Origin of the sequence: Streptomyces sp. NPDC051133, assembly GCF_040682635.1 — a bacterium.
In the GTDB taxonomy this organism is placed as follows: Bacteria; Actinomycetota; Actinomycetes; order Streptomycetales; family Streptomycetaceae; genus Streptomyces.
In genome coordinates this window covers 1-112,371 of sequence record NZ_JBFBBK010000008.1, presented here as the reverse complement: position 1 = coordinate 112,371, position 112,371 = coordinate 1, and the positions used below count along the sequence as shown (strand labels likewise).

Annotated in this window: 102 protein-coding genes, 2 rRNA genes and 1 pseudogene (1 of these 105 only partly in view); 41 read left to right on the top strand and 64 right to left on the bottom strand. The window is 72.9% G+C overall.

Annotated elements, in window-relative coordinates; translation table 11 throughout:
- The 10 genes from AB0N17_RS11450 to AB0N17_RS11405 form a co-directional block, all read right to left on the bottom strand.
- Window positions 1-195, bottom strand: the beginning of a protein-coding gene (locus AB0N17_RS11450) for a Zn-dependent alcohol dehydrogenase (protein WP_366010968.1). Its footprint begins 888 nt before the window's first position; 195 of the gene's 1,083 nt are visible here — the first part of the coding sequence; its start codon is at window positions 193-195; its stop codon lies beyond the left edge, outside the window.
- Window positions 196-210: 15 nt separating this feature from the next.
- Window positions 211-1,599, bottom strand: coding sequence for an aldehyde dehydrogenase family protein (locus tag AB0N17_RS11445; RefSeq protein ID WP_366010967.1), 1,389 nt, complete (start codon window positions 1,597-1,599; stop codon window positions 211-213).
- A 106-nt stretch (window positions 1,600-1,705) separates the two neighbouring features.
- Window positions 1,706-3,046, bottom strand: a complete 1,341-nt coding sequence (locus AB0N17_RS11440; protein ID WP_366010966.1) for an ABC transporter ATP-binding protein — start codon at window positions 3,044-3,046, stop codon at window positions 1,706-1,708.
- Window positions 3,047-3,254: 208 nt separating this feature from the next.
- Window positions 3,255-3,962, bottom strand: a complete 708-nt coding sequence (locus tag AB0N17_RS11435; RefSeq protein ID WP_366010965.1) for a class F sortase — start codon at window positions 3,960-3,962, stop codon at window positions 3,255-3,257.
- Complete coding sequence (locus tag AB0N17_RS11430; RefSeq protein ID WP_366010964.1) at window positions 3,949-4,698, bottom strand: hypothetical protein; 750 nt, start codon at window positions 4,696-4,698, stop codon at window positions 3,949-3,951. Before AB0N17_RS11430 ends, AB0N17_RS11435 begins: the two co-directional genes overlap by 14 nt.
- Before the next feature lie 101 nt (window positions 4,699-4,799).
- Complete coding sequence (locus tag AB0N17_RS11425; protein ID WP_366010963.1) at window positions 4,800-6,038, bottom strand: MFS transporter; 1,239 nt, start codon at window positions 6,036-6,038, stop codon at window positions 4,800-4,802.
- Between the two features lie 22 nt (window positions 6,039-6,060).
- Complete coding sequence (locus AB0N17_RS11420; protein ID WP_366010962.1) at window positions 6,061-7,452, bottom strand: citrate:proton symporter; 1,392 nt, start codon at window positions 7,450-7,452, stop codon at window positions 6,061-6,063.
- A 126-nt stretch (window positions 7,453-7,578) separates the two neighbouring features.
- Window positions 7,579-9,810 carry a molybdopterin oxidoreductase family protein gene (locus AB0N17_RS11415; protein WP_366010961.1) on the bottom strand — a complete coding sequence of 744 codons (2,232 nt, stop codon included), beginning with the start codon at window positions 9,808-9,810 and terminating at the stop codon, window positions 7,579-7,581.
- Window positions 9,811-9,949: 139 nt separating this feature from the next.
- On the bottom strand, window positions 9,950-10,567 hold the full coding sequence (locus AB0N17_RS11410; protein WP_366010960.1) for a TetR/AcrR family transcriptional regulator: 618 nt from the start codon (window positions 10,565-10,567) through the stop codon (window positions 9,950-9,952).
- A 64-nt stretch (window positions 10,568-10,631) separates the two neighbouring features.
- Window positions 10,632-11,174 (bottom strand): hypothetical protein, encoded by a 543-nt coding sequence (locus AB0N17_RS11405; protein ID WP_366010959.1) that lies wholly within the window; start codon window positions 11,172-11,174, stop codon window positions 10,632-10,634.
- Between the two features lie 152 nt (window positions 11,175-11,326).
- Here AB0N17_RS11405 and hmgA point away from each other — a divergent pair, with 152 nt between their 5' ends.
- From hmgA to AB0N17_RS11390, 3 genes are read left to right on the top strand one after another with little or no spacing between them, the layout of a single operon-like run.
- The gene (hmgA, locus tag AB0N17_RS11400; protein ID WP_366010958.1) at window positions 11,327-12,661 is read left to right on the top strand and encodes a homogentisate 1,2-dioxygenase; all 1,335 of its coding nucleotides are present in this window, start codon (window positions 11,327-11,329) and stop codon (window positions 12,659-12,661) included.
- 44 nt (window positions 12,662-12,705) lie between these two features.
- Window positions 12,706-13,455 carry a GntR family transcriptional regulator gene (locus AB0N17_RS11395; RefSeq protein WP_366010957.1) on the top strand — a complete coding sequence of 250 codons (750 nt, stop codon included), beginning with the start codon at window positions 12,706-12,708 and terminating at the stop codon, window positions 13,453-13,455.
- Between the two features lie 26 nt (window positions 13,456-13,481).
- On the top strand, window positions 13,482-14,633 hold the full coding sequence (locus AB0N17_RS11390) for a type ISP restriction/modification enzyme (protein WP_366010956.1): 1,152 nt from the start codon (window positions 13,482-13,484) through the stop codon (window positions 14,631-14,633).
- A 94-nt stretch (window positions 14,634-14,727) separates the two neighbouring features.
- On the opposite strand, the gene AB0N17_RS11385 is transcribed toward AB0N17_RS11390, so the two are convergent.
- Window positions 14,728-15,312 carry an aminoglycoside adenylyltransferase gene (locus AB0N17_RS11385; RefSeq protein WP_366010955.1) on the bottom strand — a complete coding sequence of 195 codons (585 nt, stop codon included), beginning with the start codon at window positions 15,310-15,312 and terminating at the stop codon, window positions 14,728-14,730.
- Window positions 15,309-16,031 carry a TetR/AcrR family transcriptional regulator gene (locus tag AB0N17_RS11380; RefSeq protein ID WP_366010954.1) on the bottom strand — a complete coding sequence of 241 codons (723 nt, stop codon included), beginning with the start codon at window positions 16,029-16,031 and terminating at the stop codon, window positions 15,309-15,311. The genes AB0N17_RS11385 and AB0N17_RS11380 overlap by 4 nt, the downstream gene beginning before the upstream one ends.
- 63 nt (window positions 16,032-16,094) lie before the next feature.
- Here AB0N17_RS11380 and AB0N17_RS11375 point away from each other — a divergent pair, with 63 nt between their 5' ends.
- Genes AB0N17_RS11375 through AB0N17_RS11365 form a run of 3 tightly spaced genes read left to right on the top strand, consistent with a single transcriptional unit; the run spans window position 16,095 to window position 19,082 of the window.
- Window positions 16,095-17,051 carry an ATP-binding cassette domain-containing protein gene (locus tag AB0N17_RS11375; protein ID WP_366010953.1) on the top strand — a complete coding sequence of 319 codons (957 nt, stop codon included), beginning with the start codon at window positions 16,095-16,097 and terminating at the stop codon, window positions 17,049-17,051.
- Window positions 17,048-17,830, top strand: coding sequence for an ABC transporter permease (locus AB0N17_RS11370; RefSeq protein ID WP_366010952.1), 783 nt, complete (start codon window positions 17,048-17,050; stop codon window positions 17,828-17,830). The genes AB0N17_RS11375 and AB0N17_RS11370 overlap by 4 nt, the downstream gene beginning before the upstream one ends.
- A gap of 43 nt (window positions 17,831-17,873) precedes the next feature.
- Window positions 17,874-19,082: a CaiB/BaiF CoA-transferase family protein gene (locus AB0N17_RS11365; RefSeq protein WP_366010951.1), complete on the top strand. Its 1,209-nt coding sequence runs from the start codon at window positions 17,874-17,876 to the stop codon at window positions 19,080-19,082.
- A 13-nt stretch (window positions 19,083-19,095) separates the two neighbouring features.
- Here AB0N17_RS11365 and AB0N17_RS11360 read toward each other — a convergent pair whose 3' ends face one another.
- The 3 genes from AB0N17_RS11360 to AB0N17_RS11350 all read right to left on the bottom strand — a co-directional run bounded on the left by AB0N17_RS11360 (window position 19,096) and on the right by AB0N17_RS11350 (window position 20,912).
- Window positions 19,096-19,371, bottom strand: coding sequence for a hypothetical protein (locus tag AB0N17_RS11360; RefSeq protein WP_366010950.1), 276 nt, complete (start codon window positions 19,369-19,371; stop codon window positions 19,096-19,098).
- Between the two features lie 126 nt (window positions 19,372-19,497).
- The gene (locus tag AB0N17_RS11355) at window positions 19,498-20,322 is read right to left on the bottom strand and encodes an anti-sigma factor (RefSeq protein ID WP_366010949.1); all 825 of its coding nucleotides are present in this window, start codon (window positions 20,320-20,322) and stop codon (window positions 19,498-19,500) included.
- The gene (locus AB0N17_RS11350; RefSeq protein ID WP_366010948.1) at window positions 20,319-20,912 is read right to left on the bottom strand and encodes a sigma-70 family RNA polymerase sigma factor; all 594 of its coding nucleotides are present in this window, start codon (window positions 20,910-20,912) and stop codon (window positions 20,319-20,321) included. The genes AB0N17_RS11355 and AB0N17_RS11350 overlap by 4 nt, the downstream gene beginning before the upstream one ends.
- A 156-nt stretch (window positions 20,913-21,068) precedes the next feature.
- Between AB0N17_RS11350 and AB0N17_RS11345 the strand changes: the two genes are divergently transcribed.
- The 4 genes from AB0N17_RS11345 (at window position 21,069) to AB0N17_RS11330 (ending at window position 27,890) form a co-directional block, all read left to right on the top strand.
- Entirely contained in the window at window positions 21,069-22,610 is a 1,542-nt protein-coding gene (locus AB0N17_RS11345) for a DUF4331 domain-containing protein (protein WP_366010947.1), read from the top strand.
- A gap of 100 nt (window positions 22,611-22,710) precedes the next feature.
- A complete protein-coding gene (locus AB0N17_RS11340) occupies window positions 22,711-24,606 on the top strand; it encodes a tetratricopeptide repeat protein (protein WP_366010946.1) in 1,896 nt (631 codons plus the stop codon).
- Window positions 24,603-26,222 carry a nickel transporter gene (locus AB0N17_RS11335; RefSeq protein ID WP_366010945.1) on the top strand — a complete coding sequence of 540 codons (1,620 nt, stop codon included), beginning with the start codon at window positions 24,603-24,605 and terminating at the stop codon, window positions 26,220-26,222. Before AB0N17_RS11340 ends, AB0N17_RS11335 begins: the two co-directional genes overlap by 4 nt.
- 27 nt (window positions 26,223-26,249) lie before the next feature.
- On the top strand, window positions 26,250-27,890 hold the full coding sequence (locus AB0N17_RS11330) for a serine/threonine-protein kinase (RefSeq protein WP_366010944.1): 1,641 nt from the start codon (window positions 26,250-26,252) through the stop codon (window positions 27,888-27,890).
- 19 nt (window positions 27,891-27,909) lie between these two features.
- On the opposite strand, the gene AB0N17_RS11325 is transcribed toward AB0N17_RS11330, so the two are convergent.
- Window positions 27,910-28,716, bottom strand: coding sequence for an SGNH/GDSL hydrolase family protein (locus AB0N17_RS11325; protein ID WP_366010943.1), 807 nt, complete (start codon window positions 28,714-28,716; stop codon window positions 27,910-27,912).
- Window positions 28,717-28,959: 243 nt separating this feature from the next.
- Here AB0N17_RS11325 and AB0N17_RS11320 point away from each other — a divergent pair, with 243 nt between their 5' ends.
- The 5 genes from AB0N17_RS11320 to AB0N17_RS11300 all read left to right on the top strand — a co-directional run bounded on the left by AB0N17_RS11320 (window position 28,960) and on the right by AB0N17_RS11300 (window position 36,344).
- Complete coding sequence (locus AB0N17_RS11320) at window positions 28,960-29,391, top strand: hypothetical protein (RefSeq protein WP_366010942.1); 432 nt, start codon at window positions 28,960-28,962, stop codon at window positions 29,389-29,391.
- Window positions 29,392-29,782: 391 nt separating this feature from the next.
- Complete coding sequence (locus AB0N17_RS11315) at window positions 29,783-30,604, top strand: glycosyltransferase family 2 protein (RefSeq protein WP_366010940.1); 822 nt, start codon at window positions 29,783-29,785, stop codon at window positions 30,602-30,604.
- Window positions 30,601-31,611, top strand: a complete 1,011-nt coding sequence (locus tag AB0N17_RS11310) for a glycosyltransferase family 2 protein (protein WP_366010939.1) — start codon at window positions 30,601-30,603, stop codon at window positions 31,609-31,611. Before AB0N17_RS11315 ends, AB0N17_RS11310 begins: the two co-directional genes overlap by 4 nt.
- Window positions 31,604-32,404 carry a polysaccharide deacetylase family protein gene (locus AB0N17_RS11305; RefSeq protein WP_366010938.1) on the top strand — a complete coding sequence of 267 codons (801 nt, stop codon included), beginning with the start codon at window positions 31,604-31,606 and terminating at the stop codon, window positions 32,402-32,404. The genes AB0N17_RS11310 and AB0N17_RS11305 overlap by 8 nt, the downstream gene beginning before the upstream one ends.
- Window positions 32,397-36,344: a polysaccharide biosynthesis C-terminal domain-containing protein gene (locus AB0N17_RS11300; RefSeq protein WP_366010937.1), complete on the top strand. Its 3,948-nt coding sequence runs from the start codon at window positions 32,397-32,399 to the stop codon at window positions 36,342-36,344. The genes AB0N17_RS11305 and AB0N17_RS11300 overlap by 8 nt, the downstream gene beginning before the upstream one ends.
- 15 nt (window positions 36,345-36,359) lie before the next feature.
- On the opposite strand, the gene AB0N17_RS11295 is transcribed toward AB0N17_RS11300, so the two are convergent.
- The gene (locus AB0N17_RS11295) at window positions 36,360-37,778 is read right to left on the bottom strand and encodes a xylan 1,4-beta-xylosidase (RefSeq protein ID WP_366010936.1); all 1,419 of its coding nucleotides are present in this window, start codon (window positions 37,776-37,778) and stop codon (window positions 36,360-36,362) included.
- Between the two features lie 130 nt (window positions 37,779-37,908).
- Between AB0N17_RS11295 and AB0N17_RS11290 the strand changes: the two genes are divergently transcribed.
- Window positions 37,909-39,003, top strand: a complete 1,095-nt coding sequence (locus AB0N17_RS11290) for a DUF5925 domain-containing protein (RefSeq protein WP_366010935.1) — start codon at window positions 37,909-37,911, stop codon at window positions 39,001-39,003.
- Between the two features lie 15 nt (window positions 39,004-39,018).
- Entirely contained in the window at window positions 39,019-39,789 is a 771-nt protein-coding gene (locus AB0N17_RS11285; protein ID WP_366010934.1) for a DUF72 domain-containing protein, read from the top strand.
- A 123-nt stretch (window positions 39,790-39,912) separates the two neighbouring features.
- Here AB0N17_RS11285 and AB0N17_RS11280 read toward each other — a convergent pair whose 3' ends face one another.
- Complete coding sequence (locus AB0N17_RS11280) at window positions 39,913-40,281, bottom strand: GntR family transcriptional regulator (protein WP_366010933.1); 369 nt, start codon at window positions 40,279-40,281, stop codon at window positions 39,913-39,915.
- A 71-nt stretch (window positions 40,282-40,352) separates the two neighbouring features.
- Here AB0N17_RS11280 and AB0N17_RS11275 point away from each other — a divergent pair, with 71 nt between their 5' ends.
- The 3 genes from AB0N17_RS11275 to AB0N17_RS11265 all read left to right on the top strand — a co-directional run bounded on the left by AB0N17_RS11275 (window position 40,353) and on the right by AB0N17_RS11265 (window position 42,190).
- Window positions 40,353-41,285, top strand: coding sequence for a GNAT family N-acetyltransferase (locus AB0N17_RS11275; RefSeq protein WP_366010932.1), 933 nt, complete (start codon window positions 40,353-40,355; stop codon window positions 41,283-41,285).
- The gene (locus AB0N17_RS11270; RefSeq protein WP_366010931.1) at window positions 41,266-41,766 is read left to right on the top strand and encodes a DUF402 domain-containing protein; all 501 of its coding nucleotides are present in this window, start codon (window positions 41,266-41,268) and stop codon (window positions 41,764-41,766) included. The genes AB0N17_RS11275 and AB0N17_RS11270 overlap by 20 nt, the downstream gene beginning before the upstream one ends.
- Before the next feature lie 289 nt (window positions 41,767-42,055).
- The gene (locus tag AB0N17_RS11265) at window positions 42,056-42,190 is read left to right on the top strand and encodes a hypothetical protein (RefSeq protein ID WP_366010930.1); all 135 of its coding nucleotides are present in this window, start codon (window positions 42,056-42,058) and stop codon (window positions 42,188-42,190) included.
- Window positions 42,191-42,206: 16 nt separating this feature from the next.
- On the opposite strand, the gene AB0N17_RS11260 is transcribed toward AB0N17_RS11265, so the two are convergent.
- On the bottom strand, window positions 42,207-42,665 hold the full coding sequence (locus tag AB0N17_RS11260) for a GNAT family N-acetyltransferase (protein ID WP_366010929.1): 459 nt from the start codon (window positions 42,663-42,665) through the stop codon (window positions 42,207-42,209).
- 147 nt (window positions 42,666-42,812) lie between these two features.
- Here AB0N17_RS11260 and AB0N17_RS11255 point away from each other — a divergent pair, with 147 nt between their 5' ends.
- The 6 genes from AB0N17_RS11255 (at window position 42,813) to AB0N17_RS11230 (ending at window position 47,212) form a co-directional block, all read left to right on the top strand.
- The gene (locus tag AB0N17_RS11255; protein ID WP_366010928.1) at window positions 42,813-43,343 is read left to right on the top strand and encodes a carbonic anhydrase; all 531 of its coding nucleotides are present in this window, start codon (window positions 42,813-42,815) and stop codon (window positions 43,341-43,343) included.
- A 22-nt stretch (window positions 43,344-43,365) separates the two neighbouring features.
- On the top strand, window positions 43,366-44,451 hold the full coding sequence (locus AB0N17_RS11250) for an MBL fold metallo-hydrolase (protein WP_366010927.1): 1,086 nt from the start codon (window positions 43,366-43,368) through the stop codon (window positions 44,449-44,451).
- 11 nt (window positions 44,452-44,462) lie between these two features.
- Window positions 44,463-45,134 carry a nitrile hydratase subunit beta gene (nthB, locus tag AB0N17_RS11245; protein ID WP_366010926.1) on the top strand — a complete coding sequence of 224 codons (672 nt, stop codon included), beginning with the start codon at window positions 44,463-44,465 and terminating at the stop codon, window positions 45,132-45,134.
- Window positions 45,131-45,730 (top strand): nitrile hydratase subunit alpha, encoded by a 600-nt coding sequence (gene nthA, locus AB0N17_RS11240; RefSeq protein ID WP_366010925.1) that lies wholly within the window; start codon window positions 45,131-45,133, stop codon window positions 45,728-45,730. Before nthB ends, nthA begins: the two co-directional genes overlap by 4 nt.
- The gene (locus tag AB0N17_RS11235) at window positions 45,727-46,104 is read left to right on the top strand and encodes a nitrile hydratase accessory protein (protein WP_366010924.1); all 378 of its coding nucleotides are present in this window, start codon (window positions 45,727-45,729) and stop codon (window positions 46,102-46,104) included. Before nthA ends, AB0N17_RS11235 begins: the two co-directional genes overlap by 4 nt.
- A 145-nt stretch (window positions 46,105-46,249) precedes the next feature.
- Complete coding sequence (locus AB0N17_RS11230) at window positions 46,250-47,212, top strand: lytic polysaccharide monooxygenase (RefSeq protein ID WP_366010923.1); 963 nt, start codon at window positions 46,250-46,252, stop codon at window positions 47,210-47,212.
- Between the two features lie 50 nt (window positions 47,213-47,262).
- Here AB0N17_RS11230 and AB0N17_RS11225 read toward each other — a convergent pair whose 3' ends face one another.
- On the bottom strand, window positions 47,263-48,126 hold the full coding sequence (locus AB0N17_RS11225) for an alpha/beta fold hydrolase (RefSeq protein ID WP_366010922.1): 864 nt from the start codon (window positions 48,124-48,126) through the stop codon (window positions 47,263-47,265).
- 169 nt (window positions 48,127-48,295) lie between these two features.
- Window positions 48,296-48,742: a MarR family winged helix-turn-helix transcriptional regulator gene (locus tag AB0N17_RS11220; RefSeq protein WP_366010921.1), complete on the bottom strand. Its 447-nt coding sequence runs from the start codon at window positions 48,740-48,742 to the stop codon at window positions 48,296-48,298.
- A gap of 87 nt (window positions 48,743-48,829) precedes the next feature.
- Here AB0N17_RS11220 and AB0N17_RS11215 point away from each other — a divergent pair, with 87 nt between their 5' ends.
- Complete coding sequence (locus tag AB0N17_RS11215) at window positions 48,830-49,204, top strand: cupin domain-containing protein (RefSeq protein ID WP_366010920.1); 375 nt, start codon at window positions 48,830-48,832, stop codon at window positions 49,202-49,204.
- A gap of 17 nt (window positions 49,205-49,221) precedes the next feature.
- Here the strand turns inward: AB0N17_RS11215 and AB0N17_RS11210 are convergent, their stop codons facing one another.
- From AB0N17_RS11210 to AB0N17_RS11170, 9 genes and pseudogenes are all read right to left on the bottom strand, one after another.
- A complete protein-coding gene (locus AB0N17_RS11210) occupies window positions 49,222-50,196 on the bottom strand; it encodes a hypothetical protein (RefSeq protein ID WP_366010919.1) in 975 nt (324 codons plus the stop codon).
- Complete coding sequence (locus AB0N17_RS11205; RefSeq protein ID WP_366011079.1) at window positions 50,193-53,714, bottom strand: DNA polymerase III subunit alpha; 3,522 nt, start codon at window positions 53,712-53,714, stop codon at window positions 50,193-50,195. Before AB0N17_RS11205 ends, AB0N17_RS11210 begins: the two co-directional genes overlap by 4 nt.
- A 182-nt stretch (window positions 53,715-53,896) precedes the next feature.
- Entirely contained in the window at window positions 53,897-54,979 is a 1,083-nt protein-coding gene (locus AB0N17_RS11200; RefSeq protein WP_366010918.1) for a S1 family peptidase, read from the bottom strand.
- A gap of 313 nt (window positions 54,980-55,292) precedes the next feature.
- A complete protein-coding gene (locus tag AB0N17_RS11195; RefSeq protein WP_366011078.1) occupies window positions 55,293-56,192 on the bottom strand; it encodes a S1 family peptidase in 900 nt (299 codons plus the stop codon).
- 207 nt (window positions 56,193-56,399) lie between these two features.
- A pseudogene (locus tag AB0N17_RS11190) lies at window positions 56,400-56,807 on the bottom strand (DUF1684 domain-containing protein); the annotation flags it as partial.
- 92 nt (window positions 56,808-56,899) lie between these two features.
- A complete protein-coding gene (locus AB0N17_RS11185) occupies window positions 56,900-57,946 on the bottom strand; it encodes an LLM class flavin-dependent oxidoreductase (RefSeq protein ID WP_366010917.1) in 1,047 nt (348 codons plus the stop codon).
- Between the two features lie 121 nt (window positions 57,947-58,067).
- Window positions 58,068-58,829, bottom strand: coding sequence for an amino acid ABC transporter ATP-binding protein (locus AB0N17_RS11180; protein ID WP_366010916.1), 762 nt, complete (start codon window positions 58,827-58,829; stop codon window positions 58,068-58,070).
- Entirely contained in the window at window positions 58,826-60,571 is a 1,746-nt protein-coding gene (locus AB0N17_RS11175) for an FAD/NAD(P)-binding protein (RefSeq protein WP_366010915.1), read from the bottom strand. The genes AB0N17_RS11180 and AB0N17_RS11175 overlap by 4 nt, the downstream gene beginning before the upstream one ends.
- Complete coding sequence (locus tag AB0N17_RS11170) at window positions 60,568-61,425, bottom strand: amino acid ABC transporter permease (protein ID WP_366010914.1); 858 nt, start codon at window positions 61,423-61,425, stop codon at window positions 60,568-60,570. Before AB0N17_RS11170 ends, AB0N17_RS11175 begins: the two co-directional genes overlap by 4 nt.
- Before the next feature lie 409 nt (window positions 61,426-61,834).
- Between AB0N17_RS11170 and AB0N17_RS11165 the strand changes: the two genes are divergently transcribed.
- Window positions 61,835-62,758 carry an ABC transporter substrate-binding protein gene (locus AB0N17_RS11165; protein WP_366010913.1) on the top strand — a complete coding sequence of 308 codons (924 nt, stop codon included), beginning with the start codon at window positions 61,835-61,837 and terminating at the stop codon, window positions 62,756-62,758.
- A 9-nt stretch (window positions 62,759-62,767) separates the two neighbouring features.
- Here the strand turns inward: AB0N17_RS11165 and AB0N17_RS11160 are convergent, their stop codons facing one another.
- The gene (locus tag AB0N17_RS11160) at window positions 62,768-63,949 is read right to left on the bottom strand and encodes a DUF5685 family protein (protein ID WP_366010912.1); all 1,182 of its coding nucleotides are present in this window, start codon (window positions 63,947-63,949) and stop codon (window positions 62,768-62,770) included.
- Between the two features lie 253 nt (window positions 63,950-64,202).
- Between AB0N17_RS11160 and AB0N17_RS11155 the strand changes: the two genes are divergently transcribed.
- Window positions 64,203-64,646, top strand: a complete 444-nt coding sequence (locus AB0N17_RS11155) for a cell division protein SepF (RefSeq protein WP_366010911.1) — start codon at window positions 64,203-64,205, stop codon at window positions 64,644-64,646.
- A 36-nt stretch (window positions 64,647-64,682) separates the two neighbouring features.
- On the opposite strand, the gene AB0N17_RS11150 is transcribed toward AB0N17_RS11155, so the two are convergent.
- Window positions 64,683-65,867 (bottom strand): acyl-CoA dehydrogenase family protein, encoded by a 1,185-nt coding sequence (locus AB0N17_RS11150; RefSeq protein ID WP_366010910.1) that lies wholly within the window; start codon window positions 65,865-65,867, stop codon window positions 64,683-64,685.
- Between the two features lie 106 nt (window positions 65,868-65,973).
- Window positions 65,974-67,587 (bottom strand): MFS transporter, encoded by a 1,614-nt coding sequence (locus AB0N17_RS11145; RefSeq protein ID WP_366010909.1) that lies wholly within the window; start codon window positions 67,585-67,587, stop codon window positions 65,974-65,976.
- Between the two features lie 259 nt (window positions 67,588-67,846).
- Between AB0N17_RS11145 and AB0N17_RS11140 the strand changes: the two genes are divergently transcribed.
- The gene (locus AB0N17_RS11140; RefSeq protein WP_366010908.1) at window positions 67,847-69,031 is read left to right on the top strand and encodes a glycosyltransferase family 39 protein; all 1,185 of its coding nucleotides are present in this window, start codon (window positions 67,847-67,849) and stop codon (window positions 69,029-69,031) included.
- A gap of 237 nt (window positions 69,032-69,268) precedes the next feature.
- The gene (locus tag AB0N17_RS11135; RefSeq protein ID WP_366010907.1) at window positions 69,269-70,297 is read left to right on the top strand and encodes a phosphatase PAP2 family protein; all 1,029 of its coding nucleotides are present in this window, start codon (window positions 69,269-69,271) and stop codon (window positions 70,295-70,297) included.
- 117 nt (window positions 70,298-70,414) lie between these two features.
- Here the strand turns inward: AB0N17_RS11135 and AB0N17_RS11130 are convergent, their stop codons facing one another.
- Window positions 70,415-70,630: an I78 family peptidase inhibitor gene (locus AB0N17_RS11130; protein WP_366010906.1), complete on the bottom strand. Its 216-nt coding sequence runs from the start codon at window positions 70,628-70,630 to the stop codon at window positions 70,415-70,417.
- 507 nt (window positions 70,631-71,137) lie between these two features.
- Window positions 71,138-71,821: a transglycosylase family protein gene (locus AB0N17_RS11125; protein ID WP_366010905.1), complete on the bottom strand. Its 684-nt coding sequence runs from the start codon at window positions 71,819-71,821 to the stop codon at window positions 71,138-71,140.
- Window positions 71,822-72,361: 540 nt separating this feature from the next.
- Between AB0N17_RS11125 and AB0N17_RS11120 the strand changes: the two genes are divergently transcribed.
- Both AB0N17_RS11120 and AB0N17_RS11115 read left to right on the top strand, forming a co-directional pair.
- Window positions 72,362-73,156 (top strand): hypothetical protein, encoded by a 795-nt coding sequence (locus AB0N17_RS11120; RefSeq protein ID WP_366010904.1) that lies wholly within the window; start codon window positions 72,362-72,364, stop codon window positions 73,154-73,156.
- 67 nt (window positions 73,157-73,223) lie between these two features.
- Window positions 73,224-73,625: a hypothetical protein gene (locus AB0N17_RS11115; RefSeq protein ID WP_366010903.1), complete on the top strand. Its 402-nt coding sequence runs from the start codon at window positions 73,224-73,226 to the stop codon at window positions 73,623-73,625.
- Between the two features lie 91 nt (window positions 73,626-73,716).
- Here the strand turns inward: AB0N17_RS11115 and der are convergent, their stop codons facing one another.
- From der to aroH, 5 genes are all read right to left on the bottom strand, one after another.
- Window positions 73,717-75,198: a ribosome biogenesis GTPase Der gene (gene der / locus AB0N17_RS11110; RefSeq protein WP_366010902.1), complete on the bottom strand. Its 1,482-nt coding sequence runs from the start codon at window positions 75,196-75,198 to the stop codon at window positions 73,717-73,719.
- 62 nt (window positions 75,199-75,260) lie between these two features.
- Window positions 75,261-75,974 (bottom strand): lysophospholipid acyltransferase family protein, encoded by a 714-nt coding sequence (locus AB0N17_RS11105; RefSeq protein WP_366010900.1) that lies wholly within the window; start codon window positions 75,972-75,974, stop codon window positions 75,261-75,263.
- Window positions 75,971-76,666: a (d)CMP kinase gene (gene cmk, locus AB0N17_RS11100; RefSeq protein WP_366010899.1), complete on the bottom strand. Its 696-nt coding sequence runs from the start codon at window positions 76,664-76,666 to the stop codon at window positions 75,971-75,973. Before cmk ends, AB0N17_RS11105 begins: the two co-directional genes overlap by 4 nt.
- 116 nt (window positions 76,667-76,782) lie before the next feature.
- On the bottom strand, window positions 76,783-77,868 hold the full coding sequence (locus AB0N17_RS11095; RefSeq protein WP_366010898.1) for a prephenate dehydrogenase: 1,086 nt from the start codon (window positions 77,866-77,868) through the stop codon (window positions 76,783-76,785).
- The gene (aroH, locus tag AB0N17_RS11090) at window positions 77,865-78,227 is read right to left on the bottom strand and encodes a chorismate mutase (RefSeq protein ID WP_366010897.1); all 363 of its coding nucleotides are present in this window, start codon (window positions 78,225-78,227) and stop codon (window positions 77,865-77,867) included. The genes AB0N17_RS11095 and aroH overlap by 4 nt, the downstream gene beginning before the upstream one ends.
- Before the next feature lie 146 nt (window positions 78,228-78,373).
- On the opposite strand from aroH, the gene AB0N17_RS11085 reads away from it, so the two are divergent.
- Window positions 78,374-78,808 carry a Rieske (2Fe-2S) protein gene (locus AB0N17_RS11085; protein WP_366010896.1) on the top strand — a complete coding sequence of 145 codons (435 nt, stop codon included), beginning with the start codon at window positions 78,374-78,376 and terminating at the stop codon, window positions 78,806-78,808.
- 22 nt (window positions 78,809-78,830) lie between these two features.
- Window positions 78,831-79,595 (top strand): nucleotidyltransferase domain-containing protein, encoded by a 765-nt coding sequence (locus tag AB0N17_RS11080; protein WP_366010895.1) that lies wholly within the window; start codon window positions 78,831-78,833, stop codon window positions 79,593-79,595.
- On the opposite strand, the gene AB0N17_RS11075 is transcribed toward AB0N17_RS11080, so the two are convergent.
- The 11 genes from AB0N17_RS11075 to AB0N17_RS11025 all read right to left on the bottom strand — a co-directional run bounded on the left by AB0N17_RS11075 (window position 79,521) and on the right by AB0N17_RS11025 (window position 92,287).
- Window positions 79,521-80,270, bottom strand: a complete 750-nt coding sequence (locus tag AB0N17_RS11075) for a nucleotidyltransferase domain-containing protein (RefSeq protein ID WP_366010894.1) — start codon at window positions 80,268-80,270, stop codon at window positions 79,521-79,523. The genes AB0N17_RS11080 and AB0N17_RS11075 overlap by 75 nt on opposite strands.
- 3 nt (window positions 80,271-80,273) lie before the next feature.
- The gene (locus AB0N17_RS11070; protein ID WP_366010893.1) at window positions 80,274-81,293 is read right to left on the bottom strand and encodes an ADP-ribosylglycohydrolase family protein; all 1,020 of its coding nucleotides are present in this window, start codon (window positions 81,291-81,293) and stop codon (window positions 80,274-80,276) included.
- A 55-nt stretch (window positions 81,294-81,348) separates the two neighbouring features.
- Complete coding sequence (locus AB0N17_RS11065) at window positions 81,349-82,473, bottom strand: pseudouridine synthase (protein ID WP_366010892.1); 1,125 nt, start codon at window positions 82,471-82,473, stop codon at window positions 81,349-81,351.
- The gene (gene scpB, locus AB0N17_RS11060; protein WP_366010891.1) at window positions 82,473-83,123 is read right to left on the bottom strand and encodes an SMC-Scp complex subunit ScpB; all 651 of its coding nucleotides are present in this window, start codon (window positions 83,121-83,123) and stop codon (window positions 82,473-82,475) included. The genes AB0N17_RS11065 and scpB overlap by 1 nt, the downstream gene beginning before the upstream one ends.
- On the bottom strand, window positions 83,120-84,295 hold the full coding sequence (locus AB0N17_RS11055; RefSeq protein WP_366010890.1) for a segregation/condensation protein A: 1,176 nt from the start codon (window positions 84,293-84,295) through the stop codon (window positions 83,120-83,122). Before AB0N17_RS11055 ends, scpB begins: the two co-directional genes overlap by 4 nt.
- Before the next feature lie 18 nt (window positions 84,296-84,313).
- Window positions 84,314-84,871 carry a hypothetical protein gene (locus tag AB0N17_RS11050; RefSeq protein ID WP_366010889.1) on the bottom strand — a complete coding sequence of 186 codons (558 nt, stop codon included), beginning with the start codon at window positions 84,869-84,871 and terminating at the stop codon, window positions 84,314-84,316.
- Complete coding sequence (locus tag AB0N17_RS11045; protein WP_366010888.1) at window positions 84,856-85,989, bottom strand: ParA family protein; 1,134 nt, start codon at window positions 85,987-85,989, stop codon at window positions 84,856-84,858. The genes AB0N17_RS11050 and AB0N17_RS11045 overlap by 16 nt, the downstream gene beginning before the upstream one ends.
- 413 nt (window positions 85,990-86,402) lie before the next feature.
- Window positions 86,403-87,518: an alanine dehydrogenase gene (ald, locus tag AB0N17_RS11040; protein ID WP_366011076.1), complete on the bottom strand. Its 1,116-nt coding sequence runs from the start codon at window positions 87,516-87,518 to the stop codon at window positions 86,403-86,405.
- A 146-nt stretch (window positions 87,519-87,664) separates the two neighbouring features.
- Window positions 87,665-89,731, bottom strand: coding sequence for a tetratricopeptide repeat protein (locus AB0N17_RS11035; protein WP_366010887.1), 2,067 nt, complete (start codon window positions 89,729-89,731; stop codon window positions 87,665-87,667).
- Window positions 89,732-89,892: 161 nt separating this feature from the next.
- Complete coding sequence (locus AB0N17_RS11030) at window positions 89,893-90,519, bottom strand: NUDIX hydrolase (protein ID WP_366010886.1); 627 nt, start codon at window positions 90,517-90,519, stop codon at window positions 89,893-89,895.
- 100 nt (window positions 90,520-90,619) lie between these two features.
- Window positions 90,620-92,287: a CTP synthase gene (locus AB0N17_RS11025; protein ID WP_366010885.1), complete on the bottom strand. Its 1,668-nt coding sequence runs from the start codon at window positions 92,285-92,287 to the stop codon at window positions 90,620-90,622.
- Window positions 92,288-92,804: 517 nt separating this feature from the next.
- On the opposite strand from AB0N17_RS11025, the gene AB0N17_RS11020 reads away from it, so the two are divergent.
- The 3 genes from AB0N17_RS11020 to AB0N17_RS11010 all read left to right on the top strand — a co-directional run bounded on the left by AB0N17_RS11020 (window position 92,805) and on the right by AB0N17_RS11010 (window position 97,755).
- Window positions 92,805-94,607: a glycoside hydrolase family 15 protein gene (locus AB0N17_RS11020; protein ID WP_366011075.1), complete on the top strand. Its 1,803-nt coding sequence runs from the start codon at window positions 92,805-92,807 to the stop codon at window positions 94,605-94,607.
- 68 nt (window positions 94,608-94,675) lie between these two features.
- Complete coding sequence (locus AB0N17_RS11015) at window positions 94,676-96,058, top strand: FAD-binding oxidoreductase (protein ID WP_366010884.1); 1,383 nt, start codon at window positions 94,676-94,678, stop codon at window positions 96,056-96,058.
- A 50-nt stretch (window positions 96,059-96,108) separates the two neighbouring features.
- Window positions 96,109-97,755 (top strand): PucR family transcriptional regulator ligand-binding domain-containing protein, encoded by a 1,647-nt coding sequence (locus tag AB0N17_RS11010; RefSeq protein WP_366010883.1) that lies wholly within the window; start codon window positions 96,109-96,111, stop codon window positions 97,753-97,755.
- A gap of 234 nt (window positions 97,756-97,989) precedes the next feature.
- Here the strand turns inward: AB0N17_RS11010 and AB0N17_RS11005 are convergent, their stop codons facing one another.
- The 6 genes from AB0N17_RS11005 to AB0N17_RS10980 form a co-directional block, all read right to left on the bottom strand.
- The gene (locus AB0N17_RS11005) at window positions 97,990-99,126 is read right to left on the bottom strand and encodes a glycosyltransferase family 4 protein (protein ID WP_366010882.1); all 1,137 of its coding nucleotides are present in this window, start codon (window positions 99,124-99,126) and stop codon (window positions 97,990-97,992) included.
- Window positions 99,127-99,396: 270 nt separating this feature from the next.
- Window positions 99,397-100,083: a hypothetical protein gene (locus AB0N17_RS11000; RefSeq protein ID WP_366011074.1), complete on the bottom strand. Its 687-nt coding sequence runs from the start codon at window positions 100,081-100,083 to the stop codon at window positions 99,397-99,399.
- A gap of 66 nt (window positions 100,084-100,149) precedes the next feature.
- Entirely contained in the window at window positions 100,150-101,868 is a 1,719-nt protein-coding gene (recN, locus tag AB0N17_RS10995; RefSeq protein ID WP_366011072.1) for a DNA repair protein RecN, read from the bottom strand.
- A 63-nt stretch (window positions 101,869-101,931) separates the two neighbouring features.
- Window positions 101,932-102,849 (bottom strand): NAD kinase, encoded by a 918-nt coding sequence (locus AB0N17_RS10990; RefSeq protein WP_366010881.1) that lies wholly within the window; start codon window positions 102,847-102,849, stop codon window positions 101,932-101,934.
- On the bottom strand, window positions 102,846-103,661 hold the full coding sequence (locus AB0N17_RS10985) for a TlyA family RNA methyltransferase (protein ID WP_366010880.1): 816 nt from the start codon (window positions 103,659-103,661) through the stop codon (window positions 102,846-102,848). Before AB0N17_RS10985 ends, AB0N17_RS10990 begins: the two co-directional genes overlap by 4 nt.
- A gap of 78 nt (window positions 103,662-103,739) precedes the next feature.
- Window positions 103,740-104,039, bottom strand: coding sequence for a hypothetical protein (locus AB0N17_RS10980; RefSeq protein WP_366010879.1), 300 nt, complete (start codon window positions 104,037-104,039; stop codon window positions 103,740-103,742).
- Between the two features lie 42 nt (window positions 104,040-104,081).
- Here AB0N17_RS10980 and AB0N17_RS10975 point away from each other — a divergent pair, with 42 nt between their 5' ends.
- The gene (locus tag AB0N17_RS10975) at window positions 104,082-104,429 is read left to right on the top strand and encodes an SCP2 sterol-binding domain-containing protein (RefSeq protein WP_366010878.1); all 348 of its coding nucleotides are present in this window, start codon (window positions 104,082-104,084) and stop codon (window positions 104,427-104,429) included.
- Here AB0N17_RS10975 and AB0N17_RS10970 read toward each other — a convergent pair.
- The 4 genes from AB0N17_RS10970 to AB0N17_RS10955 all read right to left on the bottom strand — a co-directional run bounded on the left by AB0N17_RS10970 (window position 104,413) and on the right by AB0N17_RS10955 (window position 108,481).
- Complete coding sequence (locus AB0N17_RS10970) at window positions 104,413-105,267, bottom strand: ABC transporter ATP-binding protein (RefSeq protein WP_366010877.1); 855 nt, start codon at window positions 105,265-105,267, stop codon at window positions 104,413-104,415. The two genes, AB0N17_RS10975 and AB0N17_RS10970, sit on opposite strands and share 17 nt — an antisense overlap.
- Window positions 105,264-106,304, bottom strand: a complete 1,041-nt coding sequence (locus AB0N17_RS10965; RefSeq protein ID WP_366011071.1) for an iron chelate uptake ABC transporter family permease subunit — start codon at window positions 106,302-106,304, stop codon at window positions 105,264-105,266. Before AB0N17_RS10965 ends, AB0N17_RS10970 begins: the two co-directional genes overlap by 4 nt.
- A gap of 11 nt (window positions 106,305-106,315) precedes the next feature.
- On the bottom strand, window positions 106,316-107,359 hold the full coding sequence (locus AB0N17_RS10960) for an iron chelate uptake ABC transporter family permease subunit (protein WP_366010876.1): 1,044 nt from the start codon (window positions 107,357-107,359) through the stop codon (window positions 106,316-106,318).
- 93 nt (window positions 107,360-107,452) lie between these two features.
- The gene (locus AB0N17_RS10955) at window positions 107,453-108,481 is read right to left on the bottom strand and encodes an HAD-IIA family hydrolase (RefSeq protein ID WP_366010875.1); all 1,029 of its coding nucleotides are present in this window, start codon (window positions 108,479-108,481) and stop codon (window positions 107,453-107,455) included.
- A 74-nt stretch (window positions 108,482-108,555) separates the two neighbouring features.
- Between AB0N17_RS10955 and AB0N17_RS10950 the strand changes: the two genes are divergently transcribed.
- The gene (locus tag AB0N17_RS10950) at window positions 108,556-109,839 is read left to right on the top strand and encodes a DUF1015 domain-containing protein (RefSeq protein WP_366010874.1); all 1,284 of its coding nucleotides are present in this window, start codon (window positions 108,556-108,558) and stop codon (window positions 109,837-109,839) included.
- A gap of 124 nt (window positions 109,840-109,963) precedes the next feature.
- On the opposite strand, the gene AB0N17_RS10945 is transcribed toward AB0N17_RS10950, so the two are convergent.
- Entirely contained in the window at window positions 109,964-110,740 is a 777-nt protein-coding gene (locus AB0N17_RS10945) for a hypothetical protein (RefSeq protein WP_366011070.1), read from the bottom strand.
- Window positions 110,741-111,178: 438 nt separating this feature from the next.
- On the opposite strand from AB0N17_RS10945, the gene AB0N17_RS10940 reads away from it, so the two are divergent.
- A complete protein-coding gene (locus AB0N17_RS10940; protein WP_366011084.1) occupies window positions 111,179-112,048 on the top strand; it encodes a hypothetical protein in 870 nt (289 codons plus the stop codon).
- 30 nt (window positions 112,049-112,078) lie between these two features.
- Here AB0N17_RS10940 and rrf read toward each other — a convergent pair.
- Together rrf and AB0N17_RS10930 are read right to left on the bottom strand one after the other, a co-directional pair.
- A 5S ribosomal RNA gene (rrf, locus tag AB0N17_RS10935) occupies window positions 112,079-112,195 on the bottom strand.
- A gap of 103 nt (window positions 112,196-112,298) precedes the next feature.
- Window positions 112,299-112,371, bottom strand: a 23S ribosomal RNA gene (locus AB0N17_RS10930); the annotation flags it as partial.

The window sequence follows — 112,371 nt, the reverse complement described above, 5'->3', positions numbered from 1 at the left end:
GCCCGCGCCCTCGTGGCCGAGGACCGCCGGGGCGGGCACGCGCATGGTGCCGTTGGACAGGGACAGGTCGGAGTGGCAGACGCCGGCGGCGGCGAGGCGGACCCGGACCTGCCCGGGACCCGGTTCGGGCAGCTCGATGCCGGTGATCTCCAGCGGGGCGCCGATGGCGGGCAGGACAGCGGCTCGTACGGCCATGACTCGCGTACTTCCTTAGAACTGGAGGGACTTGGTCTGCAGGTACTCGGCGAGCCCGTGGGCGCCGAGTTCCCGCCCGACCCCGGACTGCTTGTAGCCGCCGAAGGGGGCCAGGGGGTTGAACCGGCCGCCGTTGATGTCGACCTGGCCGGTGTCCATGCGGCGGGCGAAGGCGACGGCCTCGGCCTCGTCACCGGCCCAGACGGCGCCGGCGAGACCGTACACCGTGCCGTTGGCGATGCGCAGGGCGTCCTCCTCGTCCTCGTAGCGGAGGATGGTGAGGACCGGGCCGAAGATCTCCTCCTGGGCGACGGTCATGTCGGGGGTGACGTCGGCGAGGACGGTCGGGCTGACGAAGTAGCCCTTCTCGTGCGGGGTTTCGGTGCCGCCCGCGACCAGGCGGGCGCCCTCGGCGACGCCCTGCTCGATGTAGCCGCGCACCCGCGCCCGCTGCTTGGCGTTGACGACCGGGCCGATGCGGTCGCCGTACTTGGCGGCGGCGCCGGCCGCCAGCTCGACGGCCTCGGCGTACCGGTCGCGGTGGACCAGCATGCGGGTCCAGGCGCTGCACGTCTGGCCGGAGTTGGACATCACGTTGGCGACACCGACGTGCACCGCCTTGGCGAGGTCGGCGCTCGGCAGGATGACGTTGGCGGACTTGCCGCCGAGTTCGAGGGCCACCTTCTTGACGGCCGCGCCCGCCGCGGCGCCGATCCGCCTGCCGACCGCGGTGGAGCCGGTGAAGGAGACCAGGTCCACGCCCGGGTGTTCGGCGAGGGCCTGGCCCGCGACCGGACCGAGCCCGGTGACCAGGTTGAAGACACCGGCGGGGACGCCCGCCTCGTGCACGGCCTCGGCGAAGAGCTGTGCGGTGAGCGGGGTGTCCTCGGCGGGCTTGAGGACGATCGTGCAGCCCGCGGCGAGGGCCGGGGCGACCTTGGCGACGATCTGGTGCAGGGGGTAGTTCCAGGGGGTGATCGCGCCGACCACGCCCACCGGCTCGTGCAGGACGGTGGAGTTGCCGACCTTCTCCTCGAAGGGGTGGCCGGCGGCCAGCTCGGCATAGGAGCCGGCGACCGCGATCGGCACGCCCGCGTGGACCGTCCGCGAGAACTGCAGCGGGGAGCCCAGCTCGGCGGTGACCGTCTCGGCGATCTCGTCCTTGCGCGCCACCAGGGCGTCCCGGAGGGCGGCGAGGCGTGCGGCGCGCTCGGCCGGGGGCGTGGCCGCCCAGCCGGGGAGGGCGGCGCGGGCCGCGCGGACTGCGGTGTCGACGTCCAGCGCGGACCCCGCCGGGACGTGGCCGATGACCTGCTCGTCGGCCGGGTTCACGACCTCTATCACGTCCCTGCTCTCGGCGGGGCGCCATGTGCCGTCGATGTACAGGCCGTCGTGTGCCTTCATGCTGCTTCCTCCCGGCGGGTCCGCGTCGTCCGGCACACAAACTAGCGGCGATAGTTTTTGCGCGCCAGACGCATCCGGGACTCATCATCGCCGGGCCGGCGGCCGCTCACTCCTCCAGGTCGGGCAGCCGGTCGGGGGACGGGCAGATGCGCTCGCCGTGCCGGTCGAAGACGAAGAGGTGGGCGAGGTCGACGAGGAGCGGGACCTGCATGCCGTGGTGCAGCCGGAGGTCCGGGGTGGTGCGGACCACCAGGTCGCCGGGGAGGCGGCCCTCGGCGGGGGCGGGCTCGGGCTCGGTGTCGGCGGGGTGTTCGAGCACCACCACCGGCCCCGCGCGCAGCGACCCCGCGCGCTCGCGGAGCCGGTCCAGCATGTTCGGGCTCTGGCTGCGCCGGCGGCGCGCGGGCCGGGCGGCCGCGCGCGGGGCCTCGAGTTCGGGTACGACGGCGGGGCATGAGCCGGTGTTGAAGTGGACGAGGACCTCGTGCCCCTGGAACTCCACGTGCTCGACCAGCCCGGTGAGCGGCACCTCGCCGGGCCGGGCGGAGCCGTGCTCGGCGATGCGGACGGCCTCCGAGCGCAGCCCCACGATGACCTCGCGGCCCTGCTGCACCCGCAGCAACTGGTGGTCCAGGCTGAGCGGTTCGGGCAGGCGCAGGTACTGCTTGCCCAGGCTGACGGTCATGGCGCCGTCCAGCGGGGCGCGGACCAGTCCGCGCAGCAGGTTGATGCGCGGGATGCCGATGAAGGCGGCGACGAAGACGTTGCGGGGCAGCGCGTAGACCTCGCGCGGGGTGCCGACCTGCTGGAGCACTCCGCCGCGCAGCACGGCGACCCGGTCGCCGAGGGACATCGCCTCGGCCTGGTCGTGGGTGACGTAGACCGTGGTGACCGCCAGTTCGCGGGTCAGCCGGGATATCTCGGCGCGCAGGTGGTTGCGGAGTTTGGCGTCCAGATTGGACAGCGGCTCGTCCATCAGGAAGGCGGAGGGGTGGCGGGAGATGGCCCGGCCCATCGCGACCCGCTGCCGCTCGCCGCCGGAGAGCTGCCCGGGGAAGCGGTCGAGCAGGTCCTCGATGCCCAGCATGCGGGCGGTGGCCGTGACGCGCGGGCCGGGGTCGGTGCCGGGTGCCTCGATGCGCAGTGGGAAGCCGATGTTGTCGCGGCTGGTCATGTTCGGGTAGAGCGCGAAGTTCTGGAACACCATCGCCATGCCCCGCTCGGAGGGCTGCCAGTGGTTGGCCGGCTCGCCGTCGAGCAGCAGTGTGCCCTCGTCGATGTCCTCCAGGCCGGCGATCATCCGCAGCACGGTGGACTTGCCGCAGCCGGACGGGCCGAGCAGGACCAGGAACTCGCCCGGCGCGATGTCCAGCGAGAGCCGGTCCACCACGCGGGGGCCGCGTGCGTAGGACTTGTTCACGTCGTGCAGAGAGATGGCGCGTGTCATTGGCTGCCGCCCCCCGGGGGCTGTCCGGAGCGCCGCTGCTCCGTGGTCGAAGGCCCCGCGCGGGTCGTACGGGGCTTGTGAGTCACGGAAGTTAACGGAATGTGCCCGGCCGGGGGAAGACATGGCACACCGTGCTCCGTCGCGGCGCAGGCAGCCGCGGAAACGGAGGATGCGGTTCGGGCCGGCGCGGTCCGTTCGCCGTCCCCGGTCACTTCGTCGCCGTCAGGTGGGCGAAGACCACCACGTTGCTGGTGTAGCCCGTCCGCCGGCTGAAGAGACCGCCGCAGGTCAGTACGCGCAGTTCGGGGCGCCGGCTCTGGGCGTAGACCTCCTCGTCCGGGAAGTCCGTCTTGTCGAAGACCTTCACCTGGTCCACGGTGTAGACGGCGGTACGGCCGTCCGCGCGCCCGGCCTCGATGAGCTTGCCGGGGGTGACCTGGGCGAGCGCGGCGAAGACGGCGGGGCCGGTCGTGGTGTCGCGGTGGCCGACGGCGATCGCGGTGCCCGGTTCGCCCGGGGTGGGACCGCCCTCGTACCAGCCGACCAGCTGGGGCCTGTCGACCGGTGGCGTCTGCAGATGCCGGTCCTGGTCGAGCCGGAGCGCCGTGATCGGGGCGTCGACGCCCAGCGAGGGGATGCGCAGGGACGTCGGCCGCGACCGGGTCAGCGGGCGGGGCGGGGGCGCCGGAGCGCCGGAGGGAGCGGCGCCGTCCGCACCGGAGCCGCCATGGCCCGCACCCCGCCCGTCGGCACGGGAGGCGTCGGGGCCGCCCGCCCGGGCGGCCCCGGGGGGCGTGCCGTGTCCCCCGCACCGGCCCACCGCCAGCACCAGGGCGACCACGAGCGCGGCGGTCCTGGCGAGGCGGTAGGCGCGGGTCCGGTACCAGGGCCTGCGTCTGCGCCTACGCGGCACCATGGGGCCGCCGGCGGATCAGCCGGACGTACACGGCGCCGCACACGGCGACCAGACCGACGGCCGCCGCGGCGGTCACCGGCGAGTACGCGGCCGCCCTGTCGATGAGACCGCCGCCGCCCGCGTGCACACCGCCCTTCGGGCCGTCGTGGTCGTCCTGGCCTGCCCAGGAGCCGTTGTTCTGGTCGTTCTGCTGGTGGTCCTGACCGTTCTGCCGGTGGTCCTGGCCGTTTTGCTGGTGGTCCTGGCCGTTCTGCTGGTGGTCCTCGATCTGGCCGCCGGGCGCCCCGTCCAGCTTGCCGTCGTGGCAGTTGACGCGGAAGACCTTGTCCTTCACGGCGGGCGGTGTGCCCACGGTCCAGCTGACCTTGTACTGGCCGTCCGCGAGACCCAGCGGATCGGTGTGCCCCGCACCCGCGGCCAGCTGCATGGTGCCGGTGACGGTGGCGGCGGTGGCCAGCGGGGGCTGCGGAGTGATGGTGTACAGGACCGTGGTGAGCGTGTCGAAGTTGACGGCCTCCAGATAGAACCTGCAGACCACCGGATCGTCCTTGGCCGATCCGACGAGCGCCGCTCCGTTGAGATGCCGTTCGTCGTGGACCCTGATGTCGCCGTTCTCCCCCTGGGCCACCGCGCTCGGCGCCGCCACCCATGACGCACCCGCCGCGGCGAGAGCGGTGAGGACGACAGTGGCGCCCGCGCGGGGGCCGACGGCACGTGGGAGTGACAGGGTGGGCATGGGCAGTCCTCCGAGTTAGACGATTTTCATACAAATCGCTCTTTCGCCTGGACTCTGCTTCATGGGCCGCTCAGCCCCCGGCAGCGACGCCCGGCGCGCCGTCAGATATCGCTCGTGCGGCGCAATCCCGGCCGTTTCGGCCGCTCCCCCGTCACCCGTCCGGCCCCTTCCAGGGGACGCCCCGGCGACCGCAGGGCGGCACCCGAGGAGACCAGCAGCAGCGCCCCCAGCATCACGAACGGCGCCGCCACGCCCGCCGCGCCCGCGACCAGGCCCGCGGCGGCGGGGGCGGCGACCTGGCCGAGCCGGTTGCCGGTCAGCCGCAGGGCGAGCGCCGTGGAGCGGGCGTCCTCGGGGGCGGCCTGGACCACCGTCGTCATCGACAGCGGCTGCCCCACCCCCAGGCAGAACCCGAGGACCGTGAAGATCGCGCCGAGCACCCACACCGGCACCGGCAGCGCCACCCCGGCGCACAGCACCGCCGCCAGGAGACAGGTCGCCGTGAGCAGCACCGGCCGGCCGAGCAGCCGGAGCAGCGGGGTGAGGGCGAGCCGGCAGGCGATGGTGGCGCCGGCCCGCAGGCCGAGCAGGACGCCGACCACCGACGGGGCGATGCCCCGGTGTTCGCCGACCACCGGGAGGTAGGCGGTGAGGATGTCGGTGGCGGACAGGACGGACAGGCTGACGAGCATGCCCGCGGGCACGCCGCGGGCGCGCAGGATGCCGCCGACCGGCACCCGGGAGCCCCGCGGCGCACGCGCGCCGACGGCCGTACGGTCCTCGATGCGCCACAGCGAGGTGAACGCGACGGCCGCGCCCGCGCCCGCCACGACCAGCGCGAGCGCGCTGCTGCGGGCCATGTCCGGCCCGCCGATCAGGGCGCCCGCGGCGACGGGGCCGATCAGCTGCCCGAGGGAGGCGCCGATGGTGAAGTGCCCGAAGTTGCGGTCCTGTTCGTGCGGCGCGGACTGCCGGGCGACCAGCGACTGGGCGCCGATCACGAAGCAGAGGTGGCCGAGTCCCATCACCCCGCTCCACAGGGCCATCGCCCACAGGGAGTTCACCAGCCCGCTGAGCGCGCAGCCGCCGGCGATGAGGACCACGCCCACCGGGAGCAGGGGCGCGCAGCGGCCGTGGTCGGTGCGGCGGCCGAGGGGGACGGCGGCGAACAGCGGGAGCAGGGCGTAGACGCCCGCGATGACACCGACCGCCCGCTCGTCGGCGCCCAGCGCGAGGGCCCGGTAGGAGACGGCGGGCCGGGCCATCGACACCGCCCCCTGTGCGCAGCCGAAGGCGATGACGAGGCGGAGCAGCCAGCCGCGGTTCCCACCGGGCGCCATGGGGTGTACCTCCTTGAGGTGTTCAGATGATGCCGAAGAGGATTCCGGCCCCGAGCACCACCAGGGACGTCAGCGCCGCCCACTTGACCACGAACCGGGTGTGGTCGCCGAACTCCACCTTGGCCATGCCGACCAGGACGTACACGGCGGGCACGAGGGGACTGGACATGTGCAGGGGCTGTCCGACGATCGAGGCCCGGGCGATCTCCAGCGAGGAGACGCCGTGCGCCTGGCCCGCCTCGGCGAGCACCGGCAGGATGCCGAAGTAGAAGCCGTCGTTGGACATGAAGTACGTCAGCGGGATGCTCAGCACGCCGGTGACGAGGGCCATGTGCGGGCCCATCCCGGCGGGGATGTTCTCCACCAGCCAGGCGGCCATGTGGTCGACCATGCCGGTGCCCTGCAGGACGCCGGTGAAGACGGCCGCGGCGAAGACCATGCCGGAGACGTTGAGGACGTTCTCCGCGTGGGCGGCGATCCGGGCCTTCTGGTCCGGCATGTGCGGGAAGTTGACGGTCAGGGCGAGGGCGGCGCCGAGCAGGAACAGCACCGGGATCGGCAGCCACTCCATGATCATGGCGGTGAGCAGGGCGACCGTCAGCAGCGCGTTGAACCAGTACAGCCTCGGGCGCAGGGTGGCGCGGTGCGGGTCGAGCCCCTGGAATCCCTCGTCGTCCCCCTCGGGCAGGTCCGCGCCGGTACCGGAGCCCGAACCGCCGGTGCGCGCCGGGGACTTCCCGGTGCCGGCGCCCACCAGGACGGTCTCCTTCTCCTCCACCAGCGCCTCGTCCAGCGTGAGCACGCCGAGCCGCCGCCGCTCGCGGCGGCCGAGGACGTACGCGAGGACGAGGACGGACAGCAGGCCCACGGCCAGGGCCGGGATCATCGGCACGAAGATGTCGCTCGCGTCGACCTTCAGCGCGGTGGCGGCACGTGCGGTCGGCCCGCCCCACGGCAGCGTGTTCATCACGCCGTTGGCCATGGCGGCGACGCCGGTCATCACGACCAGGGACATCTTCAGGCGCTTGTACAGCGGGTACATCGCCGAGACGGTGATCATGAAGGTGGTGGAGCCGTCGCCGTCGAGGGAGACGACCGCGGCGAGGAGGGCCGTGCCGATGACGATGCGCAGCGGGTCGGCCCTGCAGAACTTCAGGATGGCCCGCACGACCGGGTCGAAGAGGCCGACGTCGATCATCACACCGAAGTAGACGATCGCGAACATGAGCATCGCCGCGGTGGGCGCGAGGCCGGTGACGCCGTCGATGACGTAGTCGCCGAGCTCGGCGCCCTTGCCGACGCACACGCAGAACAGCGCGGGAATCAGCACGAGCGCCGCGATCGGCGACATCTTCTTCAGCATGATCAGGACCAGGAAGGTCGCGATCATGGCGAAGCCGAGGATGGTCAGCATGAAAATGGATACCTAACGTTCGCCCTTGAACATCCCACCTGGGGGTCGGCGGTGCGTTGACGTTAGGTCCCGTCGTCCGGCGTCAGCAAGAGGTCGACGCGCGAGCAATAAGCGCGAAAGTCCAGGTCACAGGCTTGCGGCTACGACGACGGGGATGCCGTTGAGAACCGCGTTGCCCGAGAGCGGGTCCAGCAGGCTGCCGTCGAGGAGCTGGTTGACGTTGACCCCGGGGGCGGTGGCCGCGTGGCCGAGACGGGTGCCGGGGCGGTCGTGGCCCCAGCCGTGCGGCAGGCTCACCACACCCGGACGGACGGCGTCGGTGACCTCGGCCGGCGCCACCACCTCTCCCCCGGCGCCCTTCACGCGTACGTCCGCCCCGTCGCGGACGCCGAGCCGGGACGCGTCCTGCGGGTGGATGTGCAGGGTGCAGCGGTTGCTGCCGCCGGTGAGGGCGGGCACGTTGTGCATCCAGCTGTTGTTGGACCGCAGGTGGCGGCGGCCCACGAGGACCAGTCCCGCGGGCCGCTCGTCCAGGGCCCGGCGCAGCCGGGGCAGGTCGGCGGCGATCGGCCCGGGCAGCAGCTCGGCCTTGCCGCTGCGGGTCCTCAGCGGCTGGGGCAGCCGCGGGCGCAGCGGGCCGAGGTCGATGCCGTGCGGGTGGGCGAGCAGCTCGGCGAGGGTGAGCCCGCCGGGCCGTGCGCCGAAGCCGTCGCCGTACGGGCCGAGGCGCAGCATCATGTCCAGCCGCCGCTCGGGGCCGGTGTCGCCGGTGAGCAGGCCGGCGAGCTCCTTCGGGTCGCGGCCGTGCACCGGGGAGTGCTCCTGCGTCACGGCCTTGCCGAGGGTCTGGTCGACGACCATCGCGTCGACGGCGGACGGGTCGGCGCCGTGCATGCCGGTGGCGGCCAGGATCAGCCGGGCGAGGATCTCGGACTCGGCCATCCGGCCGGGCTCCAGCGGGACCGCGGGGCGGGTGTAGCGGACCTGGTTGCGTATGGCGAGGGTGTTGAAGGCGAAGTCGTGGTGCGGGCTCTGCGACGGCGGGGGCGGCGGGAGGACGACGTCCGCGTGGCGGGCGGTCTCGTTCAGGTAGGGGTCGACGCTGACCATGAAGTCCAGGGACCCCAGGGCCTTGTCGAGGCGGTCGCCGTCGGGCGCGGACAGCACCGGGTTGGCGGCGACGACGATCAGCGCGCGGACCGGTTCGCCCTCCTCGGTGGCGGTGTCGATCTCCTCGGCGAGTGCGGACAGCGGCAACTCGCCCTTGGCCTCCGGCAGTCGCCGCACCCGGGAGTGCCAGCGGCCGAGTGCGAACCCGTGGCCGGGGCCCGCCGGGCGGGGTGTTCTGTCGGTGGCCGCCAGCGGGAAGAGGGCGCCGCCCGGCCGGTCCAGGTTGCCGGTGAGGACGTTGAGGACGTCGACCAGCCAGCTCGCCAGGGTGCCGTGCGGGACGGTGCAGCTGCCGATGCGGGCGTAGACGGCCGCGGTGGGGGCCGCGGCCAGCTCGCGGGCGAGGGTGCGGATCAGCTCCGCGTCGACGTCACAGGCCCCGGCCACGGCTTCCGGGGTGAAGTCCGCCAGCGCGTCCCGCAGTTCGTCGGTACCCTGCACGTGCGGGGCGAGGTCCTTCAGGTCCACCAGGTCTTCCGCGAAGAGCACGGTCGCCATCGCCGCGAGCAGCAGGGCGTCGGTGCCGGGGCGGATCGCCAGGTGCCGGTCGGCCAGCCGGGCGGTGCGGGTGCGGCGCGGGTCGACGACGGTGAGCCGGCCGCCGCGGGCCTTGAGGGCCCTGAGCCGGCCGGGGAAGTCGGGGGCGGTGCACAAGCTGCCGTTGGACTCCAGGGGGTTGGCGCCGATGAGGAGCAGATGGTCGGTGTGGTCCAGGTCGGGCACCGGGATGGCGTGGGCGTCGCCGAACAGCAGCCCGCTGGAGACGTGCTTGGGCATCTGGTCGACCGTGGAGGCGGTGAACAGGCTGCGGGTGCGCAGGGCGCCGAGCAGGACGGGCGGGTACAGCGCGCCGGCCACGGTGTGCACGTTGGGGTTGCCGAGGACGAGTCCGACGGCGTCCGGGCCGTACCGCTCCACGACCGGGCGCAGGCCGGCGGCGACGGCGTCGAAGGCCTCCTCCCAGGTGGCTTCGCGCAGCGCGCCGTCCTTGCGGACGAGCGGGGTGCGCAGCCGGTCGGGGTCGGAGTCGACGGCCCCGAAGGAGGCGCCCTTGGGGCAGATGAAGCCCTTGCTGAAGACGTCCTCACGGTCGCCGCGGGCACCGGTGACACGGCTGCCCTCGACGGTGAGGGTCAGCCCACAGGTGGCCTCGCACAGGGGGCAGATGCGCAGGGCGGTGCGGGACACGGGTCCTCCCGGGGGTCGGCGGCGGCGCAGGACGAGCGCGGTCCGGCTCGGAGCGAGCATACCGACCGGTATGCATGGAGGGGAGCCCATCGGTGGAACGTTCCGTCGGGAAGGGGGCGCCGGCGGGTGTCCGGCCACTTCAGTCGAGTACGCGCCCCAGGTACGCCCGCAGCAGCTCCCGCGTCTCGGTGATGATCGCCTCGTCCCCCTGCGGATCCGTCCGGAAGGCCAGCTGGACGAGGGTGTCGGCGCTCTCCACGGCGACCAGGAAGACCCGGCGCAGACCGTCGTCGGGGCGGCGGCCGAGGTAGCCGGCGAGCAGCGCGGTGAGCCGGTCGGCGACGCGGGTGTTGGGCTCGGCCTGGCGGGCACCGACCGGTATCTGGTTGCCGAAGTCGACCAGGGAGAAGCCCGGCGCGGTGCGCTTCATGTCCAGGTACTCGTCCAGGACGGCGTCCATCGCGGCCCGCCAGTCCCCCGCGCGCGCCGCCTTCAGCCGCTCGGTGACCTGCTCGACGTACCGCTCCAGATTGCGCTGGGCGAGGGCGTCGGCCATCTGCCGCTTGTTGCCGAAGAATCGGTAGACCGAGCCGATGGGCACGCCGGCGCGCTGGGCGACCGCCCGCGTGCTCAGGGCGTCGTAGCCGACCTCGTCGAGGAGTTCGGCGCACGCGTCGAGGATTCTGGTCAGCCGTTCGGCACTGCGCCGCTGGACGGGCGCACGGCGGAGGGATGTCGCGTCGGGCACGGGCTTCATGATGCCTTTCCGCCGGGGTCGGGTGAAGCTCACCCCTCAGTACGCGCAAGGGTGGCCGGTGCGCTCATCCGCCGGTCCCCCCGGCCGCGGCGCTCACCGACGGCCGCGCCGGCGCCGGGCCCGACACCGTGATGTCGGCGGTGCGCTGGACGGGCTTGCCCTGGACGGCCCACACCGTGCCGTCGTCGGCGTACAGGCGCGCGGTGACGTGGTGGGTGCCGCGCGGCACCAGGCGGGCGGGCAGGTGGTACCCGTGGGTGCGCAGCCGGGCCACGCGGCGGCCGTCGACGAAGAGGTAGGCGAGCCCCCGGCCGGTGACCGGCGCGGGCCTCGCGCCGGGCGGGGAACAGCGGAAGTGGCGGAAGGTCAGCCGGACGTCCCAGCCGCCGTGGGCGTCCGGGGTGACCTCGACGCCCACCTCGGGCGCGTTCTCCCCGGTGACCTCGCGCAGATGCCGGCCGGTCTCGTCGGTGCCGTCCAGGACCTTGCCCACCGGGGACGGCGAGGCCGTGCCACCGGGGTCCCGGTCCTCGGTGCAGCCCGCGGCGGTGAGCGGCAGCAGGACGCACACCGCGAGCGCGGCGAGTGATCTGCGCGTCCACGACATGCCCCGGAGAGTAGAACAGCGCTCCGTCACCCCGAATCCCCCTGAAGTCTGGTTCCGCTCGTCCCCCGGGCGGAGGAGAGCGGGACCTCTTGCGCCCGGCCGCACTCATTCCTACGGTGATGCATAGGAATCAGGGACGCAAGGGAGCGATCATGAGCGGGGACGCGCGGAAGACCGCCGAGGGACTGTCGTATCTCACGGGGTTCGGCAACGAACACGCCTCGGAGGCGGTGCCCGGCGCCCTGCCCGAGGGCCGCAACGCGCCGCAGCGGGCACCGCTCGGGCTGTACGCGGAGCAGCTGAGCGGTTCGGCGTTCACCGAGCCGCGGGCGCACAACCGCCGCTCCTGGCTGTACCGCATCCGCCCGTCGGCCGCGCACCCGGCGTTCACCCGCACCGACAACGGCGCGATCCGCACGGCCCCCTTCACCGAGGCGGTGCCCGACCCCAACCGGCTGCGCTGGAACCCGCTGCCCGAGCCCCCGGCGGGCACCGACTTCCTGGCCGGCCTGTGGACGCTCGGCGGCAACGGCGACGCGACCCAGCGCACCGGGATGGCCGTGCACCTGTACCACGCCAACGCCTCGATGGAGCGGGTCTTCTCCGACGCCGACGGCGAGCTGCTGATCGTGCCGGAGCGCGGCGGGCTGCTGCTGCACACCGAGTTCGGCCGGCTCCATGTGGAGCCCGCCCATGTGGCGCTGATCCCCCGTGGGGTGCGCTTCCGTGTGGAGCTGCTGGACACCGCGTCGGACGGCGGGCAGAGCCCGACCGCCCGGGGCTACGTGTGCGAGAACTACGGGGCGCCCTTCCAGCTCCCCGACCTCGGACCGATCGGCGCCAACGGCCTCGCCAACGCACGGGACTTCCGGGCGCCGGTCGCCGCGTACGAGGAGGCGGACGGGCCGGTGGAGGTGGTGAACAAGTTCTGCGGCAACCTCTGGACGGCCACCTACGACCACTCCCCCCTCGATGTGGTCGCCTGGCACGGCAACCATGTGCCGTACGTCTATGACCTTCGCCGGTTCAATGTGATCGGCAGCATCTCCTACGACCACCCGGACCCGTCCATCTTCACCGTACTGACCTCCCCTTCGGACACCCCGGGCCTGGCGGGCGTGGACTTCGTCGTCTTCGCCCCGCGCTGGCTGGTGGGCGAGGACACCTTCCGGCCGCCGTACTTCCACCGCAACGTGATGAGCGAGTACATGGGTCTGATCGAGGGCGCCTACGACGCGAAGGCCGAGGGCTTCGTGCCGGGCGGCGGCTCGCTGCACAACATGATGTCGGCGCACGGCCCGGACCGGGAGACCTTCGACAGGGCGAGCGCGGCCGAGCTGAAGCCGCAGAAGATCGACGACGGGCTGGCGTTCATGTTCGAGACCCGCTGGCCGGTGACCCTCGCCCCGCACGCGGCGGGGGCCGGCCACCTCCAGCGGCGCTACGACGACGTGTGGCGCGGCCTGGAGCGGCATTTCCGGGCGTGACCGTCCGTTGCGCCGAACGTTCTCCGACAGGTACGGATAGCCGTGTGACCTCCTTCGCTCCGGATTCGATCGTCCTGAACCGCAAGCTGCCGCTGTGGTACCAGGTGTCGCAGTCGCTGCGCGCCTCGATACTCGGCCGCTCGCCGCAGGACCCGCTGCGCCTGCCCACCGAGGAGCGGCTGGCGGAGCACTACGGCGTGAGCGTGCTGACCATGCGGCAGGCGCTGAAGGAGCTGGAGGACGAGGGGCTGATCAGCAGGCACCGGCGGCGCGGCACGTTCATCGAGCCGGACGTCCGGCGCGGCGCCCCGGTCCGCCTGCTCGGCTCGGTGGACGCGATCGTGGCCCAGCAGTCCGGGATGACGACGGAACTGCTGGACCACGGCCACGTGCCGGTGCCGGCCGCGCTCGCCGAGTACTTCCCGGACCTGACGGAGGTGGCGGCGTACCACCGTCTGCGCAGCGACGAGACGACCGGCGAGCCGACCAACCACGCCGTCAACCACGTCCGCCCCGAACTCGCCGCCCGCGTCGACCTGGAGGACCTGGTCCGCTGGCCGATGACCAAGGTGCTGCGGGACGTCGTCAAGGCGGACATCAGCCGGATCACGGACACCGTGGAGGCCCGGCTCGCCGACCCGGAGACCGCCCGGCTGCTCCAGGTCCCGCTGCTCAGCCCGATCCTGCACTACACGGGCGTGACGTACGACGCCGCGGGCCGGGTGCTGGACGTGGCGGTCATCCATTACCGGGGGGACCGGTTCTCGTTCACGGTGACCTTGGACGCCACCTGAGCCGGGTGCCGCCGGCAGGCCGTACCATGCCCAGCGTGACGCACGACGACGCTCCGCCGCTGGCGGACCTCATGCCGTGGTCCGTCGCACCGCTGCGGCTGGGCCGCGCCTGGCCGACGGCGCCCGACCCGGCCTGTCTGCGGGCCCGCTGGGACGCCCTGCTGAAGGCCGAAGGGCCGGACCGGGAGGCCCTGTTCGAGCCGACCCGTGCCCGGGGCCTCGACTCGGCGGTCGGTCAGCTGCCCGGCCGGTCCACCGGTACGCAGCGGCTCGCGCGGGCCGAGGGGCCCTGCGCGGAGCCGGTACGCGTGCTGGCGGCGCCCTTCGACGAGCAGTGGCTGATCCCGGACAACCGGCTGCTCGACGCGGCCCGCCCGGAGCTGTGGCGGGTGGCGGACGAGCACCAGGTCTTCACGGTGGAGACCGGCGCCGAGGACCCGCTGCTCGCCACGTCGCTCCTGCCCACCCTGCGCACCGGCCGCGTCCGCCCGCTCTACCGGCGCCCCGGCGGCACGGAGCCGAATCTGGCCCCCGGTCTGCTGGAACACCTCTCGGCGCGGCTGGGCGAGCGTCCGGCGGCCGTGGACGTGCTGGCCTGGATCCTGGCGGCGGTCCGCCCCGACCTCACGGTCCCGCTCACCGGCGACCCCGGACTCTGGTCGGCCGGCGTACAGGTGGGCCGGCGGATGCTGTGGCTGATGCGCCGCGACGGGGAGCGCCCGAAGCTCCCGGGAGGCCGCCGTCCCTACGTGCGGGCGCCCCTGCCGAGCCGGCCCGCCCAGGTCCGGTACGACCCCGACGAGGAGACCCTGCACCTCGACGAGGGCCGCGTCTCCCCCGTCCCGCCCGAGGCCTGGGAGTACGAGCTCGCCGGGGTCCGGGTCCTTCAGGCCTGGTTCGCGGCCCGTACCGCCCCGGGCGAGCCGGGCACGCTGGCCGCGATCCGTCCGGCGGCCTGGCCGCAGGGCTGGACGTCGGAGCTGCTGGAGCTGATCACGGTCCTCTCGCTGCTGGCGGAGGTGAGGGCTCGCCGGGCCGGGCTGCCGTTGGCGTCACCGCTCACGGCGGCCGGCCTGCGCGATGCGGGCGTCCTCCCGCCGCCGCCCTCCGCCCGCCGCCCCGCCTCGGTCCTGGACCACCTCGAAGAGGGTCCGGAGGGCCAGTTCGCCCTGCTCTAGCGGCGTGCGGGGCTCGCCGGCTCGCCGAGATCGGCGGCCACGGCCCGTACGCCCGGCGGCACCTGCCCGTCGCCGACGCGCCGGGCGACGGCCGTCACCCTCTCCCCGGCCCCCACCGGCCCGGTGACCAGTGCCCGTCCGACGTTCCCCGTGGCGCCCGTGACAGGGCGGCCCGGAGCCGTGCGACGTCCTCGGCGTCCTTCGCCCGGCGGGGGCGGGAGGGGTCCCAGACGGGCATCATGCGCTTGATCTCGATCTGGGCGGCGGGGCCGACGATCGCCGCCTCCAGAGCGCCGATGCGTCCCGGTTGGGCGTCGAGCAGCCCGTCCGGCCAGGGGGTGCCGGCCCAGGGGCCGCCGGCGACGACGACCCTGCCGGCCGCGTCCCGGTCGACCAGGGTGAAGCTGCTGTCCAGCCCGTCCTTCACGAAGTCGAGCTGGAGGCCGGGCGGCGGCCCGGGCACCGGCGCGTGCCCGAGCCGGGTGAGCACGCCGGCGAGACGCGCCGCGTCCCGCGCCCAGGCGAACCAGTCGATGTCCCCGTGGTCGCGGGTGACCTCGCCGAGGAAGAAGTCCATGGCCCAGCCACCGCGCAGCCACAGCGGGATGCCGTGCTCGCGGGCCGCCGCCGACACCTCGGCGACGAGGGCGAGTTGCCGCGCGGCGCGCTCCCGGTTCACCGGCCGCCGCGCTCGGGACCGAAGGCGTCGAGGAGGCGCTCAAGCGCCCGCTGGAACACCGCCTCCAGATCGATCGGTCCCGCGTCCTCGGCGAACGCCGCCGCCATCCGGGGATACGCCCCGGAGGCGACCTGACGGCCCAGGTAGGCACCGCGCACCGCGTTCTCCTCGTCCTCCGTCCACGGCAGCGCCCGGGCCCGCTCGGCGGTGTCGAGTTCGTTGCGGACGTAGGTGGTCACGATGCCGTTCAGCATCGCGATCAGTTCGAGCTTGGTGCCGTAGCGTGCCTGAAGCGGGTCCAGGCAGGCCAGGCAGTGCTCCAGATAGCGCAGGGCGTGCGGGCTGAAGCCGTAGACGGGGGACATCAGGCGCGGGAGCCACGGGTGCCGGTGCATCAGCTCGCGGGTCTGGCGGGCCACCCGGAGCATGTCGGCCCGCCAGTCGCCGCTCGGCTCCCACGTCTCGTGCTGCGCGCTGACCGCGTCCACCATCAGCTCGTGGAGGTCCTCCTTGCGGGGGACGTAGTTGTACAGCGACATGGTGCCGCAGCCCAGCTCGGCCGCGACGTGCCGCATGGACACCGCGTCGAGCCCGCGCGCGTCGGCGATGCGGACGGCCGCCGCCGCGATGTCGTCGCGGGTGTACGCCGGCTTCGGCCCCCGCCCGGTGCGCTCGGGACGCGCCCAGATCACCTCGGGAACGGCCCCTCGGACTGCCATCGGTCATCACCTCGGCCACCATCCTAGTTACGTACAGCGTACGTAGTGCGGTATGGTCACGCCATGACGACTACGTACGCTGTACTTAGTGAGGGGCTGCGAAAGCGCTTCGGCACCGTGCACGCCCTGCGGGGCCTGGATCTCGCCGTGGCCGAGGGGACGGTCTGCGGTCTGCTCGGACCCAACGGCGCCGGGAAGACGACGGCCGTACGGCTGCTGACCACGCTGCTGCGGCCCGACGGAGGCTCGGCACGGATCGCCGGGCACGATCTCGTCCGGGAGGCCGCCGCCGTGCGGCGCCGGATCGGGGTCACCGGGCAGTACGCCTCGGTCGACGGGGACCTCACCGGCCGGGAGAACCTGCGGCTGTTCGCCCGGCTGCACCGGGTGCGCGGACCGGCCGCCCGGGCCGACGAACTGCTGGAGCGCTTCGGGCTGGCCGACGCGGCCGACCGCAGGGCGTCGGCCTACTCGGGCGGCATGCGGCGCCGCCTGGACCTCGCCGCGAGCCTCGTCCGCCGGCCCGACGTGCTCTTCCTCGACGAGCCGACCACCGGCCTCGACCCGGCCGGCCGCAGCCGCATCTGGCAGGCGGTGCGCGAGCTGAAGGCGGACGGGACGACGGTGCTGCTGACCACGCAGTACCTGGAGGAGGCCGACCAACTGGCCGACACCGTCGCCCTGATGGACCGGGGCCGGGTCGCGCACACCGGCTCGCCCGCCGAGCTCAAGTCGCTCATCGGGTCGTACGCCGAGGCCGTGGTCGCGGACGGTGCGGCCCTGCCGCGAGCGGCTGCCGTGCTCGACCGGCTGACCGGCGGCGAGCCGGTGTTCGACCACGAGCGGCACGCCGTCGGCGCGCTCACCACCGACCCGACCCTGACCCTGCCCCGCCTGGTGCGCGAACTCGACACCGCGGGGGTGCCGTTGCTCGACGCGAGCCTGCGCCCGCCCACCCTCGACGACGTGTTCCTGCGGCTCACCGGGCAGCCCGCCGACAGCAGGGAGCCGGTCGCATGAGCGCGTCGGCGTACGACGGACTGGCGATGACGGGCCGGCATCTGCGCCGTGTCCGCAACAGCCCCGGCCTGGCGATCCTGACCCAGATGATGCCGGTCAACATGCTGCTGTTCTTCGGCTACGTGTTCGGCAGCGCGCTGGCCATGCCCGGCCGCGAGTACCGGTCCTTCCTGGTCCCGGGGCTGCTGGTGGCGACCGCGGCCGGCGGGCTCATGACCGGCATGTTCCACGCCGCCGCGGACACGCACCGGGGCGTGATGGACCGGTTCCGCACGATGCCGGTGAGCCGGGCCGCCGTACCGCTCGGGCAGGCGGTGGCGGATCTCGCCGTCACGGCCGTCGGCACCGTGCCGCTGCTGCTGGTGGGGCTCGCGGTGGGGTGGCGGATCCGGGGGTCCGCGACCGAGGCCGCGGGAGCCGTGGGACTGCTGCTGTTCTTCCGCTTCGCCTGCACCTGCGCCGGGATCTTCCTCGGGCTGCTCACCCGCAGCGAGGACGCGGCCGGCCAGCTGGGCGCCTCCTCCTTCGTGCTGCCGCTGCTGTCCGACGCCTACATCCCGACGGACAACCTGCCCGGCCGGCTGCGCGCCCTCGCCGAGTGGAACCCGATCAGCGCGGTGACGACCGCCCTGCGGGACCTGTTCGGCAACGCCCCCGTTCCGGACGGCGCCGCCTGGCCGGTGGCGCACCCGGTCGCCGGGTCGCTCGCCTGGTGCCTCGCCCTGACGGCGGTCTTCCTGCCGCTCGCGGTACGCCGGTACTCCGCCGGGGAGCGGTGACGGGGTACTGACAAACCCGCCGGTCACGGGCCATGATCCGCTCATGGATCAGCCCATGGACCAGCAGCCCCTGCCCCTGGAGGGCCTCACCGTCGTCGCCGTCGAACAGGCCGTGTCCGCGCCCTTCGCGACCCGGCAGCTCGCCGACCTGGGTGCCCGGGTCATCAAGGTGGAGCGGGTCGACGGCGGCGACTTCGCGCGTGGCTACGACACCGCGGCGGGCGGTCTCGCCTCGCACTTCGTGTGGTGCAACCGCGGCAAGGAGTCCCTCGCCCTCGACCTGAAGGACCCGCGCGGCCTGGCCGTCGTACGGCGGCTGACCGCCGACGCGGACGTGTTCGTGCAGAACCTCGCGCACGGCGCCGCGGCCCGGCTGGGCCTGGACGCGGCCACCCTGTGCGCGGCGCATCCCCGGCTGATCGCCGTGGACATCTCCGGGTACGGCTCCTCGGGCCCGTACGCGGACAAGCGGGCGTACGACATGCTCGTGCAGTGCGAGGCGGGGCTCGTGTCGGTGACGGGCACACCGCGGCAGCCCGTCAAGGCGGGCGTCCCGGCGGCGGACATCGCGGCGGCCATGTACGCCTTCTCGGGCGTGCTGGCGGCGCTCGTGCGGCGGGGGACGACCGGGCGGGGCGGCCCGGTGGAGGTGTCCATGCTGGAGGCGCTGGCCGAGTGGATGGGACATCCGTTGCACCATGCGATGCACGGAGGTGAGCCCCCGGCGCGCACCGGCCTCGCGCACGCCGTCATCGCCCCGTACGACGCCTATGCGACGGCGGACGGCGGGCGGGTGCTGCTGTCGGTGCAGAACGACCGTGAGTGGCGGCGGCTGGCCGAACAGGTCATGGGCCGGCCGGAACGGGCGACGGACCCGGCCTTCGCGACGAACGCGGCGCGGGTGGCCCACCGGGAGCGGACCGACGAGCTGGTCGCCGGGGCGCTGGGCGTGCTGGACACCGAGGAGGCGCTGGCCCGGCTGGAGAAGGCGGGCATCGCCTGCGCGCGGCTACGGGATCTGCGCGAACTGGAGGAGCATCCGCAGCTGGCGGCCCGGGAGCGGTGGCGTGAGGTGGGGTCGCCTGTCGGGCCACTGAAGGCGCTGCTGCCTCCCATCACGCTGCCGGGCGGGGACGAGGCGCGGATGGGGGACGTGCCCGCGCTCGGGCAGCACACCGGGGCGCTGCTGCGTGCCGTGGGGATGACGGACGAGGAGATCGCAGCGTTGCGCCGGGACGGTGTGGTGGCCTGAGCGCAGGTCGCGCTCAGTGCTTGTGACTGCCGAACAGCGAACGGCGCAGTCGGCGCAGCGGTGCGAAGAGGGAGACGCGGCTGACCCGCGTACCCCGGTCGCTGCGTCGTCGGGCGGTGTCACGCGCCGTCAGCTCCAGCATGAGCGAGGTCGCCTCGACCGTCTCCCCCTGTGGTATGGCGGGACCCGCCAGTACCGACAGATGGCGGTCGAGACGCGAACTCGTCGCGCTGCTCCCGCAGGTGATCGCAGGGACCCTGGCCCTGCTGCGCATTGCTATCTGCTCCATGTCACTCCCCACCCGTACGAGTCCACCCGGCCCGGGCAGGGTAACCCTATCGCCCCGGTGAGGCACGCGTGTATCGCGGGCACAGGATTCACCTTCCCTGTAAGGCGGTTGACCATCCCTCGTTGACTACTCTCCGAATCCGACCGATTTCAGGGTGAGTTGGACAATGGGCTGCCCGGTGGGCTGCACTGAGCCGCCGTCAGGCTCGACGGTTACGGCGAGTGACGTCGAGGACGGCTCGAGACCCTTCGCGAGCAAGGGCGTGTCGGCCGCGAACAGGCCGAGGGAGCGCGGTTGCGCGCCGGGGCGCGTGAGCCACAGCTGGTGGACGCGCCCGCCGGGCGGGGTGCCGTATCCGCTGAGGGTGACGACGGCCTCCCCCTCCGATGCGGAAGCGATCACTCCGATACCGCGGCCGTGCGCGTCGGCGCTGCTCATGGTGCGGGCGTCCGGAGCGGCGAGAACGTGGGCGATCTCACGTGACCGGGCCTGCTCGGCGGCGAGCCGGTCCTGGGTGCGGTGTGCCTGGACCGCGAAGAGCGAGGCGACGACGAGGGCCGCGGCGGCGGTCGCCGTGGCGAACGGGGCGAACAGGGGGCGCGCGCGCGGCGTACGGATGCGTCCCGGCGGGGGCTGGGTGCCCCAGACGTGCGGCGGCAGCTGGGCCGCGCGCTCCCGGGCGCGCGCCGGGGCCGGTGCGTGCTCCTGCGGAGTGGTGCGGACGGCGGCCAGCACCCGGCCGCGCAGGGCGGCGGGCGCGGGGGCCGCCGTGGACCAGGCGAGGCGCACCGCGTCCTCGGCCAGGGCGCGGACGTCGTCGGCGCAGCGGTCACAGCCCCGCAGGTGCTTCTCGAAGCGGCGCCGCTCGCCGGGTTCGAGAGCGTCCAGCGCGTAGGGCGCGGCCAGCGAGTGCAGGTCGCCGCGGCGCAGCAGGGTGCCGAGGATGCTCATACCGCGCCTCCCAGGCACTCGCGCAGCCGGGTGAGCCCGTCGCGCATCCGCGTCTTGACCGTGCCGAGCGGCAGCGAGAGCCGCTCGGCCACCTCACGGTAGGTGTAGCCGTCGTAGTAGGCCAGGGTCACGGACTGCCGTTGCAGGGCGGTCAGCCGGTGCAGACAGCGGCGCACCCACTCGCGTTCCAGGCCCGCCTCCACCTCCTCGGCGACCTGGTCGAACGCGGGCTCGCCGGCGCGCATCGCCTCGCGCTGCTCGCGCTCGCCAGCCGCGCGGGCGCTGCGCACCCGGTCGACGGCGCGGCGGTGGGTGAGGGTGAGGATCCAGGACAGCGCGCTGCCCCGCCCGGGGTCGAACCGGGCCGCGGAGCGCCACAGTTCGAGCAGCACCTCCTGGGCGACCTCCTCGGACTGGGCGGAGTCGCGCACCACCCTGCGCACCAGCCCGAAGACCGGGCCGGACACCAGCCCGTACAGCTCCTCGAAGGCCCTCTGGTCGCCGCTCGCCACGCGCACCAGCAGCTCGTCGGCCGCCGTGCGGGCCCCCTCTTCGTGGCCGCAGCCGGTTCTTCTTCGCGTACCGCGCATCCGCACCGCACACACCTCCCGCAGGTGATACGGATCAGCGGGCCGAAAGCGCGGGTCCGAGCGCCGGAAAAGATTTCTTCCCCTCCGACCAATCCGGTCGGCGCACCGCTTCGAATCTCCGTCCGTCAAGGCAAGTCGGCACGGAGGACGGACGGCATGACACCTGTTTTCTCCAGGGGCGGTGCGGGGCGCACGGGCCTGGTGACGCTCATCTGCGGGGCGCTGGCCGCCGGAGGGCTCGTGGCCGCCGGCGTCGCCACGCTGGCACCCGGGGAGGCCTCCGCCTCCTCGCACCGGGAGGCCCCGCTGATCTCGGGAACCCCGCAGTACGACAACACGGACCTGTACGCGTTCGTCAGCCCGGACAAGCCGGACACGACGACGATCGTGGCGAACTGGATCCCGTTCGAGGAACCGGCGGGCGGCCCCAACTTCTATACGTTCGCCGACGACGCGCAGTACGACCTGCACGTCGACAACAACGGCGACGCCCAGGACGACCTGGTCTTCCGCTACACCTTCACGACGCACACGAAGAACGGGAACACGTTCCTGTACAACACGGGCCCGGTCACCAACCTGGCCGACCCCGACCTCAACATCACGCAGACCTACGACCTCGAACTGCTCAAGCTCAAGCACGGGCGCGCGGTGTCGAGGACGAAGGTCGCGGACGACGTGCCGGTCGCGCCGTCGAACGTCGGCAAGGCGTCCATGCCGTACTACGGCAAGCTGCGCGGTCAGGCCGTCTACAAGGCGGCGGGCGGCGCCACGACCTTCGCCGGGCAGGCGGACGACCCGTTCTTCGCCGACCTGCGCGTCTTCGACCTGCTGTACGGCGGCAACCTGAGCGAGGTCGGCCGGGACACCCTGAAGGGCTACAACGTCAACACCATCGCGCTGCAGGTGCCGAACGACCTGATCCGCGAGTCGGCCGGACAGCCGGTCGTCGGCATCTGGTCCACCACCCAGCGCCGCAACGCGCAGGGCTACTACACGCAGGTCTCGCGCCTCGGCAACCCGCTGGTCAACGAGGTGGTCAACCCGCAGAAGGACAAGGACAAGTTCAACGCGTCGCAGCCCGCCTACGACGCCCAGTTCCTGAAGAACGTCACCAACCCCGAACTGCCGAAGCTCATCGAGTCGATCTACAAGATCAAGGCGCCGAGCGAGCCGCGCAACGACCTGGTGGACGTCTTCCTGAAGGGCGTGAAGGGGCTCAACCAGCCGCCGGGCGTGCGGCCTTCGGAGGAGCTGCGGCTGAACACGTCCATCAAGCCGAGCATGCATCCCAAACGGCTGGGCGTGCTGGACGGCGACAACGCGGGCTTCCCGAACGGGCGCCGGCTCACCGACGACGTGATCGACGAGGCGCTGCAGGTCGTCGAGGGGGAACTGGTCGGCTCCAAGAACGACCTGGGCGACGCGGTGGACAAGAACGACAAGGGGTTCGAGAAGGCCTTCCCGTACGTGGCCGAGCCCACGTCCGGCTCCCGCGGCCCGCTCGCCAAGGGCACGACCGCGGGGACGGACGTCCGCAGCCAGCTCGGTGACGCCCTGCAGCCGGCCGGGTCGTCCTCCGGCGGGTCCGGGGACACGGTGCTGATCGCCGCCTCGGCGGCCTCCGGAGCGGCCGGGATCCTGCTGCTCGGCAGCGGGTTCGCCTGGTGGCGCCGGCGCATGCAGCGCCCGTACTGACCCCCGCATCCCCATCAGACCGGCGCGGCCCGTTTCCCCTCCCCCCACGGCGGGCCGCGCCTTCCCCTACCGAGCAGCGACAGGCGACCGAGGAGAGGCCATGTCTCCGGGTACGAACGACGACGAGACCGGCGCACGGCAGCCGGCCACGGAGCAGGACGGCACGCAACCGGCGACGCCCGGCACGGAGGTGAACTCGGGCTGTGGGGCAGAGACCGCCCCAGGCGCCGAAGCGGAGGCGACCTCGGGCTCCGGGGTAGAGACCGACCCAGGCGTCAAAGCTGAGGCGGCCCCGGGCTCCGGCGCAGAGGCAGCCTCGCGCTCCGGGGCTGAGAGCGACGCCGGCTCCCTGGCCACGGCCGACGCCGAGACCCAGGCCGACGCCGTGGCCGTAGCTGTGGCCGTAGCCATGGCCATGGCCGATGCCGACGCCGTGGCCGAGGCCCAGGCCGACGCCGAGGCCCAGGCCGACGCCGAGGCCCAGGCCGACGCCGAGGCTCAGACTGACGCCGGCGCCGGTTCCGGGACCGATGCCGGCTCCCGCTCAGGCTCCGGCACCGGTTCCGCGACCCGTTCCACCTCCACCTCCACGACCGGCTCCCCCTCCACCACTCCGAGCAGCCCCCACTCCGGGGCCGGGGAGCGTGTGGCCGCTCTTCGCCGGTTCTCCCTCGCCGGCCGGCGGTGGCGGGGCGCCCGACGCGTCGGGTGCGCCGTGCTGTTGGCCGTCGCCGTGACCGGCGGGGCGGTCGCCGTGGGCGCCGGGCGCGACCGGGCACCGGTGTCCGTCGCCGCCGCCGTCGACCCGGGCGTGCTGGGCAGCGGGAACCTGGACGCGAGCATCGCCGCACTGCAGGCCCACCTCCGTTCGCAGCCAAGGGACTTCGACGGCTGGGCCACCCTCGGCCTGGCCTACGACGAGCAGGCCCGGACCAAGGGCGATCCGTCCCGGTACCCCCAGGCGGACAAGGCGCTCCAGCGGTCCCTGTCGCTGGCCCCGGACAACGACCAGGCCCTCGCCGGCCGGGCCGCCCTCGCCGCCGCCCGCCATGACTTCAAGCACGCACTCACCTACGCGGAGGCGGCCCTGAAGCAGAACCCGTACAGCGAGCGCGCCCTGTGCTCGCGCGTCGACGCCCTGGTGGAGCTCGGCCGGTACGACGAGGCGGCACGCGCCGCCGAGACCGCCGACGCCCGCAAGCCGGGCGTGCCGGTCTTCACGCGGTACGCCTACGTGCACGAACTGCGCGGGGACGTGACCACGGCACGGCGCGTACTCGGGCAGGCCCTCGCCGCGGCCACGTCACCGGGCGACACCGCGTACGTCGCCACCCAGCTCGGCCAACTCGCCTGGAACCAGGGCGACTACCCGACGGCCCTCGCCTACTACGCCCGCGCCCTGGCCGCCGACGACAACTACCTCCCGGCGCTGGAGGGCCGGGCCCGCGCCCAGGCGGCGAGCGGACGCCGGGCGGAGGCGATCAGGGGCATGGAGACGGTGGTCGCCAGGTACCCGCTGCCGGGGCCGCTCGTGGAGCTGGGCGAGCTGTACGAGGCGCGGGGCGCGGCCGGCGACCGGGCCCGGGCCGAGCGGCAGTACGCCCTCGTGGACGCCTGGATCGCGCTGGCCCGCGCCAACGGCGTCAACGCCGACCTGGACACCGCGCTGGCCGCCGCGGACCACGGCGACAAGGTCTCCGCCCTGCGCGCGGCCCGCGCCGAGTGGGCCCGCCGGCACACCGTGCACACCGCGGACGCCCTCGCCTGGGCGCTGCACGTCAACGGCGAGGACGCCGCGGCCCTCCCCTACGCCCGCCGGGCCACGGCCACCGGCTACCCCAACGCCGCCTTCCGCTACCACCTCGGCATGATCGAGCTGGCCACGGGCCGCACGCGGGAGGGCCGTACCTCCCTGCGCGCGGCGCTGCAGCTGAACCCGGGCTTCTCCCCCCTGGGCGCCGCCACGGCCCGCAAGGCTCTGGGGGGCGCCCGGTGAAGCGACGTCCGCTGTTCCTCCTGCTCGCCGGCTGCGTCCTCGCGCTCCTGCCGGCCGGCACCGCGAGCGCGCACCCCCTCGGCAACTTCACCGTCAACCGCTACGACGGTCTGGTCGCCGCCCCCGGACAGCTCCGTGTCGACCATGTCGAGGACCTCGCCGAGATCCCGGCGACCCAGGCCGCACCGGACATCGCGCGGCTCGGCCTGACCACGTGGGCCGAGCAGCGGTGCGCCGGGGCCGCGCGGGACAGCATGCTCACCGTCGACGGCCGGTCCGTCACCCTGACCGCCGGTGCCGCCCGAGCCCGGCTGCGGCCGGGGCAGGCCGGGCTGCACACCCTGCGGGTGGAGTGCCGGCTCACCGCGTCCCTGCCCCGGGCGCGTCCGGTCGCCCTCGGCTTCCACAGCGCGGGCGCCACGGGCGGCCCCGGCTGGCGGGAGATCACCGCGCGCGGCGACCGGACGACCCTCACCGCGACGGACGTCCCCCGGACCTCGGTCTCGCACGAACTGACCACCTATCCGAAGGACTTGCTGTCCTCCCCCGCCGACACCGTCACGGCCTCCCTGCACGTGCGTCCCGGCGGACCGGCGCTCGCCGAGGAGCGTCAGGACGCCCCGGGCGCCGCCGTGCTGCCGCGCGGCGCCGACCGCTGGACCCGCGCCCTGGACGACCTCGTCGCCCGCCACGACCTCACCGTCGGCTTCGCCGCGCTCGCACTGCTCATCGCGGTCGCCCTGGGCGCGCTGCACGCCCTCGCGCCGGGCCACGGCAAGACGCTGATGGCCGCGACGGCGGCGGCCCGCGGGGGCCGGGCCCGCCCGCGGGACGTGCTGCCACTGGCCGCCTCGGTCACGGTGACCCACACCCTCGGCGTGGTCGCCCTGGGCCTGCTGGTGACCGCCGGTTCGGCCGCCACCCCGTCGGTGATCGCCTGGCTCGGCCTCGCCAGCGGCGCGCTGGTGCTGGCGGCCGGCGCCAACCTCGTACGCCGGGCCTGGCGCAACCGGGCCCACGGGCACGCTCACCTTCATGGCCACGCCCATGCCGACGACCATGCCCACGCCCACGCCCACGAGGAAGTCGAGGAGCGTCAACTGGCGGGTGTGGGGGCGGCCCATGAGCCGGGAGACCACCACCGTCATCATCACCACGAGCCCCATCCCCACCCCCATCCCGATCCCCATCCCCATCCCGATCCCGATCCCGATCCCCACCCTCATGTCGAGCACTCCCACGGCGGGCACACCCACACCCACTCCACCGCCCCCACCCTGCGCGGCACCCTCCTGCTCGGGTTCGCGGGCGGGCTCGTGCCCAGCCCGTCCGCCGTTGTCGTGCTGGTCGGTGCGGCGGCGCTCGGGCAGGCCTGGTTCGGGCTGCTGCTCGTCGTCGCCTACGGAGCCGGCCTCGCGCTGACGCTGACCGCGGCCGGGTTCGCCGTGGTGCGGCTGGGTTCGGGGGTGTCCCGGGTGCTGGAGCGCCGCCCGCGCTGGACCGCCCACCCGCTGGCCGCGCTGGTGCGCCGGACGCTGCCGCTCGCCTCCGCCCTGGTCGTCGTCGCCCTCGGTGCCGGATTGGTGTTCAAGGGGGCCGCATCCGCGTTCGGCTGAGCTACTTTTGGGGAGAATTCGTGCGAGATGCCTTGGGGGGCGCCCGTGTCCGAAGAGCCGGGTCGCGACCGTGTGATCGCGGGCCGCTACCGTCTGCTGTCCCCGCTCGGCGAGGGCGGCATGGGGACCGTGTGGCGCGCCCGGGACGAGGTGCTGCACCGCGAGGTGGCCGTGAAGGAGGTACGGGCACCGGCGGGGCTGGCCGCCTCCGACGTGGAGCGGATGTACGCGCGGCTGGAGCGCGAGGCGTGGGCGGCGGCCCGGGTGGCGAACCGCAACGTGGTCACGGTGTACGACGTGGCGCTGGAGGGCGGCCGGCCCTGGATCGTGATGGAGCTGGTGCGGGGGCTGTCGCTCGCCGACGTGCTGGAGGCGCAGGGCCCGATGCCGCCGCAGCGGGCCGCGTTCGTCGGTGCCGAGGTGCTGTCCGCGCTGCGCGCCGCGCACGCCGCCGGGGTGCTGCACCGGGACGTGAAGCCGGCCAACGTGCTGCTGGCCGACGACGGACGGGTGGTGCTCACCGACTTCGGGATCGCCACGGTCGAGGGCAGCTCCGCGCTGACCATGACCGGCGAGGTGATCGGCTCGCCCGAATTCCTCGCGCCGGAGCGGGCGTTGGGGCGGACACCGGGCCCCGAGTCGGACCTGTGGTCGCTGGGGGTGCTGCTGTACGCCGCCGTCGAGGGCGTGTCGCCGTTCCGTCAGGACACCCCGCTGAGCACGCTGCGTGCCGTGGTGGACGAGGAGTTGCCGCCGCCGCGCCGGGCGGGGCCGCTCGCGCCGGTCGTCGAGGGGCTGCTGCGCAAGGACCCCGCGGAGCGGCTCCCCGCCGAACAGGCGGAGCGGGGCCTGCGGCTCGTGGCGGCGGGCGGGACGCCCCGGACGGCGTCGGTGCCCGTGCCCTCGCCGTTCCCGCCGACCGTGCCCTCGCCGTACCCGCCGACCGTGCGGACGCCGTCCCGGCAGCCCTCGCCGACCCCGCCGATTCCGGTTCCCGCCACGACGTCCACCTCGCCGGCGCGCGACCGCCGTGCCGGTCTCGTCCTGGTCGCGGGTGCGCTCGCGGTCGTACTGGCGCTGGCCGGACTGACGTACGCACTGCTGCACCACGACGACGGCGGTGCGGGGACCGACGGTGCGGGGACCACCCGCACGAGCGGCGGTACGTACGCGCCCACCGGGCGCGGCGGCACCGACGCGGACACCGGGACGTCACCGACCGCGCCGCGCAGCAGCACGGCGCCGAGCACACCGCCGGCCCAGTCGGTGGACGTCACCGTGGCCGGCGCGCACACCGCGTACGCCGGGACCTGCCCGCCCCCGGACGCGCAGGCGCCGTCCTTCACGGCGACGTTCACGGTGGGGCGGCTGCCCGCGCAGGTGGAGTACCGGTGGGTGACGACGCGCGGCTCGGTGTCCGATCCCGGGTGGCACACGCTGTCGTTCCCGGACGACGGCGGGAAGACGCGGCAGGTGCGGGTGACCCTGACGGTGTACTCCGGCAGCGGCACGACCGAGGACGGGATCAGTGTGAAGGTACGCGCTCCCGTGCGGACCTCGTCGAACGCCGTGCCGTTCTCGGTGACCTGTACGACGGCGACGGAGACCCCGTCGGGCGGGGCCTCCGCTTCGGCCTCGGGCTCGGGCTCGCCGGAGAGTTCACCCTGACGGGCGAGCCCGCACGGGGTCAGGCGTTGTTCGTGAGGACCGGGAGGTAGCCGCCCGACTGGCCGGCCGCGGTCGGGTGGTAGGACTCGCCGATGTCGAGCCAGTTGACGCTGTGCAGCCAGGAGTCGCTCGAGCAGATCTCGTGGCTGGCGAACGGGGTGCGGACGTCGCCGAAGGTGAAGCCGTGGGCGCCGGCGCGGGCCTGGATGGCGCTGTCCATGTAGTCGGCCGCCCCGTTTATGGCCGACCGCTTGGTGTCGGAGAGGCCGAGGCAGGTCTGGCCGAGCAGGTAGAAGCGGGGGTAGCCGATGACGACGACCCGGGCGGACGGGGCTTTGGCGCTGATCGCGTCGTAGACGGCGTCGAGCTTGCCGGGGAGCGTGGAGTCGACGTACGCCTTCGCGGTGTTGATGCGCGACAGGCAGGCGCTGTCCGACTGGATCACACAGGTCGTCATGACGTCGGAGAATCCGGCGTCGTTGCCGCCGATGGTGATGGAGACCAGTGAGGTGGCGGAGTTCAGCGAGCCGAGCTGGTTCGCGAGGACGTCGTCCGTCGTGGCGCCCGAGCAGGCGTTGAAGGCGAACGAGGACGGGCCGTGGGCAGCGTTCCACAGGTACGGGTACGCCTTGGTGCTGCGGTCGCAACTGCCGCTCGAACTGATGTAGCTGCCGGAACCCACTCCGGAGGAGTAGGAGTCGCCGAGCGCCACATAGCCGCCGCTCGCGGCGGTCGAGGAGGCCTGTGCCGAGGCGGCTCCGGTGAGGGAGAGGCCGGTGGCGAGGAGGAGCGAGGTCACGAATCCGGTAAGTCGGGAACGTCTCATGGAACCTCCCTTTAGCAGGATCTCTGCCTCAACTGTCGTAGCAACTACGCGTGTTGACGGGAAGTGTTCATGCCAAGACTTTTCAGGTCTCAACAGGATCAGCCCGATACGTTCACCGCTCATCTATTGCATGGGCATGTCATTTCCCTCCACGAGGGGCCGCTCCACCCCGTCTTGACGCCGCCCCCGGGGCTGCGCCACATTGAAGCCCGGCATCCGGCGCGTCGGGGGGCAAAGTCGCCAATGCAGACCTTGGGTATCAACTCACCTTCATCAGACGGCGCGGCGCGGGACGCCGAGGGAGCACGGCCGGGACCGGGGAGGGACCTGTCGCCGCTGCTCGCCGGTGCCGCGACCGCCATCGGGGCGGCCGGGGCGCTGCTCGCGCTCACCGACTCCGCTTCCGCCCTGCGCGCTCCGTGCGCACTGTTCTTCCTGCTCGCGGCGCCGGCCGCGGCGATCGCCGCGACGCTGCGCGGGCTGGATCCCTTCGGCCGGGCGCTCTCCGCCCTCGCGGGCTCGGTCGTCGTCAACATGCTGGTCGCGCAGGGCATGCTCGCCGTCCACCGCTGGTCGGTGCGCGGCGGCGTGGTCGCGGTGACCTCACTGAGTCTGGCCCTGGTGCTCCTGACCCTGATCGGGGGACGGATTTCCGGAAAACACGTACAAAGCTGAGCAATCTGGGCCAAAGTTGTGTAACGCACGAACCGACAAAAACGTGAGGCAGCCCCCCAGGGCTTGCCTTTCGGGTTCAATCGTCAATACCGTCGTACATCTCACCCGCATCGGTACGTCGAACCACGGCTCCAGGGGAGGGCTCAGGGCCGCGGCGTCACCGGGGCGGGGCGCGGTAGGGGGGTGCCGTGCTCGGTGACCGCAACTGTGACCGAGTCGTGCCGCGCGACCGGCTGCCGTCTTTCTCCGGCGGCCCGGCCAGCTTTGCCAGCTCGTCCGTGTGCACGGAGACCGACGCACCGTGCCGAAGACGAGAACCCCCCTTTCGAACCGGACACACAACCGGGCCGCCCAGGGGCGGGCGGTCCACCGGACGAGAGGGAAAAGACTCATGAGTTCCGTTCTCCGCCCGCCTAGTTCGGGTCAGGATCCTTTCATCGCCGCCGACTACCGGCCGATCTCCTCACACCTGGCGATCACCCCGCCGGTGAGCGTGGTCATCCCCGCCATGAACGAGGCGGAGAATCTGCCCTACGTCTTCAAGACGCTCCCGGACTGGATACACGAAGTCGTCCTCGTGGACGGCAATTCCACCGACGACACCGTGGAGGTGGCCCGGTCCCTGTGGCCGGACGTCAAGGTCGTCGAACAGCGGGGCAAGGGCAAGGGGGACGCCCTGATCACCGGGTTCGAGGCCTGCACCGGCGACATTATCGTGATGGTCGACGCGGACGGCTCCGCCGACGGCAACGAGATCGTGTCGTACGTCTCCGCCCTGGTCTCCGGCGCCGACTTCGCCAAAGGGTCGCGCTTCGCCAACGGCGGCGGCACCGACGACATGACCTTCATCCGCAAGCTCGGCAACTGGGCGCTGTGCACCGTCGTCAACCGCAAGTTCGGCGCCCGCTACACCGACCTGTGCTACGGCTACAACGCGTTCTGGCGGCACTGCCTGGACAAGATCGACCTCGACTGCACCGGCTTCGAGGTCGAGACGCTGATGAACATCAGAGTGGTCAAGGCCGGCCTGAAGGTGCAGGAGATCCCCAGCCACGAGTACCTGCGCATCCACGGCACCAGCAACCTGCGCGCCGTGCGCGACGGTATCCGGGTGCTGAAGGTCATCCTCGAGGAGCGCTCCAACCGGCGCGAACTGCGCCGCCAGGAAAGCCACTCGCGGCTGCTCGACACGGTCCGGGGAGAGGTGTCTTGAGAGATCCCGGCATCTCCGTCGTGATCTGCGTGTACACCGAGGACCGCTGGGAGGACATCCTCGCGGCGGTCTCCTCGGTGCGCGCGCAGTCGTATCCGGCGCTGGAGACGCTCCTGGTCGTGGACCACAACCCGGCCCTGAAGGACCGGCTGGCCCGCGAGTACAAGGAGACCGAGGGCGTCCGGGTGCTCGCCAACGCCGGCCCGCGCGGCCTGTCCGCCGGCCGCAACACCGGCATCGCCGCCTCCCACGGCGAGGTCATCGCCTTCCTGGACGACGACGCCGTGGCCGAACGCGACTGGCTGCGCCGCTTCGCCGAGGGATACGCCGACCCCCGCGTCATGGCGGTCGGCGGCCGTACGCTGCCCGTCTGGGCGTCGGGGCGGCGGCCCGCCTGGTTCCCCGAGGAGTTCGACTGGGTGGTCGGCTGCACCTACAAGGGGCTCCCCCCGGGCCGGGTCCGGGTCCGCAACGTGCTCGGCGGCAACGCCTCCTTCCGGCGTACGGCGTTCGAGGCGGCGGGCGGCTTCGCCACCGGCATCGGCCGCGACGGCGACCGCCGCCCGCTGGGCTGCGAGGAGACGGAACTGTGCATCCGCCTCACCCGCGTCCGCCCCGACGCGGTCCTGCTCATCGACGACCGCGCGGTGATCCACCACCGGGTGCCCGCACCCCGCGAGCACTTCGCCTACTTCCGCACCCGCACCTACGCCGAGGGCCTGTCCAAGGCGCTGGTGGCACGGAGCGTCGGCGCGGACAAGGGCCTGGAGTCCGAACGCCGGTACACCACCCGGGTGCTGCCCGCCGGAGTCGCCCGCGGCCTGCGGGACGCGCTCCTCGGCCGCCCGGGCGGGCCGGGCCGCGCGGGCGCCATCGTCGCGGGGGTGCTGAGCGCGGCCGGCGGCTATGCGGTGGGGACCCTGCGGGCGCGCCGGAACGGTACGGCCTTCTCGTCGGCGCCGGTCCAGGACGGCACGGAGCCGGCCCGGGGAGGCGGCGATGACTGACACCCCGGTCCCCATCCTCATGTACCACTCCGTCGCGGCCGCCCCCAACGACGCCACCCGGGCCCTGTCCGTGGCCCCGGAGGCGTTCGCCGAGCAGATGGCCCTCGTCGGCGACCTCGGTCTGACCCCGGTCACCACCGCCGCACTCGCCGACCGCTGGCGCACCGGACGCCCGCTGCCCGAGAGGCCGGTGCTGATCACCTTCGACGACGGCTACGAGGGCGTGCACCGGCATGCGCTGCCCGTGCTCGCCAAGCACGGCTTCCCGGCCACGCTGTTCGTCTCGACCGGCTGGATCAGGGGCGCGTACGACACCGGAGGCGGCCTCGACACCATGCTCGACTGGCCGCAGGTGCGTGAACTGGCCTCCGCCGGCGTGGAGATCGGCGGCCACAGCCACACCCACCCGCAGCTGGACCAGCTCTCCGACGGCGGGCTGCGCACCGAGCTGAGCCGCTGCACGGACATCGTCGCCGGGGAACTCGGCGCACTGCCGGTGTCCTTCGCCTACCCCTACGGCTACTCCAGCCGTAGGGTGCGCCGGGCGGTGCGCGCCGCCGGTTACGCCCAGGCCCTCGCCGTCGGCAACGGCCTCGCCCGCCGCCGCCAGGGGCCGTACGCGCTCGAGCGGGTCACGGTCCGCCGCGGCACCGGCGTGGAGGAGTTCGAACGACTGCTCCAGGGCCGCGCCATAGCCCGCACCTTCGCCAGGGACCGCGCCCTCACCAAGGGGTACGCCCTCGTCCGCAGAGCCCGCCAGGTCCGCCGGAAGGCCATCCGTTCCCGTGTCTGACACGACCACCACGACCGAGGCCACGACGCCCGCCGCCGAGGCGCCCGAGAAGTCCGGGCGCCGTCTCCGGCTGCCCGGCACGGGCGGGTCCCCGGGCGGCAGCCCGCTGTTCCGCAACGCCTACGCGCTGATGCTGAACACCGGCATCTCCGCCGTCCTCGGACTCGGCTTCTGGCTGGCCGCCGCCCGCTACTACTCCGAGGACGCGGTCGGACAGGGCTCGGCCGCCATCGCCGCGATGAAGTTCCTCGCCGGGCTGACCGCGGTGACCCTCACCGGGGCCCTGGCCCGCTTCATCCCGGTCGCCGGGGCGCGCACCGGCAAGCTCATCTTCCGTACCTACGCGGGCAGTTCCCTGCTGGTGGCGCTCGCGGGAGGCGTCTTCCTGCTGACCCTGGACAGCTGGGGGCCGTCGTACCGGTTCCTGCACGGGACGGTCAAGGGGCTCGGCTTCATCCTGGCCGTCGCCGCCTGGAACCTGCTCACCCTGCAGGACGGTGTGCTGACCGGGCTGCGCAGGGCGACCTGGGTGCCGGTGGGCAACACCGTGTTCTCGGCGGTGAAGCTGGCCCTGCTCGTCGCGTTCGCCGCCGCCTTCACGACCACCGGTGTGTTCGTCTCCTGGGTGGCCGCGATCGCCACCTCGGTGGTGCCGCTGGGCTGGCTGGTGTTCCGCCGGCTGGTGCCCCGGCACGTGACGGCGACCGAGGGCCGCGCGGAGCCGCCGACGCTCCAGCAGGTCGGCCGGTTCCTGGCCGGGGACTACACCGGCTCGCTGTTCTCGCTCGCGGTGATCTACCTCGTACCGGTGATCGTCGCCGCGCGGGTCAGCTCGGCGGAGAACGCCTACTTCTACATCGCCACCACCATCGGCGGCACCACCGACCTGCTCGCCATCAACATGGGCGCGTCCCTCACGGTCGAGGGCTCGCACGACCCGGGGCGGCTGGCCGCCAACACCCGCGCCGCGCTGAAGCGCATGGCCCGGATCATGCTGCCGATCGCCGCCCTGTGGATCATCGGCGCGCCCTGGATCCTGGGCGTGTTCGGCGAGGGCTACGCGGACGCGGCGACCCCGCTGCTGCGCTGGCTCGCGGTCGGCTCGGTGCTGCGGGTCGTGATCGAGACGTACTTCGCGGTGCTGCGCGCGCGCAGCCGCACCGCCGGGCTCGCCTGGCTCCAGGGCCTGTTGTGCGTGCTGGTGCTGGGCCTGACCCTGCTGCTCCTGCCCCGGATGGGGCTGACCGGCGCGGGGGTCGCCGAGGCCGCCAGCCTCGCGGTGATCGCGGCGATCGCCGCGCCGAGGCTGTGGCGGACGATCCGGTCCGCGCCCGCCGCCGTCCCCGACTCGGCGGCTCCCGACGGGGACCTCGCCGACCTGGGGGCGTCCGAGGCCGCCCCCGCTGCTCCTGCCCGGCGGCACAGCCCGACGTGGGCGCTGGACTCCGAGACCCTCGCGCTCGGCATCCACGTGGACTTCGACCATGTGGAACGGCGCCCGGACGTCCGCCCGGGCCCCGGCACGCCGCCCGCCGGTACGCCGGTGCCGCCGCCGGGGCCACCGGTGGGACCGCCGGTGGGACCGCCGGTGGGACCGCCGGTCGGGCTTCCCGTGGGGCTTCCCGTGGAGGAGCGGGAGCCCGGCAGCGAGGCCTCGCTCGGCCCGGCGGAGGCCCGGCTGCTGCGGGAGGCGGAAGCGGCGGAGGTGGACGCGCCGTTCACGGAGGAGGAGAAGGAGGCGTCGATCACCCGGCGCGAAGCGGCCTTCCCCCACGCACCCGACCCGCATCCCCCTGTCCCCCATGCCCCTGAGCCCCGCGCCCCGCTCCCGCACGCCGCTTCCGGCGCCGCCGTACCGGACGAGCCCGTGGCCGGGGACCCCGGGTCCGGCGAGCCGCCGGCACCCGGGTCGCTGCGGCAGCGGCTGCTGCCCACCCGTTCCGGTGTGGTCCTCGGCTGTCTGCTGATCGCCGCGCTGCTGCTGTACTGGGTGCCCGCGCTGCGGCTCGACGAGGCCGACCTGGACCGGATGGGCGGCCTCGGGCTGGTCTCGGTGCTGCCGCTGCCGACGCTCGTCGGGGCCGCCCTGCTGGTCACCGTCTTCGCGGCGCTGCTCTGGCTGCGCCGCGAGCACCGGGCGCTGCTGCTGCTCACGCTGGTGGCGACCGTGGTGTCGCTGCACGCGCTGCCCGCCGTGATCGAGACCGAGCCGCGGTTCCCGACGGCCTGGCAGCACCTGGGGTTCCTGGACTACATCGACCGCACCGGGTCCGCCGTACCGGACCTGGACGCCCGCTGGAGCTGGCCGGGCTTCTTCGCGGTGGCCGCGTTCGTCGGCCGGGCCTGCGGGATCACCGACTTCACCGAGGTCATCCGCTGGTGGCCGACGGCGATCCAGCTCTCCTACCTGGCCCCGATGTTCCTGCTCACCCGGTCGCTGCGGGCGGGCTGGCGGGCGAAGTGGACCGGCGTCTGGCTGTTCGTGCTGTGCGGCTGGGTCGGCCAGGACTACTTCTCCCCGCAGGGCTTCACCTATCTGCTGTACCTGATGTTCGTGGCGATCCTGCTGGTGTGGTTCCGTCCGCCCCGCGTGATCTGGGCGAAGTTCCGCCCCGGCGAGGCCGAGGTGGAACCGGCCGACCGGCACCGGCGCGCGGTGTTGCTGCTGGTGCTGATCGGCCTGTACGCGGCGAGCGTCCCGGCCCACCAGCTCACCCCGTTCGTGATGCTCGGCGTGCTCACGGTGCTGGTCCTGCTGGGCCGGTCGGAACTGCGCGGGCTGCCGCTGCTGTTCGGGGTGCTGGTCGCGGTCTGGGTCGGTTTCATGGCCGAGCCGTACTGGTCGGGTCACTTCAACGACCTGTTCGGCGGCGTCGGCGGCGTCGGCAGCAATGTCTCGACGTCCGTCTCCGGCCGTATCCAGGGCGGCAGTTCGACCCACAAGCTGGTGCTGTACACCCGCGTCCTGCTGGCCGGCTCGGTGCTGGCGTTCGCCTGCTGGGGCTGGTGGCGCCGCCGCTTCCACCGGTACCGCGAGCGGACGCTGCTGGTGCTGACCTTCGTGCCGTTCCTGGGCTTCGGCATGCAGTCGTACGGCGGTGAGATGGCGCTGCGCGTCTTCATGTTCGCGGTACCGGGCGCGACGCTCCTCGGCGCCCTCGCCCTCTTCCCGCGCACCGGCGCCACCGCGAAGGAGCGCGAGAAGGACCGGGTCGGCCTCGCCCCGCTCGCCGCACTGCTCGCGGGGCTGCTGCTGATGGGCGGCTTCCTGGTGGCCCGCTGGGGCAACGAGCCGTTCGAGCGCGTCCGGCCCGGCGAGGTCGCGGCCATGGACTGGGTGTACGCCCACGACAAGCCGACCGTACGGCTGCTGTGGCTGACCCAGGACACGGTCAACGACGTGACCCCGGCGATGCCGTGGGGCGCGCGGGACATGGAGCGGGTGAACTATGTGCCGACGCTCGCACCGACCGACCCGCTGCTGGTGTCGGGCCTGGTCAAGTCGCTCAAGGACGCCGGTCCGAACTCGTATCTGATGATCAACCGCAGTCAGGTGACGTATCTGGAGCTGGACGCGGGCTACTCCACGACCTGGGAGCCCCGGCTGGTCGAGAACCTGGACGACCGGCAGGAGCTGACGAAGGTCCTGGTCAACGACGACGTCACGGTGTTCGCGCTGCGCAGGCAGCCCGCGGGCGCGGTGCCGAGGCCGCACCCGGGACCGATCGGGCCGCAGGTGACCTGGACGCCGTGGTCGGTGATCGGCGCGCTGGCCGCCGTGGCCCTGATCGTACTGCTGGCCGCCCGCGAGGTGGTCCGGGTCGCGGTCCGGCCCGGCGTGCGCCAACTGCGTTGGCTGCAGGGCAGTTTCTGGTTCGCGCTGCCACTGCTGGCGGTGGTGCTGGCCTCGCTGGTGCAGCGGTTCCTGACGATGAAGTGACGGGTGCGCGGTGGCTCAGCGGTCGAGCCACCGCACGTCGTACGCGCGCATGTCGAACCGCTTGCCGTCGACCTGGGCGCTGATCGACCGGCCCAGGGTGTTGACCACCAGGACGGTCTTGTCGCTGCCGAGGACGCGGACGCCTGGCACGTCGTCGGGGGCGACGGACACGGTCGTGTACCTGGTCCCCGGCGGGAAGGCCCGGGCGAACCGGGTCACCAGGTCCTCCATGGGGCGCGCCCGTCCCCCGCCGGTGCCGTCGGTCGGTGTCCACAGGCAGCCGGCGCAGTCGGTGCCGGTCCTGTCCTCCGGGTTCCAGTAGAAGCCGGATTCGGCGCCGCCCCTGACCATGGCGATCATCCCGGTGGCCTGGACGGCCACCCGGTGCGGCTCCGACCAGCCCTTGCGGTCGTCGTTGGCGTCGCCGGGCTCCACGTAGTACTCGGCCCACCACAGGGGCAGGCCGTGGGTCTGCCGCCGGACCCACGCACCGACCGCGGTCAGCTTGTCGGTGGCGGCGAACTCGTCGGGCAGCAGCTCGTCGTCGCGGGTGTAGCTGGAGCCGTCGACCACGGTGAAGTCGGCGCCCGCCTTGTGTGAGTTCCAGTAGGAGAAGGCGTCCAGCACCCGCTGGTCCATGGCACCCCAGGGGCCCTTCACCGTGGTGGAGGCGTTCTCGTCGCGCGGGTCGACGCTGTCCATGACGAGATACGGCCCGCCGACCATGATGTCCTTGTCGACCTTCTTCAGCGCCCGGTACACGAGGTTGTACAGCTCGGTGTAACCCTCGTAGTCCCAGCGGGACTTGGCGTCGTTCCAGAAGCCCTTGAACTCGTTCCAGACGATGAAGTGCTTCACGTCCGGGTAGCGCCGGGCGACGGTGGCGGCGAGGTCCGCGAAGTCCTGGTAGTGGCCCGGGGTGGGGGCGGTCTCCAGGGCGGCCTGACTCCAGTCGGTCTTGTCCACCCCGGCCCTGCCGCCCTTCATCCAGTCCGGGGAGCAGCACAGGGTGATCACCGGGGTGCCGCCGGAGGCGCGGACGAAGTCGATGCGGCGGTCCAGCGCGCCGAAGTCGTAGTGCCCCTTCACCGGTTCGGGGTTGTCGGCGCCCCAGCCCATGATGTGCTGGTTCTGCGCCAGCCCGGGGCTGCGCCCGAGCAGCCGCTCCACGCGCCCGGTGGCGGCCGTCGCCCCCTCGTCGGCGCTGTACTGGGTGTGCGTGAACCCCCAGCCGACGTACGGCTCCGGTTTCGCGGCGGGGGTGGCGGGAGAGCCGTGCACCCGGTCGCCGTCGCGTGTCGTACCGGACGTGCTGGGGCCACCGGACAGCGTGCTGACCAGGGTCACCACCAGGGCCAGCGCCGCCGCGCCCACACCGAGCAGGGCGGTGAGCCGCCACCGCCGAGTCTGAGAATCCCACCCATGACGTCCCATCAAGGGCAACAGTAACGGCGGAATCCCCCGCTCGGGCAGGTCTTGGGAACACCCGGAACAGTCGTGGAACACCCGGGACAACCGGTGGAAATGCCGTGCGCGGAGGGCATCGGTGCCGGATCATGGCGGCATGTCTGCGAACCCACACGACGCTCTGCCGATCCGGCTCCACGTCGACGACTCCGACTCGCCCTCCGACGTCGTCGACGCGCTGTTCCTCGGCCGGTTCGCGACGGGCGAGCAGCCGTACTCGCACGCGGCGAACATCGACCGGGTCCGCTCCGGGGCGACCCTGCTGCCGGACGGGGCCCGCGTGCTGCGGGTCGCCCGGGACGACGACCGCAGCGCCACCCTGGCGGACGGCGAGGGCTGGACGGTGCTGGTGTCCCGCTGGAACCGGGGCGCGGACGTCACGGTCACGGCGACCACCGCCGAGCTGGCCAAGCGGATCCTCGACCAGGCCACGGACGGCGCGGCCGACGAGCCGGAGCCGCAGCCGGAGAACGTGCCGATGGGCTTCTGGTACGTCTCGCCGAGGCGCGGCCCGCACCGCACCACCCGCCAGATCTCGGCCGGCACCTGGGACGAGGTCCGCCCCAACTACACGGCGCCGGTGGCGGAGGCGATGGACCGCCTGATGAGCACGACCCCGGAGGACATCGCGGGCCGGCTGCTCCTGCTGCACGGCCCGCCGGGCACCGGCAAGACCTCGGCCCTGCGCACGCTCGCCCGGTCCTGGCGGGACTGGTGCCAGGTGGACTGCGTCCTGGACCCGGAGCGGCTCTTCTCCGACGTGGGCTATCTGATGGACATCGCGATCGGCGAGGAGGACGGCGCGGGCAAGGGCCGCTGGCGGCTCCTCCTCCTGGAGGACTGCGACGAGCTGATCCGCGGCGAGGCCAGGCACACCGCGGGCCAGGCCCTGTCCCGGCTGCTGAACCTCACCGACGGCCTGCTCGGCCAGGGCCGCAACGTGCTGGTCGGGGTCACCACCAACGAGGACCTGGAGCGCCTGCACCCGGCCGTGGTGCGCCCCGGCCGCTGCCTGGCCCGTATCGAGGTGGGGCCGCTGACCCGCCGGGAGGCGGTGAACTGGCTGGGCACCGAGGAGGGCGTCGGCCGGGAGGGGGCCACCCTGGCCGAGCTGTACGCGCTGCGCCGGGGCACGGCACCGACGTCGGTGCCGGGGGCGCGCGAGGGGGCGGACGCGGGCCTGTACCTGTAGTGCTTTGATGGTGGCATGACCCTGTTCGTCGGCACGTCGGGGTGGCAGTACAAGGACTGGCGGGACCTGGTCTACCCGGCCGGGGTCCCGGCACGGCTGTGGCTGGAGGAGTACACCCGGCTCTTCGCGACCGTGGAGATCAACAACGCGTTCTACCGGCTGCCGTCGTACGACACCTTCGCCGCCTGGCGCGAGCGGGTGCCGCCGGACTTCGTGGTCGCGGTCAAGGCCAGCCGCTTCCTCACCCACATCAAGCGCCTGAAGGACCCCGAGGAACCGGTCCACCGCCTGATGACGCACGCGGCGGGCCTCGGCGACCGGCTGGGCCCGGTCCTCCTCCAGCTCCCGCCGACGCTGCGCGCCGACCCGGCCCTGCTGGACGCCTGCCTGGCCTGCTTCCCGGCGGGCACGAGGGTCGCGGTGGAACCCCGCCACGACTCCTGGTGGACGCCCGAGGTGCGCGAGGTCCTGTCGCTGCGGGGTGCGGCCCTGTGCTGGGCGGACGTCCTGGCCCGCCCGGTCACCCCGCTGTGGCGCACCACCGACTGGGGCTACGTCCGCTTCCACCAGGGCCGCGCCCGGCCGTGGCCCCGCTACGGCCGCCGCTCCCTGGACACCTGGGTGGACCGCGTCGCGACGACGTGGTCCGACGGGGAGGACGTCCACGCGTACTTCAACAACGACCCGGGGGGAGCGGCGGTGGCGGACGCGGTGGTGTTCGCGAAGGCGGCACGAAAGGCGGGGCTGACGGTGACACGCGTCCCGGAGCCGGCGCTGCACCGGTGACCGCGGTCCACCGTCGCCCCGTGCGACCGCGGTCTCCTCCGCGACCTCGCGGCGCGGTCGCTCGGCCACGACGGCGGTGTCCCGCGGTCGCCGAAGCCTCCCGCACCGGAACCCGGCGCCCCGCTACTCCCCGTACGCCGCCCGCAGGGCGTCGCGCACGGCGGCCAGCGCCGCCTCCTCCGCCAGCCCCAGCCGCCGCACCCGCTCGGCGTAGGCCTGAGCGGCCAGTGACGCCTCACGCTCGGCGGCCGAGCCGGCGGCGGCCACGAACGTGCCGTTGCGCCCCCGCGTCTCGATCACCCCGTCGCCCTCCAGCGCCTTGTACGCCTTGGCGACCGTGTTCACCGCGAGCCCCAGGGACTCGGCCAGCCCCCGCACGGTCGGCAGCCGGTAGCCCACCGGCAGCACCCCGGACCGCGCCTGCTCGGAAATCTGCGCCCGCACCTGCTCGTACGGAGGCGCGCTGTCATCGATGCGGATCTTCAGGCTCACACGGCGATTCTCCCGTACCAGCCGGAAAATGAGAGGCACCCCCGCCACGACTCCGCCTACGGTGCCTGCTCATGACAGTGCTCGTGCGCGACCTGCGCCCCGATGACCGGTCCGATGTCGAGACCTTCGCCCGGGTACGGCATCTCGCCCTGCCGCACATCCTGTGGACGCCGGACGCCATCCGCCACCATCTCGCCCGCACCCCGCCCGAGGCCCACGCCCGGTCCCTCGTCGCGGAGGAGGACGGCGAGGTGACCGGCACCGCGCAGCTGAGTCTCGCGCACGACAGCCCGGAGCCGGGCCAGGGGATGCTCAACATCTATGTGCACCCGGAGCGGACACGGCGCGGCGCGGGCGGGGCGCTGGTCCGTGCGGCCGAGGAGCACCTGGCCGCGCACGGGGCGACGAAGCTGTTCGCGTGGCTCCTGGACGAGCCCGACAACCGGGCCTTCGCCGAGCGCCGCGGCTACCGCGCCGGCCGCTCCGCCCACTTCCTGAGCCTGGACCTGACGCGGGCGGTGCTGCCGCCGCTCCCCGCGCCCGTCCCGGCCGGGGTGGAACTGCGCACGGCCGCCGACTTCAGCGACGATCCCCGTCCGCTGTTCGAGCTGGACGCGGAGACGATGGCGGACGAACCGAGCGATGTGGACGCCGAGTTGTCCGACTTCCAGGCGTGGGTGGCGCAGTTCTGGGAACACCCGCTGCTCGACCGGGAGCTGACCACGGTGGTGCTGGCCGACGGCCGTCCCGCCGCGTTCAGCGTGGCGTACACCGACGGCGGCAGCCGGTACGCCACCGCGATGACCGGCACCGCACGCGCCTACCGCGGACGCGGCCTGGCCAAGCTCGCCAAGACCGACTCCCTGCGCCGCGCCCGCGCCGCGGGGCACACCCAGGCCCTCACCGGGAACGACACCGGCAACGGCCCGATGCTCGCGATCAACAAGTGGCTCGGGTACGAGATCTGCGCGACGGAGGTGCGCTATGTCCGCGAACTCGGCTGAGCCTGCGGCCCGGGTGGAGGTCGTGCTGGTCAAGGGCGGCCGGACGAAGATCCGTTATCCGGCACAGCTGCTGGCGGACGACGGTGTGCGCCTCGCGGTCCGCGCCCCCTGGGCCGGTGAGGGCGTCCGCGACTTCGGCTTCGTGCGCTTCGAGCCCGGCGATCTCTTCACCGAGTACTACTGGCGCGACCGCTGGTACTCGGTGAAGGAGGTCCGGGACGGGGACGGCGCCGTGAAGGGCTGGTACTGCGACATCACCCGCCCGGCCGTGCTGTCCGGCGGCGAGCTGGTCGTGGAGGATCTCGACCTGGACCTGTGGCGCTCCGCCGACGGTACGGACGTACGGCGGCTGGACGAGGACGAGTTCGCCGAGAGCGGGCTCGCCGAGACGGACCCCGAGGCCGCGTCCGCCGCCGTGGCCGCGCTGGACGCCCTGGAGGCGCTGGCCCGCGGGCGGGGCTTCGGGGACCTGCTGGGCTGACCGCTCCGCCCGGCTCACACCGTCGCCACCAGCGCGTACCGCCCGTCCGAGGCCCCCTGCCCGGCGACTGGGGGTCGTCGGACAGTCGCTCCCCGCGCACGGCCGTCCGGCGTCACGCGGTGTCCCCCTTCGAGCGCGGGCAGCGACGGCACGGCGTTTGCCCCGTCTCGTACGTCATGCCCCAGGAGTGACACCCGCCACTGACAACCCGCCGCCGATGAGGAACTCTCCCCAAAAGCGTCTACCTCCGTGACAACGCGGAACCCGGTAGGCACTGAAGGAGGCAGCCATGCGCCGTGTGACCGTGCAGAAGCCCCTGAAGAGGACGGACAGCCGCCGGATCCGGCAAGAGGCGGAGGAGAGCCCGGTGGGGCGCCCCGAGGTGCGCAAGGACATCGCGCGCATCTGGTGGCCCGACAGCTGAGGCGTCGCGCGGGCCGTCAGCCCAGCCGCTTGCGGTAGTGGATCCGGTCGTAGGGGCCGTCGACACGGCGTTCCACGACCTCGTATCCGTACTTCGGATAGATTTCCTGGTTCTCCCACATCATCGCGTTCGTGTAGAGCCTGATCTCGCCGAGACCCAGCTCACGCGCGCGTGCGTCGAGGAAGTGCAGCAGCCGCCGCCCGACGCCCGTGCCGTGGGCGTCGGGGTGGACGGCGATGCTGTCCAGGAAGAGGTGGCCGGCGAACGCCTCGATCACCACCAGCCCGTCGACCGGCTCCCCGGTGACGAACACCTTGCCCGCGGCCACGTTCGCCGCGTGGTCCGCCTCCATGGGCTGCGGCACCACGCCGATGCGCGCGATGTAGGGGTGGTAGGCGGCGTCCGTGACGGCCCGCACGGCCGGCACATCGGCGGCGACGGCGGCCCGGACGGACCCGGTGTTCTCGTCGGTCATGCGGGACACGCTAGTCGCGGCGGCCACTCCTTCGGGCGCGCGAGGTGGCACGGGAGACAGCGGCGGGCCAGGATGGGCGGCAACCGGAGGTCGCCGTCGGCGTCGCCCGGGGGCCCAGGCTCGGAGCGAGACGGGGTTGAGGTCACAGTGATCGACACGGACGAGCTGGCCGAGCGGAACGCCGGATTCGCCGGCGGCGGATCGTTCGCCGGCCTCCGGCTCATGCCCAGCGGCGGTCTGACGGTCGTCGGATGCGTCGACCCCCGTGTCGACCCGTCGGACGTGCTCGGGCTCAGGCTCGGCGAGGCAGCGGTGATCCGCAACGTCGGAGGGCGCGTCACGCCCGCGACCCTCCGGACGCTGCGGATGCTCTCGGAGGTCCTCCGGGCCCGCGCGGGCGGCCCTCGCCCGGGCGACGTCCACTATGCGGTCCTGCACCACACCGACTGCGGGATCACGGACCTGGCCGCGTTCCCCGAGCTGCTGGCCGACTACTTCGAAGTTCCGGCCGCCGACCTGGACGCCAAGGCGGTCGCCGACCCGGTCGCCGCCGTCCGCGTCGACGTCGACATGCTCGGGCAGGGGCTCCCGGCCGGAGTCTTCGTCTCCGGACTCGTGTACGACGTGGCCACCGGGCTCATCGACGTCGTCGTCCCGCCCGCGCGAGTGGCGGCGTGACGCCGGGGAGGTGGTTCCCAGCATGTGCGACGATCACGGGCACTCGGCGGCCGAGGCGGCCTGGTCGGTGCCTCGCCCCGCGGAGGGACCGGCTGTCGACCCGGTGACGCTGCCCGAGGTCGACGAGGTCAGGGTCACGACGATGGTCGACAACTCCGTCGACGCCCTGCTGGCCTCCGCCGAAGGCGTCACCCGGGCGTCGCTGGACACCGGGCAGACCGCCGCGCGGCAGTTCACCGGTGGCGAGGCCCTCGCGGGGCTGCGTGCCGAGCACGGCTTCTCCGCCCTGGTCGGCGTCCGCAGCGGGAACGCGAGCAGCACGCTGCTGTTCGACACCGGCGCGTCGCCGGACGCGCTGGCGGTGAACGCCGAGCGTCTCGGCACCGATGTCGGCGGTCTGCAGGGCGTCGTGCTCAGCCACGGACACTTCGACCACGCGGGCGGCTTCGACGGCCTGGCCCGGCTGCGCGGCCGCTCCGGCCTGCCGCTGACCGTCCACCCCGCGGTCTGGACCCGCCGCCGTCTGGAACTGCCCGCCGGCCAGGGGCTGGAGATGCCCACGCTGTCCCCAGGGGCCCTGGAGCGCGAAGGGTTCGAGGTCATCGAGCGGCGGCGGCCGTCGTTGCTGGCCGGCGGCATCCTGATCACCGGCGAGGTGGACCGCGTCACCGAGTTCGAGCACGGCATGCCGCGGGCGCACCAGGCCTGGGACGGGAACGGCTGGCGCCACGACCCCACCGTCATCGACGACCAGGCACTCGTCGTCAACGTGCGCGGCCGGGGACTCGTCGTCGTCACCGGGTGCGGTCACGCCGGAGTGGTCAACATCGTCCGGCACGCCATGAGGCTGACCGGCGTCGGCAGACTGCTGGCCCTCATCGGCGGCTTCCACCTGAGCGGCCCCGCCTTCGAGCCGGTCATCGGCCCGACGGTGGCCGCGCTCCGCGAACTCGCACCCGAGCTGATCGTCCCCGGTCACTGCACCGGCTGGCGCGCCCAGCACGCCCTCGCCGCGGCGCTCCCGGACGCATGGGTGCCGACCAGCGTCGGAACCACGTACACACTCAGCGCCCCACGGGCGGCGGAGTCCACCCGGGCAGACACGTGAGGGATGGTGTGATGGACGGCATTGCGGATATGGGGGGAACCCTGGGATGGGGTCCCGTCCATGCGCCGAGACGCGATGAGCCTGTCTTCGAGGAGCCCTGGGAGCGCAAGGCGTTCGCGCTGGCGATCCTCTCCAGCCGCGTCGCGTGCGGCGGCATCAACACGGACGCCTTCCGGCACGCGCTGGAGCGCCTGGACCGGGCCGCCTACCTGGACGACGGCTACTACGGGCGCTGGCTCAACGGCGGGGAGCTGATGCTCACCGACAGCGCCGTCCTGGCGCCGGGCGCGATCGACGCCCGCGCCCGCAACCTGCGCGGTGAACGCGTCGAGGAACCGCCGGTCCCGCGGCCCGTCCGGCCCGACCACCGGCCGACCGCCGAGGGCTCGCTGCGCACCGTGGACGCCGCTCCGCTCTTCGCCGTCGGCGAGAGCGTGCGCGCCAAGGACATGTCGCCGCCCGGGCACACCCGGATGCCGGGCTACCTGCGGGGCCGTACCGGCGTCGTCGAACTCGTCCAGCCTGCCGCCGTGCTGCCGGACACCAACGCGCACTTCCTGGGCGAGAACCCGCAGCACGTCTACTCGGTGCGGTTCGACTCGCGCGAGCTGTGGGGCGCGGGCGCCGAACCCTTCGCGCTCACGGCGGAGATGTACGAGAGCTACCTGGAGACCACCTCATGACCAGCACCGGCGGACCGGCCGAGCGGCTTCCCGCGGCCCTGCGCACCGAGGCGCTCGAACAACTGCTCACCGAGAGGGGCCTGATCGACCCGAAGGTGATGGACGGGATCATCACCACCTACGAGACCAGCGTGGGCCCCCTCAACGGGGCCAAGGTCGTCGCCAGGGCGTGGACCGACCCGGAGTACCGGCGGCGGCTGCTCGAGGACGGCACCGCCGCCATCGCGGAGCTGGGGTTCTCGGGGCCGCAGGGCGAGCACATCGTCGTCGTGGAGAACACCGCGACCACCCACAACGTGGTGGTCTGCACGCTGTGTTCGTGCTACCCGTGGCCGGTGCTCGGCCTGCCGCCCAGCTGGTACAAGGACCCCGCCTACCGCGCGCGGATCGTCAGGGAGCCGCGTACGGTGCTGGCCGAGATGGGGCTCGACCTCTCCGACGACGTGCGGATCACCGTCCGCGACTCCACCAGCGAGGTGCGCTGGCTGGTGCTGCCCGAACGTCCGCCCGGCACCGAGCACCTGTCCGAGGAGGAACTCGTGCCGCTGGTGACGAGGGAAGCGATGGTGGGCGTGGCGAAGGCCGAGGCCCCATGAGCGCGCCGCTGGACATCGAGGGCCCGGCCGCACCGCCCCGTTCCAACGGCGAGCTGGTGTTCGCCGAACCGTGGGAGAGTCGTGCCTTCGGCATGGCTGTCGGCCTGTACGAGTCGGGCGCGTTCACCTGGCCGCGATTCCAGGCTGCTCTGACCGCCCGGATCACCGCCTGGGAGAGCACGGCGGAGCCGGCGGAGCCCTACCCCTACTACCTGCTGTGGCTGGGCGCCCTGGAGGACGTGCTCGTCGACCTGCGCGCCGTGTCCACGGACGAGGTCACCGCACGGACCGAGGCCCTGGCACGCCGCCCCGAAGGTCACGACCACCGTCACGGCCACGGCCATCCGCACCCCCACTCCTCCACGCCTGCCTGAGCCCCCGGTTAGTCCGGCCTTAACGGCACCATAAGGATCTCCTCCACCGGCCCTCAGCAGGCGATTTCACGGTTCCTCGGGGCTAGCTTCGGAATCCCCCACGGTATCCACCGCCCCGCCGAAGGACCGTTTCGAGGAGTTCCCCATGCCCGCTCGCGCCCGCCGCAAGGCCGCCGCCGCCGCCGGTCTGACGCCGCTCGCCCTGACCGCGCTCGCCGCCGCTCCCGCCGCCGCGCACGGCACGATGGGCGACCCGGTCAGCCGTGTCTCGCAGTGCTACGCGGAGGGCCCGGAGAGCCCGAAGTCGGCCGCGTGCAAGGCGGCCGTGGCGGCGGGCGGGACGCAGGCGCTGTACGACTGGAACGGCATCCGGATCGGTGACGCGGCCGGCCGGCACCGGCAGCTGATCCCGGACGGCAAGCTGTGCAGCGCCGGCAACGAGGAGTTCAAGGGCCTCGACCTGGCCCGCGCCGACTGGCCGGCGACGAGCGTGCGCGGCGGGTCGTACACCTTCAAGTACCGGGTGACCGCGCGGCACAAGGGGACCTTCGAGGTCTATCTCACCAAGGCGGGTTACGACCCGTCGAAGCCGCTGGCCTGGGCGGAGCTGGATCTGGGGCACCCGGTCGCGACGGCCACCGATCCGGTCGCCTCGGGCGGTTTCTACACGTTCTCCGGCACGCTTCCCGAGCGGTCGGGGCGGCAGTTGCTGTACGCGGTCTGGCAGCGTTCGGACAGCCCGGAGGCGTTCTACTCCTGCTCGGACGTGGACTTCGGCGGTGCCGGCGCGGGGAGCGCCGGGGGCACCCCCGCCCCGAGCGCCTCGGCCCCCTCCGACGAGCAGATCGCGGCCGGTGCCGGCAGGTCGACGATGACGCACCACGGTCACGGCGGCGGCGAGGCGGGCACGTCCGCGCATCCCGCCACCGCGTCCGCCGAGCCCAACGCGCCCGGTGCTGCCGGGAGTTCGCGGGACCTCGCCGAGACCGGCGCGTCCGCCGGCACCTCGTACCTCGCGATCGGCGGCGCGGCGGCGCTGGCGCTGGGGTCGGCGGCGCTGTTCCTGTCGGTGCGGCGGCGTGCGACGGGCGGCGGCCACCGCCGGTGAGGGTTCCGGGGCCTGTCCGGCGGCTCAGGCCGGACAGGCCCCGGCGGCGGTCAGCTGAGGGCCGACGCGCAGGTGGTGGCGGTGGCGTGGGCCGGGTCGAGCGCGTTGGCGACCTCGTGGAAGGCGATCCGGTCGAACAGACCGATCGCGACGTGCTCGGAGAGGTCGAGCGAGCACAGGTCCTGCAGCAGGACGTTGTGGACGTCGGAGCCGCTCAGGTACTGGTTGCGCCAGGGGGTGGCGACCTCGTCGTACTTGGTGGCGATGACCGTGTAGTGCACTCCGGGGACGGTGTCGCCGCCCGCGTTGAGCTTGGTGAGGAAGTCGGAGCCGGTGATCTGGTCGGCGAGGCCGGGGGTGGTGGCCTTGAGCAGATCCGCGGCGCCGGGGAAGTACGGCAGCAGGTTGGTGAGGCCGTCCAGGTCGGTGCCGTGGTTGTCGGGGGCGAGACCGACGAGGGCGTTCACCTTGGCGGCTCCGCCGAGGAACTTCAGGTAGTAGCGGGGCATCATGCCGCCCTGGGAGTGCCCGACCAGGTCGGCCTTGGCGGCTCCGGTCGCGGCGAGCACCTTGTCGACGAAGGCGGACAGCTGCCCGGCCGACCTGTCGATGGGACCGAGGCCGTAGAACACGGGGACGCCGGGGAGTTGGCCGTAGTCGAGGGAGTAGACGCAGTATCCGCGGCTCTCCAGGTAGGGGGCGAGGGAGAGCCAGTTGTCCACCGAGTTGCCCAGGGTGCCGTGCACCAGGACGACGGGGCGGGGGTGGGCGGCGGAGGGCTTGCAGGAGTAGTCGTTCCAACCGCTGCTGGGAGCCGCGTCGGCGGCGTGCGCGGTGGCGGCGGGAACGGCGGCGACGGCGGCGGTGAGGAGCAGCGCGGCGAGGGGTCTGAGCACTCGCGTCCAGGGCAGCATCGTGTGATCTCCTTGCGGCTCAAGGGAGGTGCGACGGCCTAACCCTGTGATCCGGATCACGAGGATGCTGTTCACTCGTCAAGTTACGGGCGAGTAGTGCAGACGTGAAGTTACGCGTCAGTAAAAACTTCCAGTGATAACCGCAGCGTCACCGGGACCGGACGGTTCGTCACCAGGCGGGCTTGATCGGACTATAGGGAGCGATCCGCGCCAAAGACTCCCGCAACACGCGCACATCACCCTCGCCCAGCAGTTCGACCCATGCCCCCACGACCTCGGCCGCCGCCGCCTCGGCCGCCCGGGTGCAGGCCCGGCCGCGGTCGGTCAGGACGACCAGCCGGGCCCGCGCGTCCTGCGGATGCGGCCGGCGCTCGGCGTACCCCTTGCGCACGATCTCGTCCACCAGCTGACTCGCCGCCTGCTTGGTCACCCCGAGGTGCGCGGCGAGGTCGGTGACGGTGGCCCCGTCCGGGGCGAGCCGCCCGAAGGCGAAGCCGTGGGCGGGCCGGAGATCGGTGAACCCGCGCGCCGTCACCCCGTCATGGATGCGCTGGGTGAGATCACCCGCGACGGCGAGCAGGGCGGCGGACAGGGCCATGGCTTCGGAGTTCTGCACGGATGCATTGAAACACCCTTGACGAATCGGTCAAGCTGCTTGACCATATAGTCAAGTTACTTGACCACTTGAACGGAGAGCTCCGCCATGCCCGTCGTCCGCTCGTCCGAAGCCGTGACCCACGAGATCCACGGCGCCCGCTTCGTCTCGTACGCCACCCCGCTCACCGGCAGCAAGGAGCTGTGCGCCTGGCGCGGCGAGATCCCGCCCGGCACCAAGGCGCCCGCCCACACCGTCAGCCGGGAGGAGATCTTCCATCTGCTCGTCGGCGACCTGCTGATCACCCTGGACGGCCGCACCGAGCGGGTCTCGGCGGGCGACACGCTGATCATCCATGCCGGCGCGACCCTCTCCCTGGAGAACCCGAGCGACCACACCGCGATCTCCTGGGTCACCACCTCCGTCGGCCTCACGGCCGAGCTGGCCGACGGCACTGTCATCACCCCGCCGTGGGCCAACTGACAGCCGTCACCAGCGGGTCACGCGGCCAGCGACCCCGGCATCACCGCCCGCGGCCCGAACTTGGCCCGGGCGCGGTCCGCCACCTCCTCGATACGGCGCACCTTCTCGTCCACGGGGTCGAAGGTGAGCTGGTGGGCGGCCCGGTCGGCGGGGGTGAGACCCTCGGCGCGCAAGGAGAGCGCGCGGACCCGGGCGCGCTGCAGGCCGAGCGCCTCGTACATGCCGTACGCCGCCCCGGCCAGGGCCGCCGAGTGCGCGGTCGGCTCCTTCAGGGTGCGGCTGCGGGTGGTGGAGGAGCGGTCGGCGTAGCGCACGGTGAGGGTCAGCGTGCGGCAGACCTTCTCCACCGCGCGCAGCCGGGCGCCGATCTCCTCGGCGGCCGACAGCAGCGCCCTGCGGTGCCGGCCGGGGTCCAACTCGTCGAGCCCGAAGGACCGTTCCGTCGCCAGCGACCGCGAGACGGCGTTCGGCACGACCCGGCCCCGGTCGACGCCGCTCGCCTTCTCGCGCAGCTCACGGCCCGCCTTCGCGCCGATCAGCCGCTGGAGCGTGGACGGCGGTGCGGCGGCGACCAGGCCCAGGGTGTCCAGGCCGTACTCGCACAGCGTGCGGGCGGTCGCCGCGCCGACGCCGGGCAGCGCGGACACCGGCCGCCCGGCGAGGAACTCCGCGATGCCGTCGGGGTCCTCGGGCACCGCACAGGTCACCCCGGGCCGGGCGTCGCGCAGCGCCACGCGGGCCAGCATCGGCCCCGGACCGGCGCCGATCACGCAGTCGACGCCGTACCGCGCGAGCGCGCGCACCCGGATCACCGCGGCCAGTTCGACGGCGCTGCGCCCGAAGTACCGCTCCGCACCGCGGAGATCGGCCAGCGCCCCGTCCGGCGGCAGCGCCTCGACCACCGGGGTGAAGTCCTCCAGCAGCCCGAGCAGCCCCGGCAGGGCCGCTTCGTACATCGGCGGCAGCTGGAAACGTACGCAGAGGATGGTCATCCCGCACTCCCCGGACTCTGGTGCCACAACTTCCTCATCGCCGCGGGCCCTTGCGCGGCGTCCTGGCCGGCGGGCCGCAGATCGGCCCAGGGGTGCATCTCGTACCCCGTGGGCATGCGGATCGTCCGGGCCTCCATCGGGTCACGGGCCGCGGAGCCGGCCGGCGCGGGCAGCCCGTCGGAGCCGGCGAGCCGGGCCCGGGACGGACCTCCGTCGTCGTCCGCCGGGGGTCCGTCCGGTCCGTCCCCGGCCGGGCCGGACGCTTCGGCCAGCCGGACCGCGACCCCGTCGAGCCCCTCCTCGTGCCGCACGTCGACCAGTTCGGCGAGGTTCCAGGCGGCGGAGCCCACCACGCTCAGGCTGCGCGGGCCGCGCCGCTGCACCACTCCGCGCACCAGCAGCAGCCAGGAGTGGAAGACGGTATGGGCGCAGGCGTCGTGCGAGTCGTCGAAGAAGGCGAGGTCGACCAGGCCCGTGCCGTCGTCCAGCGTGGAGAAGATGACCCGCTTGCCGGACCGGATCGGCGGGGTCTGGGTGGCCGCCTTGGCGCCCGCCACCAGCACCGTCTCCCCGTGCCGGGCCTCCCGCAGCCGGCGCGCGGAGACCACGCCCAGCTCCTCCAGGAACTCCCGGTGGTCGTCCATCAGATTGCGCGAGGCGTCCATGGACAGCACACCCAGCTCGGCGCTGAGCCGCTCCGCCGAGGTCAGGTCGGGCAGTCCGGCCGGGGCGGTCTTGCGGCCCCCCGCGAGCGGGAGCTGGCCGCCGCCACCGCCCCGGGCGCCCCGGTGCAGCTCGGTCAGGTGCAGCTGGAGATCACGCCGGTTGGCGCCGAACGCGTCCAGCGCGCCCACCTGGGCGAGTCGCTGGGCCAGCGGACGGCTCGGCCGGGCCCGCTCCCAGAAGTCCAGCAGGGAGGAGTACGGCTGCCCGTCCGCGATCCGCCGCGCCTCGGCCTCGCCGATGCCGTGCACGTCGGAGAGGGCGAGCCGCAGTCCCCACCCCTTTGATTCAGACACCAGTTCGATCCGGTGAGCGACTCCGGAGACGTTCACGTCCAACGGCAGGATGGGCACCCCGCGCCGCCGCGCGTCCGCCAGCAGCAGCCGCTTCGGATACATGCCGGGGTCGTGCGTGAGCAGCCCGGCGTAGAAGGCGGCCGGGTGATGGGCCTTCAGCCAGGCCGACTGGTACGTCGGCACGGCGAAGGCGACGGCGTGCGCCTTGCAGAAGCCGTAGGACCCGAAGGCCGCCACGATCTCCCAGGTCCGCTGAATCGTTTCCGCGCTGTATCCCCTGGCCGCCGCGCACTGCGCGAACCACACCTTGATCCGCCCCTGCGACTCCGGGTCGGACAGCCCCCGCCGCACCCGGTCGGCCTCGCCCCGGCCGCAGCCGGTCATGACGGCGACGATGTCGATGACCTGCTCGTGGAAGACGACCACTCCGTACGTCCCCTTCAGCGGCTCCTCCAGGTCCGGATGCGGATAACGCACCGGCGCCCGCCCGTGCCGCGCCTCGATGAACGGCCGGACCATGTCGGCGGCGACGGGGCCGGGCCGGAACAGCGAGATGTCCACGACCAGGTCGTGGAACGTACTCGGCTGCAGCCGCCCCACCAGGTCCCGCTGCCCCGGCGACTCGATCTGGAAGCAGCCCAGCGTCTCGGCGGACCGGATCAGACGGTACGTCTCCGGGTCCCCCGGCTCCACCGCGTCCAGCTCGATCCGCTCCCCCGTGACCCGCTCCACCTCGGCCACCGCGTGCGCCATGGCCGACTGCATCCGCACGCCCAGCACGTCCAGCTTGAGCAGCCCGAGGTCCTCCACGTCCTCCTTGTCGAACTGCGACATCGGCAGCCCCTCGCCGCTGGTCGGCACGACCGGCGTACGGGCGAGAAGCGAGGCGTCGGACAGCAGCACCCCGCACGGGTGCATGGCCACCCCGCGCGGCAGGGCGTCGAGCGCCTCGACCAGCTCCCACAGCCTGCCGTACCGCTCCTTCTCCCCCGCCAGCCGCTTCAGCTCGGGCAGCTCCTCCAGCGCGGCCCGCGCGTCACGGGCCCGGATGTGCGGGAAGGACTTGGCCACCCGGTCGATCTCGGCGGGATCCATGGACAGCGCGGCACCCACGTCCCGGATGGCATGCCGCACCCGGTAGGTCTCCGGCATGGAGACGGTCGCGACCCGCTCCCGGCCGAACCGCCCGATGATCGCCCGGTACACCTCGAGCCGCCGCGCGGACTCCACGTCGATGTCGATGTCGGGCAGCACCACGCGCTCCTTGGACAGGAAGCGCTCCATCAGCAGCCCGTGCTCGACCGGATCGGCGTGCGCGATCCCCAGCAGGTGGTTGACGAGGGACCCGGCCCCGGACCCGCGGGCGGCCACCCGGATCCCCATCTCCCGCACGTCGTCGACGACCTGGGCGACCGTCAGGAAGTAGGAGGCGAATCCGTGGTGGGCGATGATGTCCAGCTCCTGGTGCATCCGATCCCAGTACGCGCGCCGGCCGCCGTACCCGCGCCGCACCATCCCCGCCGCCGCCCGCGAGGCCAGCGCCCGCTGGGCGGTGCGCCGCCCGGCGCCCACCAGCCGCGGCTCGGGAAAGTGCACGGTCCCGATGCCCAGGCCCGCCTCGGGGTCGACCCGGCACTCCTCGGCCGTGACCCGGGTCTGCTCCAGCAGCCGGTGAGCGGTGTCCCGCCGGTACCCGGCCGCCTCCACCACCCGCTCGGCGACGCCCAGCATGGCCTGCGCGTCCTTCAGCCAGGCCTCGCCGGAGTCCAGCTCCCCGCGCGGGTCGATCGGCACCAGCCGCCGCGCGGCGTCCAGGACGTCGGCGACCCGGCCCGCCCCCGGGTCGGCGTACCGGACGGCGTTGCTCAGCACGGGCCGCACCCGCTGTTCGGCGGCGAAGCCGACGGTACGGGCGGCCAGCCGCAGCGATCCGGGCCCCGTGCCCGACCGCCCGTGCCACACGGCCTCCAGCCGCAGCGCGTCCCCGTACACCGCGCGCCAGGCGTCCAGCAGCTCGGCGGCACGGTCGGGCCGCCCCGCGGCAAGGGCACGGCCCACGTCGGACCCGGGCCCGAGCAGCACGACGAGACCCTCACCCCGATGACCGGACCAGGGCAGCAGCGGAGCCCCTTCGCCGGCGTGTGCGGCCGTGACGATCCGGCACAGCTCGGCCCACCCGCGGGCGCCGTCCCCGGCCAGGAAGGTCACCCGGGGCGCCGACTCGTCGACGAAGGCACCTCCGCGCACCGGCGTACGCCGCCGCGCCTGCCGTGCCCCGCTCCTCTCCTCCACCGCCAGGTCCACCCCGAAGACGGGACGGACCCCCACTCCGGCGCAGGCCTTGGCGAAGCGGACCGCACCGGCGAGGGTGTCGCGGTCGGTCAGCGCGAGGGCGTCCATACCTCGTTCCGAGGCACGCTCGGCCAGCCGCTCCGGGTGGGACGCCCCGTACCTCAGGGAGAACCCGGAGACGGTGTGCAGATGCGCGAAGCCCGGCACACGCACCTCCCGCACTCGTGAGTCCCCGAACGGCTCTCGAACATCAGTTCCCTACTTCCTCACCCACCATACCCCCATTCCCGAACATCTGTGCGACACGCGCCGAGCCGCCTCCCACCTGCGCAAACACCGAGAAGCCCCGCCCCCGGACGCACACGGGGCGGGGCTCCACGAAAGCGGGATCAGCCGATCTTCGCCCCCGTGGCCGTGAGGGCCGCGGTGACCGGCTGGAAGAAGGTCTCCCCGCCGGAGGTGCAGTCGCCGCTGCCCCCGGAGGTCAGCCCGACGGCGTTGCCGCCCGAGAAGAGCGAGCCCCCGCTGTCACCGGGCTCGGCGCACACATCGGTCTGGATGAGTCCGCCGACCGTGCCCTCCTGGTAGTTCACGGTCGCGTTCAGGCCCGTGACCGTCCCGTCGTGCACATGGGTCGTCGACCCGCTGCGCGTCACCTTCATCCCCACCGTCGCCTCGGCGGCACCGGTGATCTTCTGGGTGGAGCCGTTGTAGAGGTCGACCTCGCTCGGGTGGTCGACCTGGGCCGTGTACTTGACCAGACCGAAGTCGGTCCCCGGGAAGTGCGACTCCGCGTTCTGCCCGATCTGCTTGCCGCCGGCGTCCGACCAGGTGGAGATCGACGCGGTGCAGTGCCCGGCGGTCAGGAAGTACGGCTGCCCGTCCTTGACCACGTTGAAGCCCAGCGAGCAGCGCCCGCCGGAGCCGCTGATGGCGTCACCGCCGGCGATGAAGGGCTTGAACTCCCCCTTCGAGCGCTGCAGCTCGGCCTTGCCGCCCAGCCCGCCGACCACCTGGCTCAGCTTGGTCCACTGCGCGCCGGACACCGTCTTGTCGGCGGTCACGACGACCTTGTTGCTGACCGGGTCGGTCGCCCAGGAGGTTCCCGGGATGGTCGCGTCCTTCTTCAGCTCGGTCCGGGCGCCGTCGAGTTCGGCGAGCGAGTTGGCGACGACTCTGGCCTTCGCCCCGGCCGCCTCGACCGTGTGCGCCGCGTTCTGGTCGAGCACGTTGACGACGAGGCTCTTCGCCCGGGCGTCGTAATAGCTGCCGGCCGCGTCGGAGCCGAGGTCCTTCAGCAGCGTCGAGGCGAGGTTTCCGGCCGCGGGAGCGGACAGGACCCGCAGCTGCGGGCCGGACTTCGCAGGCTCGCTGGCGTTCGCATTCTGCAAGGTGACTCCCGCTGCGACCAGCGCGGCGATTCCCGCGCCCGCCACGGCGACCCGCCGCTTGGGTATGCGTCGGTGCTTCAACTCACGTCCTCCTGTGGGGGGACGGCCGGTCAGGCTGTGGGGGCCTGACGGGCCGGAAGGCTGGTTGACGGGCGCCTACTCTTCCGAACGGCACAGGGAGCACACAAGGTTGACTTCAGGACGCGCGCGGAGAGCGTTTGCGCACCCCCGCCGGCCTGACCGGCCACGGACGCACCAGGAAATTCGCACTGCAAACACTACGTGCAAGTAGCTTTCAGCGGAACGTGATGACAGTGCGTGGCTTGATCTCATCTCTGCCGGACGAGGAAAAGCCCCCGCACGCGGATCGCGTACGGGGGCCCGAGCCGAACTGTCAGGGAAGCGTGACCCCGTAGTAGCTCAACGCCTCGGTCACCGGCTGGAAGAAGGTCGTACCGCCGGAGGTGCAGTCACCGCTGCCACCGGAGGTCAGGCCGTAGGCCACGGACCCGCCGTACAGCGGACCGCCGCTGTCCCCGCCCTCCGCGCAGACCGTGGTCTGGATCAGGCCGGACACGGTCTCACCACTGCTGTAGTGGACGGTGGCGTTCAGCGCGGTGACCCGCCCGCTGTGCGTACCGGTGGTCGAGCCGCGCCGGTACACGGTCGTGCCCACGCTGGGCGTGGCCGCGCTGGAGATGGTCTGGCTGCCCACCGCGCTCGGGTGCGAGACGGAGGAGTTGGTGTACCGCACCAGTGCGAAGTCGTTGCCCGGGAAGCTGTAGCCCACGTTGGTGCCGAGCACCGTGCTGTGGCTGGAGTTGCTGTACCAGGTCGAGGCGACCTGGCCGCAGTGCCCGGCGGTGAGGAAGTAGTACGTGCTGCCGCTGTGCACGTTGAAGCCGAGCGAACAGCGGTACTGGCCGCCGTAGATGGCGTCGCCGCCGCTGATCAGCTTGTTGAACGTGCCGGGGGTGCGCTTGATGGTGAGGGCGTCCGCGCCGGTTCCGGCCTGCCGCTTGATCTTGGCGATCTCGGCCTGGGACACCGTGCTGTCGACGGTGACGACGACCCGGTCGGTGCTGCTGTCCACCGCCCAGGCCGTGCCGGGTATGTCGGCCTTGCGGACGGAGTCGTTCACCTGGTTGAGCTGGGCGGCGCTGAACGTGTGGGCGTCGCTCGCGTGCGCCGTGGGGGCGGCGAACGCGGCCGCGGCCAGGAAGCCGGTGGCCACGGCGGTCAGCCGGGTCCGTCTCGCGGTACCGCTGCGGGGAGTGGTGCGCTTGATCCTCACTTTTCGTTCCCTCCAAGGGAAGTCGGGGGCCCGCGTGGGGTCGGGGCCCGGTGAGGCGCAGCCAGGAGTGGGGGTCGGGTTCCGAACACACATGCCCCCTGGCAAGCGCTGGGGGGAGTATTCGGCCGAACGGCCGGTCGGCACAAGGGTGCCTTTCGGCCGTTGGACTTTAAACCACCTTGACCCCGGTTGCTCCTGACGTCGGATCAGCGCACGCTCCCCCGCGTCGATCGCCTCGTCCAGCGTGTCGCCGGGTGGCGAGAAGGGACAGATGAAGTGGTCGGCGAAGGCGCACGGCGGGAGCTGGGCGCGATTGCAGCCGGCGACGGTGCGGCCCTCGGCGTCCGGTGCCTGCCGGGGGGGAGGAAGCGGAACCGGAAGCCGCTCCCACCGCCGGAGGCGTCGGCGAACACCGCCCACTGTGGCCCGTCGCCCCGCCGGGTGACCTGCAACGTCCGCTCCTGTCCGGCCAGAGTGAAGGAGAGTTCACCGGTCGAGGGCGAGCCCGCCGTCCCGGCACCGACCACCGGCGGTGAGCACCACTCCCGCACCATCGGCAACCCAGCTCCCGGGAATGTCCGGAAGTCGCCCCTCCGGATAGTCCTCGACCCAGTGGGGGCGGTGCCGGGCAGCCGTGGCCCCCGGTCGAGCACCAGGAGGCCGAACAGCCCGCGCTCGGCGAGACGGACGAGGCACCCGTAGGCCGGTCACGCGTACCGGTTGGCGGGCCGGGCCAGGCCCAGGTGCTCGCGCAGGGTGCTGCCCGGGTAGAAGGTGCGGAACAGGCCGCGGTGCTGGAGCAGCGCCACCGTGCCGTTGACCAGCCGTTCCAGGTCACGGCGCGGTGCGACGGGGACGAAGTGGAAGCCGTCGGTCACCCCGTCGGCGTGCCAGGTTCCGACCAGTTCGGCGAGGTCGACCGGTCCGCCCCGGTACAGCGGGCCCCGCGCGGTCGAGCGCGGCCCTCTTCCCCCTCCCGGCCCCCGCTCGGCCGCGTACTCCCCGTCGCCGAGATCCACCAGCAGGCTCACCAGGACCCGCAGGCTCCCCGGGTTCCGCCCGGACTCGGCCGCCCGGGCGCGCAGTTCGTCGCGTACGGCGGCGGCCTGCGCCGGGGTCGCGGCGCGGACCAGGGCCACGTCCGCGTACCGGGCGGCGACCGCACGGGCCGGTCCCTCGGTGGCGTCGACCACGCGGACGGGATTGCCCTGCGGTGGCCGGGGCACGGTCGAGGGCCCCCGGACCGAGAAGCCGGTGCCGGCGAAGCCGGCGCGGTGCAGCCGGTCCCGGTCGAGGAAACGGCCGGTCGCCGCGGACCGGATCTCGGCGCCGTCCTCCCAGCCGTCCCACAGCCTCCCGGCCGCCTCGGCGACTTCACCCGCCCGCTGCCACAGCGCCTCGGCGGGCGCCGCGGACCGGCGCCCGGACTGCCGCCCCTCCCCCTCGGCGGACACCTCGATCCGCCAGCCGGCCCGGCCCTGGCTGACCCGGTCCAGGGCCGCCACGGCGGCCTGCACGCGGAAGGGATCGGTGTGGGTGGTGATGACCGTCGGGACCAGCCCGATCCGCCGGGTGGCGGGCGCCACCCGGGACAGCACGGCGAGCGCGTCGGGCCCCGGCCGGGCGAACGAGTCGTCCAGCGTCACGAAGTCCAGGCCGCCCCGCTCGGCGAGCCGGGCCAGTTCGACCTGGCACCCCGCATCGAGGCACCCCGGCAGATCGACGGCCCCGGCGAGACACAGCAGTCCGCTCATGGCCGACGCCCCCGCAGCCCCTGCCCCCGCCTCGACGGCGCACGGTCACGACGGCGCTGACCGGCGGTGCCGCACGCGGCGCACGCGGCGCACGCGGCGCACCTCACGGTGACGCCCACCCTCACAGCACCTTCGCCAGGAACGCCCGCGTCCGCTCCTCCCGCGGAGCGCCCAGCACCTCATCCGGCGGCCCCTGCTCGACGATCCTGCCGTCGGCCATGAAAACCACCGTGTCGGCGACCTCGCGGGCGAACGCGATCTCGTGCGTGACGACGATCATGGTCGTGCCCCGGCCGGCCAAGTCCCGGATGACATCGAGCACTTCACCGACCAGCTCGGGATCCAGCGCCGAGGTGGGCTCGTCGAACAGCAGCAGCTTCGGCTCCAGTGCGAGGGCCCGCGCGATGGCCACCCGCTGCTGCTGCCCGCCGGACAGCTGCCGGGGATAGGCGTCGGCCTTGTCGCCGAGCCCCACCCGCTCCAGCAGCCGGCGCGCGCTGCGCACCGCCTCCTTCCGGGGCCGTCTCAGCGCGGACACCGGCGCCTCGACCACGTTCTCCAGGACGGTGAGGTGCGGGAAGAGGTGGAAGTTCTGGAAGACGAACCCGACCCGGGTGCGCCGGCGGAGCACCTCGCGCTCGGGCAGCTCGTACAGCCTGTCCCCGGCACGCCGGTATCCCATCAGCGAGCCGTCGACGCTGATCTCGCCCCGGTCCACCTTCTCCAGGTGGTTGATGGTGCGCAGCAGCGTGGACTTGCCGGAGCCGGAGGGGCCGAGCACGACGGTGACCTCGCCGGCCCGGACCTGGAGGTCGATGCCCTTGAGGACGTCGAGGGAGCCGAAGCTCTTGTGCACCGACCTGATGTCGACCATGACGCTCATCGCGTGAGTTCCTTTACAAGTGAGAGCACTGCCCGGGCGGTGCCGTCGTTCTGCCGAAAGGCAGGCCCGCCGGTGCGCGGCCGGGTGAAGGCGCCGGGGGTGCGGGCGTCGGTGTACGGGCCGAGCGCGAAGCGCCGGGGATGCGGGTGCCCGGCCCCGTCGAGGATCCGTCCGTCGGCGGGGTCGACCCGGAGCAGCCCCTCGGGGGTCTCGGCGGCGCCGTCGGCGCGCAGTTCGCGCAGCAGGCTGTCGCGGGTCCGCCCGAGGGCGGGTTCGGGCAGCCGGGCCTCGACCAGCGCCCGGGCGTCGACGGAGAAGCCGGGCACGGTGGGGCTGGACGCCCGGAACACCCCGTCCTCGGCGGTGACGGCCATGTCGGCCCCGACGAACCGGAGCAGGCCCGCCCGGGACAGCGCGAGCATCTGCCGCAGCCGGGGCCCCGGCGGGCCGGACGCCAGGCAGCTGAAGAAGCCGTGCCACCAGGAGCCGAGGTTCCCGAGCCGCACGAGCTGCCCGTAGACGGAGAGCAGCCCCAGGAAGACCCCCAGGTCCGCGCTGAAGGAAGGATCGTGCCGGCGCCCCAGGTCCGCCTCGATGTACCCCCGCAGTCCGTCCTGGAAGTCGTCGTGGGAGGCGTACCGCACCCCGGCGAGCGGGTGGTCGAGCGCGGCGAGGTCGAGGCGGTCGGCCGGGTCGGGCACGGCGGCGTCGACCAGCGCCCCGGTCTCGGCGGGGTCGCTCGCGGCGGCGTACTTCTCCTCGAAGTCGGCCCAGGACATCGCCGTACGCCCGGGGTGGGCGGTGAACAGCCGGTGGTAGTGGGCGAAGCCCAGCTCCTTCGCCACCAGGGGCCACACGTCGCGCCGGAAGTCGTGGCCGCCCGGTCTCGCCAGCAGGGCCTCGACCTCGGCGGGCCCGAAGAAGCGGGGCAGCGGGGGCCGGTCGCCGGTCCAGTCGTACCCGATCTTCGAGTGGTACGGCACCCCGCGCCGTGAGCCGACGTACAGCACCGGCTCCCGCCCCGAGGGACGGTAGGCGTCGCCCTCGTACCGTCCGCCCCGGCCCTCGGTGAGCAGCACCATCAGATCGACGAAGGCCAGCCCGAAGCCGCGGACGAGGACGGGTTCGCCGGGCCGCAGCGCGGACAGGTCGCTGTCGGCGGTGAAGTCCGGCGGCAGGTGGACCAGGCCGTGCTCGCGGGCGTGTGCCGCCAACCCCGCCTGTTCCGCACCGGGTTCGGCGTCCAGGTGGCCGAGGGCGAGGATCACCAGGTCGGCGAGGAGGGGGCGCGCACGGCCCTCCAGCCACACCTGCTGGCGGCCCTCGCGCGGGCCGCTGATCCGCAGGGCGCGCCGGGGGTGGTGGCGGACGGTGACGTCCGGGGGCAGGCCGGCGACCGCGCGCTCGTAGAACCACCGCAGGTACCGGCCCTGCAGCTGCCGGCCGGCGAAGGTACGGCCGTCCACGGCGGCCCACTCGTGCAGGGTGGGGCCCTCGCGCACCGGGCCGTCCATCGGCACCGTGTCGTCGGTGAACATGGTGACGTCCTCGGCGTGCGAGTTCATCCACAGCAGCGGTGACTGCTCCTGGCGCCAGATGCGGCCGCCGCCCGGCGGGTGCGGGTCGACCAGGTGGATGTCCAGGCCCCGGCCGGCGTACAGCTCGGGCGCGTTGGCGGCGAGGCGTTCAAGGAGGCCGGCCCCCCGCGGACCGGCGCCCACGATCACCAGCTGCGGCCTCATCGGGCGTGCTCCGTGCCGCGCGCGTAGTGCTTCTCCAGGTAGTGCTGGCCGATGCCGAGGAGCGTGGTGACGACGGCGTACCAGAGGGTGGCGACCATCAGCAGCGGGATGACCTGGTAGGTGCGGTGGTAGATCAACTGGGCGGAGAACAGCAGGTCGTTGACGGCGATGACGCTGACGATCGAGGTGCCCTTGAGGGTGCCGATCAGCATGTTGCCGGCGGGCGGCACGATGGAGCGCATGGCCTGGGGCAGGACGATCCGCCGCCCGCGCCGCCACCGGCTCAGTCCGAGCGCCTGGGCGGCCTCGATCTGCCCGCGGTCGACGGAGAGGATGCCGCCCCGGACGACCTCGGCGGCGTACGCGGCCTCGTGCAGGGTCAGCCCGACGATCGCGACGGCGACCGGGCTGAGCAGGTTGACGGTCTTCACGCCGAGCACCTGCGGGTACAGCGCCCCGATGTTGAACCAGAGCAGCAGCTGCACCAGGATCGGGATCGACCGGAACAGCCACACGTAGCCCCAGCTGACGGCGCGCAGCACGGGGTTGGCGGACAGCCGGAACGCGGCGAGCAGGGTGCCGAGGGCGAAGCCGAGGACCATCACGACCGCGGTGAGCCAGAGCGTGAGCCACAGGCCGCGCAGGATGGAGACCGAGGTGAACCAGTCGGCGACGACGTCCCACTGGAACGCCTTGTTGCGCAGGACGGAGTTGACGGCGAGCCCGAGCAGGACGAGGACCACGACGGCGGCGGCCCACTGCCCGTACCGGCGCTGCGGCACGATCCGGGGGGCGTCCGCGGGCTCGGGTATCTCCGGTGCGGCGGGGACTTTGGCGAGGGTGTCGGATGACATGTGAAGACTCCGTGACGCGAGTGACGTCGGAACACGGGTGGTGCCTTCACATGGATGCGCGCCCTGTGGCGCGGATACGGCCGAGCCCCTCAGCAGGGCCGTCCACCGAGAGTACGCGGGCGTTTCGGTTCGCTGTCAAGGCTGTCCGCACTGTGAGCCGTACGTCTCAAGCGAGTTGACGCGGAACCGGATGCCTGTTCCACTTGCCCCATGCATCCACAGCAGTGGCTGGTCACGCGCTCCCACATCGACTTCGGTCGCGTGTGGTCCTCTTCCTGTTGAGCTGACCCCCTGCATGCGCCTGCCCTCGGGGCGGGCGTACGTGCGCTCTCCCTCTCTTTCTCCCCGCCTTCACACGCGCCCCTCCCCTCGCGCTCCGCACCTTTCTGCTTCCAGGAGATCGCCCCCGATGCGCACGCGGCTTCTTGTGCCTTTTGTTGCCATTACGTCCGCCACCCTGCTCCTCACCGCCTGCGGCTCGGGCGGCACGGGCACGTCCGCGGTGGCGGCCAGGTCCGACCGGGTTCCCACCACCGACGTCGTGTCCGCCGAGAAGAAGGACGAGGCGGCGGCGAAGCTGCTGCCCGCCGGCACCACGCAGCTCACCGTCGCCATCAGCGTCGGCGGCACCCCGCCCGGCACCACCTACCTGTCCGACGGCACGACGCTCACCGGTCAGGACGTCGACTTCACCAAAGCGGTCGCCAAGGTCCTCGGGCTCCGGCTGAAGGTGGAGCAGGCGAGCTTCGAGGCGATCCTGCCCGCGCTGGACAGCGGCAAGTACGACGTCGGCGCGAGCAACTTCGGCGTCACCGACGAGCGCCGCAGGACCATCGACTTCGTCACCTACGTCAACGACGGCCAGGGCTTCGCCACCCGCAAGGACAGCAAGCTCTCCGAGGTCACCGACCTCAGGCAGCTGTGCGGTCTGAACGTCGCGACCGGCGCCGGCACGACCTTCGAGGCCACCCTGGAGGAGAACAGGCACCTGTGCACCGACGCGGGCGAGAAGGCGTACCAGGTGCAGACGTACGCCGAGCCGAGCGCGATCTGGTCCTCGGTCCAGCAGGGCCGCAGCGACGTGGTGATGTCCACGATCAACGGCCTGCACTACGCCGTCGCCCACCAGCCGGGCCTGAAGTTCCTCAACGAGTACCACCGCCTGGACGTCGGCTTCGCCTTCAAGAAGGGCACGAAGCTGGCACCGGCCTTCCGGGCGGCGGTGAACAGGCTGCTCGCCGACGGCACGTACGCCAGGATCCTGAAGAAGTGGGGAACGACGGGTTCGGCGATCACCACGTCCCGGATCAGCCCGCCCGAACTGAAGGGCTGAGCGGCGCGGTCACAGCCCGCAGTCGCAGCACGAGCAGCACTCACAGCACTCGCAGCACTCGCAGGCCTCGCAGCACGACCAGTCGCAGTTGCAGTCGCAGGTCCCGCAGCAGCCCTCGCGCTTCTTCCGCGACCAGGGGCCCTCGAACTCGTCGGCACAGCACACCTTGCAGGTGCAGCACAGGCCGAGGGCGGCCGCGCAACCGGCCCAGAAGCCCCGCTTGCCCGGGTGCGACGGGTGTCCGTCGAAAGGGTTGCCGTACGGGTGACCGGGCGTCTTCGGTGCCTGTCCGCCCGGCGGCGGCCCGAACGAGGCCTCGGGCTCGTGGCGGCACGTCCGCGTGCCGAACGCGCGGTCCACCGAGCGCCCCAGTTCGTGCACGAGGAGCAGATGGGCCAGCCTGCCGTCGGCGAACTCGGCCTCCCGCAGGGCGAGGCGTATGCCGTGCAGGGCGTCGTCGGCGAGCCGGCGGGCCTCGGCCCGCTGTGTCCCGGTGGCGGTCAGGGGGTTCCAGGCACCCGACCGGGCATCGGCCTCCTGGTCCTCGACGGCGTCCAACAGGTGTGCGAGCCGCCCGAAGAGCCGGCCGGCCTCCGCCAGGGACGCGGCGTTGCCCGGCCGTCCGGACAGCACCGCGGTGTGGGCGAAGGCGGCGGCGGTCGCGGTCTCGGTGGGTTCGGTGACCGTCAGCAAGGGGGTGCCGTGCCCGGCGAGGGCCTCGATGCCGAGCTGCCGGTCGACGGCGTCGACGAGGACGCCGGTGTCGAACCCGACCGCCGCACCGCTGTGCGCCCCGGCCCGCCCCCAGCCCGCGGCGACCCGGCGGGCGGCGGCCGCGACCGGCCGGCGGGCCAGCAGTCCGTCCTGGTCGGCGACATGGTCGCGCACCTTCGCCGAGGCGAGCACCAGCGAGACGGCGGCGGCGAGCCGGGCGCCCTCCCCCTGCGCGACGGACGCCGTGCGCAGCCCCCGCAGCGCGCACGGCCCGGCGGTGCGGCGCGCGCCGGTCACCGGACCGGACTGAGCATCCGTCAGAACCGAGAGCAGCAGGCCGTCGTAGTTCGTCACGATGCGCGCGAACTGTCCGTGGTCACGTCGCAGCGCGAGACACATCCCGCACAAGTGCGCCATCCACTCGGTCTTGAGGCGCTCACCGAGCCGATGTGAACACGGCTTGACGATTCCGAACATCACAATCCCCCGTCACACGTTCACCCGTACGCACCGCGCGTCACCCATCCGCCGTCGAACATCATATTTCACTCTCAGTCAGCAGCCGTATGGGATGCGACCCTTGGGGCACAAGGACTCTCGACGGATCGGCTGTGCACCAGTACCGTCACAAACCCCCCGCGCGGCGTCTATCCACTTGGCGCACCGTCCGCATCATGGATGACCATAGGGATGCGGAAAGCAAGAAGAACCGCTGTGAGAGGAGGCGTCCATGGGATCGGTACGCAAGGCGAGTGCGTGGCTCGGCCTCGTCGACGACAACGATGACGAGCGCTACTACGACGACGACTACTCCGAGGGCACCGAGTCCGGGTCCGAGGGCGCCTGGGTGACCGACCCCCGGGTGAAGGTGGCCACGGACACGGCGGAGGAGAAGGGCCGCCGGATCGGCACGGTCACCCCGGACAGCTTCCGGGACGCCCGCGCCATCGGCGAGCTGTTCCGGGAGGGCGTCCCGGTCATCATGAACCTCACCAACATGGAGCCGGGCGACGCCAAGCGGGTCGTGGACTTCGCCGCGGGGCTCATCTTCGGTCTGCGCGGCTCCATCGACCGGGTGTCGAACCGGGTGTTCCTGCTGACCCCGGCCGACACGGAGATCATCAGCGGTGAGGCGTCCGGACACCGCTCGGACGGCTTCTTCAACCAGAGCTGAGGCAGGGCCGCTCGCCGGCCCTGCCCCCTCGGGGGCTCACCGGAAGGCGTCGAGCCCGGTGAGCGCCTTGCCCAGCACGAGCTGGTGCATCTCGACGGTGCCCTCGTAGGTGAGCACCGACTCCAGGTTCGTCGCGTGCCGCATCACGGGGTATTCCAGGGAGATCCCGTTGGCACCGAGGATGGTCCGTGCGGTACGGCAGATCTCGATGGCCTCGCGGACGTTGTTGAGCTTGCCGAAGCTGACCTGCTCGGGACGCAGGCGGCCGGCGTCCATCCGCCGCCCCAGGTGATGGGCGAGCAGAATCCCCTTGTGCAGTTCGACCGCCATGTCGGCGAGCTTGGCCTGGGTGAGCTGGAAGCCGCCGATGGGCCGCCCGAACTGCTCGCGCGTCTTCGCGTACTCGACGGCCGCCTCGAAGCTGCTGCGGGCCGCGCCCATCGCGCCCCAGACGATGCCGTACCGGGCGTGCGAGAGACAGCTGAGCGGTCCGCGCAGCCCGGTGACCTCGGGCAGCACGGCGTCGGCGGGCAGGCGCACGTCGTCCAGGACGAGTTCGCTGGTGACCGAGGCGCGCAGGGACCACTTGTGCTTGATCTCGGGCGCCGAGAAGCCGGGGCTGTCGGCGGGGACCACGAAGCCGCGGATACCCTCCTCGGTCTGCGCCCAGACGACGGCCACGCCGGCGACCGAGCCGTTGGTGATCCACATCTTGCGGCCGTTCAGCACCCAGTCGTCGCCGTCACGCTTGGCGTGGGTGCGCATGGAGGCGGGGTCGGAGCCGTGGTCGGGCTCGGTCAGCCCGAAGCAGCCGATCACCTCGCCGGCGGCCATGCGGGGCAGCCACTGCTGCTTCTGCTCCTCGCTGCCGAAGCGGTGGATCGCGTACATGGCGAGGGAGCCCTGCACGGAGACCAGCGAGCGGATGCCCGAGTCGGCCGCCTCCAGCTCCAGGCAGGCCAGGCCGTACTGCACCGCGGTCGCGCCCGCGCAGCCGTACCCGGTGAGCGACATGCCGAGGGCCCCGAGGGAGCCGAGTTCGCGCGCCAGCTCCCGGATGCCGGGCAGTTCGCCCTTCTCGTACCAGTCGGCGACGTACGGCAGCACACGGTCGGCGGCCCAGCCGCGGACGGTGTCCCGGACGGCGAGGTCCTCCGGGTCCAGAAGGTCGTCGATCCCGAGCGGGTCGGCGGGGTCGAACGGGGGCGGCTTCGCGGACATGGAACATCCTCCGGGACACTCGGGCACGCACACTGAAAACTAGCAGCGCTAGTTACGATGGTGCAGCCGACGTTACGGTGCAGTGTCCCGCACGTCCAGAGCGGGGTCAGGCGGACACCCGCGGCTTCCCGGCCTTCGCCTCCCGCGGCGCCGGCAGCTCCACCTCGGCGGTCTGCTCCTCGCACTGCATGATCCGCGGCAGCCGCAGCGCCATCACCGCGCCCAGCAGCAACAGGCCCGCGCTCACCAGCAGCGTGATGTGCAGCCCGTGCACGAAGGAGTCCCGCGCGGCCCGGCGCAGGGCGTCCCCGGCACTCCCGCCGAGCCGGTCCGCGACCTCGTACGCCTCGCCGAGCGAGTGCCCGGCCGCGTCCGACGCGCGCCCGGGCACACCCGGCACGGCGCGGAGCCCCGGGGTGTAGGCCGCGTTCATCACGCTGCCCAGCAGCGCGATGCCGATCCCGGCCCCGAGCTGGTACGAGGTCTCGCCGATCGCCGCCGCGCCGCCGGCCTGGTCCGCCGGGGCCTCGCTGAGCATCGACTCGTAGGCGCCGAAGAGCGTGGTCTCCAGGCCGAAGCCCAGCAGCACGAACCCGGCGAGGAGCAGCGGCGCGTCGTCGGTGCCGCCCATCGCGGTGAGCGTCACGACCGCGGCGGCGGTGAGGCAGAAGCCGAGGCTCACCATCCGGCGCGGCCCGAACCGGCGCAGCATCCGCGCGCCCGCGAGGCCCGCCGCCATCGCCGCGAGGGTCAGCGGCAGCAGCCTGAGACCGGTCTGCAGCGGCGACAGGCCGAGCACCAGCTGGAGGTACTGCGCGGCGATCAGCTCGAGGCCGACCAGCGCGAGCATCGCCAGCACGATGCAGCCGACCGAGGTGCTGAACGCGGGCCGGCGGAACATCCGCAGATCCACCAGCGGATGCGGGAGCCGCCGCTGGCGCCGCACGAAGAGATGGAGGAGAGCCGCGCCGGCCAGCAGCGGCAGCAAGGTCAACGGGCTCGCCGGGGCCTCCCCGCCGCCCAGCCGCTTCACGCCGAAGACGATCCCGAAGAGACCTGCCGCCGCCATCAGCGCACCGGTCACGTCCCACGGGCCGTCGCGCTCCCCCCGCGACTCGGGCAGCAGGATCCGGCCCACCGGCAGGCTGACCAGCATCAGCGGGATGTTGACGAGGAAGACCGCGCCCCACCAGAAGTGCTCGAGGAGGAAGCCGCCGAGCAGCGGGCCGACGGCCGCGCCGACGGCGGCGACGGCGCTCCAGATGCCGATGGCGAGCGCGCGCTCGCGCCGGTCGGGGAAGACCTGGCGCAGGATCGACAGGGTCGCGGGCATGATCATGGCGCCGCCGACACCGAGCAGGGCACGCGCCATGATCAGCATCTCGGAGGTCTGCGCGAAGGCGGCCACCGCGGAGGCGACGCCGAACAGGCCGTACCCGAGCAGCAGGACGCGTCTGCGGCCGACCCGGTCGCCGAGGGTGCCGAAGAGGATCAGCAGCGAGGCGCAGACCAGCGGGTAGACGTCGACGATCCAGAGCAGTTGTACGGCGCCGGGCTTGAGGTCCTCGGTGACGGCGGGGACCGCCACGTGCAGCACGGTCGCGTCGAGCGCGACGAGCAGCAGGCTGACGCAGAGGACGACGAGGACGACCCAGCGGTTGGCACTCACCCCGGCCGCCCGACGGCGCGGCCGCACGGCGGCCGTGGTCGTCCCGGACATGTACGTACCTCCCAGATGATCCCTCGCGTGCGGCGGACCGACGGGGTGGGGACGCCCTGTCGTACGGCCGGAGAGGAGCGGTGTCTCCGGCCCGCGCAACGCACACGGGTGACTCGTCAGCGTACGCGAGTCCGCCCCATGGACACGTGGCGGACCTCTCACACGCGGGACGGAACCCGTGTGGCGTACACCACGTCGCCCCCTCTTGACCACGACCCGGCGACTCGTCCGGTTCCCCGCCCGGTCGATAATCGAGCCCGTGACCGATCTTGAAACGCGCGTGGCCCCGCCCCACGCCCCTCTCCCGCGCCGGGCGGCCCCGGCCCTCCTGGGCTACGCGGCCGTGCGCGCCCTGGGGCTGCTCGCGCTGGCGGTGTGGAGCGCCACGCGGGGCAAGAGCGCGCACACCCTGCTGACCGCCCGCTGGGACTCGCTCTGGTACGCGCGGGTCGCCGGTCCCGGTTACGGCTACGAGGTGCGGCTGCCGAACGGCGACGTCCACTCCAATCTCGCGTTCTTCCCGCTGCTGCCGTGGCTGGAGCGGCTGCTGCACGCGGTCACGCCGCTGTCGTACGCGGACGCCGGGCTGGTGGTGAGCCTGCTCGCCTCGCTCGCCGCGGCCGGCGGGATCTTCGCCGTCGCGGAGCGGGTGTACGGGACGCGGGTGGGCGTCTGCGCGGTGCTGCTGTGGGCGGTGCTGCCGGTCGGGATCGTGCAGTCGATGGCGTACAGCGAGTCGCTGTTCACGGCGCTGGCGGCCTGGTCGCTGTACGCGGTGCTGACCGGGCGGTGGGTGAGTGCCGGCGTAGTGGCGGCCGCGGCGGGGCTGACCCGGCCGGTGGGAGCGGCGGTGGTCGCCGCGGTGTGGACGGCGGCCGTGGTCTCGTTCGTGCGGGACCGAAGCGCGGCGCGCGTCCAGGGCGCGCACGGGGAAGAACACGCCCCCGCCTGGCGCCGGGTCCTCGGCATGCTGCTCGCCCCCCTGGGAGCCGCCGCCTATGTCCTCTGGGTCGGCCACCGCACCGGCAAGGGCCCGCTCGGATACCTGGACGTCCAGGCCGGATGGCGCAACGGGTTCGACGGCGGCTACGCCTTCGCCCGCTTCGTGGCCGACAAGTTCACGTCCATTCCGTCGGCGCTTGCGGGCGTCGGCCTGATCGCCGGGGTCGCGCTGCTGATCTGGCTGTACGTCATCTGTGTGCGGCAGCGCCAGCCCGTCGCCCTGTTGGTGTACACGGGTGTCGTGCTCGCGCTGGCGCTGTGCGCGTCGAGCTACTTCGGCTCCAAGCCCCGGCTGCTGATGCCGGCCTTCCCGGTGCTGCTGCCGCTCGCGCGCGCCCTCGCCCGTGCGCGCACGTCCCGATCGGTGCTGGTCACGGCGGGATTGGCGGTCGCCTCGGCGATCTACGGGGCGTTCTGGCTGAACGGCTCGGGCCCACCATGATCGACTTCGGCGGCCGATGACGCTCCGGAGAATTCCGCCCCAGGACCGGGTTAACGCATTCATAAGCGCGATATAAACAACGCCCGGCATGATCAAAGGAATTGACGAGGCCGAGGGCGCGGGATTGTGGAATCCACGGAATTCGAGCCGCCCTTGAGACGTTTCCCACATCACATCGTCATCACAAAGCAGCTGTTTCGACCGGGAACACAGCTCACTCGCTGTAACGTCGATTGGGTGCGTACCGAACGAAACCTCACCCGGCGTCTGGACCGGGTGTTCGCCAGGCTGGACCGTGAGCCGGAACGGCCGGCCCACATCGATGTGCCGAGGATGAGCCGGCACCGGGTCGTTCTGTTCACCGCGACCCTGGCTTTCTACCTCGCGATCGTGTGGGCCGTCGTGATCAGCTCCTGGCTGGTCCGGCTCGACTGGCAGGTCATGTTCTTCCGGCCGTACCAGCAGTGGCCGCAGATCCACGCCTTCCTCGACTACTACGTGGTGCTCGGCCAGCGCGGCCCCACCGCCGTGATGGTCGCGGCCTGGCTGGGCTGGCGCTCCTGGCGGCAGCACACCCTCCGCCCGCTGCTCACCCTGGCCACCTCGCTGCTGCTGCTGAACATCACGGTCGGCGCCGCCAAGCTCGGCATGGGGCGGCTCGGTCCGCACTACGCGACCGTGATCGGCTCGAACGAGATGGGCCTGGGCGGCGATATATTTCCCAGCGGCCACACCGCCAACGCGGTGGTGACCTGGGGCATCCTGGCATATCTGGCCTCCACGCCGAGGGCCCGCCGCTGGCTGTCGGCACTGTCCGCGGTCACCTCGCTGGGCGTCGGCCTCACCACCGTCTACCTCGGTACGCACTGGCTGAGCGACGTGCTGCTGGGCTGGGCCGCGGGCCTGCTGATCCTGCTCGCCCTGCCCTGGTTCGAGCCGCTGATCGCCAAGGCGGAGGCGGGACTCTTCGACCTGCGCGACCGCTGGCGCGCCCGCCGCGGCCGCCCGGTCCCGGAGCCCGTCGTCCCGGCCGCCCCGGTGGTCCTGCTCAAGCCGTTCGGACCCCCGGCCGAGGAACCGGCCCCGGCCCGCGAGCCGGTCGCCTCGACGCGGGCGTCGCGGGGTCCGATCCATCTGGCGCCCGGACCGCACACGGCCCGCTCCGAGCGCACCCCGGTCACCCCGGTGGGCAGCCGCCGCCCGCCGCACGCCGACCGGCTGCCGCGCGGTACGTCCCAGCCGGCCCGCCCCCTGACAGGCGGCTGACGGCAGGGAGGGCGTCGGGGCCCGGTACGCACACCACCCCGCGCCACGGCGAAGGCCCCGGCTCCCCCTCGTGGGGAGCGGGGCCTTCGCCGTATCCGGCCACGGACGACGAGCCGTTCAGCCCTTCCAGGCGCGGGCCACCCGGCCGTCCCGCACCTCGAAGTTCAGCCGGCCCGTGCGGTACTCCATGGTGATGACCGCGCCCGGGGGCAGCGACCGTACCGTCGACCACCCCCGCTGCCGGGCGAGCCGCTCGGCGTGGGCGGCGTCGAGACCGACGTAACCGTCCGGACTGTCCTGGGGCTCCGCTGACGGAGCGGGAATCGGTGCCATACGGCCCACGCTAGGCCGCATCCGGGGGCGACGGAAGCCGGAACCCGCCGACGACGGTAAGAGCCGTATCCGAGTCCCGTCACACTTCTGTCACAGCTTCCCGGCCCCTCGTTTCCGTCACCGTGACATCCGCCGGGGCCCGGCGGGCGTCACACGTACGGGGGTTTCCGTACGGCTTACCGGGGTAATCGAACGGAATTCACGCGTGTCGGCGAGCCTCTTCCAATTACCCGACGGAAAGCGCCGGAAGGGGCGTCGGGGCGGGTCCGGCATGCGATTCCCCGCACAATCCGGTGTCATGCCGGGCGAGCTGACGCCGCATAGGAATTTCACGGCTCCAGCACACAACCGCCGTACACCCCCTGTCGAGGCGAGCGAGGGGAACCGCCGGGGGCGGCGCTGCCGGGGGGCGCCGGGCGGGCCGTGAGCCCGCGTGAGGGACCCGGACGGCGGACGGCCGCCGTCCCGGGCGGGAACGGCGGCCGTCTCAGGCGAAGGTGACCGCGGTCAGAGCGCCAGACGCTGGCCGGGCACGATCAGGTTCGGGTCGTCGCCGATGACCGCCTTGTTGGCGGCGTAGAGGCGCTGCCAGGTGGTCCCGTGCCGGGCGGCGACGAGGCTCAGGGTGTCGCCCTCGCGGACGGTGTAGTCACCGCGGGAGGAACTGCGGCCGGTGTGCGCCGCGGGGCGTTCCGGCGCCTTCGCCGGGGCGGACTTCGTCGTCACGCCGCCCTGGTGCGTGGTCGCGCCGGAGGAGCCGGCGGAACCGGTGGTCCCGGTGGAAGCGGCCGCAGGGGCGGCGCCGTAGGCTCCGGCGCGGGCCGAGCAGACCGGCCAGGCGCCCCAGCCCTGGGCGCCCTGGACCTTGGTGGCGACGGCGATCTGGGCGCTCCTGGAGGCCTGGTCGGCCGTCGGGGCGTAGGCGGTGCCGCCGTACGCGCGCCAGGTGCCGGCGGAGAACTGGAGCCCGCCGTAGTAGCCGTTGCCGGTGTTGATGTGCCAGTTGCCGCCGCTCTCGCACTGGGCGATGCGGTCCCACACTCCGTTGTCCGCCGCGGCGGCGTTGCCGGTGGCGGCCAGCAGCCCCAGCGGGGCCAGCAGGGCGGCTCCGGCGAGAGCGGCCGTCGTACGGCCCTTGCGGGCGCTGCCGGGACGGGTGGCGTTGCGGGTGGTATCGGCACACTCGGACATGTAACTCCCTCTCCACGTACCCGGGCTCCCCCGGACGGGACACGGCTCACCACGCAGGACCGTGGTGCGTCGCGCCCGCCCCGTCCGCCGCGGCCGGTGCCTGTTCGTGCTCTGTCCGGTGCCGGCCGGCGGACGTGCCCGAGCGGTGCTCGTTGCACACGGCGGAGGACTGTAGAAAGGTCGGGCGCCCGGAATCAACCAACTGCCCGTCCTTCGAGGCCAGTTGTGCGTTACCGCGAGTATCGGCGATTTTCGGCCACACACTTTATGCGCTGATATACCGATTTCTCGACCATGCACCGAAGCGGACTGTGACCCACCTCACCGGCGCAAGTTCCTTGACGTGGCGCAGAGTTGACCGTGAGTGGTCAATTCCGCACCGGTGGTGACGGCGTGCGGTGGTTGGTTCGAACCGGTCCCCCTCGGGGCGTGACCCCCACCACAGGACGCCCGTTGTCTCTGCATGAGCCCGGAACCCCCGGGGCTCAGCGGCCGGGAGCCACCCGGCCGACCCAGCACCGCATCCCGAGGGAGCCACCCGTGCCGCGCATGCTCGACGTCAGTGACGCCGTACGCGCCGAGATCGGCGACGAAGAAGCCGACCGGCTGCTCGCCGGAGAGAACGCCCTGGGCAGTTACGACTGCACGTCCTGTCGCACCCCGGGCGACTCCGAGCAGGAGCGCACCAGCACCGTTCTGTTCGTCGGCGACGAGACCGCGGTCCTCGCCTTCGCCCACGCCAGCTGCCTGCCCTCGCAGGTCGTCCAGGTGACCGAGGAACAGCTGCAGGGCGCCGTCCGCTCCATCGGTGGCACCGGCGGCGACATGGCCGCCGCCGGAGAGCCGCAGCACGCGGTGCCGGAGCAGGCGGTACTCGGTGTGACCAGCGGACTCGTCCTGATCGAGGGCGAGTTGCACCCCGCGCTCGTCGTCGAGCCGACCTCGCCGATCGTCCGGCCGGGCACCTTCGGGACCGGCGACGACTTCCTGCCGCTGCTCATCGAGCAGGGCTTCATGCCGGTGACCACGCTGGCGGCCGTCCCTCCGGTGCTGCACGGCTGGTCGGTGCTGCTCGCCGTGGGCCAGCTGCACGCGGTGCTCCAGCCGTCCGCGGGCGGCGGGCAGCCGGTCGCCTGGTGGCAGGCGCACCAGCCGCTGCAGGTGACGGACAGCTGGCGGGCCGCGGCGAACAAGCACCAGCAGGTGCTGATGTTCGCGGCGCCGGTGGGCTCCATCGGCCGGCAGCCCCGGGAGGACCTGCTGCGGGACGCGCTGGACAAGGCCGCGGCGAACGGGAAGCTGGTGGCGGCGGCGCTTCCGCTCGCCGGTACGTGAGCGTGGCCCGCCCCCGCCCCTGACGCGGCGACCGCATCCCTTTGAGGTTCCGGTCGTTTGGACATACGTGCACGCATACGACACTCCTCCTCCCCGCCGGTCCTCCTACGCCTCCGTTCCGTCCGCGCGGGCGGCCCACGACGGCGTCGGCGGACCATCGGCCACGCCGATCTACGACTCGCTCTACGCGGAGTGGGTCAAGACCTTCCGTGCGCTGCCGGGCGACCGCAGCGGTGAGGAGGAGCTGCAGTTCAGTGCCTTCGGGAATCTCCCGGACGGCACGGGCACCTACGGAGGCCACCGCTCGGGCTCGTTCAGCAGCTCGTACAGCGCGTACAGCGCCGGGGCCTACAGCGCGCGCCAGCAGTCGCAGTGGCAGCGGGTCGGCATGCTCGGGCGGCACCACCAGGACACCGGGATGCACCCCGTCCCGGCGGCGCTGCCTCCGGGGCCGCGCCGGGGCGTGTGACGGACGGTGAAGGGCGGCCCCTGGTCTTCCAGGGGCCGCCCTTCACGTCGTCGTGCGAGCCTCGGTTCGTCCCGGCCTGCCTCTTCCCGGCCTACTTCTTCTTCGCGCCGCGCTTCTCGCGCACCCGCACCGAGATGTGGATCGGGGTGCCCTCGAAGCCGAACTCCTCGCGCAGCCGGCGCTCGATGAAGCGCCGGTAACCCGCCTCGATGAAGCCGGAGGCGAAGAGGACGAACCGCGGCGGCTTGGTGCCGGCCTGGGTGCCGAACAGGATGCGCGGCTGCTTGCCGCCCCGGACCGGGTGCGGGTGGGCCGAGACCAGCTCGCCGAGGAAGGCGTTCAGCCGGCCCGTGGGCACACGGGTCTCCCAGCCGGCGAGGGCCGTCTCGATCGCCGGGACCAGCTTCTCCATGTGCCGGCCGGTGCGCGCCGAGACGTTGACACGCGGGGCCCAGGAGACCTGGCCCAGCTCGGTCTCGATCTCCCGCTCCAGGTAGTAGCGGCGCTCCTCGTCGAGGGTGTCCCACTTGTTGTAGGCGACGACGATCGCGCGGCCCGCCTCGACGGCCATCGTCATGATCCGCTGATCCTGCACGGAGATGTTCTCGGAGGCGTCGATCAGGATGACCGCGACCTCGGCCTTCTCCACGGCCGCCGCCGTGCGCAGGGAGGCGTAGTAGTCGGCGCCCTGCTGGAGGTGGACGCGCTTGCGGATGCCCGCCGTGTCCACGAACTTCCAGGTCACGCCGCCCAGTTCGATCAGCTCGTCGACCGGGTCGCGGGTGGTGCCCGCCAGCTCGTTGACGACGACGCGCTCCTCGCCGGCCACCTTGTTCAGCAGCGAGGACTTGCCGACGTTCGGGCGACCGATGAGCGCGATACGGCGGGGGCCGCCGATGGCGGTGCCGAAGCTCTGCTCGGGCGCCTCGGGCAGCGCCTCCAGGACGGCGTCCAGCATGTCGCCGGTGCCCCGGCCGTGCAGCGCGGAGACCGGGTGGGGCTCGCCGAGGCCCAGGTTCCACAGGTAGGACGCGTCGGCCTCGCCGCTCGGGCCGTCGACCTTGTTGGCGCACAGCACGACCGGCTTGCCCGCCTTGCGCAGCAGCCGGACGACGGCCTCGTCGGTGTCGGTCGCGCCGACCTTGGCGTCCACGACGAAGACGACCGCGTCGGCCGCCTCGATCGCGTACTCGGCCTGGGCCGCCACCGAGGCGTCGATGCCGAGGACGTCCTGCTCCCAGCCGCCGGTGTCGACGACCTTGAAGCGGCGGCCGGCCCATTCGGCCTCGTAGGTGACGCGGTCGCGGGTGACGCCGGGCTTGTCCTCGACGACCGCCTCGCGGCGGCCGATGATCCGGTTCACCAGGGTCGACTTGCCGACGTTCGGGCGGCCGACGACGGCGAGCACGGGGAGCGGCCCGTGTCCGGCCGCCTCGATGGCGCCCTCGACGTCCTCGATGTCGAAGCCCTCTTCCGCGGCGAGCTCCATGAACTCCGCGTACTCGCGGTCGCCGAGAGCCCCGTGGTCGTACTCGTGCTCAGCCGAGTCGCCGGGCTGGTTCTGGTCGTTCATGAAGTCCGTACCTCGTCGTTCATTCGTGGTGATCGGTGGAGCGGCCCGTCAGGGGCCGTCCACTACTCAAGTGTCGCTTGGCGCCCGGTCAGGCGCCTGGCGTTTTCCAGGTGGCGGGTGAGCTGCTTCTGGATGCGCGCGGTCGCCTCGTCCAGCGCCTTGCGCGTGCGCCGGCCGCTGCCGCCCGCCCGTCGCCCACCACCGCCCGTATCGGAGCTTCGCACACCTTCGATGGCGTCGAACGGGTCGCCGAAGACGACGTCGACACGGGAGCGCAGCGGAGGCAGTCCCTTGATCAACCGCCCGCCCCTGCCGGAACTTCCCAGGACCGCGATGGGCACGATCGGTGCCCCGCTGCGGACCGCGAAGTAGGCGAGCCCGGCGCGCAGCGAGGCGAAGTCGCCCTCGCCCCGGGTGCCCTCCGGGAAGATGCCCAGCACTCCGCCGTTCTCCAGCACGCCGAGCGCCTGGGTGATGGCGGCGCGGTCGGCGATGGAGCGGTCCACCTTCAGCTGGCCGATGCCGGTCAGGAAGGGGTCCAGGGGGCCGGTGAAGGCCTCCTTCTTGATCAGGAAGTGCGTCGGCCGGGGTGCCACGCCCATGACCATCGGGCCGTCGATGTTGTGGGAGTGGTTGACGGCGAAGATCACCGGGCCGGTCGCGGGCACCTTCCAGCCGCCGAGCACGCGCGGCCTCCACAGCCCGTACATCAGGCCGACGCCGATGCGCCGCCCGACCTCGGCACCCCGCTCCGACGGGACCGGCGGCTGGGTCACCGGCCGGCCCGCTTCTCCTCGACCAGGGTGACGACGCACTCGATGACCTGGGCGAGGGTGAGCTCGGTGGTGTCCACCTCGACCGCGTCGCCGGCCTTGGCGAGCGGGGAGGTCTTGCGGCTGGAGTCGGCCGCGTCCCGCTTGATCAGGGCCTCGCGGGTGGCGTGGACGTCGGCGCCCTTCAGCTCGCCGCTTCGGCGGGCCGCACGGGCCTCCGGGGAGGCGGTGAGGAAGATCTTCAGGTCGGCGTCGGGCAGGACGGTCGTACCGATGTCCCGGCCCTCCACCACGATGCCCTGCTCCGCGCCGGCGGCCAGGGAGCGCTGCAGCTCGGTGATCCGGCTGCGCACCTCGGGCACCGCGCTGACCGCGCTGACCTTGGAGGTGACCTCCTGGGTGCGGATCGGGCCGGACACGTCCACGCCGTCGACCGTGATGGTCGGCTTGTCCGGGTCGGTGCCGGAGACGATCTCCGGCTTGCCGGCGACGGCGGCGATGGCGGTCGGGTCCTCCAGGTCGATGCCGTTGCTCACCATCCACCAGGTGATCGCCCGGTACTGGGCGCCGGTGTCCAGGTAGCTCAGGCCGAGCTGCGCGGCCACGGCCTTGGACGTGCTCGACTTGCCGGTGCCGGAGGGGCCGTCGATCGCGACGATCACGGGCTTGGCGGTCGGGGCGGCGCCGTTTTCCACGGAGGGACACCTTCCTGGTGCGGTGCGGGCGGGGTGCGGGGAGCGAGAGCGCCCTGCACAAGGTTACCGGGCGCGCGTCACTCGTCCGGACGCACGCGGGACCCGGCGCCCGATCCCTACTGCCGCAGCGCCCACCCGCGCTCGCGCAGCGCCTCCTGCAGGACGGCAGCCGCCTGCGGCTCGACCGAGAGCTGCATCAGACCGGCCTGCTGCCCGGTCGCGTGCTCGATGCGTACGTCCTCGATGTTGACCCCGGCCCGTCCCGCGTCCGCGAAGATGCGGGCCAGCTGGCCGGGCTGGTCGTCGATGAGCACGACGACGGTCTCGTAGACGCGCGGGGCGCTGCCGTGCTTGCCGGGCACCCGTACCTGGCCCGCGTTCCCGCGGCGCAGCACGTCCTCGATGCCGATGGTGCCCTCACGCCGCTTGTCGTCGTCCGAGGACTGCAGGGCGCGCAGGGCCCGCACCGTCTCGTCGAGGTCGGCGGAGACGTCCGCGAGCAGGTCGGCGACCGGGCCGGGGTTGGCCGACAGGATGTCGATCCACATCCCGGGGTCGGAGGCGGCGATCCGGGTCACGTCCCGGATGCCCTGCCCGCACAGCCGTACGGCCGCCTCCTCGGCGTGCTCCAGGCGCGCGGCGACCATGCTGGAGACCAGGTGGGGCATGTGGGAGACCAGGGCCACGGCGCGGTCGTGCGCGTCGGCGTCCATGACCACCGGTACGGCCCTGCAGTGCGAGACCAGCTCCAGGGCCAGGTTCAGCACCTCGGTGTCGGTGTCCCGGGTCGGGGTGAGCACCCAGGGGCGGCCCTCGAAGAGGTCGCCGGTCGCGGCCAGCGGGCCGGACTTCTCCCGGCCGGACATGGGGTGCGTGCCGATGTAGGCCGACAGGTCGAGGCCGAGCGCCTCCAGCTCGCGGCGCGGGCCGCCCTTGACGCTCGCCACGTCCACGTAGCCGCGGGCCACGCCCCGGCGCATGGCGTCGGCGAGGACGCCGGCCACGTGCGCGGGCGGGGCGGCGACGAGCGCCAGGTCGACGGGGCCCTCGGGGGCCCGGTCGGTGCCGGCGCCGAGCGCGGCGGCCGTGCGGGCCTGCTCGGGGTCGTGGTCGCTCAGGTGGACGGTGACGCCGCGCTGGACGAGCGCCAGGGCGGCGGAGGTGCCGATGAGGCCGGTGCCGATCACGAGTGCGGTTCTCACTGGGCGATGTCCTTGCGCAGGGCGGCGGCGGCACCGAGGTAGACATGGGCGATGTCGGCGCGGGGCCGGTCCGACTCGATGTGCGCGAGGATCCGGACGACCCGGGGCATGGCGCCCGCGACGTCGAGTTCCTGGGCGCAGATCAGCGGCACGTCGACGATGCCGAGCCCCCGGGCCGCGGCGGCCGGGAAGTCGCTGTGCAGGTCGGGGGTGGCCGTGAACCAGATGCTGATCAGGTCGTCGGGGGTCAGCCCGTTCCGCTCCAGGACGGCGGTGAGCAGCGCCCCGACCTGCTCGTCCATGTGACCGGCCTCGTCCCGCTCGAGTTGGACGGCCCCCCGGACCGCTCGTACCGCCACGGCGCTGCTCCTCGCTGACATGCGTGTGTGTTGCTGGTCCGTCCAGCGTAGTCAGCGTGTCCGGGCCGGGCGCGCGCCGCCCGATCACTGAGACGATGCGAATCATCCGGTAATCACCGTTTTTCTACCTTTATGGGAGTGGTGGCATGTCCAAGAGCGCGAGGCGGCGCACGGTGCTGGTGACGGGAGCGGTGGCGCTGACCGTCCCCGTCGTGGGCTGCGGCGGCAAGACCGGCGGCGGGAGCGAGCAGACCCAGCCCAAGACCGAGCCCGAGACCGCCAAGACCCGGACCGGGAGCGAGCTGACGAGCACCGCCGACATCCCGGAGGGCGGCGGCAAGATCTTCAAGACGCAGAAGGTCGTCGTCACCCAGCCGAAGAAGGGCGACTTCAAGGCCTTCTCCGCGATCTGCACGCACGAGGGCTGCACGCTGGCCAAGGTCGCGGACGGCACGATCGACTGCCCGTGTCACGGCAGCAGATTCCACATCGCCGACGGCTCGGTGGCCCACGGCCCCGCGACCAGGCCGCTCCCCCAGAAGTCGATCGAGGTGGAGGGAAAATCGATCCGCCTCGTGTGAGCGGCCCGCGTACGCTCCGGTCATGCTGCCGGAGCACCCCGAGGACGACCCCGCGGACCTCGTACGCGACCACACCGTCTACGCCTGTGTCATGGGCTCCCGGGCGTTCGGCCTGGCGACGGACACGAGCGACACCGACCGGCGGGGCGTGTTCCTGGCCCCCACCGCCCTGTTCTGGCGGTTCCGGAAGCCGCCGACGCATGTGGAGGGGCCCGGCGAGGAGCAGTTCTCCTGGGAACTGGAACGGTTCTGCGAGCTGGCGCTGCGCGGCAACCCGAACATCCTGGAGTGCCTGCATTCCCCGCTGGTCGAGCGTGTGGACGACACCGGCCGGGAGCTGCTGTCGCTGCGCGGCGCCTTCCTCTCCCGCCGAGTCCACGACACCTTCGGCCGTTACGCCCTCGGTCAGCGCCGCAAGCTGGACGCCGACGTCCGTACGACGGGTGCCCCGCGCTGGAAGCACGCCATGCACCTGCTGCGCCTGCTGACCAGCGCGCGGGACCTGCTGCGCACCGGTGAGCTGTGCATCGAGGTCGGCGAGGAGCGTGCGGCCCTGCTGGCGGTGAAGCGGGGCGAGGTCCCCTGGGCGGAGGTCGAGGCGCGGATGGTCCGGCTGGCGGCGCAGGCGGAGGAGGCCCTGCACCGCACCCCGCTGCCGCCGGAGCCGGACCACGCGCGCGTGGCCGACTTCCTGTACCGGGTGCGCCGGGCGTCAGCCCTCGAGCCGGACCCGCACCACGAGGTCGTGCAGGGCGTCGTACGCGGTGGGCGCGTCCGGCAGGGTTGAGGCGGCCTGCGCCTCGTCGAGCGCCGCGTGCAGCCGCTCCACGTCGGCCTCCACGCGCGCGTGCTCGACGTCGGCCGTGCCGTGCTCCCGCTTCCCCTTCGCGGCTATCAGCTCGGGCAGGTAGCCGGGGGCGTCCACCTGCTCCAGCAGCGTCGGCAGGTGGGCCTGGACCTCGCCGCTGCGCATGAGGTGGATGCCGGTGAGCAGCACCCGGAACGTGTAGAGCAGCGGCTTGAGTTCCCCGGTCTTCTCGAACAGCCGCCACTGCGTCACCGCGAAGCCGCGGTAGTGGTGGGCGTGGTGACTGGTGAGGACGCCGGGGGCCAGCGCGGCCAGCTCCCGGTGCGTCTCGCCGGTGTGCACCACCAGGGGCGAGAGCAGCTGCTCCAGCACGTAGCCGTTGCGGCGGAGCATCAGCCGGACGAACTTGCGCAGGTCGTGGGTGACGAGGTCCAGTTCTACGCCGTAGCGCACCCAGGCCCGGGAGCGGGTCTCGTCCGGCTCGCGCAGTCCGACGAGGTCGCAGGCGGGGAGCAGATGGACGCCCCGCAGGTCCACGTCCGAGTCCTGCGAGGGGAAGCCGTACAGGTGGGCTCCGGAGACGGTCGCGAACAGCAGCGGGTCGGGCTGTTCCGCGACCACGGGCAACAGGTCGATGTCGAGGTCGTCGATCATGCCCTAAGCGTCCCAGAGCGCGCCGAGGGCCAGAAGATCCCCCCGGTACTCGATCCGCTCGGTCCAGTCGGCGGGCCAGGCGTCCGCGCCGAGCCGGGCACCGGCGAAGGCGCCGGTGAGGCAGGCGATGGAGTCGGAGTCGCCGGCGGAGCAGGCGGCCCGCCGCAGCGCGGTGACGGGTTCGTCGGGGAAGAGCAGGAAGCACAGCAGCCCGGTGGCGAGGGCCTCCTCGGCGATCCAGCCCTCCCCGGTGGCCAGGCACGGGTCGGTCTCCGGGGAGACGGTCCGTACGGCCTCCTGGAGGCGGTCGAGGATCGCCAGGCACTCGTCCCAGCCGCGGGCGACGAAGTGCTCGGGGGTGGGGTCCTGGGAGAGGGTCCACAGGTCGCCGAGCCAGGTGTGGTCGTAGCGGGTGCGGTGATCGAGCGCGTAGGAGCGCAGCCGGCCGACCAGGCCCGTCGGGTCGACGCCCTGAGCGAGCAGGTGGACGGCGTGGGCGGTGAGGTCGGAGGCGGCGAGCGCGGTGGGGTGGCCGTGGGTGAGCGCGGACTGCAACTGGGCGGCGCCGGAACGCTGTTCGTCGCTCAGGCCGGGGACGAGCCCGATCGGGGCGACGCGCATGTTGGCGCCACAGCCCTTGGAGCCGATCTGGCTGGCGTCCTGCCAGGCCCGGCCGCCCTCCTTGAGGAGGCCGCACGCGGTGAGGCAGGTGTTGCCCGGCGCCCGGTTGTTGTCCGGCGAGAGGAACCAGTCCACGAACTCCTCGCGCAGCGGCCGCTCCAGCCGCTTCGGGGCGAGGGGGCCGCGGTCCGTGGCCGTGCGCAGCGCGCGGCCGACGGCGAGGGTCATCTGGGTGTCGTCGGAGACGAAGGCGCGCCGCGGCAGCTCCATCTCCCGCCAGGGCCCGCACTTGGCGAGGATCTGGGGCACGTCGTTGAACTCGGTCGGGAAGCCGAGGGCGTCACCGAGGGCGAGGCCGAGGAGTGCTCCGGTTGCGGCTCGTTTGGACACGCGATTCACCATCCCCTTTATCGTCACACTGACAATAAAGGGGATGGTGGCCGGCCGCAAGGGACTTCTAGAGGTCGACTTCCTGCATCAGCATGCCGACCTCGGTGTTGGACAGGCGGCGCAGCCAGCCGGACTTCTGGTCACCCAGGGTGATCGGGCCGAAGGCGGTGCGCACCAGCTTGTCGACCGGGAAGCCGGCCTCGGCGAGCATGCGCCGCACGATGTGCTTGCGGCCCTCGTGCAGCGTCACCTCGACCAGGTAGTTCTTGCCGGTCTGCTCCACGACCCGGAAGTGGTCCGCGCGCGCGTAGCCGTCCTCCAGCTGGATGCCGTCCTTCAGGCGCTTGCCCAGGTCACGCGGGATCGGGCCGACGATGTGCGCGAGGTAGGTCTTCTTCACGCCGTACTTGGGGTGGGTGAGGCGGTGCGCCAGCTCGCCGTGGTTGGTGAGCAGGATGACGCCCTCGGTCTCGGTGTCCAGCCGGCCGACGTGGAAGAGCCGCGTCTCACGGTTGGTGACGTAGTCGCCGAGGCACTGGCGCCCCTCCGGGTCCTCCATGGTGGAGACGACACCGGCGGGCTTGTTCAGCGAGAAGAACTGGTACGACTGCGTGGCGACCGTCAGGCCGTCGACCTTGACCTCGTCCTTCTCCGGGTCGACCCGCTTGCCCTGCTCGAGGACGATCTCGCCGTTGACCTCGACCCTGGCCTGCTCGATCAGCTCCTCGCAGGCCCGCCGGGAGCCGTAGCCCGCGCGCGCGAGCACCTTCTGCAGCCGCTCGCCCTCCTGCTCGGCGCCCGGGAAGGTCTTGGGCGGCTTGACGTCCTTCTTGCCCGCGTACCGCTCCCGGTTGCGCTCCTCGGCCCGGGCGTCGTACTCACGGGAACTCGCCGGCGCCGTACGGCCGCGTCCGCCGCCCTGGCTCTGCCGGGGGCCGCCCTTCGCGCCGCCGCGCGCCGAGGCGCCACGGCCCGACTTCGGGCCGTCCTGGGTGGCGCCCGGGCCTACGTCGTACCGACGCTCCTCCGGGCGCGGCCTCTTCGGCCGGCCGGAGCCCTGCTTGTCATCGCGGGCGTTGCCGGCGCCGCGGTAGTTACCGCGGCCACCGCTGCTCCCGCCGCGGCCGCCGCTGTTGCCACCACGGCTCCCGCCGTGGTTTCCGCTGCTGTTCCTGCCGCTGCTGCTTCGCATCAAAGTTCCGTCTTGTCGTCTGCGTCCTCGGAATCCGGAGCATCCGGATCGAACGACGGGACCCCCTCCTGGGTCTCGGCCTCGATCGCCTCCGCCTCCGGGAGGAAGGGCGCGAGCTCCGGAAGCTCGTCCAGGCCACGCAGGCCCATCCGCTCCAGGAAGTAGTTCGTCGTCCTGTACAGGATCGCACCTGTTTCGGGTTCCGTGCCCGCCTCCTCGACCAGACCGCGCTGCAGGAGGGTGCGCATCACGCCGTCGCAGTTGACTCCGCGCACGGCGGAGACCCGGCTGCGGCTGACCGGCTGGCGGTAGGCGACCACGGCGAGGGTCTCCAGCGCGGCCTGGGTGATCCGGGCGGTCTGGCCGTCCAGCACCAGCCGTTCGACGGCGGGCGCGTACGCGCCACGGGTGTAGAAGCGCCAGCCGCCGGCGACGAACCGCAGCTCGAAGCCGCGGCCCTGCACGGTGTACTCGTCGGCCAGCTCGCGCAGCGCGTCCGCGATCCGGCGCTTCGGGCGCTCGAGGATCTTCGCCAGGTGCTCCTCGGTCGCGGGCTCGTCCACGACCATGAGGACCGCCTCCAGGGCGGGTTTGAGGTCCAGGTCGGCGACGGCCCCCGGACCCGCCGGGACCTCGGTGATCTCGCTCACGGCTTCTTGCCCTCCTCGGGCTTCTCGGGCGGCCGGTCGAACTCGTCGGTGACCACGGGCGCCGCGTCCCCGTCCCCGCCCGTCCAGCGCACCATCAGCTCGCCGAGCGCGGCCTCCTGCTCCAGGGCGACGGCCTTCTCGCGGTACAGCTCCAGCAGGGCGAGGAACCGGGCCACGACGGTGAGGGTGTCGTCGGTGTCCTCGACCAGCGCCCGGAAGCTCGCCTCGCCCAGCTCCTTCAGCCGGGCCACCACGATCCCGGCCTGTTCCTGCACGCTGACCAGCGGGGCGTGGATGTGCTCGACGTACACCTGCGGCTTGGGCCGGGGCTGCATCGCCTTGACCGCGAGCCTGGCGAAGCCCTCGGGGCCGATGCTGATGACGACCTCGGGCAGCAGCTCCGCGTGCTCGGGTTCGAGGCCGACGGTACGGGGGTAGCGCCGGGCCTCCTCGTCGATGCGCGCGTTGAAGATGTCGGCGATCTGTTTGTACGCGCGGTACTGCAGCAGCCGCGCGAACAGCAGGTCACGCGCCTCCAGCAGCGCCAGGTCGGCCTCGTCCTCGACCTCCGCGGCGGGCAGCAGCCGGGCCGCCTTCAGGTCCAGCAGCGTGGCGGCCACGACGAGGAACTCGGTGGTCTGGTCCAGGTCCCAGTCCGGCCCCATGGCCCGGATGTGCGCCATGAACTCGTCGGTGACCCTGGACAGGGCGACCTCGGTGACGTCCAGCCTGTGCTTGGAGATCAACTGCAGGAGCAGGTCGAAGGGACCCTCGAAGTTCGAGAGCCGCACCTTGAAGACACCGTCGAGGGCGGGCGGATCATCGGAGGACGGCGCGGTGGGCCGTGGCTCGGAGGCCGTGACCTCGGGGACTGTGACGGGAATCGCAATCTCAGCGACCGCGACGCCGCAAGCCGCGCCCTCGGGCACCGCGACCTCAGGAGCGACGACTTCGGGGACCGCGACCTCGGGAGCCGCGACCTCGGGGACCGTGATCTCGGGAGCCGCGACCTCGGGGACCGTGATCTCGGGAGCCGCAGACTCGGGAGCCGGCTCGTCGGGCTCCTGCTCCGGTACGGCGGCCGGCTCGGCCGGCAGAGTCCCCGGCCCTCGCCCCAGCGCACGCCGACGCCCGGCAGCGGGGCCGGGGGCGGGAGCGTCGGACGAGGTCATGGCCCCCGCAGGCTACCCCTACCGTCCCCGCAGCCGTCGTACGAGGATGCTCGCGTCCCCGCGGGACTCCAGGTCCGCCAGGACCACGGCCACCGCCTCGCGGACGATCCGCCCGCGGTCCACCGCGAGCCCGTGCTCGCCCCGGAGCACCAGCCGTGCGTGCTCGAGGTCCATCAGCTCCTCGGCCGAGACGTACACGGTGATCTTCTCGTCGTGCCGTTCGCGCCCGCTGGGCCGCCGGGCCGCCGCCCGCCCCCGCTTGCGCGGCTGAGCGGCGGCAGAAGAACCTTCCTGCGCCTGCTGCTGCCGCGCCGGGCGGGTGCGGGACTCGCCGGCCTCGGCCGGCTCGGCCTCCGCCGCCACGTGCTCCGCGCCCTCCCCGTCGCCGCCCTGCACGGGCACCGACTGGGGCGCGTCCTCGGCGGCGGCAGCGGCCACGTCGTCGCTCTCCCCCGCGGGAGCCGGCACCCGGGCCTCACCGCCCGCCCCGCGCCGCGGAGCCGACGGCTGAAGCGCCATTCCCCCTGTCGTACGGAAGAGTTCGTCGGCACCCGGCAGACTCACTCGGCGTGACACCGGGCGAGCACCTCCCTGGCGAGCTGGCGGTAGGCGGCGGCACCGACGGAGTTGGAGGCGTAGGTGGTGATCGGCTCACCGGCGACCGTGGTCTCCGGGAAGCGCACCGTGCGGCCGATGACCGTGTGGTAGACGTGGTCGTCGAACGCCTCGACCACACGGGCCAGCACCTCGCGGCTGTGGACCGTGCGCGAGTCGTACATCGTGGCGAGGATGCCGTCCAGCTCCAGCTCGGGGTTGAGCCGCTCCTGGACCTTCTCGATGGTCTCGGTCAGCAGGGCGACACCGCGCAGGGCGAAGAACTCGCACTCCAGCGGCACGATCACCTTGTGAGCCGCCGTCAGCGCGTTGACCGTGAGCAGGCCGAGCGAGGGCTGGCAGTCGATCACGATGTAGTCGTAGTCGGGCAGCAGCGGCTTGAGCGCCCGCTGGAGCGTCGACTCGCGGGCGACCTCGGAGACCAGCTGGACCTCCGCGGCCGACAGGTCGATGTTGGAGGGCAGCAGGTCCATGTTGGGGACCGCCGTCTTCAGCAGGACCTCGTCCGCCGACATGCCCCGCTCCATGAGCAGGTTGTAGACGGTGAGGTCGAGCTCCATCGGATTGACACCGAGACCCACCGACAGCGCGCCCTGCGGGTCGAAGTCCACGAGCAGCACGCGCCGGCCGTACTCCGCGAGCGCGGCACCCAGGTTGATGGTCGACGTCGTCTTGCCGACGCCGCCCTTCTGGTTGCACATCGCGATGATCTTCGCGGGGCCGTGGTCGGTCAGCGGGCCCGGGATCGGGAAGTACGGCAGCGGGCGTCCGGTCGGACCGATGCGCTCACGGCGCTGTCGGGCCGCGTCGGGCGCGAGCGTGGCCGCGTACTCCGGATCGGGCTCGTACTCGGCGTCGGGGTCGTAGAAATGCCCCTCGGGCAGTTCGTCGTAGGCGGCGAGCTGGTTGTGGGGCGCGCCACTTCCGTCGCCGGCCATGGCGTTCACGTGATGGCCATCCATGCTCTGGTGTGCTGTCCGGGCGATCTGCGGACCCGGACTCTGGTGGGCTGCGAAGGTGCGCACAGCGACGGAGCCGACAGCCTCGAATCCCGCGGGCCCCTGGTCCCGTGCCGGCATTCCTGGTTGACCACCCCCGGGAGAAAATGTCGACTCATTCACAAGTCGTCTTACCTCCTTGGTGACCAGGAAACTTCTAGACAAGGTCAGCGTCGCAGCATGCCGACGGTTGGCGACTCTATGGCGTGTCGGCGGTCCGCAGCAACACAATCCGCCGGACCCGGCAGGATGTGTCGGCAATGAAACATCTCGCTGTCAAGGGCGTACGGCCGTCGCACAGCAGGTTTCACCGGTGTGCGAATCGGTCGAAGGGTTACGTTCGAGGCGAGTTGACCGAGCGTCGCAAAGTGACCATACACACATCCGGCCGGACCTTGTCGGGCAAGGTCCGGCCGGATGCGTGTCGTTGACGAGCCGTGTTGACGAATCGCCTTTTATGACCTGGTGACTTAGCGACCTAGCAGGTCACAGGGTCAGCCGAGCAGGGTCTCCAGCTCCACGTGCTCCAGGCCGTGGGCCTCGGCGACCTCCCGGTAAACGACCTTGCCGTCGTGGGTGTTGAGACCCTTGGCGAGCGCCGCGTCACGGCGCAGCGCCTCGACCCAGCCGTTGTTGGCGACGGAGACGATGTACGGCAGGGTCGCGTTGGTGAGGGCGTTGGTGGAGGTGTTGGGCACCGCGCCGGGCATGTTGGCGACGCAGTAGAAGACCGAGTTGTGGACCTGGAAGGTCGGCTCGGCGTGCGTGGTGGGGTGGGAGTCCTCGAAGCAGCCGCCCTGGTCGATCGCGATGTCGACAAGAACACTTCCCGGCTTCATGCGGGCCACCAGCTCGTTGGTGACGAGCTTCGGGGCCTTGGCGCCCGGGATGAGGACCGCGCCGATGACGAGGTCGGCGTCGAGGACGGCCTTCTCCAGCTCGAAGGTGTTGGACATGATCGCCTTGACCTTCGTGCCGAAGATCTTGTCGGCCTCGCGCAGCTTGTTGATGTCGCGGTCGAGCAGGGTCACCTCGAAGCCCATGCCGACGGCGACCTGGGTGGCGTTCCAGCCGGAGACGCCGCCGCCGATGACGACGCACTTGGCCGGGGTGACACCCGGGACGCCACCGGGAAGCACGCCACGGCCGCCGGCCGCGCGCATCAGGTGGTAGGCGCCGACCTGCGGGGCCAGGCGGCCCGCGACCTCGGACATCGGGGCGAGCAGCGGCAGCGCGCGGTTCGGCAGCTCAACGGTCTCGTAGGCGATGGCCGTGGTGCCGGACTCGATGAGGGCGTCCGTGCACTCCTTGGAGGCGGCCAGGTGCAGGTAGGTGAAGAGGATCTGGTCCTTGCGGAGGCGGTGGTACTCCTCCGCGATGGGCTCCTTGACCTTCAGCAGCAGGTCGGCGGTGGCCCACACCTCGTCGGCGGTGTCGAGGATCCCGGCACCGGCGGAGACGTACTCCTCGTCCGTGATCGAGGAACCGAGGCCGGCGCCCCGCTCGACGACGACCTGGTGGCCGTTGCGCACCAGCTCGTGCACACCGGCGGGGGTGATGGCCACCCGGAACTCGTTGTTCTTGACCTCGCGGGGGATGCCGACCTTCACGTCGATCACGGTCCTTGGCTCAGAGGGTATGGGGGTGCACTACAGACGTACCCAGACATGCGGGGGCATACCGGGAGACACCGCATGGGAACGTGCGGCAGAGCCAGTTTAATGAAGGTGTTCCGGCTGTCTAGCCTTTCATTGCATCAATCTTCATCGGATGCACTACGGATTTCGCAGGCACTCACGGCCTCTTCCAGGCTTGCCTCGTCCTCCGGCGGCTCCTCTCCCAGCATGCGCTCGGCCGCCGCGCGATGCAGTCGGGCCGCGCCGGGGTCGCCGAGGTGCTCCAGGGTGTCGGCCAGCCTGAGCTGCAGCGCGGCCTGCAACCGCACGTCCTCGGCCCGCCGCGCCCACTCCACCGCCTCCAGGCAGGTGCGCAGCGACTCCTCGAACCGCCCCGCGTACTCCTGGACCCGGGCCAGCTCGCTCAACGCCCGCGCGTGGGCGGGGACATCGCCGCTCCTGCGGTGGCCTGCGACGGCGGCCCGCCAGTTGCGCAGGCCCTCGCCGTAGCGGCCCGCGTACGTGTGGGCGGTGGCGATCCGGCCGTACAGCCGGGCGGCCTGGTCGCGCTCGCCCCGGGCCAGCCGCTCGGCCAGGGCCCGGCCGAACCAGTCGGCGGCCCGGTCGTAGTCCCCCAGCTCTAGGTGCGCGCCGCCTACGGATTCCATTGCGCGGCCGGTGGCGTACGGGTCATTCGCCTGGCGTCCGGCATCCAGTGCCAGCCGGTACCGGGCCAGCGCGTCCCGGGTGCGGCCGGTCTGGGCGTCCAGATCGCCCAGGTTCAGCAGGGCGGCGGCCTTCTCCCGGGCCAGTCCGCGCCGCTCGGCGACATCGAGGACCAGGCCGTGCACGCCGTACAGGTCGGGCGCCGCGGCCTGCGTGCCGACGTGCGCCACGATCGCCCTGACCAGCTGGGACAGCAGCCGCCGGGCCAGGTTGTCCAGCTCGCCGTCGGCCACCGCGAGCCGCGCCGAGGCCAGCAGGGCGGGCCGCCGGATGCCCAGCCAGTCGGCCGCGGCCCGCGGGGTCGGGAAGCGCACCTCGCGGGGCATCGCGTTCAGCTTCTCCCGGGCCTGGGGGCTGTCCGTCTCGGTGATCGCCCGGCAGGCCTGCAGCAGCCGTACCGTCCGCTCCAGCATCCGGGCCCGGGCCAGCTGCAGCTCGGCGGGCCGCTCCTGGCTCTCGGCCCGGGCCCGCAGCAGCGGGTGCAGACAGCCGGGGACGTCGTACTGGGGCAGCGGGGAGTCCACCGGGCGCAGCAGGCCGAGGGCGACGAGGTCGTCCAGGGTGGCGCGGGCGGCGGGGACCGAGCAGCCCGCGAGGGACGAGGCGGTGTGCGGATCGATCAGGCCGGCCGGGGCGAGGGAGAGCAGCCGCAGTATCCGGGCGGCCTGGCCGGGCAGCTCGTCGTACACGAGCCGGAAGACCCGGGCGAGCGGGCTGGCGTCCGCGCCGTCCTCGAGATCGGCGTTCAGCCGTTTGGCGAGGTCGGAGACGGCGGCCTTGGGGCGGGCGGCGAGCCAGCCGCCGGCCAGGACGAGCGCGGCCGGCTGGCCGTGACAGGCCTCGACCAGGCTCTCGGCGGCGCGCGGGTCGACGGTGATGCGCACCGAGCCGGTGTAGCGGGTGAGCAGCTCCAGCGCGGACTTGGTGTCGAGGCCGCCGAGGGTGCAGGGGCGGACGTCCGCGATGCCGGTGAGCGGGCCCCCGGAGACGGCGACCAGCAGGCACTCGGGGGCGTCCGGGAGCAGCGCGTCGACCTGCTCGGCGCCGGTCGCGTCGTCCAGCAGCAGCAGCATCCGCCGGTCGGCGAGGGCCGTGCGCAGCGCCGCGGTCAGGTCGTCCTCGGCGGCGCCGGCCGGGGCGGGCAGCCCGAGGGCGGTCAGCAGCTCGCGGGCGGTGCGCTCGACCGGCACGGGGGTGCCGTCGGGCTCGCCGAGCCGGGCCCGCAGCACCCCGTCGGGGTAACGGCCGGCGACCTGGCGCACGAGTTCCTCGGCGAGGGCGGTGCGGCCGGAGCCGGGGCGGCCGGCGATGAGAAGGACACGCGCGCGCGGGGCCTTGCGGCCGGAGAGGGTGTCCAGGCCCGCCCGCTCGATGTCGGCGCGCAGCTCCTTCAACTCGCGCGTCCGGCCCAGGAAACGACCCTCCGCGGCCGGTTGCGCCGACGGCCGTACGTCGCCTGTGTCCACCGCCTGATCCGTCACGGGCCACACTCCCGTCCCACCGCACGCGCAAGCCCGCCGGATCTTCCGCAACGGGCGTTCCAGAGCCTAGTTCACGCTCTGCGACGTACCGTGAGGACCACGGCGGACGGGTCCCTCGATCGGATCAGGCGATCGTCACACGAATGCGCCGAGGGGCGGGGTCAGGCCGCGAAGGGGCGCGCGGGCCACGGCGCGTCGGCCGGGCGCAGCGCGTCCAGCCCGTCCCCGGCGCGCGCGGCCACCAGGGAGAGGACCCCGACGACCAGGCAGTTGTTGTGCACGTCACCGGCGAGGATCCGGTCCACCAGCTCCCCGACCGGCACGCGCGCGTGCTGCATGTCGGTCTCCTCGTGCTCCGCCGCGAAACGCTCCCCGTCCGCCTCGGACAGATCGCGGGCGAGGAAGATCCGTACGGCCTCGTCGCAGCCGCCGGGGGTGGTGTACACGTCGGTCAGCACCCGCCAGTCCTCGGCCTTGACGTGCGCCTCCTCGTACAGCTCGCGCTGGGCCGCGTGCAGCGGGTTCTCGCCCGGCACGTCCAGCAGGCCGGCCGGGATCTCCCACAGCTTGTGGCGCACCGGGTGCCGGTACTGGTTGATCAGCAGGACCCGGTCCTCCTCGTCCAGGGCGAGGACGGCGACCGAGCCCGGGTGGACCTGGTAGTCACGGCGGGCCACCGAACCGTCGGGCATGACCACGTCGTCCGTGCGGACGGAGGTCTTGTTCCCGGTGAACGGGGTCGCGGTCGCCCGGATCTCCCACTCCTCGGGGGTGTCCTTGATCGTCATGCCCTGTCCTTCCAACGCTTTCGAAAAAGACCGGCCACAGTGAAGCCGGGGTGCCCACCTCCTGAGAGGTACGCACCCCGGCCACCGTACAACTGGTGTGTTACTTCGAATTCTTCCGCTCGACCGAGGCCTTCACGAGGCCCGCGAAGAGCGGGTTCGCCCGGGTCGGGCGCGAGCGCAGCTCGGGGTGCGCCTGCGTGGCGACGAGGAACGGGTGGACGTCACGCGGGTACTCCACGTACTCCACGAGCTTGCCGTCCGGCGAGGTGCCCGAGAAGAGGATGCCGGTCTTCTTCTCCAGCTCCGCGCGGTAGGCGTTGTTCACCTCGTAGCGGTGGCGGTGCCGCTCCTCGACGTACTCCTTGCCGTCGTACACCTCGCGGACGATGGACCCCTCGGCGAGCTTCGCCGGGTACATGCCCAGGCGCATCGTTCCGCCCATGTCGCCCTCACCGGCGACGATGTCCATCTGCTCGGCCATGGTGGAGATGACCGGGTGGGCGGTGGCCGGGTCGAACTCGGTGGAGTTGGCGTCCGGGATGTCGGCCAGGTTCCGGGCGGCCTCGATCACGATGCACTGCAGGCCCAGGCAGAGGCCGAGCAGCGGGATCTTGTTCTCGCGGGCGTAGCGGATGGCGCCGACCTTGCCGAGCACACCGCGGTCGCCGAAACCGCCCGGGATGCAGATGCCGTCGACGTCACCCAGCTGGGCCTTGGCGCCGGCCGGGGTCTTGCAGTCGTCGGAGGTGACCCACTTGATCTTCACGCGGGCCTTGTTGGCGAAACCGCCCGCGCGCAGCGCCTCGGTCACCGACAGGTAGGCGTCGGGCAGGTCGATGTACTTGCCGACCAGCGCGAGGGTGATCTCGTGGTCGGGGTTGTGGACGCGGTCCAGCAGGTCGTCCCAGGTCGTCCAGTCCACGTCCCGGAAGGGCAGGTCGAGCTTGCGGACGACGTAGGCGTCGAGGCCCTCGGTGTGCACGACCTTCGGGATGTCGTAGATCGAGCGGGCGTCCGGGCAGGCCACCACGGCGGCCTCGTCGACGTCGCACATCAGCGAGATCTTGCGCTTGATGGCGGTGGGGACCTCGCGGTCGCAGCGCAGCACGATCGCGTCCGGCTGGATACCGATGTTGCGCAGCGCGGCGACGGAGTGCTGGGTCGGCTTGGTCTTCAGCTCGCCGGACGGGCCGATGTACGGCAGGAGCGAGATGTGCACGACGAAGACGTTGTCCCGGCCGACCTCGTGGCGGACCTGACGGACGGTCTCCAGGAACGGCAGCGACTCGATGTCGCCGACCGTGCCGCCGACCTCGGTGATGACGACGTCCACCTCGTCGGTGGCCATGCGCCGGATGCGGTGCTTGATCTCGTTGGTGATGTGCGGGATGACCTGGACGGTGTCGCCCAGGTACTCGCCGCGCCGCTCCTTGGCGATCACCGTGGAGTACACCTGGCCGGTGGTGACGTTGGCCGAGCCGTCCAGGTCGCGGTCGAGGAACCGCTCGTAGTGGCCGATGTCCAGGTCGGTCTCGGCGCCGTCGTTGGTGACGAACACCTCACCGTGCTGGAAGGGGTTCATCGTGCCCGGGTCGACGTTCAGGTACGGGTCGAGCTTCTGCATCACGACGCGCAGGCCACGGGCCTTGAGCAGCATGCCCAGGCTGGAGGCGGTGAGGCCCTTGCCGAGCGAGGAGGCGACACCCCCGGTGACGAAGATGTGCTTGGTCGTCGTAGCTGTGCTCGATCGGAAAGCGGGCGGCGGCATGGCCAAGAGGGGGCTCCCGTGGTCGCTGTCTGTGATGCGTTGCGGCTGCCGGTCCGGAAGACGCTGCTTCCGGGCGGGGGTGCCGTCGCTGCGGTTCGGGGGTTCGTCTCCCACCGGTCCACGGGCTACCAGCGTAACAGCGCCTGGAGGAGATGGCTTCCGGCCACGCTCCGCGCTCGCGTCGACACAGGCACGCACCGGTCACCCGATCGTCACCCGGTGGTCACCCGTTCGGCCCACACGGGTTGCCCGGAGCGGCACGCAGATCATCTACGTGCGTCGTATCCTGCTCGGACACTCGCTGCCGAGCCCGGCCGGAAAAGACGGCACACCCCCGCCAGCATCACCCGGAACAACGAGAGCGCGGCAGTTCGTTGAGCTAGGACTGTCGTGTTGCCTCAGGGCTCGGCGGACTGCTTTGCTTCACCGCTCAGCGATGCTTGAACAACGACCCCTTGACCGCACTAGCGACAGCCCCCTGCGCGGGGGTGACGTGGCCGTTCGACTGGAGTTGCACGTGGCCGGGCGCATCGAAGACTACGCACTCATCGGAGACATGCAGACCGCGGCACTGGTCTGCCGGGACGGCACGGTGGACTGGCTGTGCCTCCCCCGCTTCGACTCGCATGCCGTCTTCGCCGGCCTGCTGGGCACCGAGGAACACGGCTTCTGGCGGCTCGGCCCCGCCCATGCCGCCGACGCCAAGCCGCCCACGGCCGCCCGGCGCAGCTACCGGGGCGACTCGCTGATCCTGGAGTCGGAGTGGGACACCCCGCGCGGCACCGTGCGCGTGACCGATTTCATGCCCCCGCGTGACGGCGCCCCGCAGCTGATCCGGATCGTGGAGGGCGTCACCGGCCGGGTCCCGATGCGCTCCGCCCTGCGGATGCGGTTCTCCTACGGACGGGTGGTGCCGTGGGTGCACAAGCACGAGGGGCGCACGGTGGCCGTCGCCGGGCCGGACTCGGTCTGGTTCGACACGGAGGCGGAGACCTACGGCAAGGCGCTGACGACCTACGCCGACTTCACGGTCGCCCCGGGTGACCGGATCGCGTTCACCATCTCGTGGCAGCCCTCGCACAAGGAGCCGCCGCCGCTGCCGGAGCCGGAGGCCTCGCTGGAGGCCACGGAGGACTTCTGGCGCGAATGGGTGGAGCACTGTACGTACCACGGACCGTACCGCGAAGCGGTGATCCGCTCGCTGATCACCCTCAAGGCGCTGACGTACGCCCCCACCGGCGGCATCGTGGCCGCGCCCACCACCTCCCTGCCGGAGGACATCGGCGGCGTCCGCAACTGGGACTACCGCTACACCTGGCTGCGGGACGCGGCGATCACCCTGTCGTCGCTGCTGCGCACCGGCTACCGCGAGGAGGCCCGCGCCTGGCGCGAGTGGCTGCTCCGCGCGGTCGCGGGCGACCCGGAGAACCTGCAGATCATGTACGGCCTCGCGGGCGAGCGGGAGCTGGGCGAGGCCGAGCTGGACTGGCTGCCGGGCTACGAGAACTCCGCCCCGGTCCGGGTGGGCAACGGCGCCGCGCACCAGCTCCAGCTGGACGTGTACGGCGAGGTCACCGAGGCCCTGCACCTGGCCCACATGACCGGCTTGGCCCGGCACGACTACGCCTCCCTGCTGCAGCTGAAGCTGATCCGCTACCTGGAGGACCACTGGCAGGAGCCGGACGAGGGCATCTGGGAGGTGCGCGGCCCGCGCCGGCACTTCGTGCACTCCAAGGTGATGGCCTGGGTCGCGGTGGACCGCACCATCAAGCTCATCGAGTCCGGTGACGCGGACGGCCCGCTGGAGCGCTGGAAGGAGCTGCGCGACGACATCCACCGGGACGTGTGCGAGAAGGGCTACGACAAGGAGCGCAACACCTTCACCCAGTCGTACGGCTCCCAGGAGCTGGACGCCTCGCTGCTGCTCATCCCCCAGATGGGCTTCCTGCCGCCGGACGACAAGCGGGTGATCGGCACGATCGAGGCGATCCAGCGCGAGCTGTCCACCTCGGACGGGTTCATCCTGCGCTACCCGACCGAGGGGGAGCACGCGGGCGTGGACGGCCTGCCCGGCGACGAGGGCGCCTTCCTCGCCTGCTCGTTCTGGATGGCGGACGACCTGGCGATGATCGGCCGGGTGGACGAGGCCCGCAAGCTGTTCGAGAAGCTCCTGGCCCTGCGCAACGACCTCGGTCTGCTCGCCGAGGAGTGGGACCCGCGCCTGCAGCGCCAGGTCGGCAACTTCCCGCAGGCCTTCAGCCACGTTCCGCTGATCGACACGGCCCTGCGGCTGACGGCTTCGGGCGCGTACGGCGGCTGACGGGCACCGGCGGGCCGCGCGGCCCTAGGCTGGGAGTGTCACCGGTCCCTGCACGGAAGGGGGCGGCCATGGCTTCCCCTTCGAAGGCGGGCGCGGCCCTCGCCGCGCTCCGCGAGGATCTGGTGGGCGACGTGTTCGCCCCCGGCGACCGGGGCTACGACGAGGCCCGTACGGTCTTCAACGCGATGATCGACCGGCGGCCGGCGGTGATCGCCCAGTGCGCCGACGCCACCGACGTGGTCCGGGCGGTGCGCTTCGGCAGGGAGCTGGACCTGCACATCGCGGTGCGCGGCGGCGGCCACAGCGTCTCCGGGGCCGCGCTGGGCGACGGCGCGCTCGTGGTGGACCTGCGCCGGATGCACCAGGTGACCGTCGACCCGGCGACCGAGGCGGCCCGGGTCGAGGGCGGTGCGACGATGAGCCACCTGGACCGGGCCACCCAGCTCCACGGCCTCGCGACCACCGGCGGGCGCGCCTCCACCACCGGTGTCGGCGGCTTCGTCCTGGGCGGTGGCACCGGCTGGCTGGACCGGGCCTTCGGCCTCGCCGTCGACAACCTCGTCGGCGTGGAGCTGGTCACCGCCGACGCCGAGCGGGTGCACGCCAATCCCGACGAGAATCCCGAGCTCTTCTGGGCTCTGCACGGCGGGGGCGGCAACTTCGGCATCGCCACCGCGCTCACCCTGCAACTGTACGAGCTGCCGGAGTTCTCGATCGTCCTGCTGATGTTCCTGCCGCAGTTCGGACCCGACGTGACCCGCACCTTCCGCGAGATCATCCGGACCGGACCGGACGAGGTGAGCGGCGCGGTCCTCTTCATCACCGGTCCGCCCGAGGAGTTCACGCCGCCGGAGCTGGTGGGCAAGCTGGTGTGCGCCGCGCTGCTGACGTACGCGGGCGCCGAGGACGACCTGCGCAAGCTCGCCGAGCCGCTGCTGGCGCTGCCGCACGAGGTCGAGCTGGCCGGTGACATGCCGTACGTCGACGCGCAGTGCATGCTCGACGACCCGCCCGGGATGCGGAACCACTGGTCGGCGGAGTATCTGACCGGGCTGCCGGACGAGGCGGTGGACGTCTTCTGCGCCCGCGCGGACAGCATGCCGGTGCCGAGCAGCACCAAGCACCTGCTGTTCCCGCAGGGCGGGGCGATCGCCGCCGGTCCGCACGAGTACCCGGTGCCGTACCGGGACGCGGCCTGGGCCGCGCACCCGTTCGGCATCTGGCAGGACCCGGCCGACGACGAGCGGGCGGTCGCCTGGGTCCGGGCGGTGCGCGCCGACCTGCGGCCGTGGAGCACGGGTGCCGTCTACCTCAACTTCATCGGCGACGAGGGCCCCGAGCGGGTCAGGGCGGGCCTGGGCGAGGAGAACACGCTGCGCCTGGGGAAGGTGAAGCGGCGCTACGACCCGGACAACGTGTTCCGCTTCAACCACAACATCCGGCCGGTGTAGCCGCCCACCGGAGCTGACGTCGGGACGTTCACGCAGGTAGCGTCCGCTGCATGGACAGCCGTACGGACCACCGATTCGACACCCAGGGCGCCGGGATCACCGTGCAGCGGGCGCTGGAGCTGCCCGGGCTGCGCAGCGGGCTGCCGGAGATCCTCGCGGGGGCGGACCGGCTGGGGCGCACGGTGCGCTGGGTGCACGCGGGCGAGGTGCCCAACATCGCGTCGCTGCTCAAGGGCGGCGAGCTGCTGCTCACCACCGGCTACGGCCTGGGCACCCGCCCGGCCGAGCAGCGGGCGTTCGTGCGCACGCTCGCCGAGCGCGGGATCGCCGCCCTGGTGGTGGAGCTGGGCCCGCGCTTCGCCCGGCTGCCCTCCGCGCTGGTGGACACCGCCCGGGCGGCCGGGCTGCCGCTGGTGCAACTGCACCGCGAAGTGCCGTTCGTGACGGTGACGGAGGAGATCCACACCGAGATCGTCAACGGCCACTACGCGCTGCTCCAGCGGGCCGAGGAGGTGCACCGGCGCTGTACCGAGGCGCTGCTGGGCGGCGGCGGGGTGCCGCAGGTGCTGGGGATCCTGGCGGACTTCGGCGGCAACCCGGTGTTCCTGGAGACGGCCGACGGCCGCCTGCTGTACGCCGCCGGTGAGGGGCCCGAGGGGGCGGACCCGCTGCAGGTGTGGGAGGGGCTCAGGGGCCCGCACAAGGACGCGCCGCCGCCCGCCGGTTCGGTGCTGGTGGACGTGCCCGGCGGCGGTCCGGGGACGGCGGGGTCCGTGCGCGCCCGGCTGGTCCTGCTGCCGGTGCGCTCCCCGCTCTCCCCGGTGCACCGGATCGCCGCCGAACGGGCCGCCGGCATCCTGGCCGTGGTGCTGATGCAGGCCCGGCAGGAGGAGGAGCTGGCGGCGCGCGGACGCGGTGACTTCCTCACCGATCTCGCCGAGGGCCGGATCACGGCGGAGGACGCGCCGGCGCAGGCCCGGGTCCTCGGCTTCAAGCCCGGTGGCAGCCCGCTGCTGCCCGTGGTCATGCGGATCGGCGACACCCTGTCCCCCGGCGGAGGCTGGGCGGTGCTGGCGCGGGCGGTCTCGGAGGAGCTGGCCGCGGTGGGGGTGCCGGTGCTGCTGGGCGTGCGGCCGGTGGAGGGCCGGGTGCTGGTGCTGCTGGGCCTGCGCGCGGAGCCGGAGCGGCCGGCGGTGGCGGACCGGGTGGCGGCGGCGCTGCGGGCGGGCGTGGAGCGGGCCGGGATGCGGCGGCCCGGGTCGCCGCCGCCGGTCGTGGTGGTCGGGGTGGCGGGTGGCTGGGCCGCGGCGTCGGCGGGGCTGCGGCACGCGGCCGAGACGGCGACGGCGGCCGAGGGCCTCGGCGACCGTCCCTGGTACGACGCCCGCCGCCTGGACATCGACCTGCTGCTGTGGCGGCTGCGCGACCATCCGGACCTCGCCGCCTTCGTGGACCGCGCGATCGGCCCGCTGCGCGACCACGACCACCGCTCCAAGCCGCCGCTGCTGCCCACGCTGCAGACCTATCTGGCGCACGCCGGCCGCAAGGCGGAGACCGCGCGCGAGCTGCACCTGAACCGGCAGACGCTGTACAACCGCCTCGCCCGCATCGGGGAGTTGCTCGGCACCGACCTGGACGACCCGCAGACGGTCCTGGCGTTGAGCCTGGCCCTGCGCGCCCGCCGGCACGTGCCTTAGGCCCTGTCGTCGAACTCCCGCCTGCCCCGCGACGCCATGCACGCTCCCCCAGAAGGGGCACCCCCACTCGCCCCACCGGCCCCAGGCCCGAGTACATCCAGTACGAGGACCTGGGGCCGGCACTCCCCCAGCCTTCGGCCGGGGGGGACCCCCAGAGCAGGCACCTGACGCCGCAGAGCCCGCCCTCCGGGCGAACGACGGGAGTTTGACGACAGGACCTAGGTGCCCGGGGGCCTAGGCCAGCGGCCGGGGCTGGGTCAACTCGTCGTAGACGCTGAGCACTTGGGCGACGGTCTCGTCGTCCGTGGGCCAGCCGGCGGCCTGCCGCACGCCGCGCTCCCGCAGCAGCTCACGGCGCCCGGGATCGGCGAGCAGCGCCACGACCGTGTCGGCGAGCGCCTGCGGGTCGCCGTACGGGACGAGTTCGGCCGCGTCGCCGACGAGGTCCGGGATGCCGCCGACGCGGGTGGCGACGAGCGGCACGCGCGCGTACAGCGCCTCCTGGGCGAGGACGGAGCGCGACTCCCAACTGCTGGTCAGCAGGGCCAGGTCGGCGGCGGCGAGCAGCTCGGGCACGTCGTCGCGGTGGCCCACGAGCCGCACCGGCAGCGCCTCGTCCTCGATCCGCCGCTGCAGCACCGGGCGCAGCGGCCCCTCGCCCGCGACGACGACCAGCGGCAGCGGGTCCAGGTCCCGCCAGGCGCGCGCCGCGTCGAGCAGGACCTCGTAGCCGCGGTGCCGGTCGAGGGAGCCGACCGCGATCAGCAACGGGCGGCCGGTGGCGCCGACTTCGGCCCGGATCTTGGACCGCAGCCGGTCGGGGTCCTCCGGGTCGGGGGTCCGGCGCTGTCCCGGCAGGCCGACCGCCGCGAGCCGGGCGTCCCGCGCCCCGGTGCGCCGGGCCCGCTCCACCAGGTCGGGGCTGGTACCGAGGACCACGGCGGCCGTCCTCACCACCCGGCGCTCCAGCAGCCGCAGCAGGTGCGCCCGGGCGCCCTCCGCCCGGGCGCGGTTGTGCCAGGTGACCACGAGCGGGGTGTGCCGGCCGCCGAGGGCGAGGACGGCCCGGAAGGAGGCGTGCAGGCCGTGCGCGTGCACCAGGTCGGCGTCGGCGCAGGCCGCCCGGAGCGCGGCCACCGAGGCCGGGTCGCTGCTGCGTGGCACGTGCACGTGTGCGGCGCCGGTCCCGGTGAAGTCGTAGGCCCGGTCGGCCTCCACGGGGGCGCACACCGTGACCCGTACGCCCCTGGCCACCAGCCCCTCGGCCAGGGAGCGCACGTGCGCGCTGCTGCCGGCGTTGCCCCCGCCCAGCACCTGCACGGTGCGCAGCGGCGACTGGCCGTGCGGTGCGTTGCTGCTCAGGGGGCTCACGGGGCCGGGCTCCTGGTTCGGCGTGGGGCGGTCACGAGGGAACGTACAGAAGGTAGCGGGATCACAGGGGCGGAAGGTCGTACCCCGCGCGCCTCCCGCGCGGACCGTGCTCATGCCCAAGCATGCCAGGAGGCGGCCTCGTTCCGGGAAATCCCGGAGGGCGCACTGTGCGGCGGGCCGGGGCAGTGCGCCGGAGCACGTCACCCACACGGGTGAGGGGGCGAGGGCGCACCCGAACTCCGTACGAGCGCGTTCCACGAGGTCAGACGCTCACAGCGCCCGCGCCCACGCGGTGACCCGGTCTCCGTGCACGGCGGCGGTCACCAGGGCGGCGGCGTGCGCGAGCAGTCCCGCGCGCCGATTGCCCGCCACCACGGCCGCCCCCAGCGCGGCCCCCAGTGCGTGCGCCCCCGTGTCCCCGATCATCATGCGCTCGCCCAGGTCGTCGGGGAGCACGGCCGCGGCGGCGCCCGTCGCGGCGGCGGCCAGCGCACCGCCGGGCCCCTTCCGCAGCAGCCCCGGCGCGCCGAGCGCGAGCACCGCTCCGGCGGCCCGCCCGGGCCGCACGTCGACGAGGTTGACGAAGTGCGCCGCACCGGCGATCACCACCCCGGCGAGCACCTTGTCCAGCGGCCGCTCCTTCAGCAGCGCGCCCGCGGCCAGCCCGGCGGCCGAGATCCCGAACAACTTCACGGCCCCGCTGGTGACCTCACCGCCTCGCAGCGCGCCGAGATGAGCCCGCAAGCCCCGCCGGTGATCTCCGGCGACATCGTCGTACGCCCCGCAGAGACCGGCGGCGAGCACGGCCGCACCGGCGGCGGGATGCACCCGGGCGGCTCCCGCGGCCGCCGCCAAGGCCGCCGCGGGCCCGGCGTACAGGCCGACGGTCCGCCCGGCGTAGTTCTTCCGCTCCCAGCGCGCGCGGGTGCCGGGAGCGGTTCTGCGCAGGAGCCCCATGCCCGCACGCGTCACCCCCGCGGCCACCGCGAAGCTGCTCCGCCTGCCCACCTGAACGGATTCCTCCTAGCCGTCCGCCCGGGCGGCGGCGAGGAGTTCCTCCGCGTGGGCGCGGGCCGTCTCGGAGTCCTCCTGGCCCGCCAGCATCCGGGACAGCTCGCGGACGCGTTCCTCGCCCTCCAGGACCTTCACACCGGACCGGGTGACGGAGCCGTCGTTGGTCTTCTCCACCAGCAGCTGCCGGTCGGCGAACGCGGCGACCTGCGGGAGGTGGGTGACGACCACGACCTGCGCGCTCTTGGCGAGCTTCGCCAGGCGCCGGCCGATCTCGACCGCCGCCTTGCCGCCGACACCGGCGTCGACCTCGTCGAAGAGATACGTCGGCACGGGGTCGGTGCCCGCGAACACGACCTCCACGGCGAGCATCACCCGGGACAGCTCACCACCGGACGCGCCCTTGGCGATGGGCCGGGGCGGGGCACCTGGGTGCGGGGCGAGCAGCAGCTCGACCTCGTCGACGCCCGACGGCCCGTACGCGACCGCACGCCCGTCGACCTCGACGCCCTCCGGGTCCTCGGTCTGCCGCAGGGCGAAGGACACGCGCGCGTGGGGCATCGCCAGCGAGGCCAGCTCGGCGGTCACGGCGGCGGCGAACCGCTCGGCGGCCTCCGCCCGCGCATCCGACAGGGCCTGCGCCAGCCCGCCCAGTTCGGTGCGCAGCGCGTCCCGCTCCGCGGTCAGCTCCCCGGTCCGCTCGTCGTCGCCGTCCAGCTCGGTGAGCCGGGCGGCGCTCTGCTCGGCCCAGGCCAGCACACCGGCCACGTCCTGCCCGTACTTGCGCGTGAGGGCGGTCAGCGCGGCCCGGCGCTCCTCCACCGCGGCCAGCCGCAGCGGGTCGGCGTCCAGGTCGTCGGCGTACCCCGCCAGCTCACCGGCGACGTCACCGAGCAGGATCCCGATCTCCCCGATCCGGTCGGCGAGCGCGGCCAGCGCCGGGTCGTGGGAGCGCACGGCCTCCAGCGCCCGGTGCGCGCCCGCGACGAGCGTCGAGGCGTCGATCCCCTCGGGGTCCTCGGGATTGCCCGCGAGAGCTGCGTGCGCGGCCGTGGCGGCGGACGACAGGGCCTCGGCGTGCCCCAGCCGCTCCGCCTCCTCGGCGAGCTCCACGTCCTCCCCGGCCCGTGGCTCGACGGCGGCGACCTCGTCGAGCCCGTACCGCAGCATGTCGGCTTCCTGCGCCCGCTCACGCGCACGCGTGACGATCTCCTCCAGCTCGGCGGAGACCGCCCGCAGCCGTCGGTAGGCCTCGGTGTACTTGGCGAGCGGCCCGGCGACGGCGTCGCCCGCGTACCGGTCCAGCGCCTGCCGCTGCCGGGACAGCTTCAGCAGCCCCTGCTGATCGGTCTGCCCGTGCACGGCCACCAGGTCGTCGGCCAGCTCGGCGAGCAGCCCGACCGGCACCGAGCGCCCGCCCAGATGGGCGCGGGAACGCCCCTCGGCGGAAACGGTACGGCTGATCAGCAGGGCCCCGTCGTCCAGCTCCGCCCCGGCCTCCTCGGCCCGTACGACGGCGGCGGCGTCCCCGCGGACGGCGATCCGCCCCTCCACCACCGCCTTCTCGGCGCCGATCCGCACGAGCGCCGGGTCCGCCCGGCCACCGAGCAGCAGCCCGAGGCTGGTGACCACCATGGTCTTGCCCGCACCCGTCTCACCGGTGACGGCGGTGAACCCGGGCGACAGTTCGACGACGGCATCGTCGATGACCCCGAGCGACCGTATCCGCATCTCCTCCAACACGGAACAGACCTTACGAGGTCTGGGGTGGCGAGTGCACATGGCCCGCCCATGTCACTCGGTGGAGTGGTGCGGTGCCCCCCGCCACCCGGTGGTCGGCAGCGCGAACTTCGCGACAAGCCGGTCGGTGAACGACGAATGGTGCAACCGGGCCAGCCGCACCGGCACCGCTCCCCGCCGGACCTCCACCCGTGCCCCGGGCGGCAGCTCGACCGTCCGCCGCCCGTCGCACCACAGCACGCCCGGCGGGATGTGCGGCAGCACCTCCACGGCGAGCACGGAGTCCGGCGAGGTGACCAGCGGCTTCGCGAACAGCGCGTGCGCGCTGATCGGCACCATCAGCAGCGCCTCCACCTCGGGCCACACCACCGGCCCGCCGGCGGAGAAGGCGTACGCCGTCGACCCGGTGGGCGTGGACAGGACCACCCCGTCGCACCCGAACCCGGTCACCGGCCGACCGTCGATCTCCAGCACGACTTCCAGCAGCTTCTCCGCGCCGGCCTTCTGCACGGCCGCCTCGTTCAGCGCCCAGTCGGTGTGCACGATGTCCCCGTTGCGGTGTACGACGACGTCGACGGTCATCCGCTCCTCGACCTCGTACGACCGAGCCACCACGCGGTCGACCACCCGATCGAGGTCGTCGCGCTCGGCCTCGGCGAGGAACCCCACCCGCCCGAGGTTGACGCCGAGCATCGGCACCCCCGACGCCCGCGCGAACTCTGCGCCGCGCAGCAGCGTGCCGTCACCGCCGAGGACGATGAGCAGCTCGCAGCCGTCGAGGCACTGCGGGGTCGCCTCCTTGACCAGCCCCACCTCGTCCGGCAGCGGCAGATCGCGCGCCTCCTCCTCCAGCACCCGCACCCCGATGCCGTGCCGCAGCAGCCCCTTCACCACGAGTTCCGCACTGCGGATCGCCGCGGGCCGCCCGGTGTGGGCCAGCAGGAAAACCGTACGCGCCAGGTTCTGTGTCAACGCGGCCCCTCCGCCACTGCTCGGTCGACGTCGGCCGGGTCCAGTTCGGGGGCACCGGACCGCAGCCACAGAAAGTATTCGACATTGCCCGAGGGACCGGGCAGCGGACTCGCGGTGACGCCCCGCACCCCGAGCCCCAGCTCCCAGGCCTTCTCGGCCACTCCCCGCACGGCCTCCGCCCGCAGCTGCGGACTCCGTACGACACCCCCGCTGCCGAGCCGTTCCTTCCCCACCTCGAACTGCGGCTTGACCATCATCACCAGGTCGGCGTCCGGCTTCACGCACCGCTTCAGGGCGGGCAGCACCAGCCCGAGCGGAATGAAGGACAGATCGCCCACGACAAGATCCACAGGTTCCCCATCGATCGCCTCAAGCGTCAACTCGCGTACGTTCGTACGGTCCTTGACGGTGACGCGTTCATCGCTCTGCAGCGTCCAGGCGAGCTGGCCGTAGCCGACGTCCACCGCGACGACGTGCGCCGCGCCCGCCCGCAGCAGCACATCGGTGAAGCCGCCGGTGGAGGCTCCGGCGTCCACCGCGCGCCGGCCCTCGACCACGAGCCCCTGCGGCACGAAGGCCTCGAGCGCGCCGGCGAGCTTGTGCCCGCCCCGGGAGACGTAGTCCGGGTCGCCGTCGTCGGTCTGGACCACGATCGCCGCGGCGGTCTCCACCTGCGTGGCCGGCTTCGTCGCCACGGTCTTGCCGACGGTGACCCGCCCAGCGGCGATCAGCTGGCTGGCGTGCTCGCGCGAGCGCGCGAGCTTCCGGCGGACCAGCTCCGCGTCCAGACGACGGCGTGCGACTCCTGCCACGTTCGGTTCAGCTCCTGTGTCGGTACGCCGGTGACGGCGCTTGTCGGTGCGAGATCAAAAGGTGCGACCCGAAGGGTCTCATCGAGGGGCGGCGGTGGGGTGACGGGTGGGAGCCGGAGGTCCCGGGCGGGCGTCGAGCGCGGTCAGCGCGTCACGCAGCCCCCGGTGTACATCCTCGTACACCTCGAGGTGCCCGTCGGTGGCGAGGTGGTCGGCGTCGCCCAGCCGGTCCAGCCGGGCGTCGACCTCGGCGTCGCCGGTGGGGGTGCGCGGGACGTCCAGGGGGGCGGGCGCTGCGGGGTCGTACGCCTCCGGTGCCTCCACCGCCCCCCGTACCGCGTCCTGCGGGATCTCCGTCTGCGCTGCCGAGTCGTTCATGCCCAGACGCTACCGCGAACCGCTGGGGTACCGTCGTGGGCGATGGCCACGATCGAGGAGTGCCGCGCCGCACTGGAAAAGCTTTCGGACAACATGCAGGGCGCCGAGGGCGACGTTCGTGCGGCCGCCGCCATGGACCGCTCGGTGAGCTGCCACATCACCGACCTGGACGTCACCTTCACCGGCCGGATGACCGGCGGCCGGATCGAGGTGGAGGAGACCCGTCCCGGGCCTCCGCGGGAGAAGGCCCAGATCAGGCTCGCCATGGCCGGGGAGGACCTGGTGGCCCTGGTGGACGGCGAGCTGAACTTCGCGACCGCCTGGGGCAGGGGCCGGGTGAGGCTGGAGGCGAGCCTGCTGGACCTGTTCCGGCTCAGGAAGCTGCTGTGACCCGTGCCTTGCGTGCGGCCGGCACCACCAGCGGCGTCCCCGTCTCCGGGTCGTCGATGACCTGACAGCGCAGCCCGAAGACCTCCTCCACCAGCTCGGCGGTGACGATGTCGTTCGGGGCGCCCTCGGCGATCACCGTGCCGCCGCGCAGGGCGATGAGGTGGGTGGCGTAGCGGGCGGCGTGGTTGAGGTCGTGCAGCACCGCCACCAGCGTCCGCCCCTGCTCCTCGTGCAGCTCGGCGCACAGGTCGAGGACGTCGATCTGGTGCTGGATGTCCAGGTAGGTGGTCGGCTCGTCCAGGAGCAGCAGCGGGGTCTGCTGGGCGAGCGCCATGGCGATCCACACGCGCTGGCGCTGCCCCCCGGACAGCTCGTCGACGTACCGCTCGGCCAGCTCGGCGACACCCGTCCGCCGCATCGACTCCTGGACGACCCGCTCGTCCTCGGCGGACCACTGGCGCAGCAGGCCCTGGTGCGGGTAGCGGCCCCGGCCGACGAGGTCGGCGACCGTGATGCCGTCGGGCGCGACGGACGACTGCGGCAGCAGGCCGAGGGTCCGCGCGACCTTCTTGGCGGGCATCGACTGGATGGCCTGCCCGTCGAGCAGCACCCGGCCCCGGCTGGGCCTGAGCATCCGTGACAGCGCCCGCAGCAGGGTCGACTTGCCGCACGCGTTCGGGCCGACGATCACCGTGAAGGAGTTGTCGGGGATCTGGACCGACAGCTGCTCGGCGATGACGCGCCGGTCGTAGGCGAGGGTGACGCTCTCGGCGGACAGGCGGTTCACAGTGCTCCTTGTCGTGTTCGTGGGGGTGCTGTTCGTGGGGTTGCCGCTCATATCCGGCCGGCCCGGCGCTCGGTGACCAGCAGCCACAGCAGATAGGCGCCGCCGAGGACCCCGGTGACCACGCCGACGGGCAGCTGGTCGGCGCCGAAGGCGCGCTGCGAGGCCCAGTCGGCGGCGACCAGCAGGGCGGCCCCCATGCAGAGGGACGGCAGCAGGTTCGGACCCGGCGAACGGGTCAGCCGCCGGGCCAGCTGGGGCGCGGTGAGCGCGACGAAGCTGACGGGGCCCGCGGCCGCCGTGGCGGCGGCGGTGAGCAGGACGGCGCAGACCATCAGCACCAGCCGGACCCGCTGCACACGCACACCGAGGGCGTGGGAGACGTCGTCGCCCATCTCCATCATCCTCAGGCCGCGCGCGTTGACGAGGACCAGCGGCACGAGGACGGCGCACACGGCGAGCAGCGGCCGGACCTGGTCCCAGTCGCGGCCGTCGAGGGAGCCGGTCATCCACACCACCGCGCGGGCCGCGTCGACCAGATCGGCCTTGGTGAGCAGATAGCCGTTGACGGCCGTGGCGATCGTGTTGACGCCGATGCCGACCAGAACCAGACGGTATCCGTGCACGCCCTGTTTCCAGGCCAGCAGATAGATGGCCAGACCGGTCAGCAGGCCGCCGGCCAGGGCGCCCACGGTGACCTGGGCGGCGCTGCCGGACAGCAGCACGATGACGACCAGCGCGCCGGCCGTGGACCCCTGGGACAGGCCGAGCACGTCCGGGCTGCCCAGCGGGTTGCGGGAGACGGCCTGGAACAGCGCGCCGCCGAGACCGAGCGAGGCGCCGACCAGCAGGCCGACCAGCACGCGCGGCAGACGCAGTTCGTCGACGATGAAGTGCTGGTACGCGGTGCCGTTCCCGGCGAGCGTCCTGAGCACGCCGGACACGGGGATCTCGGCGTCCCCGGTGCCGATCAGCGCGACACCGGCGGCGCCGGCGGCGGCCAGCAGCAGGACGACGACGGTCAGGGCACGCGGGTCCAGGCGCAAGGAGAGCCCGCCGGGAGTGCGTACGGCCCGTACGGCCCGGTTCATGGAGCGGGTCTTCACAGCTGGGCCGTCCTCCGCCGTCGTACGAGCAGGATGAAGACCGGGCCGCCGATGAGCGCGGTGACGACGCCCACCTGGAGCTCGGCGGGGCGGGCCACGACCCGGCCGACGACGTCGGCGCCGAGCAGCAGCACCGGGGACAGGACCGTGGCGTACGGCAGGATCCAGCGCAGGTCGGGGCCGGTGAAAGAGCGCACGACATGCGGGACCATCAGGCCGACGAACATGATCGGGCCGCAGGCCGCGGTCGCGGCGCCGCACAGCACGGTCGCGGCCAGCATGGCCAGGGCGCGGGTGCGGCCCAGTTGGGCGCCGAGGGCACGGGCGGTGTCGTCGCCCATCTCCACGGCGTTCAGCGGCCGGGCCAGCGCGAGCGCGAGGACCGCGCCGGCCGCCAGGAACGGCAGCACCTGCGTGATGGTCGAGGTGGTGGCCGAGGCCAGCGAACCCACCGTCCAGAAGCGCATCTTGCCCAGCGCCGCGTCATCCATGATCATCACGGCCTGGAGGTAGCCGTACAGGGCGGCACTGATCGCCGTACCGGCGAGCGCGAGCCGCACCGGGGTGGCGCCCCGGCTGCCGCCCAGGAACCACACCAGCGCGCCGACGGCGGCGGCGCCGAGGAAGGCGAACCACACGTAGCCACTGAGGCTCGTGACGCCGAACCAGGTGATGGCCGTGACGACGGCCGCCGAGGCACCCGCGTTGATGCCGAGCAGCCCGGGCTCGGCCAGCGGGTTGCGGGTGAGCGCCTGCAGCACCGCGCCCGACAGGCCGAGCGCGGCGCCGACCAGCAGGCCGAGGACCGTGCGCGAGAGCCGCTCGTCCACGACGACGTCGCCGTACGTCCCCGTGTCATGGAACAGGCCGTGCCAGACCTGGTCCGGCGACAGCGCTTTGGCGCCGATCGCGATGCTCGCCAGGGCGACGAGCACCAGGATCGCGGCGGAGACCAGGAGCCCAAGGGCCCGTGTCGCCTGGCGGGTTGGGGGCGCGGAGGCGGACTCCGCGCGCTGTTCCGTAGGACTGTCGACCAACACGAGGTTAGGTTAGCCTACCCTCGCCTCCGATCTCGATCCCTCGCACTCCTCGATCCCGCGCACCGCTCGATCCCCCGGGCACTCCTCGGGACCTCACAGTCCGAGACGCGCCAGCGCCTTCCCGCCGTCCAGCTCGCAGGAGCCCTCGCCGGCCGCCGTCCAGGCCGCCGCGCACAACGCCCGCAGCCCGTCCAGCGCCTCGCCGTCGCCCTCCAGCTCCAGCCGGTCCGCCCCGGCCCGCGCCGTGAACCCGCCGCACCGAGAACCGTCACCCGATCCGGTGATCTCCGGCTGCCCGGTGAGCAGCCCGCGCAGATCGGCGTCGACGAACGTCGGCCGGTGCTGCGGCGGCGCCGCCAGCAGCTGGGCGCCGTCGGTGACACCCGTCAGCACCAGCAGCGAGTCCACCCCGCCGTTGAACGCCCCCTCGATGTCCGTGTCCAGCCGGTCCCCGACCACCAGCGGCCGCCGGGCACCCGTCCGGATGATCGTCTCCCGGTGCATCGGCGGCAGCGGCTTGCCCGCCACCTGCGGCTCCTTGCCGGTCGCGATCCGCACGACCTCCACCGCCGCCCCGTTGCCCGGCGCGATCCCGCGCCCGCTCGGAATCGTCAGATCGGTGTTGGACGCGAACCACGGCACGCCGCGCGCCACCGCGTAGGAGGCCTCCGCGAACCGCCCCCAGGTCAGCTCCGGCCCGCCGAACCCCTGCACGACCGCCGCCGGGTCGTCGTCCGCGGACTCCACCGGCACCAGGCCGCGCTCGCGCAGCGCCACCCGCAGCCCCTCGCCGCCGATCACCAGCACCCGCGACCCCGCCGGCACCTGCTCACTGATCAGCCGCGCCACGGCCTGCGCGGAGGTGATCACGTCGTCCGCGCCCGTCGGTATGCCCAGCTCCGTCAGGTGCCCGGCCACCGCGTCGGGCGTACGCAGCGCGTTGTTGGTGACGTACGCGAGACGCATCCCGCCCGAGCGTGCCGACGCCAGCGAGTCGACCGCGTGCGCGATCGCGCTCCCGCCCGCGTACACCACCCCGTCCAGATCGAGCAGCGCCGTGTCGTACGCCTCGCTCAGGGGCCGCCCACTGCCCTCGGGCCTCGTCCTGACGCCCTGGCTCATGTCCACATCGCTCCTCGTTCACTCGCCTTTCCCCCGATCATGCCCCACCCCACCGACGCACGTACGATGCCGGGATGAAGACAGCAGGTCCCTCGGAAGCAACGGCGCGCCGAGGCCTGGAACTCACACCGTTCCGAGGCCTCCGCTACGACCCCGACCGGGTCGGCAGCCTGGCCTCCGTCACGTCTCCTCCGTACGACGTCGTCGTACGTCCCGACGGGGTGCACCACCTCCAGTCGGCCGACCCGCACAACATCGTCCGGCTGATCCTGCCCCAGGCCGGCACCCCCAGCGCCCGTACCGAACAGGCGGCGGACACCCTGCGCCGCTGGCTGGACGAGGGCATCCTCACCGCGGACCCCGAACCCGGCCTGTACGTCTACGAACAGCGCGACGGCAACGGCATGCTCCAGCGCGGCGTCATCGGCGCCCTGCGCGTCTCGGAACCCACCGAGGGCGTGGTGCTGCCGCACGAGGACGTCATGCCACCCGTGGTGGCGGACCGGGCGGCCCTGATGCGCGCCACGCGCGCGAACCTGGAGCCGCTGCTGCTCACCTACCGCGGCAACGGCACGGCGGCCGAGGTCGTCGAACGCACCGCGGAACGCCCCCCGCTGCTCGCCACCACCACCGAGGACGGCTTCCACCACCGCCTGTGGGCGATCACCGACCCGGCCGAGGTCGCCCGCGTCCAGTCCGACCTGGCCCGGCAACAGGCCCTGATCGCCGACGGCCACCACCGCTGGGCCACCTACCTGCGGCTGCGCGAGGAGCACCCCTCCCCCAGCCCCTGGGACCACGGCCTCGTCCTCCTGGTGGACACCGCCCGCTACCCCCTGCGCGTCCGAGCGATCCACCGCCTGCTCCACGGCCTGCCGGTCGCGGACGCGCTGACGGCCGTGGACGGCCTGTTCCGGGTACGGCACCTCGACGTACCGCTGTCCGACGCCCTGGAGACGCTGGCGGACGCCTCCTGCGCGGGCAACGCCTTCCTGCTCGCCGGCGACGGCTCCTTCCACCTCCTCGACCGCCCGGACCCGGACCTGCTGGCCCGCACCATTCCGGCGGACCGCCCCGGCGCCTGGCGCTCCCTGGACGCCACGGTCCTGCACGCCACGCTGCTGGAGCACGTCTGGCACATCCCCGAGGACTCCCCCGCCCACATCGCCTACATCCACGACACGGCCGCGACGGTCGAGAAGGCGGAACGCGACGGCGGTACGGCCGTCCTCATGCACCCCGTCCGCGAGGAGGTCGTCCGCGACCTGGCCCGGCAGGGCGTGACGATGCCACGCAAGTCGACGTCGTTCGGCCCGAAGCCGGCGTCCGGGCTGGTGCTGCGGGCGCTGGAGATCTGAGCCCCCTGAACGCCGAAGAGGGCAGGCCCCCTGGGAGCCTGCCCTCTTCTCGTCTCGGCTTCTCGTCTCGGCTTCCCGACTCACCGACTACGGGTCGGTCGGTGAGATCGGTCGGTCCGGCCGGTCAGTCCTCGTCGCCGTCCTCCTGCGCCGGCTTCTCGGGCGCGTCCTTCTCGGGCGCGTCGTTCTCGGGCGCGTCGTTCTCGGGCGCGTCCTCGCCCTCGTCGAGGGCGTCGACGAACTCCACTCCGTCCAGCTCGGCGAGCCGGTCCGAGGCGTCCGTGCTGCCGTCCCGGTCGGCCTCGACCGCCTTGGCGAACCACTCCCGCGCCTCGCGGTCACGGCCGCCGGCCAGCAGCGCGTCGGCGTACGCGTAGCGCAGCCGCGCGGTCCACGGCTGGACCGAGTTGGAGGCCAGCTCGGGGCTCTGCAGGGTCACGATGGCAGCGTCCAGCTGGCCCATGTCACGCCGGGCACCGGCCGCGACGAGCCGCATCTCGACCTGACCGGCCTTGTCCAGCTTCTGCACGTCCGGGGCGCCGGCCATGTCCAGCGCCTTCTCCGGCCGCCCGAGCCCACGCTCGCAGTCGGCCATCACCGGCCACAGCTCCGCGCTGCCCGTCATGCGCCGGGCGGCCCGGAACTCGGCGAGCGCCTCGCTGTACTTCTGGTTGGCGTACGCGGCGAACCCGCCGGCCTCGCGCACGGCGGCCACACGGGACGCCAGACGCAGGGCCACCTTGGAGTAGCCGTAGGCGCCCTCGGGGTCCTCGTCGATGAGCCGGGCGACCATCACCAGGTTCTTGGCGACGTCCTCAGCGAGCGTCTTGGGCAGGCTCTGCAGCTCCTGCCGGACGTCCTTGTCGATCTCGTCACCGGTGACGTCCTCCGGGATCGGCAGCCGCTTGATCGGCTCCCGGTCCCGGTCGCGGTCCCGCTCGTCACGGAAACGGCCACCGCCGCGCCGGTCGTCGCGTCCGTCGCGCCCACGGAAGCCGCCGGGCCGACCACCGCGGTCGTCCCGCCGGGGCCCACGGCCACCACGGTCGTCCCGCCCGCGGAAGCCACCGCGGTCCTCACCGCGCCGGTCGTCACGGCGGTCGTCGCGCCGCTCGCCACGGTCTCGGTCGTCACGGCGGTCATCGCGGCGGTCGTCGCGGCGGTCGTCGCGGCGGAAGCCACCGCGGCTGTCGTCGCGCCGGCCGTATCCAGCGCGGTCGTCGTCGCGGCGGTAGGACGGGCGGTCGCCCCGGTCACCGCGGTCGTCGCGGCGGAAACCGCGGTCGCCTCGGTCGTCGCGGCGGTCGTCCCGACGCGGCCCACGGTCACGGTCGTCCCGGTGGAACGCCGGACGCGAACCCCGGTCACCCTCACGACGATCGTCCCTGCGACCGCCGAAACCGCCCCGGTCACCACGGTCGCCGTAACCACCACGGCGGTCGTCACGCCGGTCGTCGCGGCGCTCGCCACCGCGGTCGTCACGGCGGAAGCCACCGCGCTCGCCACGGTCACGGTCATCACGGCGGTCATCACGGCGGTCGTCGCGGCGGTCGTCGCGGCGGTCGTCGCGGCGGTCGTCGCGGCGGTCGTCGCGGCGGTCGTCGCGGCGGAAGCCACCGCGGCTGTCGTCGCGCCGGCCGTATCCAGCGCGGTCGTCGTCGCGGCGGTAGGACGGGCGGTCGCCCCGGTCACCGCGGTCGTCGCGGCGGAAACCGCGGTCGCCTCGGTCGTCGCGGCGGTCGTCCCGACGCGGCCCACGGTCACGGTCGTCCCGGTGGAACGCCGGACGCGAACCCCGGTCACCCTCACGACGATCGTCCCTGCGACCGCCGAAACCGCCCCGGTCACCACGGTCGCCGTAACCACCACGGCGGTCGTCACGCCGGTCGTCGCGGCGCTCGCCACCGCGGTCGTCACGGCGGAAGCCACCGCGCTCGCCACGGTCACGGTCATCACGGCGGTCATCACGGCGGTCATCACGGCGGAACCCACCGCGGCTGTCGTCGCGCCGGCCGTATCCACCCCGGTCGCTGTCGCGACGGTCGTCACGGCGGTCACCGCGGTAACCGCCACGATCACCACGGTCACCACTGTCCCGTCGCCGCTGGTCGCGCTCCGGTCGGTCGTCGGGAGAGTTGGTGGACATGGTGACTCCTGTCTTAGGTACCGCAAGCATTGTAAAAACGAAAGGACCCCTGGTCCCAGCTGAACGCTGGGACCAGGGGTCCTTCCAAAGATTGTTCGGCGGCGTCCTACTCTCCCACAGGGTCCCCCCTGCAGTACCATCGGCGCTGTGAGGCTTAGCTTCCGGGTTCGAAATGTAACCGGGCGTTTCCCTCACGCTATGACCACCGAAACCCTAATGGTTTCGAGCGAACAAGCACACTTTGTAGTTATGCGTTCTGCTCTAGCCGGCAACAGTCGTTGCCTCAGAACTAACACAGTGGACGCGAGCAACTGAGGACAAGCCCTCGGCCTATTAGTACCGGTCACCTCCACACGTTACCGTGCTTCCAGATCCGGCCTATCAAC

Excerpts from the sequence above, each read along its gene's own strand:
- AB0N17_RS11250 (WP_366010927.1), top strand. The coding sequence starts at position 43,366 with ATGTGCGACGATCACGGGCACTCGGCGGCCGAGGCGGCCTGGTCGGTG.
- AB0N17_RS11425 (WP_366010963.1), bottom strand. The coding sequence starts at position 6,038 with ATGGCGCCCGGTGGGAACCGCGGCTGGCTGCTCCGCCTCGTCATCGCC.
- AB0N17_RS11210 (WP_366010919.1), bottom strand. The coding sequence starts at position 50,196 with ATGACCATCCTCTGCGTACGTTTCCAGCTGCCGCCGATGTACGAAGCG.
- AB0N17_RS11420 (WP_366010962.1), bottom strand. The coding sequence starts at position 7,452 with ATGCTGACCATCCTCGGCTTCGCCATGATCGCGACCTTCCTGGTCCTG.
- AB0N17_RS11015 (WP_366010884.1), top strand. The coding sequence starts at position 94,676 with ATGGCTTCCCCTTCGAAGGCGGGCGCGGCCCTCGCCGCGCTCCGCGAG.
- AB0N17_RS11175 (WP_366010915.1), bottom strand. The coding sequence starts at position 60,571 with ATGAGGCCGCAGCTGGTGATCGTGGGCGCCGGTCCGCGGGGGGCCGGC.
- AB0N17_RS11435 (WP_366010965.1), bottom strand. The coding sequence starts at position 3,962 with ATGGTGCCGCGTAGGCGCAGACGCAGGCCCTGGTACCGGACCCGCGCC.
- hmgA (WP_366010958.1), top strand. The coding sequence starts at position 11,327 with ATGAGCGGGGACGCGCGGAAGACCGCCGAGGGACTGTCGTATCTCACG.
- AB0N17_RS11160 (WP_366010912.1), bottom strand. The coding sequence starts at position 63,949 with ATGTTCGGAATCGTCAAGCCGTGTTCACATCGGCTCGGTGAGCGCCTC.
- AB0N17_RS11320 (WP_366010942.1), top strand. The coding sequence starts at position 28,960 with ATGCAGACCTTGGGTATCAACTCACCTTCATCAGACGGCGCGGCGCGG.
- AB0N17_RS11295 (WP_366010936.1), bottom strand. The coding sequence starts at position 37,778 with ATGGGACGTCATGGGTGGGATTCTCAGACTCGGCGGTGGCGGCTCACC.
- AB0N17_RS11375 (WP_366010953.1), top strand. The coding sequence starts at position 16,095 with ATGACGACTACGTACGCTGTACTTAGTGAGGGGCTGCGAAAGCGCTTC.
- AB0N17_RS11185 (WP_366010917.1), bottom strand. The coding sequence starts at position 57,946 with ATGAGCGGACTGCTGTGTCTCGCCGGGGCCGTCGATCTGCCGGGGTGC.
- nthA (WP_366010925.1), top strand. The coding sequence starts at position 45,131 with ATGACCAGCACCGGCGGACCGGCCGAGCGGCTTCCCGCGGCCCTGCGC.
- AB0N17_RS11355 (WP_366010949.1), bottom strand. The coding sequence starts at position 20,322 with ATGAGCATCCTCGGCACCCTGCTGCGCCGCGGCGACCTGCACTCGCTG.
- AB0N17_RS11315 (WP_366010940.1), top strand. The coding sequence starts at position 29,783 with ATGAGTTCCGTTCTCCGCCCGCCTAGTTCGGGTCAGGATCCTTTCATC.
- AB0N17_RS10955 (WP_366010875.1), bottom strand. The coding sequence starts at position 108,481 with ATGAGCCAGGGCGTCAGGACGAGGCCCGAGGGCAGTGGGCGGCCCCTG.
- AB0N17_RS11365 (WP_366010951.1), top strand. The coding sequence starts at position 17,874 with ATGGATCAGCCCATGGACCAGCAGCCCCTGCCCCTGGAGGGCCTCACC.
- AB0N17_RS11025 (WP_366010885.1), bottom strand. The coding sequence starts at position 92,287 with ATGCCGCCGCCCGCTTTCCGATCGAGCACAGCTACGACGACCAAGCAC.
- AB0N17_RS11410 (WP_366010960.1), bottom strand. The coding sequence starts at position 10,567 with ATGAAGCCCGTGCCCGACGCGACATCCCTCCGCCGTGCGCCCGTCCAG.
- AB0N17_RS11065 (WP_366010892.1), bottom strand. The coding sequence starts at position 82,473 with ATGCGAAGCAGCAGCGGCAGGAACAGCAGCGGAAACCACGGCGGGAGC.
- AB0N17_RS11440 (WP_366010966.1), bottom strand. The coding sequence starts at position 3,046 with ATGACACGCGCCATCTCTCTGCACGACGTGAACAAGTCCTACGCACGC.
- AB0N17_RS10975 (WP_366010878.1), top strand. The coding sequence starts at position 104,082 with ATGGCCACGATCGAGGAGTGCCGCGCCGCACTGGAAAAGCTTTCGGAC.
- AB0N17_RS11000 (WP_366011074.1), bottom strand. The coding sequence starts at position 100,083 with ATGGGGCTCCTGCGCAGAACCGCTCCCGGCACCCGCGCGCGCTGGGAG.
- AB0N17_RS11030 (WP_366010886.1), bottom strand. The coding sequence starts at position 90,519 with ATGACGATCAAGGACACCCCCGAGGAGTGGGAGATCCGGGCGACCGCG.
- AB0N17_RS11170 (WP_366010914.1), bottom strand. The coding sequence starts at position 61,425 with ATGTCATCCGACACCCTCGCCAAAGTCCCCGCCGCACCGGAGATACCC.
- AB0N17_RS11265 (WP_366010930.1), top strand. The coding sequence starts at position 42,056 with ATGCGCCGTGTGACCGTGCAGAAGCCCCTGAAGAGGACGGACAGCCGC.
- AB0N17_RS11270 (WP_366010931.1), top strand. The coding sequence starts at position 41,266 with ATGTCCGCGAACTCGGCTGAGCCTGCGGCCCGGGTGGAGGTCGTGCTG.
- AB0N17_RS11080 (WP_366010895.1), top strand. The coding sequence starts at position 78,831 with ATGCTGCCGGAGCACCCCGAGGACGACCCCGCGGACCTCGTACGCGAC.
- AB0N17_RS11430 (WP_366010964.1), bottom strand. The coding sequence starts at position 4,698 with ATGCCCACCCTGTCACTCCCACGTGCCGTCGGCCCCCGCGCGGGCGCC.
- AB0N17_RS11330 (WP_366010944.1), top strand. The coding sequence starts at position 26,250 with ATGCCTTGGGGGGCGCCCGTGTCCGAAGAGCCGGGTCGCGACCGTGTG.
- AB0N17_RS11360 (WP_366010950.1), bottom strand. The coding sequence starts at position 19,371 with ATGGAGCAGATAGCAATGCGCAGCAGGGCCAGGGTCCCTGCGATCACC.
- AB0N17_RS11305 (WP_366010938.1), top strand. The coding sequence starts at position 31,604 with ATGACTGACACCCCGGTCCCCATCCTCATGTACCACTCCGTCGCGGCC.
- AB0N17_RS11390 (WP_366010956.1), top strand. The coding sequence starts at position 13,482 with ATGCCCAGCGTGACGCACGACGACGCTCCGCCGCTGGCGGACCTCATG.
- AB0N17_RS11350 (WP_366010948.1), bottom strand. The coding sequence starts at position 20,912 with ATGCGCGGTACGCGAAGAAGAACCGGCTGCGGCCACGAAGAGGGGGCC.
- AB0N17_RS11155 (WP_366010911.1), top strand. The coding sequence starts at position 64,203 with ATGGGATCGGTACGCAAGGCGAGTGCGTGGCTCGGCCTCGTCGACGAC.
- AB0N17_RS10950 (WP_366010874.1), top strand. The coding sequence starts at position 108,556 with ATGAAGACAGCAGGTCCCTCGGAAGCAACGGCGCGCCGAGGCCTGGAA.
- AB0N17_RS11075 (WP_366010894.1), bottom strand. The coding sequence starts at position 80,270 with ATGATCGACGACCTCGACATCGACCTGTTGCCCGTGGTCGCGGAACAG.
- AB0N17_RS10970 (WP_366010877.1), bottom strand. The coding sequence starts at position 105,267 with ATGAGCGGCAACCCCACGAACAGCACCCCCACGAACACGACAAGGAGC.
- AB0N17_RS11235 (WP_366010924.1), top strand. The coding sequence starts at position 45,727 with ATGAGCGCGCCGCTGGACATCGAGGGCCCGGCCGCACCGCCCCGTTCC.
- AB0N17_RS11275 (WP_366010932.1), top strand. The coding sequence starts at position 40,353 with ATGACAGTGCTCGTGCGCGACCTGCGCCCCGATGACCGGTCCGATGTC.
- AB0N17_RS10980 (WP_366010879.1), bottom strand. The coding sequence starts at position 104,039 with ATGAACGACTCGGCAGCGCAGACGGAGATCCCGCAGGACGCGGTACGG.
- AB0N17_RS11325 (WP_366010943.1), bottom strand. The coding sequence starts at position 28,716 with ATGAGACGTTCCCGACTTACCGGATTCGTGACCTCGCTCCTCCTCGCC.
- AB0N17_RS11260 (WP_366010929.1), bottom strand. The coding sequence starts at position 42,665 with ATGACCGACGAGAACACCGGGTCCGTCCGGGCCGCCGTCGCCGCCGAT.
- AB0N17_RS11145 (WP_366010909.1), bottom strand. The coding sequence starts at position 67,587 with ATGTCCGGGACGACCACGGCCGCCGTGCGGCCGCGCCGTCGGGCGGCC.
- AB0N17_RS11010 (WP_366010883.1), top strand. The coding sequence starts at position 96,109 with ATGGACAGCCGTACGGACCACCGATTCGACACCCAGGGCGCCGGGATC.
- recN (WP_366011072.1), bottom strand. The coding sequence starts at position 101,868 with ATGCGGATACGGTCGCTCGGGGTCATCGACGATGCCGTCGTCGAACTG.
- AB0N17_RS11070 (WP_366010893.1), bottom strand. The coding sequence starts at position 81,293 with ATGGTGAATCGCGTGTCCAAACGAGCCGCAACCGGAGCACTCCTCGGC.
- AB0N17_RS11055 (WP_366010890.1), bottom strand. The coding sequence starts at position 84,295 with ATGACCTCGTCCGACGCTCCCGCCCCCGGCCCCGCTGCCGGGCGTCGG.
- AB0N17_RS11380 (WP_366010954.1), bottom strand. The coding sequence starts at position 16,031 with ATGGCAGTCCGAGGGGCCGTTCCCGAGGTGATCTGGGCGCGTCCCGAG.
- AB0N17_RS11290 (WP_366010935.1), top strand. The coding sequence starts at position 37,909 with ATGTCTGCGAACCCACACGACGCTCTGCCGATCCGGCTCCACGTCGAC.
- nthB (WP_366010926.1), top strand. The coding sequence starts at position 44,463 with ATGGACGGCATTGCGGATATGGGGGGAACCCTGGGATGGGGTCCCGTC.
- AB0N17_RS11130 (WP_366010906.1), bottom strand. The coding sequence starts at position 70,630 with ATGGCACCGATTCCCGCTCCGTCAGCGGAGCCCCAGGACAGTCCGGAC.
- AB0N17_RS11345 (WP_366010947.1), top strand. The coding sequence starts at position 21,069 with ATGACACCTGTTTTCTCCAGGGGCGGTGCGGGGCGCACGGGCCTGGTG.
- AB0N17_RS11165 (WP_366010913.1), top strand. The coding sequence starts at position 61,835 with ATGCGCACGCGGCTTCTTGTGCCTTTTGTTGCCATTACGTCCGCCACC.
- AB0N17_RS11045 (WP_366010888.1), bottom strand. The coding sequence starts at position 85,989 with ATGCCGGCACGGGACCAGGGGCCCGCGGGATTCGAGGCTGTCGGCTCC.
- AB0N17_RS11180 (WP_366010916.1), bottom strand. The coding sequence starts at position 58,829 with ATGAGCGTCATGGTCGACATCAGGTCGGTGCACAAGAGCTTCGGCTCC.
- AB0N17_RS10965 (WP_366011071.1), bottom strand. The coding sequence starts at position 106,304 with ATGAACCGGGCCGTACGGGCCGTACGCACTCCCGGCGGGCTCTCCTTG.
- AB0N17_RS11445 (WP_366010967.1), bottom strand. The coding sequence starts at position 1,599 with ATGAAGGCACACGACGGCCTGTACATCGACGGCACATGGCGCCCCGCC.
- der (WP_366010902.1), bottom strand. The coding sequence starts at position 75,198 with ATGAACGACCAGAACCAGCCCGGCGACTCGGCTGAGCACGAGTACGAC.
- AB0N17_RS11125 (WP_366010905.1), bottom strand. The coding sequence starts at position 71,821 with ATGTCCGAGTGTGCCGATACCACCCGCAACGCCACCCGTCCCGGCAGC.
- AB0N17_RS11150 (WP_366010910.1), bottom strand. The coding sequence starts at position 65,867 with ATGTCCGCGAAGCCGCCCCCGTTCGACCCCGCCGACCCGCTCGGGATC.
- AB0N17_RS11405 (WP_366010959.1), bottom strand. The coding sequence starts at position 11,174 with ATGTCGTGGACGCGCAGATCACTCGCCGCGCTCGCGGTGTGCGTCCTG.
- AB0N17_RS11370 (WP_366010952.1), top strand. The coding sequence starts at position 17,048 with ATGAGCGCGTCGGCGTACGACGGACTGGCGATGACGGGCCGGCATCTG.
- AB0N17_RS11215 (WP_366010920.1), top strand. The coding sequence starts at position 48,830 with ATGCCCGTCGTCCGCTCGTCCGAAGCCGTGACCCACGAGATCCACGGC.
- AB0N17_RS11085 (WP_366010896.1), top strand. The coding sequence starts at position 78,374 with ATGTCCAAGAGCGCGAGGCGGCGCACGGTGCTGGTGACGGGAGCGGTG.
- AB0N17_RS11340 (WP_366010946.1), top strand. The coding sequence starts at position 22,711 with ATGTCTCCGGGTACGAACGACGACGAGACCGGCGCACGGCAGCCGGCC.
- AB0N17_RS11285 (WP_366010934.1), top strand. The coding sequence starts at position 39,019 with ATGACCCTGTTCGTCGGCACGTCGGGGTGGCAGTACAAGGACTGGCGG.
- AB0N17_RS11225 (WP_366010922.1), bottom strand. The coding sequence starts at position 48,126 with ATGCTGCCCTGGACGCGAGTGCTCAGACCCCTCGCCGCGCTGCTCCTC.
- AB0N17_RS11230 (WP_366010923.1), top strand. The coding sequence starts at position 46,250 with ATGCCCGCTCGCGCCCGCCGCAAGGCCGCCGCCGCCGCCGGTCTGACG.